84 protein-coding genes are annotated in these 92,889 nt (G+C 45.7%); 11 read left to right on the forward strand and 73 right to left on the reverse strand.

Features of this window, described 5'->3' with window-relative positions; genetic code table 11:
- Positions 1 to 656 precede the first annotated feature (656 nt).
- From spoIID to ACIQCO_RS21630, 5 genes are all read right to left on the reverse strand, one after another.
- Positions 657 to 1,703: a stage II sporulation protein D gene (spoIID, locus tag ACIQCO_RS21610; protein ID WP_400432475.1), complete on the reverse strand. Its 1,047-nt coding sequence runs from the start codon at positions 1,701 to 1,703 to the stop codon at positions 657 to 659.
- Between the two features lie 382 nt (positions 1,704 to 2,085).
- On the reverse strand, positions 2,086 to 3,396 hold the full coding sequence (murA, locus tag ACIQCO_RS21615; protein ID WP_400432478.1) for a UDP-N-acetylglucosamine 1-carboxyvinyltransferase: 1,311 nt from the start codon (positions 3,394 to 3,396) through the stop codon (positions 2,086 to 2,088).
- Positions 3,397 to 3,428: 32 nt separating this feature from the next.
- Complete coding sequence (locus tag ACIQCO_RS21620) at positions 3,429 to 4,220, reverse strand: YwmB family TATA-box binding protein (protein ID WP_400432481.1); 792 nt, start codon at positions 4,218 to 4,220, stop codon at positions 3,429 to 3,431.
- Positions 4,221 to 4,458: 238 nt separating this feature from the next.
- Positions 4,459 to 4,695, reverse strand: coding sequence for a DUF1146 family protein (locus tag ACIQCO_RS21625; protein WP_400432484.1), 237 nt, complete (start codon positions 4,693 to 4,695; stop codon positions 4,459 to 4,461).
- 170 nt (positions 4,696 to 4,865) lie between these two features.
- Entirely contained in the window at positions 4,866 to 5,192 is a 327-nt protein-coding gene (locus ACIQCO_RS21630; RefSeq protein ID WP_400432487.1) for a YflT domain-containing protein, read from the reverse strand.
- 166 nt (positions 5,193 to 5,358) lie between these two features.
- Here ACIQCO_RS21630 and ACIQCO_RS21635 point away from each other — a divergent pair, with 166 nt between their 5' ends.
- Together ACIQCO_RS21635 and ACIQCO_RS21640 are read left to right on the forward strand one after the other, a co-directional pair.
- The gene (locus ACIQCO_RS21635; RefSeq protein WP_400432490.1) at positions 5,359 to 5,727 is read left to right on the forward strand and encodes an IDEAL domain-containing protein; all 369 of its coding nucleotides are present in this window, start codon (positions 5,359 to 5,361) and stop codon (positions 5,725 to 5,727) included.
- Positions 5,728 to 5,799: 72 nt separating this feature from the next.
- Complete coding sequence (locus ACIQCO_RS21640; RefSeq protein ID WP_400432493.1) at positions 5,800 to 6,054, forward strand: GlsB/YeaQ/YmgE family stress response membrane protein; 255 nt, start codon at positions 5,800 to 5,802, stop codon at positions 6,052 to 6,054.
- A gap of 438 nt (positions 6,055 to 6,492) precedes the next feature.
- On the opposite strand, the gene cls (ACIQCO_RS21645) is transcribed toward ACIQCO_RS21640, so the two are convergent.
- The 3 genes from cls (ACIQCO_RS21645) to ACIQCO_RS21655 form a co-directional block, all read right to left on the reverse strand.
- Positions 6,493 to 7,992, reverse strand: coding sequence for a cardiolipin synthase (gene cls / locus ACIQCO_RS21645; RefSeq protein WP_400432496.1), 1,500 nt, complete (start codon positions 7,990 to 7,992; stop codon positions 6,493 to 6,495).
- A gap of 253 nt (positions 7,993 to 8,245) precedes the next feature.
- Complete coding sequence (locus ACIQCO_RS21650) at positions 8,246 to 9,121, reverse strand: CheR family methyltransferase (protein WP_400432499.1); 876 nt, start codon at positions 9,119 to 9,121, stop codon at positions 8,246 to 8,248.
- Complete coding sequence (locus ACIQCO_RS21655) at positions 9,118 to 11,988, reverse strand: CHASE3 domain-containing protein (RefSeq protein WP_400432502.1); 2,871 nt, start codon at positions 11,986 to 11,988, stop codon at positions 9,118 to 9,120. The genes ACIQCO_RS21650 and ACIQCO_RS21655 overlap by 4 nt, the downstream gene beginning before the upstream one ends.
- Before the next feature lie 323 nt (positions 11,989 to 12,311).
- On the opposite strand from ACIQCO_RS21655, the gene ACIQCO_RS21660 reads away from it, so the two are divergent.
- Entirely contained in the window at positions 12,312 to 12,770 is a 459-nt protein-coding gene (locus ACIQCO_RS21660) for a Dps family protein (protein WP_400432504.1), read from the forward strand.
- A gap of 1,035 nt (positions 12,771 to 13,805) precedes the next feature.
- Here the strand turns inward: ACIQCO_RS21660 and ACIQCO_RS21665 are convergent.
- The 7 genes from ACIQCO_RS21665 to ACIQCO_RS21695 form a co-directional block, all read right to left on the reverse strand.
- Positions 13,806 to 14,942, reverse strand: coding sequence for a PP2C family protein-serine/threonine phosphatase (locus tag ACIQCO_RS21665; RefSeq protein ID WP_400432689.1), 1,137 nt, complete (start codon positions 14,940 to 14,942; stop codon positions 13,806 to 13,808).
- Positions 14,943 to 14,986: 44 nt separating this feature from the next.
- Positions 14,987 to 15,781 carry an RNA polymerase sigma factor SigB gene (gene sigB, locus ACIQCO_RS21670; protein ID WP_400432507.1) on the reverse strand — a complete coding sequence of 265 codons (795 nt, stop codon included), beginning with the start codon at positions 15,779 to 15,781 and terminating at the stop codon, positions 14,987 to 14,989.
- Positions 15,747 to 16,229, reverse strand: a complete 483-nt coding sequence (rsbW, locus tag ACIQCO_RS21675; protein WP_400432510.1) for an anti-sigma B factor RsbW — start codon at positions 16,227 to 16,229, stop codon at positions 15,747 to 15,749. Before rsbW ends, sigB begins: the two co-directional genes overlap by 35 nt.
- On the reverse strand, positions 16,226 to 16,558 hold the full coding sequence (locus ACIQCO_RS21680) for an anti-sigma factor antagonist (RefSeq protein WP_400432513.1): 333 nt from the start codon (positions 16,556 to 16,558) through the stop codon (positions 16,226 to 16,228). The genes rsbW and ACIQCO_RS21680 overlap by 4 nt, the downstream gene beginning before the upstream one ends.
- A 236-nt stretch (positions 16,559 to 16,794) precedes the next feature.
- A complete protein-coding gene (gene gsiB, locus ACIQCO_RS21685) occupies positions 16,795 to 17,244 on the reverse strand; it encodes a glucose starvation-inducible protein GsiB (RefSeq protein ID WP_400432516.1) in 450 nt (149 codons plus the stop codon).
- Positions 17,245 to 17,540: 296 nt separating this feature from the next.
- On the reverse strand, positions 17,541 to 17,897 hold the full coding sequence (locus ACIQCO_RS21690) for a hypothetical protein (RefSeq protein ID WP_400432519.1): 357 nt from the start codon (positions 17,895 to 17,897) through the stop codon (positions 17,541 to 17,543).
- A 120-nt stretch (positions 17,898 to 18,017) separates the two neighbouring features.
- Positions 18,018 to 18,962 (reverse strand): magnesium transporter CorA family protein, encoded by a 945-nt coding sequence (locus ACIQCO_RS21695; protein ID WP_400432522.1) that lies wholly within the window; start codon positions 18,960 to 18,962, stop codon positions 18,018 to 18,020.
- Between the two features lie 335 nt (positions 18,963 to 19,297).
- Here ACIQCO_RS21695 and ACIQCO_RS21700 point away from each other — a divergent pair, with 335 nt between their 5' ends.
- On the forward strand, positions 19,298 to 19,573 hold the full coding sequence (locus ACIQCO_RS21700; RefSeq protein ID WP_400432525.1) for a hypothetical protein: 276 nt from the start codon (positions 19,298 to 19,300) through the stop codon (positions 19,571 to 19,573).
- Between the two features lie 88 nt (positions 19,574 to 19,661).
- On the forward strand, positions 19,662 to 20,390 hold the full coding sequence (locus ACIQCO_RS21705) for a hypothetical protein (RefSeq protein WP_400432527.1): 729 nt from the start codon (positions 19,662 to 19,664) through the stop codon (positions 20,388 to 20,390).
- A 174-nt stretch (positions 20,391 to 20,564) separates the two neighbouring features.
- Here ACIQCO_RS21705 and ACIQCO_RS21710 read toward each other — a convergent pair whose 3' ends face one another.
- Both ACIQCO_RS21710 and ACIQCO_RS21715 read right to left on the reverse strand, forming a co-directional pair.
- Positions 20,565 to 21,872 carry a hemolysin family protein gene (locus tag ACIQCO_RS21710; RefSeq protein WP_400432529.1) on the reverse strand — a complete coding sequence of 436 codons (1,308 nt, stop codon included), beginning with the start codon at positions 21,870 to 21,872 and terminating at the stop codon, positions 20,565 to 20,567.
- A 218-nt stretch (positions 21,873 to 22,090) separates the two neighbouring features.
- Entirely contained in the window at positions 22,091 to 23,584 is a 1,494-nt protein-coding gene (locus tag ACIQCO_RS21715) for a mechanosensitive ion channel (RefSeq protein WP_400432531.1), read from the reverse strand.
- A 378-nt stretch (positions 23,585 to 23,962) separates the two neighbouring features.
- Here ACIQCO_RS21715 and ACIQCO_RS21720 point away from each other — a divergent pair, with 378 nt between their 5' ends.
- Positions 23,963 to 24,268 carry a hypothetical protein gene (locus tag ACIQCO_RS21720; protein ID WP_400432533.1) on the forward strand — a complete coding sequence of 102 codons (306 nt, stop codon included), beginning with the start codon at positions 23,963 to 23,965 and terminating at the stop codon, positions 24,266 to 24,268.
- A gap of 71 nt (positions 24,269 to 24,339) precedes the next feature.
- Entirely contained in the window at positions 24,340 to 24,528 is a 189-nt protein-coding gene (locus ACIQCO_RS21725) for a CsbD family protein (protein ID WP_400432535.1), read from the forward strand.
- A gap of 97 nt (positions 24,529 to 24,625) precedes the next feature.
- Here the strand turns inward: ACIQCO_RS21725 and nuoN are convergent, their stop codons facing one another.
- From nuoN to ACIQCO_RS21840, 23 genes are all read right to left on the reverse strand, one after another.
- Positions 24,626 to 26,107, reverse strand: a complete 1,482-nt coding sequence (gene nuoN / locus ACIQCO_RS21730; RefSeq protein ID WP_400432538.1) for an NADH-quinone oxidoreductase subunit NuoN — start codon at positions 26,105 to 26,107, stop codon at positions 24,626 to 24,628.
- A 6-nt stretch (positions 26,108 to 26,113) separates the two neighbouring features.
- The gene (locus ACIQCO_RS21735; protein WP_400432540.1) at positions 26,114 to 27,625 is read right to left on the reverse strand and encodes an NADH-quinone oxidoreductase subunit M; all 1,512 of its coding nucleotides are present in this window, start codon (positions 27,623 to 27,625) and stop codon (positions 26,114 to 26,116) included.
- Entirely contained in the window at positions 27,622 to 29,490 is a 1,869-nt protein-coding gene (gene nuoL / locus ACIQCO_RS21740) for an NADH-quinone oxidoreductase subunit L (protein ID WP_400432542.1), read from the reverse strand. Before nuoL ends, ACIQCO_RS21735 begins: the two co-directional genes overlap by 4 nt.
- A gap of 123 nt (positions 29,491 to 29,613) precedes the next feature.
- Entirely contained in the window at positions 29,614 to 29,928 is a 315-nt protein-coding gene (gene nuoK / locus ACIQCO_RS21745) for an NADH-quinone oxidoreductase subunit NuoK (RefSeq protein WP_400432544.1), read from the reverse strand.
- The gene (locus tag ACIQCO_RS21750; RefSeq protein ID WP_400432547.1) at positions 29,925 to 30,443 is read right to left on the reverse strand and encodes an NADH-quinone oxidoreductase subunit J; all 519 of its coding nucleotides are present in this window, start codon (positions 30,441 to 30,443) and stop codon (positions 29,925 to 29,927) included. Before ACIQCO_RS21750 ends, nuoK begins: the two co-directional genes overlap by 4 nt.
- Positions 30,440 to 30,859 (reverse strand): NADH-quinone oxidoreductase subunit NuoI, encoded by a 420-nt coding sequence (nuoI, locus tag ACIQCO_RS21755; RefSeq protein WP_024029643.1) that lies wholly within the window; start codon positions 30,857 to 30,859, stop codon positions 30,440 to 30,442. Before nuoI ends, ACIQCO_RS21750 begins: the two co-directional genes overlap by 4 nt.
- Before the next feature lie 101 nt (positions 30,860 to 30,960).
- A complete protein-coding gene (gene nuoH, locus ACIQCO_RS21760; protein WP_400432550.1) occupies positions 30,961 to 31,968 on the reverse strand; it encodes an NADH-quinone oxidoreductase subunit NuoH in 1,008 nt (335 codons plus the stop codon).
- A complete protein-coding gene (locus ACIQCO_RS21765) occupies positions 31,968 to 33,068 on the reverse strand; it encodes an NADH-quinone oxidoreductase subunit D (RefSeq protein ID WP_400432553.1) in 1,101 nt (366 codons plus the stop codon). The genes nuoH and ACIQCO_RS21765 overlap by 1 nt, the downstream gene beginning before the upstream one ends.
- Positions 33,069 to 33,071: 3 nt before the next feature.
- Positions 33,072 to 34,391: an NADH-quinone oxidoreductase subunit C gene (locus ACIQCO_RS21770; protein ID WP_400432556.1), complete on the reverse strand. Its 1,320-nt coding sequence runs from the start codon at positions 34,389 to 34,391 to the stop codon at positions 33,072 to 33,074.
- Positions 34,392 to 34,394: 3 nt separating this feature from the next.
- Positions 34,395 to 34,907, reverse strand: a complete 513-nt coding sequence (locus ACIQCO_RS21775) for a NuoB/complex I 20 kDa subunit family protein (protein ID WP_024029639.1) — start codon at positions 34,905 to 34,907, stop codon at positions 34,395 to 34,397.
- On the reverse strand, positions 34,898 to 35,272 hold the full coding sequence (locus ACIQCO_RS21780; protein ID WP_024029638.1) for an NADH-quinone oxidoreductase subunit A: 375 nt from the start codon (positions 35,270 to 35,272) through the stop codon (positions 34,898 to 34,900). Before ACIQCO_RS21780 ends, ACIQCO_RS21775 begins: the two co-directional genes overlap by 10 nt.
- A 1,018-nt stretch (positions 35,273 to 36,290) precedes the next feature.
- The gene (locus ACIQCO_RS21785) at positions 36,291 to 36,437 is read right to left on the reverse strand and encodes a hypothetical protein (protein ID WP_400432560.1); all 147 of its coding nucleotides are present in this window, start codon (positions 36,435 to 36,437) and stop codon (positions 36,291 to 36,293) included.
- A 202-nt stretch (positions 36,438 to 36,639) separates the two neighbouring features.
- Positions 36,640 to 37,050, reverse strand: coding sequence for a F0F1 ATP synthase subunit epsilon (locus ACIQCO_RS21790; protein ID WP_024027589.1), 411 nt, complete (start codon positions 37,048 to 37,050; stop codon positions 36,640 to 36,642).
- 20 nt (positions 37,051 to 37,070) lie between these two features.
- A complete protein-coding gene (gene atpD / locus ACIQCO_RS21795) occupies positions 37,071 to 38,492 on the reverse strand; it encodes a F0F1 ATP synthase subunit beta (RefSeq protein WP_400432563.1) in 1,422 nt (473 codons plus the stop codon).
- 339 nt (positions 38,493 to 38,831) lie between these two features.
- A complete protein-coding gene (gene atpG, locus ACIQCO_RS21800; RefSeq protein ID WP_400432566.1) occupies positions 38,832 to 39,689 on the reverse strand; it encodes an ATP synthase F1 subunit gamma in 858 nt (285 codons plus the stop codon).
- Positions 39,690 to 39,794: 105 nt separating this feature from the next.
- Entirely contained in the window at positions 39,795 to 41,303 is a 1,509-nt protein-coding gene (atpA, locus tag ACIQCO_RS21805) for a F0F1 ATP synthase subunit alpha (protein WP_400432569.1), read from the reverse strand.
- Positions 41,304 to 41,329: 26 nt separating this feature from the next.
- Positions 41,330 to 41,866: a F0F1 ATP synthase subunit delta gene (locus ACIQCO_RS21810; RefSeq protein ID WP_400432572.1), complete on the reverse strand. Its 537-nt coding sequence runs from the start codon at positions 41,864 to 41,866 to the stop codon at positions 41,330 to 41,332.
- Positions 41,863 to 42,387 (reverse strand): F0F1 ATP synthase subunit B, encoded by a 525-nt coding sequence (locus tag ACIQCO_RS21815; protein ID WP_400432575.1) that lies wholly within the window; start codon positions 42,385 to 42,387, stop codon positions 41,863 to 41,865. The genes ACIQCO_RS21810 and ACIQCO_RS21815 overlap by 4 nt, the downstream gene beginning before the upstream one ends.
- Before the next feature lie 179 nt (positions 42,388 to 42,566).
- The gene (atpE, locus tag ACIQCO_RS21820) at positions 42,567 to 42,779 is read right to left on the reverse strand and encodes a F0F1 ATP synthase subunit C (protein WP_066093867.1); all 213 of its coding nucleotides are present in this window, start codon (positions 42,777 to 42,779) and stop codon (positions 42,567 to 42,569) included.
- 67 nt (positions 42,780 to 42,846) lie between these two features.
- The gene (gene atpB, locus ACIQCO_RS21825) at positions 42,847 to 43,560 is read right to left on the reverse strand and encodes a F0F1 ATP synthase subunit A (protein ID WP_400432579.1); all 714 of its coding nucleotides are present in this window, start codon (positions 43,558 to 43,560) and stop codon (positions 42,847 to 42,849) included.
- A 27-nt stretch (positions 43,561 to 43,587) separates the two neighbouring features.
- The gene (locus tag ACIQCO_RS21830) at positions 43,588 to 43,959 is read right to left on the reverse strand and encodes an ATP synthase subunit I (RefSeq protein ID WP_034723623.1); all 372 of its coding nucleotides are present in this window, start codon (positions 43,957 to 43,959) and stop codon (positions 43,588 to 43,590) included.
- Positions 43,960 to 44,367: 408 nt separating this feature from the next.
- A complete protein-coding gene (locus tag ACIQCO_RS21835; RefSeq protein ID WP_400432582.1) occupies positions 44,368 to 46,602 on the reverse strand; it encodes a S8 family serine peptidase in 2,235 nt (744 codons plus the stop codon).
- Positions 46,599 to 47,615: a nuclease-related domain-containing protein gene (locus ACIQCO_RS21840; protein ID WP_400432585.1), complete on the reverse strand. Its 1,017-nt coding sequence runs from the start codon at positions 47,613 to 47,615 to the stop codon at positions 46,599 to 46,601. The genes ACIQCO_RS21835 and ACIQCO_RS21840 overlap by 4 nt, the downstream gene beginning before the upstream one ends.
- A 140-nt stretch (positions 47,616 to 47,755) precedes the next feature.
- On the opposite strand from ACIQCO_RS21840, the gene ACIQCO_RS21845 reads away from it, so the two are divergent.
- Complete coding sequence (locus ACIQCO_RS21845) at positions 47,756 to 47,884, forward strand: hypothetical protein (protein WP_400432588.1); 129 nt, start codon at positions 47,756 to 47,758, stop codon at positions 47,882 to 47,884.
- A gap of 91 nt (positions 47,885 to 47,975) precedes the next feature.
- On the opposite strand, the gene ACIQCO_RS21850 is transcribed toward ACIQCO_RS21845, so the two are convergent.
- The 12 genes from ACIQCO_RS21850 to spoIIR form a co-directional block, all read right to left on the reverse strand.
- On the reverse strand, positions 47,976 to 52,295 hold the full coding sequence (locus tag ACIQCO_RS21850) for a S8 family serine peptidase (protein WP_400432590.1): 4,320 nt from the start codon (positions 52,293 to 52,295) through the stop codon (positions 47,976 to 47,978).
- Between the two features lie 565 nt (positions 52,296 to 52,860).
- A complete protein-coding gene (gene upp / locus ACIQCO_RS21855) occupies positions 52,861 to 53,490 on the reverse strand; it encodes a uracil phosphoribosyltransferase (RefSeq protein ID WP_024030601.1) in 630 nt (209 codons plus the stop codon).
- A 163-nt stretch (positions 53,491 to 53,653) separates the two neighbouring features.
- Positions 53,654 to 55,519, reverse strand: a complete 1,866-nt coding sequence (locus ACIQCO_RS21860; RefSeq protein ID WP_400432593.1) for a winged helix-turn-helix transcriptional regulator — start codon at positions 55,517 to 55,519, stop codon at positions 53,654 to 53,656.
- A 165-nt stretch (positions 55,520 to 55,684) separates the two neighbouring features.
- Positions 55,685 to 56,926 carry a serine hydroxymethyltransferase gene (glyA, locus tag ACIQCO_RS21865; protein WP_400432596.1) on the reverse strand — a complete coding sequence of 414 codons (1,242 nt, stop codon included), beginning with the start codon at positions 56,924 to 56,926 and terminating at the stop codon, positions 55,685 to 55,687.
- Between the two features lie 217 nt (positions 56,927 to 57,143).
- On the reverse strand, positions 57,144 to 57,713 hold the full coding sequence (locus tag ACIQCO_RS21870) for a TIGR01440 family protein (RefSeq protein WP_400432599.1): 570 nt from the start codon (positions 57,711 to 57,713) through the stop codon (positions 57,144 to 57,146).
- A 75-nt stretch (positions 57,714 to 57,788) separates the two neighbouring features.
- The gene (gene rpiB, locus ACIQCO_RS21875) at positions 57,789 to 58,235 is read right to left on the reverse strand and encodes a ribose 5-phosphate isomerase B (RefSeq protein ID WP_400432602.1); all 447 of its coding nucleotides are present in this window, start codon (positions 58,233 to 58,235) and stop codon (positions 57,789 to 57,791) included.
- Between the two features lie 187 nt (positions 58,236 to 58,422).
- Positions 58,423 to 58,863, reverse strand: a complete 441-nt coding sequence (locus ACIQCO_RS21880) for a low molecular weight protein arginine phosphatase (protein ID WP_400432605.1) — start codon at positions 58,861 to 58,863, stop codon at positions 58,423 to 58,425.
- An 81-nt stretch (positions 58,864 to 58,944) separates the two neighbouring features.
- Positions 58,945 to 60,426 carry a C39 family peptidase gene (locus ACIQCO_RS21885; RefSeq protein ID WP_400432608.1) on the reverse strand — a complete coding sequence of 494 codons (1,482 nt, stop codon included), beginning with the start codon at positions 60,424 to 60,426 and terminating at the stop codon, positions 58,945 to 58,947.
- A 216-nt stretch (positions 60,427 to 60,642) separates the two neighbouring features.
- Positions 60,643 to 61,200 carry a manganese efflux pump MntP gene (locus tag ACIQCO_RS21890; RefSeq protein ID WP_400432611.1) on the reverse strand — a complete coding sequence of 186 codons (558 nt, stop codon included), beginning with the start codon at positions 61,198 to 61,200 and terminating at the stop codon, positions 60,643 to 60,645.
- 257 nt (positions 61,201 to 61,457) lie between these two features.
- Complete coding sequence (locus ACIQCO_RS21895) at positions 61,458 to 62,501, reverse strand: L-threonylcarbamoyladenylate synthase (RefSeq protein WP_400432614.1); 1,044 nt, start codon at positions 62,499 to 62,501, stop codon at positions 61,458 to 61,460.
- A gap of 184 nt (positions 62,502 to 62,685) precedes the next feature.
- Positions 62,686 to 63,132 carry a GNAT family N-acetyltransferase gene (locus ACIQCO_RS21900; protein WP_400432617.1) on the reverse strand — a complete coding sequence of 149 codons (447 nt, stop codon included), beginning with the start codon at positions 63,130 to 63,132 and terminating at the stop codon, positions 62,686 to 62,688.
- Between the two features lie 199 nt (positions 63,133 to 63,331).
- Positions 63,332 to 64,177, reverse strand: coding sequence for a stage II sporulation protein R (spoIIR, locus tag ACIQCO_RS21905; RefSeq protein ID WP_400432620.1), 846 nt, complete (start codon positions 64,175 to 64,177; stop codon positions 63,332 to 63,334).
- Positions 64,178 to 64,560: 383 nt separating this feature from the next.
- Between spoIIR and ACIQCO_RS21910 the strand changes: the two genes are divergently transcribed.
- Positions 64,561 to 65,124 carry a CBO0543 family protein gene (locus ACIQCO_RS21910; protein ID WP_400432623.1) on the forward strand — a complete coding sequence of 188 codons (564 nt, stop codon included), beginning with the start codon at positions 64,561 to 64,563 and terminating at the stop codon, positions 65,122 to 65,124.
- Positions 65,125 to 65,161: 37 nt separating this feature from the next.
- Here ACIQCO_RS21910 and prmC read toward each other — a convergent pair whose 3' ends face one another.
- The 11 genes from prmC to ACIQCO_RS21965 form a co-directional block, all read right to left on the reverse strand.
- A complete protein-coding gene (gene prmC, locus ACIQCO_RS21915) occupies positions 65,162 to 66,094 on the reverse strand; it encodes a peptide chain release factor N(5)-glutamine methyltransferase (protein ID WP_400432625.1) in 933 nt (310 codons plus the stop codon).
- Positions 66,087 to 67,160, reverse strand: coding sequence for a peptide chain release factor 1 (prfA, locus tag ACIQCO_RS21920; protein WP_400432628.1), 1,074 nt, complete (start codon positions 67,158 to 67,160; stop codon positions 66,087 to 66,089). Before prfA ends, prmC begins: the two co-directional genes overlap by 8 nt.
- A 165-nt stretch (positions 67,161 to 67,325) precedes the next feature.
- A complete protein-coding gene (locus ACIQCO_RS21925) occupies positions 67,326 to 67,793 on the reverse strand; it encodes a hypothetical protein (protein WP_400432631.1) in 468 nt (155 codons plus the stop codon).
- A 237-nt stretch (positions 67,794 to 68,030) separates the two neighbouring features.
- On the reverse strand, positions 68,031 to 68,621 hold the full coding sequence (locus ACIQCO_RS21930) for a thymidine kinase (protein ID WP_400432634.1): 591 nt from the start codon (positions 68,619 to 68,621) through the stop codon (positions 68,031 to 68,033).
- Between the two features lie 107 nt (positions 68,622 to 68,728).
- Complete coding sequence (gene rpmE / locus ACIQCO_RS21935; RefSeq protein ID WP_400432637.1) at positions 68,729 to 68,941, reverse strand: 50S ribosomal protein L31; 213 nt, start codon at positions 68,939 to 68,941, stop codon at positions 68,729 to 68,731.
- Positions 68,942 to 69,185: 244 nt separating this feature from the next.
- On the reverse strand, positions 69,186 to 70,451 hold the full coding sequence (gene rho / locus ACIQCO_RS21940) for a transcription termination factor Rho (RefSeq protein WP_400432640.1): 1,266 nt from the start codon (positions 70,449 to 70,451) through the stop codon (positions 69,186 to 69,188).
- 309 nt (positions 70,452 to 70,760) lie between these two features.
- Positions 70,761 to 71,720 (reverse strand): class II fructose-bisphosphatase, encoded by a 960-nt coding sequence (glpX, locus tag ACIQCO_RS21945; RefSeq protein WP_400432643.1) that lies wholly within the window; start codon positions 71,718 to 71,720, stop codon positions 70,761 to 70,763.
- Between the two features lie 177 nt (positions 71,721 to 71,897).
- Complete coding sequence (locus tag ACIQCO_RS21950; RefSeq protein WP_400432646.1) at positions 71,898 to 73,184, reverse strand: UDP-N-acetylglucosamine 1-carboxyvinyltransferase; 1,287 nt, start codon at positions 73,182 to 73,184, stop codon at positions 71,898 to 71,900.
- Positions 73,185 to 73,442: 258 nt separating this feature from the next.
- Positions 73,443 to 74,111, reverse strand: coding sequence for a fructose-6-phosphate aldolase (gene fsa / locus ACIQCO_RS21955; protein ID WP_400432649.1), 669 nt, complete (start codon positions 74,109 to 74,111; stop codon positions 73,443 to 73,445).
- 141 nt (positions 74,112 to 74,252) lie between these two features.
- Complete coding sequence (locus ACIQCO_RS21960) at positions 74,253 to 75,110, reverse strand: class II fructose-bisphosphate aldolase (RefSeq protein WP_400432652.1); 858 nt, start codon at positions 75,108 to 75,110, stop codon at positions 74,253 to 74,255.
- Between the two features lie 288 nt (positions 75,111 to 75,398).
- Complete coding sequence (locus ACIQCO_RS21965) at positions 75,399 to 75,770, reverse strand: response regulator (RefSeq protein WP_400432655.1); 372 nt, start codon at positions 75,768 to 75,770, stop codon at positions 75,399 to 75,401.
- Between the two features lie 186 nt (positions 75,771 to 75,956).
- Here ACIQCO_RS21965 and ACIQCO_RS21970 point away from each other — a divergent pair, with 186 nt between their 5' ends.
- Positions 75,957 to 76,478 carry a DUF2529 domain-containing protein gene (locus ACIQCO_RS21970; protein ID WP_400432692.1) on the forward strand — a complete coding sequence of 174 codons (522 nt, stop codon included), beginning with the start codon at positions 75,957 to 75,959 and terminating at the stop codon, positions 76,476 to 76,478.
- Positions 76,479 to 76,902: 424 nt separating this feature from the next.
- On the opposite strand, the gene ACIQCO_RS21975 is transcribed toward ACIQCO_RS21970, so the two are convergent.
- The 10 genes from ACIQCO_RS21975 to ACIQCO_RS22020 all read right to left on the reverse strand — a co-directional run bounded on the left by ACIQCO_RS21975 (position 76,903) and on the right by ACIQCO_RS22020 (position 91,310).
- Positions 76,903 to 78,498, reverse strand: a complete 1,596-nt coding sequence (locus ACIQCO_RS21975) for a CTP synthase (protein ID WP_400432658.1) — start codon at positions 78,496 to 78,498, stop codon at positions 76,903 to 76,905.
- A 245-nt stretch (positions 78,499 to 78,743) separates the two neighbouring features.
- Positions 78,744 to 79,298, reverse strand: coding sequence for a DNA-directed RNA polymerase subunit delta (gene rpoE / locus ACIQCO_RS21980; RefSeq protein WP_400432661.1), 555 nt, complete (start codon positions 79,296 to 79,298; stop codon positions 78,744 to 78,746).
- A gap of 203 nt (positions 79,299 to 79,501) precedes the next feature.
- The gene (locus ACIQCO_RS21985) at positions 79,502 to 79,684 is read right to left on the reverse strand and encodes a hypothetical protein (RefSeq protein WP_400432664.1); all 183 of its coding nucleotides are present in this window, start codon (positions 79,682 to 79,684) and stop codon (positions 79,502 to 79,504) included.
- 142 nt (positions 79,685 to 79,826) lie between these two features.
- Positions 79,827 to 83,075 (reverse strand): fused isobutyryl-CoA mutase/GTPase IcmF, encoded by a 3,249-nt coding sequence (icmF, locus tag ACIQCO_RS21990; protein ID WP_400432667.1) that lies wholly within the window; start codon positions 83,073 to 83,075, stop codon positions 79,827 to 79,829.
- Positions 83,076 to 83,317: 242 nt separating this feature from the next.
- A complete protein-coding gene (locus ACIQCO_RS21995; RefSeq protein ID WP_400432669.1) occupies positions 83,318 to 83,971 on the reverse strand; it encodes a TetR/AcrR family transcriptional regulator in 654 nt (217 codons plus the stop codon).
- Positions 83,971 to 85,110: an acyl-CoA dehydrogenase gene (locus tag ACIQCO_RS22000; RefSeq protein ID WP_400432672.1), complete on the reverse strand. Its 1,140-nt coding sequence runs from the start codon at positions 85,108 to 85,110 to the stop codon at positions 83,971 to 83,973. The genes ACIQCO_RS21995 and ACIQCO_RS22000 overlap by 1 nt, the downstream gene beginning before the upstream one ends.
- Before the next feature lie 216 nt (positions 85,111 to 85,326).
- Entirely contained in the window at positions 85,327 to 86,457 is a 1,131-nt protein-coding gene (locus ACIQCO_RS22005; RefSeq protein WP_400432675.1) for an acyl-CoA dehydrogenase, read from the reverse strand.
- A gap of 267 nt (positions 86,458 to 86,724) precedes the next feature.
- The gene (locus ACIQCO_RS22010; RefSeq protein ID WP_400432677.1) at positions 86,725 to 87,576 is read right to left on the reverse strand and encodes a 3-hydroxybutyryl-CoA dehydrogenase; all 852 of its coding nucleotides are present in this window, start codon (positions 87,574 to 87,576) and stop codon (positions 86,725 to 86,727) included.
- A gap of 199 nt (positions 87,577 to 87,775) precedes the next feature.
- Complete coding sequence (locus ACIQCO_RS22015) at positions 87,776 to 88,963, reverse strand: acetyl-CoA C-acetyltransferase (protein ID WP_400432680.1); 1,188 nt, start codon at positions 88,961 to 88,963, stop codon at positions 87,776 to 87,778.
- Between the two features lie 244 nt (positions 88,964 to 89,207).
- Entirely contained in the window at positions 89,208 to 91,310 is a 2,103-nt protein-coding gene (locus tag ACIQCO_RS22020; RefSeq protein ID WP_400432683.1) for a (Fe-S)-binding protein, read from the reverse strand.
- Between the two features lie 195 nt (positions 91,311 to 91,505).
- Between ACIQCO_RS22020 and cls (ACIQCO_RS22025) the strand changes: the two genes are divergently transcribed.
- Positions 91,506 to 92,708, forward strand: coding sequence for a cardiolipin synthase (gene cls, locus ACIQCO_RS22025; protein ID WP_400432686.1), 1,203 nt, complete (start codon positions 91,506 to 91,508; stop codon positions 92,706 to 92,708).
- Positions 92,709 to 92,889 lie beyond the last annotated feature (181 nt).

Raw genomic sequence — 92,889 nt, forward strand, 5'->3', positions numbered from 1 at the left:
TTCCTCTTTTCTATGTTTATCGTGGTTGTTAAACATTGTAGCCAAGTAGGATAAAAATGACTCTTTTCTTTTTACACAATTATACGGACTTAATCTGGCTCAGGTAACTTTCTCCTCTTCAATCTAGAATTAGATCCTTTTTTATTGAAGATTTCTTCCCCTAGGTCCTTTTTAATGACCTTTTTTAAAAGACTTTATGATTTACTGTCCGCTTTGAATCTTTTACTCTCCGGTTTTTGCGATTTACTGTCCGGTTTTGACTTTTTACTGTCCACTTTTGCTCAGTTACTCTCCACTTTTTCTCTTTTACTGTCCACTCCCCAAAATCCACCCGCAAACAAGTGAAAAAGCCAGGCGGGCAGCCTGGCTCAGGTAACTTTCCCCTCCACCATCTGGGATAGTGCCCTTTTTTATTGAAAATTTCTTCCCATAGATCCTTTTTAATGACCTTTATAAAAGGACTTTATGATTTACTTTCCACTTTGAACCTTTTACTGTCCGGTTTCGGGGATTTACTGTCCGGTTTTGACTTTTTACTGTCCACTTTTGCCCAGTAACTCTCCACTTTCCCACTTTTACTACCCACTCCCCAAAATCCACCCGCAATCAAGCAAAAAAGCCAGGCGATAAGCCTGGCTCAGGTAACTTCATTCCCACTATTTCTGTGCCGTAAGTGTCGCGAGCATCGTCTCCGCTGAAGTAATTTCGACACCTTGATAATAGTGCTTTACAATTTTCTTATAATCCGCGCCTTCCGCGGCCATGCCGTTTGCACCGTACTGGCTCATGCCGACGCCGTGGCCGAAGCCCTTCGTGGTGATGACAATATTGTTCCCCTTGCGCTCCCAGGCAAAGTCAGACGACCTCAAATCAAGTTTTTCCCGGATTTCCTTTCCAGTCAGTACCTTCCCATTGAAGTCAACCTTCCCCACGCGTTTTCCGGTCGTTTTTTCAACAACTTTCCCAAGCGTCCCGCCAGATCCAATTTTCACACCCAGCCTTGTTTCAAAGTCCTTAATCGAAAACACTTTTTGAAAATTAAACTTTGGTGAGCTTTTATCCCATGGACTTGAAACACTTCTTAAATAGGGGTAGGTACCTGACCAGTAATCTTCTGAGTTTTCCGTGTAGCCGTTGCTGGTCGAGAAAAATTGCGCCTGTATGACCTCGCCCTTGTAGGTTAAAACTTGCCCGCTTGTTGCTCGGACTGCAGCTAAAATCTTCTTCCTTTTCTCGTCGTACTTCGCCCCCCAATCCTTTTTCAATTGGTCGTCACTCTTGTAGGCTTGGTGGATGGGCGTATCCGTAACCTGGGAACCCTTTGGCGCCCCCAGCGTGTCCTTCGTTAATAGTCTTTTTACGATATAGGTTCTTGCTGTTAGTGCCTGGGCTTTGAGTGCTTCCTCCTTAAATTCCACTGGCATCTCAGCCGCCACCACACCGACAAGATAATCTTCTAATGGTACATTTTCAATTTTCGATTTCGCGGAACGAAAAACGGCGACTTCAACCGCTGGGTCTGCGGCAGACACGGCTGCCTGCGTTTCTTTTGCTGGGGAGCCCGCCTTTTTGATTATATCCTCTCCCAGTTTTCCGCTTGCACGATGTTCCCCCGAAAACGGTAAGACAAGCACTGCGGGAATAATCAAGGTCAGGGCAATGAGCAGTGATCCTAGTACGATGAGTGGTTTGATCTTTTTCATGAAAATGCCTCCAGTTTGTTTGTAAAATTCACAGCCGGCACCTGCACCCGGACTGCATCTCATTAAAACATATGGAAGCGGACAAGCATTTATTACAGAATTTTTATTAAAATACGGGTATGGTGTCAGGCACCTAATTCCATTAAAAGGAAAATGGTGTCAGGCACCGGATTCCAGTAAAAGGGAAATAGTGTCAGGCACCAAATTCCAATAAAAGGAAAATGGTGCCTGACACCCCTATCCAGTAAAAGGGAAAAACACCTGACACCTGACACCTGACACCACCATCACCACCACCGCCACCGCCAACACCACCCACCAAACCCCAACAAAAACAACGGGACCCAGCTCCCGCTAGGTCCCGTTGTTTTGATTTTGTTTGTTATGCATTCATATCCGATACGTAATTCTGGACTTCGGTAAAGGTTTCTTCTTCTTCTTTCACGCGTTCGATGTCGGCACCTAAGCTTGCTAGCTTGCCGTGAAAGTTCACGTAGCCGCGGTCTAAGTGTTTTAATTCAGTTACGCGTGTTACGCCTTCTGAAACCAAGCCGGTTAAAATTAACGCCGCTGCTGCCCGCAGGTCAGTTGCTGAAACTTCCGCACCCTGCAAATTCGATAAGCCATTTAAAATGACGGAGCGGCCTTCAATTTTAATATCGGCATTCATCCGCCGGAATTCTTCAACGTGCATGAAACGGTTTTCGAATACTGTTTCCGTAATCATCGATGTGCCCTCTGCACGAAGCAGTAATGCCATCATTTGCGATTGCATGTCAGTTGGGAAGCCTGGGTGCGGCATCGTTTTGATGTCAACAGCCTTCAAGCGCTCAGGGCCGATGACACGAACGCCATCCTCTTCCTCGATAATCGTTACACCCATTTCCTCCATCTTGGCAATCAAGGAAGAAATGTGCTCAGGAACTGCGCCCTGCACCAATACATTTCCGCCTGTAAGCGCCGCAGCAACCATGAAGGTCCCTGCTTCGATGCGATCAGGAATAATGTTATGTTCTGCGCCAAATAATACATCGACGCCTTCAATCCTTAATGTTCCAGTGCCAGCGCCGCGAACGCGTGCGCCCATTTTATTCAGGAAGTTTGCCAAATCAACGATTTCTGGTTCTTTTGCGACGTTTTCAATGATGGTCGTGCCCTGTGCAAGGGTCGCAGCCATCATAATGTTTTCTGTGGCACCAACACTTGGGAAATCCAAGTAAATTTTTGCTCCTTTTAAACGGCCGTCTACCTCCGCTTCGATAAAGCCATTTCCTACCTTCACCTTCGCACCCATCGCTTCAAAGCCTTTCAAGTGCTGATCAATAGGCCGGGATCCAATCGCACAGCCGCCTGGTAGAGCAACTCGTGCTCGGCCATTACGTGCCAGTAACGATCCCATGACAAGGACAGACGCGCGCATTTTTCGAACATATTCGAACGGCGCTTCATCTTTTAACTCTCTGGATGCATCAACTACAACTGTATTGTTTTCAAACACCACTTCAGCATGTAAGTTGCGTAAGACTTCATTAATTGTATATACATCGGAGAGTGTAGGTACATCACAAATTACACTTTTTCCATCACTTGCTAATAATGTTGCAGCGATAACAGGCAGGACGGCATTTTTTGCACCTTCAACTTTTACCGTTCCGTAAAGCCTTTGTCCGCCGCGGACGATGATCTTTTCCAAGAGTATTCCCCTCCGCGTCCATTTTCTCTATATTAATATTCAATCGTAATGATTGGTGTGCCAACTACGATGGTAGTCTTTGCGCCCAATCGTTCGGAGCGTAATCCAATTTGTAAATTCATGTTATTTTTTCGATTATCTATGAAGCCTGTAAACATAGGCGATGTCGCCGAAACAGACATGAAAGTCTCCTCTTTTAACGCTTCGATTTCTTCAGCATCAAAGCCAGACAGCAATTTGCTTACTGTCATAGGTAAAGCCGTATCAATCTTATCACTGACAATGCCTTTCATACAAGAGAAAACTGTTGGTTTTCCTCGAAATATGTCGGTAAGCCTATTTTTAAATTGTTTGGTTGTGAAAAAGGTCGCAGACGACTCATTCCACTCTTTTCCGCTGACACTATATACTATATACGCATTGACAGGTTGTTTTGTGTGGGTTGCCATAATTTGAAGCTTTTCACTGTGGTGGTTAGCTGTTGGAGATACTGCTGTCACTTCCCATTTCTGGCTGGTGCTAGTTTCTGACCAAACCCAATCGGGAAACTCTTGTTGAAGCTTTTTCGCGTATTCCTTCACTTCCTGCTCACTTTTCATGCCGGTTACATGCTCCCTTGCATAAAAAGACCATTCCTTGAGCAAAATATTCTCGGCTTGCAAAACTTTGCCGATTTTCGCCAAGTCATGAATGCTTTTTTGAAAAAATAAACCGTCGACGCCATTCGGGCCGCCCTTAGCTTCAATTGTCCGGTTCCCAATAACCACCAGGATGATACTTATCATTGAAATCATGCATAAAAGAATCTTACTATTTCTGTTCATCACCGTACTCCCCCTTACTACCAGTGTTACCAGGAAGGAGAACAGCATACTTGGGAAATGTCGTCACTTTTAGACAAATTTCAATTGTAAGACATGCTTAGCTTTCCACATAAAGAAGATTGTACTCAAAATATCCACAAAAGGGAACATGTAAGAATACCTAAATTTTTTCCATCTGTATGTACATAGAAAAGCGGAAGCGCCTTGCCGAGCGGCGACTAGCATAAGTCGAGCCGGACTAATGAAACAGCATTGGCAGCTGCCGTGACCATTGGAGGTAATCAAGGAAAAAATTACTAACAGATGATCCAATGAAAATGGCTAACAATATATACAGCAATCGCCCCTGAAACACATGGTTTGCTTTCAGCAGCTTATCTAAGCGAATCGCCTGCAGCGCCCACCATGCAAGCGCAATAAACAGCAAATGCGACATGATGCTTAGCAGTGCTATTTGGCCAAAGTCATTTATCATTCTGCTCTCTCCTTTTTACACACAATGATTATTCTATCATACTTGACGGATGAAAGCCGGAAAAGTTTCGTTTTAGGTTATATTTGGAAAATTGAAAAAGTGGGACAATAGGGAAAGGCTCCGTGTCCCGCCCTTTAGCGAGGACACGGAGCCTTTCCCATCGTCCTACCCTAGTTCACTTTTGAAGCGACAACTACGACCTTTCCTAGATCTAATTCTTTTTCATACTGCTCCGCTTCCGCATTTGATGCTCCCAAGGATTCCAGCTTCGCGCGAAGTTCATCCCCACGGGTCCGAAAGATGTTGGCCATGGATTCAAACACACCTTGTTCGCCGATGCCGATATCATTGATGTCAAGGTTATCCGTAAGATCTTCTGAGCGTTTTTCATCGTGAGCTAATAAATAAATCTCATCCTTCGTGAACCCTTGACTGACGAAACGTTCAATTTCCCTTCTTGCTTCGACACCATTTTCAACTACTTTTACATTTTCCATTTTCATTCCTCCTTAATGTGTTTCACTTTCTATTGGGTATATAACCACTTTTTGAAAAATTAAAACCCAATTTTTTAATAGCGGGTGTCAGGCACCATGTTAGTAATGAACCCATCGTGGGTATATAAGAAAATAATCGCTGGGACTATTAATGGAGGTGTTTAATATGAAGAAACTGTTATGTAAATATTGTGGGAACGCGGAATTTTTTGTAGTAAATCTTCACGAAACGATCTGCAAATGCGGCTTGCGTTTAACGAAGCTTAGTGATTATCGGCGGGAAGGAACGAAACCAGCGGAATATCCCAGCCAAAAACGGCAAGCAGATCTCATTTCAAAAATCATCTTATTAAAACAGGAAATTGACAACTGTCTTGATAAGCGGGAACAAGAAGGTTTTCACAGGCTGTCATTGGAATTAAAGGATTGCGAGGAGCAACTTTTAAAAATGGACGAGACAGTTGCCCAAGATTGTTTCGCGCAGAGCTTGAAAGAGAACAAAGATTGGTCTAATGGAAGAGATATTATTTTCTAGGTTTATCTTTTCTAGCACCGGGGTACTTACTTACCATAGTTGATTTTCAAATATAGAGAGGAGAGATTTATCATGGGATTTATTTGGTCATTAATTATCGGAGGCATCATCGGCTGGCTGGCGGGACTCATCCTTGGACGTGACGTACCAGGAGGGATCATCGGGAATATTATCGCCGGGTTTGTCGGGGCATGGCTTGGTTCCTTCCTATTAGGAGGCTGGGGACCAGTGATCGGCGGGTTTTACTTCATTCCCGCACTCATCGGCGCCATTGTCTTAGTTTTCATCTTAAGCCTCATTTTAAGAAATGTAAAACGACCTGCATAAAACCGATATGAAGAAGAGACTGCAAACAGCTGCAGTCTCTTTTTTTATTATTGTTGCCTCCGACCAAGGCACTGAAAAAGTCCCTTTGAATTTTGGTGCTTGCAACTTGGCTGTTGATTTCCGCTCCAGGCGGCTTCGCTTTCCGCGGGCGTGCCGGTGAGCCTCCTCGGCGCAAGCGCCTGCGGGGTCTCACCAGCCCCGTCCTCCCGCAGGAGTCTTCGCCGCCTTCCGCTCCAATCAACAGAGTTCTTTTAATCAGATAGACACCCCCAGGAATAAAAAGACGCCTCAAAATTCACAAAATTTTCATGGCCCTCGTCTCTGACCAAAGCTTTTTTTCGCAAAACCATGACATTCGCCTCTGCAAATGCCTGCATTCCCGCTTCCTATTACACCGAAAAAAAGGCATTCGCTCTCGCAAATGCCGGTATTTCTGCATCATAACACACCCGAAAACAGTTTAGCGAAGGATTCCTTCCATTTGACAGTCATGCCCCGTTTATAAAATTCAACGGGGCGAATCCGCCGGCAATCCTTTAGATCTTCTTCATATTGTGCCGTTAGGTCATGGATGGAATCGGTGCCTGTTAAAAACAAATTCACTTCAAAATTCAAATGAAAACTGCGCATATCCATATTGGCGGTGCCAATCGAGGCGAGATCGCCATCGACAATGATTACTTTTTTATGCAGAAAGCCTTTTTCGTACGAATAGATTTCGATTCCAGCCCGGAGCAATTCAGGGAAATAGGACTGGGTGGCATATTGGGTAAGAAAGCCGTCATTGGTGGCAGGCACCATCAGCCGGACTTGAATGCCTTTACTGGCCGCGACCCTTAGCGCGGTTTGAATGGCCTGATTGGGAATAAAGTACGGTGTCGCAATCCAAATCGATTCAGTTGCGCACGTGATCAGCGCAAAGTAATGATCGCTCATGTCCCGCGTTTCGGGGCCTGTGGCGACGACATGAACATGGCCGTCTCCAGCTGCTGGTACCGGCTTCATGTAGCGTTCGTCAGTAAATAGCTTCTCACCGCTAACATACTTCCAGTCTAATAAAAAAACAGCATGAAGGGTTTGCACCGCTTCCCCTTCCAGGACGACATGTGTATCACACCAAAAACCAATCTCGTCATCTTCGCCAAGGTATTCCACCCCGACATTCAGCCCGCCGATAAATCCAACCTTTCCATCAATGACAATAATTTTTCGATGATTACGGAAGTTAAACTTTTGATTAAACCAGACTGGTTTGATTGGTAAAAACGGCTGGACTTTGATTCCCGCTTCCGCCATTTTTTTATGATCGGCTCCTGAAAGAGCGTAGCTCCCGACTGCATCGTACATCAACCGGACTTCGACACCTTCCGAGACCTTTTTTGCTAAAATTTCAACCAGCTCCTGCCCTAGCCGGTCCGGGCGAAAAATATAATATTCCAGATGGATAAAGTCCTTTGCTTCCATCAGCCGCTGTTTAATTTCCTGAAAGGTTTCTTCCCCATTTCGTAAAATTTTTGTCTTTGTTTTGCGGTTTTGATCCGTTAAGGTCACCCGTTCCAAATAACCGGCGAAACAGCGCTGGTGGTCATTTAGCTTTGACAAGTCCAGCGGTCGCTGTTTTTTACTGAGTGCTTCGAATAGTCGGCGGTCACTCATGCGCTTCGACTTAAACAGTTCTCCTTTGACTAATAATTGGCCGGAATAGACGTAGAAGATATAGCCAAATACAGGCAATAATACTAATATGTATGTCCATAAAAGCGTGTTTTGCGCCGGGCGGTTTTCGAGCCATAAGGCCTGCACCGTACTTAAAATGATGACGCCGTAAAACGTGATACACAGCGCTTTCCACATAAAGGGCAGTCCAGTAAACAAGACTAAGCCACAAAAAACAATCATCATGAGAACAAAGAAAAATTCAAAACGTTTACGTTTCATCACAGGCGTTCTCCCCATATCTTTTTCACAGTGAAATACCCTATTTTCAAAAAAACAAAACAGGGGTCCGACCCCTGATACGTTAACGATTAACGCAGCGGAGGTCGGACCCTTGTTTTAAAGTTGGTGTCAGGCACCAACTACCTATTTTTGGAAAACGGTGCCTGACACCAACTTCCTGTTATTGGAAAACGGTGCCTGACACAAACTTCCTGTTATTGGAAATAGGTGCCTGACACCCAGTGCCTGACACCTAAAGTTTTCTATAGATTCGTTCTTGTGGGTGAAATTCTTCGTACTTCATTCTTTTTGGCATAAACAGGAGTGTTTCTTTGCTTCCGAGTCCAATGAATCCTCCGTCGGCCAAGCTGTCATGAATCAAGCTATGGACTTGCTGCTGCAATTCGTTGTCAAAATAGATTAAGACATTGCGGCAGAGGATCACATGGAACTCATTAAATGAGCCGTCTGTCACCAAATTATGCTGAGCGAAGATGAAGTTTTCGCCCAAGTTGGGATGAAAATAGGCAAACTGATGGTCTGTTGTATAGTACTCCGAAAAGGCCTTTTTTCCGCCGGCTTTCAAGTAATTCTTCGTATATTGCTGCATTTTCTTGAGCGGAAATGCTCCCTTTTGGGCAGCGGTAAGGGCCTTTTCATTCATATCCGTCGCATAAATCGTGGTCTTTTCCGCCAGTCCCTCTTCACACATGAGGATGGCCATCGAATAGACCTCCTCCCCTGTTGCGCAGCCGGCATGCCAAATCCGAATCTCGGGAAGATCCCTTAAGAGCGGCACCACTTCGTTACGAAAGGCGGCAAAGAAACTCGGATCGCGAAACATTTCCGTCATCCGGATTGACAAATCATTCAATAATCGCTCCAAAAACCCTGGTTCGTGGAGCACTTTTTCCAATAGAGCCGTAATAGAGGGAAGCCGCTCCGCCTTCATTCGATTCAATATCCTTCTTTTCAAGGAAGCGCGCACGTAGCTCCGGAAGTCATAGCCATACTTTTGATAAAGTCCCTCTAGCAGCAAATTGATTTCTATTTCCTGAAGTTCTTTAAGCCCCTTATCCTCTGTTTCTGTAAAAAAATCAGACGATTGGGGGATCGGTCTGTCGTTCAATCTCGTTCCACCTGTTCTGTCAGCCATACCCGCATCAGCGAGAAGAGCTGGTCGATATTTAACGGCTTCATAATATAATCAGAAGCGCCTGCTTCCAAACACTTGTCGCGTTCACCCTTCATCGCCTTGGCCGTCAAGGCGATAATCGGCAGCGTTTCCAGCCCGAGGTCGCGGCGAATGACCTTCATCGCCTCATAGCCTCCCATCACCGGCATCATGATGTCCATAAAAATCAGGTCATAATCAGCATATGCTTGGAGCATTTCGATAGCGCGCTTGCCATTATTCGCTACTTGAACGATGACACCCCTGCTCTCGAGAGCGGTAACGAGTGCATAGACATTGCGGCCATCATCCTCTACGAGAAGGACTTTCTTTCCTTTAAACAACTGCTTGTCCGAAATTTCAGCCTCGGTATATTCATCCAGATTCTCACCCTCGGTATGTTTGCCGGAATAGCCGATTTCGGTGCGTTCCTCCGAATAGGCGGCTCCGCTGTGTTCCTCCGAATTTGCTGCCATCGTTCTTTTCCCCGCACATACTGCCACTGCTTGTTTGCCCAAATTGTCAGCCGCAGTTCGTTCGTTCGCTGGCCATTCTGCTTTTTCCGTTGGCCCTTCTTGTTCCCAAGTAGTTCCGTCCCGGGTTGCCGCAATTTCCTTAAGCGCCTGATGATGATCACGGCCCTGGTACACAGGGTCCCGCATGCTCGGAATATATAAGGTAAACGTACTTCCCTTATCGAGCTCGCTTTGAATATCAATGGCTCCGCCAAGCAAGCGGGTAAATTCGCGGCTAATCGATAACCCCAGCCCCGTCCCGCCATATTGCCGATTCGTGGTACCGTCCACCTGTTGAAAGGCATCGAAAATGATTTGCTGCTTATCACTTGGTATCCCGATTCCGGTGTCCGTTACGGAGATTGCGAGTATCGTTTCATCTGTTTGGATACCTAGCAATTCCGCCGTTTCAACTGTTTGGGTACCCAGCAATTCCGCTGCTTTATCCGGATCGGCAAGTGCGATTCGTACCGTAACCGAGCCCTGCTCCGTAAATTTAAAGGCATTGGATAAAAGATTTTTCAAAATTTGCTGCAATCGTTGTCCATCCGTCGAAATGACCGCTGGGACATCCGGATCGGTCAACACGTTAAACGTTAAATTCTTTTTAGCTGCAACGGGGTCGAAGGTATTTTTCAACAGCTGCGGAATTTCGGTCACGTTGACTTCATCTATTAAAATTTCAATTTTTCCCGCTTCCACTTTTGATAAATCGAGAATATCATCAATCAGGCGCAGCAAATCTCCGCCAGAGGTATGGACGACGCGGGCGTATTCTTCCACTTCTGACCTGTCCATTTCCGCGTTATTCTCCATCAGCATTTGCGAGAGAATAAGAATGCTGTTCAATGGTGTCCGCAGCTCATGCGACATATTCGCCAGAAAATCGGTTTTGTATTGCGAACTCAGCTTTAGTTTCACCGAATAATCTTCTAGTTCATCCTTCGCTATTTTAAGTTCTGCCGCTCGTTGTTCGGCGTATTCGTTCTTTTCTTCCAAAAATTCATTGGTAATCCGCAGCTGCTCCTGCTGCATTTGCAGTTCTTCAGATTGCGCTTGGAGCTCTTCCGATTGTGCCTGCAGTTCTTCGGTTAAAATTTGCGATTCTCCGAGCAGTCGTTCCACTTCCATCCTTCCCGCCACACTTGTAATCGCCGAACCAAACTTGTCCTGCAGCATGTCAAGTAAAGTCAGGTGCTGTGCGAGAAACGGCTGCAGGGCGGCGAACTCGATGACCGCTTCTACCCTGTCATCCACCAAAATCGGAGCAATTAATAGATTACGCGGTGAGGAAGCACCTAAGCCGCTGGTCACCTTGAGATGCTCTTTCGGCAGCTTCTCAGTGAGAAAGATTCGTTTATCAAGGGCAGCTTGGCCGATTAACCCTTCTCCTAAACGAAAGCTAGCCGCGGCATTTTCCTCATTCGCAAGTGCATAGCCGGCCACTTTGGCGTAGTACGTCCCCCCGCCCGCATCACTCTTTCGAAGATAAACGACACCATACGTAGCGTGCAGCAACGGAGCAAGCTTTGTGATAAACGCTTGCGCCAATTCTTTAATATCGGTAATCCCTTGATACATCGTTGCGATCTCCGTCATGCTTTTCTGGACCCAGCTCTGTTTCTCGAGATTGCTCAGCAGCTTGTTCATCGCCACAGCCAGCTCCTGGGTTTCATCACAGGTATTCACTTTAATCCTTGTCGTCAGGTCGACCTCTGAATCTGTGATACTCATAATGGCTTTCACAACCTGTTTAATTGTCTTCACAATGGAATTAGACAGGACAATCGCTGTTACGATTGTAATCATCGTCACCAAAAGAATAATGGCATACAAGGTTATTTTTAAATTCATATTGCTCTGATTGAGCTGTTTCGTCCGTTCAGTCGTTATTTTCTTTTCATTAGCAAGAAAGGAATCTAACTGTGTACGCAGCTGATCGGTTAATTTCTTTCCGGTATTTTCCGAAAAATGCTTGTCCAAAGCGGCTGTGTTTTTTGCCCTTTTTGCATTGATGACATATTCGCCGGTATTCGTTACCCAGTTCAAAATCAGCGGTTTCATCTCCTCCAAATTCCGCTGCTGCCTGCTGTTGTCGGTTAACAGCGAATGCAGTTTATTGTAGTTGTCGAGCCAGCTGCGGCTCGCGAGATTATAAGGATCGAGATACTCCTTATTTCCCGTTATTACATAGCCTCTCATCCCGGTCTCCATGTCGAGGACATTTTTTTGAATCTGATTCGCGAGATCGTGGACCTCAATATCGTGTTCGGACACATAATCTATCTCTTTCTGCAAAACTGTCATCCTGCTAATCACGATGAGCAGTGAGAGAACTAAACAGATTAAGATGGTTAAATAGCCGGTAATGATTTTCGCGTGGATGCTGTAATTAATTCCTTTTATGTTGATCGCCCCCCGGTATTGTTCATCAGTAGAATATCCCTAATTCTACCATAACTTCCTACCGGTATCATCCCATTTGAATTGGCAAATCAATATAAAGGTCTTATTACCCACTTCAGTTATTTTTCAAACCTCTTTTTGAAAAATTATTATAAGGTTTCAACCGATAGAGCTGCGGGTATTGAATAGGTATCAACTTAATTCATCAATGGAGGTATGTAAAAGTGGTAAAAACGAAGGATAAAAACGATATTATATCTGAGACACTTAACAAGCAGGTGGCGAATTTCTCTGTTCTTTTTATGAAGACGCACCATTATCATTGGTATGTAAAAGGAGAGAATTTCTTCACGCTGCATGTTAAGTTTGAGGAATTGTATACGGAAGCAGCCTTACATCTTGATACAATCGCCGAACGAATGCTGGCGGTAGGCGAAACGCCTTCGGCAACTCTTAAAAAGCAATTGGAGCTAGCTTCCATCGAGGAGGCCGCCGGCGGCGAAAGTGCTAGTGAGATGGTGCAAACGTTGGCGGATGATTTTAACACAATTTGTACCGAGCTTACAGAGGGAATAACAGCCGCCGAAGACAACGATGATCAGCCGACCGCTGATATGTTCATTGCGATTCGCACCTCCCTAGAGAAGCACAAATGGATGTTAGAGGCTTATTTGGGGGAGTAGGACTTGGTTTTTGTAAATAGGTGTCGGGTTAAATGGGTGCCGGCACGTGTATATCTTTTTCGATTCCCGTTTGCGGGCACAATGAGTGCCCAGAATTGAAGTTTTACCCTGGCCACGGGCACTGTGATTCTTTCAGAGTGCCCGTCTTTGGCGTTTTTTCATGCTCACGGGCACTGTGATTCTTCAGAGTGCCCGTCTTTGGCGTTTTTTCATGCTCACGGGCACTGTGATTCTTTCAGAGTGCCCGTCTTTGGCGTTTTTTCATGCTCACGGGCACTGTGATCCTTTCAGAGTGCCCGGGCTTGGCATTTTTCCATGCTCACAGGCACTGTGATCCTTTCAGAGTGCCCGGGCTTGGTGGTTTTACTTGCTCATGGGAACTGTGGATGATTATTTGTGCTCGTTAAGGCTAAAAAAGTCGCGCTTCAGGCACAATTCCCGAATCTTCAATAAAAAAGGGCCTCATCCCAGATAGTGGAGAGGAAAGTTACCTGAGCCAGGCTTCCACCTGACTTTTTAGCTTGTTTGGGGATGGATTTTGGGAAGTGGACAGTAAAAGTGGAAAAGTGGAGAGTAAATCCCCAAAACCGGACAGTAAAAAGTCCAAAGTGGACAGTAAATCCGCAGAACCGGATAGTAAATGGTCCAAAGTGGACAGTAAATCATAAAGCCCATTTAAAAAGGTCATAAAAAAGGACCTATGGGAAGGATCTTCAATAAAAAAGGGCGTAACCTCCAGATAGTGGAGAGGAAAGTTACCTGATCCAGGCTGCCGCCTGGCTTTTTAGCTTGTTTGGGGATGGATTTTGGGAAGTGGACAATAAAAAGGGAAAAGTGGGGCATCCTCAGTCACAAAAAAATCTCGCTGAGTGCCTGCCTTTGACCTTTTCCGCCCGCCCTGGAGAACACCATGACCCTCCCAGAGTGCCCGGCACAAAAGCATTCTCCAGCCCGCGAGGCAACAATAGGACCCCTCCCAGAGTCCCAAGAGTCCCCCCAAGGTCCCCTTAAGCATGAAAGGTCCCCCTCCGCACATCAGCTCGTCGAAATCATCACCAAACAAATATCATCCTTTTGGGGACTTGTGAGCTCGGAATTTGGCTGCAGCCGCTGAAGCAGCTCCGCCGGATCAGTCATCCCATCCTCTACCAAGCAGCTGGTCAGCTTCACTACAGCATCCTCATACTCTTCCTCCAGCCATTCCGACAACCCGTCGGTAAACAGCAAAATCCGTGCGTCATTCTGGTACGAAATGACCCCTTTGTTCACCTTAATTTCATCAAAAAAACCTAGAGCGGGGCAGCCTTTCTCCAGCAGCCTCACTTCACCATCGACCAGCGCAATCCCCGCAGGATGGCCGGCATTCACGTATTCTATCGACTGCTTTTCCGTGTCGAGAACAAAGTAAATCGCTGTGAAATAATAGTTGATTAAACTATCATTGTGGAGCTGGTTCATGCGCCAGTTTAGTTCTTTCATGACGGCCTCCGGATCGCACAAACCGGTAATTGAATCCTTTAAGGCCGAATATATGTACATACACACAAGCGATGACGAGATTCCATGGCCCATCATATCGAGCAAAATCACACCATAGCGATGCGGGCTAATCTTGTACCAGGCATACAGGTCGCCGGCAAGCTCAAAGGACGGCTTGTAGACCGCCGAAATCGTTACATCCTCTTTCTGAATCGGACCTGGAAGCATGCTGACCTGCACCTGCTTGGCCAAATCCAACTCATATTGAATCCGCTTATCCCGTTCCTTGCGCAAGTCCTTTTCAACCTTAATGCGGAGGACGGAGCGGATCCGCGCCAGCAGCTCGACTTTATTGATTGGCTTCATCACATAATCAAGGGCTCCCGCATCCATGGCCTCGGCCATTTTATTGGAGTCTCCCATTGCCGTGACGAAAATGATCGGAAGATCGCGGAACCGCTCAATCCCAAGAATCGTACGGCAGGCCTCGATGCCATCAATTTCCGGCATCATCAAATCCATCAATATTAAATCGATATCATCTTCAGGAGGATTAACCGCATCAAGCTGCAGATAGTCAAATAACTCCGTGGCCGATGATAGCAGCACCAAGCGTCTATAGCCAGCCTTCATGAGGATTTTTTCAACAATCATTAAATTTGTTTTATTATCATCGACAATGACAATCTTCATCGCCATCCATTAGCCGCCTCCTCTGGGGTCAGACCCCCGCCATGTTAACGCGTTAATACATCGGGGGTCTGACCCCCGCTAAGTGCCTTCCGCAATTTTTCAAGCGCCTTTTTTTGCAAGCGAGATACATGCATCTGTGAAATCCCCAAGTACTCTCCCGTTTCCTTTTGACTTTTATTCTCGATAAAGGTGCATTCGAGGATTTGCCTTTCTCTATCTGATAAAACGTGGAAAGCGCTCTCGAGCAACAGCCTTTGGTCGACTTTTTCGAAGCCTTCCTCTTCCGTTCCGACAATGTCGAGCGTCGTCATCGTGCTGCCTTCGGAACCCGTTTCAATCGATTGATCGACCGATGCGGCTTGATAACTCTTCCCCATCTCCATCGCTTCTAATACTTCCTCTTCGGAAATCTCCATAAACGCGGCAATTTCGTCAATCCTTGGGGACCGTTGATATTGATTGGTCAGCTCGTCCACGACTGATTTAATTTTCGGCCATGTTTCTTTGATGCGCCGCGGTACATGGACACTCCACGTTTTATCCCTTAGAAACCGCTTGATTTCGCCAATAACGGTTGGAATTAAATACGATTCAAACGATCTCCCCACACCTGCATCATATCTTCTGATTGCGGACAACAAGCCAATCATTCCAACCTGCATGATATCCTCATGTAAATATCTTCCCTTTGAATATTTCCGCGCAAGGCTCCCGACCAAGGCCGTGTAATGTTCCACCAAAATGTTTTGTGCCTGTGAACTCTCGTTCTGTTGAAAGTCTAAGATGAGGGCATCAATTTCTTCCTTAGTTCGTTTCATGGGTTGAGATGGTTGTGTCATGATTATCACGCTCCCCACTTCGGTTCTTAACCATGAATACCGTTACTCCGGAATGATTCAGTACCCGGACATCATCCATTAGCGTTTCTATCAAGAAAAGACCTAACCCTCCTTCTGCCAGCTGCTCGACTGTACTTGATTCTGTGTAAGGGCCTAATTCATTTTTTGTTTGTAAAAAATTAAAGCTCCTGCCACTGTCGGCGACGACGATTTCCAACTTGTCCTCGTAAATTCCAAAGCCGATGATGACTTCCCCGCCCTCGTCCTTGCGGTATGCATGCTGGACTGCGTTGGTACTAGCCTCACTGACAGCAATTTTCATATCCTCAATTTCTTCATATGTATATCCAAGCCGGCTGGCAATTCCTGATAACGTCAATCTAATAACACCAATATATTCCGGTTTGGCCGGAATCTTCATTTCAATATAATCCATCACTTCGCTCATCTTCCTCCACCCTCAGAATGTGCCGAAATATCCATTATGTTACTCAAGCCAGTAATTTCGAAGAGCCGCACTAGTCGATCCGATAACTCAATCAACCTTAATTCGCCGTCATTTTGCTTTAGCTGCTTGAATAAGCCAACAAAGACACCAAGTCCGGTACTGTCCAAATAGGAGACATCCTTAAGATTGACGATAATCGATTTATGTTCCCCTTCGGCGAGCGGCAATATTTCCTCTCTCAGCTTCGGCGCCGTAAACGCATCAATTTCCCCGCCTACCTGCACCAATATTCCCTCATCATTCTGATGTTTATTTATGGTAATATTCATTTTCTCACACCTTTAAATTTTATTTTGTACATACCCTTTTACTAAACTCGTAAACCTCTTTTTTTAAAAAATATTATTTTTTTGTATTATACCAAAATATTCTAGTTGACTTAATAGACCAAATGGCCCGGCCGCCCTGTTCTGAAAGCCCCGCCATCCGCTTCACCAAAAGCCAAAAGCCAGGCTTCTTCAGCCTGGCTGTGGTTTTGTATTTTTCCCTTATTCCATTATAAGGATTAATCGTTATTGCGTTGTTTGCTACGCGATTCTCCGCCTTTTTGTCCAATTTCTTCATAAAAATCTTTATCATGATTCTCGGATGTGGCTTCCCCGCCTTTACGCCCGATTTCTCGATAAAACTCTTTATCATGATTCTCGGAAGTGGCTTCTCCGCCTTTTTGCCCAATCTCTTGATAAAAATCTTTATCATGATTCTCGGATGTGGCTTCCCCGCCTTTACGCCCAATCTCTTGATAAAACTCTTTACCATGATTCTCGGCAGTGGCTTCTCCGCCCTTTTGTCCAATCTCTTGATAAAAATCTTTATCATGATTCTTAGCAGTTGCCTCTCCGCCCTTTTGCCCGATCTCTTGATAAAAATCTTTATCATGATTCTTAGCAGTTGCCTCTCCGCCTTTACGTCCTGCTTCCTCTAAACTCATTGGTTCTTTATTATTTTTTGCCATTGTCATTTCCTCCTTTAAATTTTTTTTAAATAGCTGCCTTTCATAACTAGCCTTTTCATTAGCCTTTACTTCATTTGCAGCCCTTCATATTTAAATCAGCCTCCTTCTCATTCAATTGTTTTCCTAATTTCAGGTTATTTTAATGCAACCTGGTTATGGTGTACCACCTTTTTCCCCATCTAAAACACTTTTTTATCGTTTTAATATAGGAAAATACGTTTCTATCAACAGCTCATCCGTTTCATGTGAAAAATTCACCTCAGCTGCCGTTGCAAATGGAGCTGATTCACAAGCGTTCAGTTACTAAATTGCTGATGCTCGTGTGATTCTTGCTCGTCGTCCCCTTCTTGCGATTCGATCTCACCATTCATCGGAGGAGCTGTCCCGTCTTCCCGATGTCCATATTTTTGCTGCAATACCTCATCTTGATTTGTGTCAGGGCCATCTTCGGACCTTTTCCATTTCTGTTGTTGATCCTTTATATCGCCTTGCATCGATGTACCGTCCCTGTATCTTTCCTGGAGTTCACGGTCACCGTTGCTTTGCTGGAGTTCAGGGTCACCATTCATGGAATGATTGTCACTGTTGCTTTGCCCATTCTGTTCGTGTCGCTCTTTTTGATTTTCCTTTTGCTCAACATCATTCTTAGCCATGTTCCATTCCTCCTTCAGATTGCTGTCCTTCATCCCAACGGGTTTACTGAACCTTGCAACCACATAATTAAACCACCGTCCCTACTAGTGTTCTACCACCGAAGTGGGATGACCAAACCCCTATTTAAAAAATGAACCTTTCTTTCTCCCTTTTAACAGGTCGCCTGTCCAGCCTTTAACTTTTAAATAACCATACAGCAGGACCGTGGAAATTATGATAAGAAGGATTGAAAAAATATAGCCATACCGCCACTCAAGCTCCGGCATATTTGTGAAGTTCATGCCCCATAACGCCCCGAATGCCATGATCGGTGTAAAAATGGTCGTAATCACCGTTAAAGTTTTCATAATTTCGTTACCACGGTGGGAGGAGATGACTTCCTCTAATTTAATAATCGAATCAATTTCATGTTCATACTCGTTCAGCAGCGAGAATGCCCGCTCAATTCGTTGCGATGTTGCACGAAAAATCTCGTGATTTCCGCCGCGATGAAGGGAAATTTCCGCTATCGCCATTTTCAGTTCCTGGATGGGAATCAATAGACTTTTCCATACTAACAGCTCGTGGCGGCGCATATAGACGATTTCGAGGATGCCCGTTTCATTCTTTTTTCGGATACTCCAAATCAGTCTTTTGAGCTCCGCTTCAAACCCATCAATTTCCACTAACATTTCATTCATCAATTCTCCAAGAAAAAGTAAAAAACCGTCGACTGCGTTTTCAGTCCGGTCAATTTTTCGTAAAAGTCCTTCTGAATCGATGTGTTTCAGGACCGACAATTCCAGGTCTACAGAAATCCATTGATTTTTGGTCACATAAAAATGAAAGAGTTGATAATCTGATTCCTGTATAAAACTTTGTTTATAAATGAGCGAGCCATTGACGACCTTTTCTCCATTTTCCAAAATGCTTACGCGCAGGCAATTTGTTCTGCTTTCGCGAACTTGATCAAGCCAGTCTTTGCATCCGTAACTTTCATTTTCGATGAGCGGTCTTATGCTATCAATCTCAGTTTCAGTAAATTGAAACCATTTCCACTTGGGAGCGCCGATATATTTTTCCATAGTTTCTCCTTTTTCTGTGAAAAGGGGCGGAGCGCCGCATAAACGAATCGGAATAACTAGTCGAAGTGAATATAAATTTCGTACTTTGAATAGGTTAAGCCGGGCTCTGCTCACACCGCCTTTATTTTGTTGGTGTACTACTCATATTACATACACATCCATGCATTGGTCGGGAGTTGAAACTCATGTTAGTTTATAATGGTAAATCCCCGCTTTTTGCCGAAATGAAACTTTTGATAATAGGTTTATTAACAAGATTCACAGGGTATTTATAGTTTAAATGGAATTGGAGCTGCTATTTGGGCTCCAGCTGAAATCCAAAGGAGGGTTTTGTTTTGAAACGAGGCTTAGGAGTAACATCACTAATGGTTGTAGGAATCGGAGCATCTGCATCTGCTGCGGTGTGGCTATCGTCTAAACCGAACCGCATCAAAACGGAAAATATGCTTCGAAAGTGGAAACGGAAAATCAAACCGACTGTCTTTGATAAAAGCGAACATCTCCCGATTGAAAAAGGCGGGCATCCCCACCCACATGATGAAGAGGATAACAATATGGTCAGCGAGGGTGCGATGTATTCCGTGAAATTTTATAATGAGAAAATGCAGTAGTCGAAGGTTGGGGCGGATTAATAGCCCCAACTGCTTTTTTTCTCTATCAAAATTACGACGCCTGAGAATGGTTTTTATGAGGTGAAAAATGAACTTACTTTTTTTACTCATTTACTTCTTCATCATTATTACGGTCACAGAAATTTTCGTGATTTTATTTCGGTTAACAGGACTCAAATCTGAGGTTTCCCGGTTTCAAGTTGTCTCGATGATGACCAGTACAGGCTTTACGACGGGTGAGTCTGAGCTGATATTGGGTCATCCGGTTCGCCGAAAGCTAGGCGTTTTTCTCATCTTGTTTGGTGCCTTTTCTCTTGCTGTTATTATTTCATCGGTTAGTCAGTTTCTTTCGAAGGGGCTGAGAATGAAAGAGATCGTCTCTGTTGCCAGTGCTCTCATCCTCGTGTTTGGCGTTTTAAAGCTGACGTGGAGTCAGACGCTGTTATCGGCGTTCTTTCATCGAAAAATGAACCGGAATGTGGAGCTGGCTGATTTGCCAATTCGGGATGTATTTTTAACAGATAAAGCGGATGCACTATTAAATCTCCATATTTATAAAGAATCAACACTCAACTCCAACTCGGTAGGCCGTGTGCACCATGGGCATGAACAGTTGGAGTTTGTCGTCCTGTTTATCAAGCGCGGGGAAGAAAAGATTAGAAAAAACGTCTATGATACCACCCTCCATGAAGGAGATCAGCTCTTGCTATTTGGGGCGGAAAAGGTGCTTTCAAACACCTTTGCCGATGATATTCACCTGATGAAGGAAAAACAAAAGAAACTCAGGCTTCCTGCAATGGATGAAATCCAGGAGTGATTGGATTAGCAACAACTCTCTTTGAAACAACTAAATTGTCTTTAAGTGCACTGCTTCCCCGGTCACCAAAACACTAATTGGTGACCATTTTCTCTTTTTTCCCCTCCGCTTAAGGTCACCAATAACCCCTAGTAAGAACAAACTACAAAAAAAGAAAAAGCCCCATCCGAGGCCTCAATTATGCTTTATCACTTCCAAATACATGATGTGGTAGCCATCCGCTTCATGGACTTTGAACGAATACTCTTCCTCCTCCTCTACTGCGCCCGCGCCTAGTTGAGCGGTGGGGTTTTGTGTCAGGAACCAGCCGCCGATTGTATCTACATCCTCGACGGTTAAGTGAATGCCGAGCAGCTGGTTTACCTCGCGAATGGAAACTTTGGCATCAATAATATAGTGTTTATCCGCCTCAATCGTTCGAATCTCTGCTACCTCGTCCCCATCAAATTCATCCCTTACCTCGCCAACGATTTCCTCAATGATATCCTCAACCGTCACTAAACCGGAGGTACCGCCATATTCGTCCAGCAGAATCGCCATATGGGTCCGCTCCATCTGCATCTTGATCAATAAGTCATGAATCGGGATCGTTTCAATGACGCGAATAACAGGCTGAATATAGGATTTTATTTTCCAATCTTGATAGAGGCCCTTATTCATGATTTTTGCTGTTAAAAACATTTTCACGTTCATTACACCAATAATATGGTCTTTATCCCCCTCCATCACCGGATACCGGGTAAATTTTTCCGCCTTCATGGTTTCCACCACGTCCTGAATCGAATCTTCAACCGAGAGACAGCTCATTTCAGTCCTCGGCACCATGATTTCTTTGGCGATTCGCTCATCAAATTCAAAAATATTATTGACATATTTCCATTCGTTTTGGTTAATTTCTCCGCTATGATAGCTTTCTGACAGGAGAATCCGCAGTTCTTCCTCCGAGTGCGCCACTTCAAGCTCGGACCCTGGCTTTAAACCAAACAGGCCGACAAGCAATCGGGCGGCATTGTTTAATAACCAAATAAATGGAAACATAATTTTGTAAAATATGATGATCGGTTTGGCGAATAGCAGCGTAATCGCCTCCGCTTTTTGGATGGCAACCGTTTTCGGCGCTAGTTCGCCCGCAACTACATGGATAAAGGTAACCACGGAAAAGGCAAGCACAAAAGAAACAATATGGGTCACGGCCTCGTTCATCCCTAGCACTGCCAGCAACGGGTGCAGCAACTTTTCCACCGTAGGCTCTCCCAGCCACCCCAGTCCCAATGCCGTTACCGTGATGCCAAGCTGTGTGGCTGATAAATATTCATCCAGATGGGTCACAACCTTTTTCCCTGCAATAGCGCTCTTTTTCCCTTCCAGAATCAATTGGTCAATCCTTGATGTCCGTACTTTGACAATGGCAAATTCAATCGCGACGAAGAAGCCCGTTAAGACGATGAGCAAGGCAATCGCAAATAGATTAATCAGCAGCATGTAACCCCAACCTCCCTTCTAAAAATAACAATCCGAAACCAAGGACGATTCCGGATTGCTTTGTCTATAAATTTTCCTCGTCTAGGTGACTGTTTCTAAAATTTATCCTCTTCCAAAGGGCTGTTCTGTCTAGTAATTTCCTGATAAACAGGCTGTTCTGTTTAGTAATTTCCCGCTTCCACAGGGCTGTTCTTTCCTGGACTAAACGACTGTCCTGTTTATACATTTTCCTCATCCAGTTTATTGTCCAGTTTCCGCAAATATTTGCGGGCAAACTCTGTTCCTCCAAGGCCGAATGCAAGACCAAATGCCAGCGCCAAACCGCCTAAGACAAGAATAAAGGCCGCATTGACAATGGAATGAGCTACACCCAGTTGATCTAGCGCCATAAACAGCGTAATCGTAAAGATGGCATATTTCGCGACAGCAGCGAGCGTGCGGGAGTAGCGCTGTTTTAAGACATTTTGCAACACTCTCTCGACTAAATAGCCTACATATAAGCCGACCCCTAAGATTACTAAAGCCGCTACTACCATTGGTAAATAGGCTATTACCCCTGTTGCTAACGTAACTAAGAAATCTAAATGAACAATTTGTAAGGCTTCTGCGGTAAATAAGAGCACCACCACAATTTTCGCCAGCAGCCCAACGAGCTGTGACAGCGTGTACTTCGACTGGCCCTTGGGTGTTAATGAGCCGATTCCTATGTGGTAAAAAATATTATCGAACCGTATGCGCCAGAGCATTTGCTCGACCATTTTTTCGACCCATTTTCCAAGCCAGATTCCTAGTAAAATCAACATGATGGCCGCAGCAATGTTTGGAATCAGGGTCATAATCTGCTGCAGCATCGCAATTGCCGGCTCTGAAACTCCTTTTAAATCTAATTTGTCCAACGCAGTAATAATCGTTGGTATTAAGATGAGAATGAACACGATATTTCCGATAATGGCGGAAAGATTCGCTCCATCATTTCCAAATCGCTGCCCGAGTCGTTCCGTCCCAATGCTTTGTAAAAAATTTGTTAAAATATCACGAACAAGTTTTGCAATCAGCCAGCCGATAAACACAATCAGTGCTGCCGCAAATAATTTCGGAATAAAGGTGAGTAAGGTCGAAAGGACATGTGTGAAAGGTTCAGAAATCCCTTCCAGCTGCAATGCGCCTAATACCCCTGGTAAAAATAGCAGTAGAACAAAATAAAAGAGTGCCTTCGCAATACTGTTCACCTTGGTGCTGGCATCTAATTGAGTCTTTGCCATCTTCCATTTTACTAGATGGCTTTCTACACGGAACATCGTTGCTCCTTTTATAAAAAGCAGTCTCAACACGGTCGCAACCGCCCAGGCAAACAGAAGAATCAGTGCTGCTTTTAATAGATTGGGGATCGCTGCTGTGATTGTCGATAACATGTGAACGAGCGGCGTCGCTATCAGGCTTAAGTTCAGCATATTAAAAAAGATCGTCCACACAAACACCAATAATAGATAGTAAACTATTTTTCCAATCATCACTTCTGATGAATATTTCTGCTTTCCAAAATTGGAAAACAGCTTATCATCAAAGTTTGTTTTCTTGAGTGCGGCTTCTACACCTCTGCCAATCGCTTTAGCGGCCAGCCAGCCAACTAATAAGACCAGCAGTGCCAATAGTAAGTTTGGAATTTGGTCGGTATATGTGTACCACCCGGCCGTCATACTTCTTAACGTCATGTAACCTCTCTCCTTTTTTCTAATTTTGCTTGGTAACTGTAATACCCCAACACCCTTTCTTCAAACATATGTCTTTGGCTCGCTGTTTTTTTAAAAATAGGCTCTGTTAAAAGTGAATGTTGATTTCCGTTCCAGGCGCTTCGCTTTCCGCGGGGCGGGCGGTGAGCCTCCTCGGCGAATCACGCGCCTGCGGGGTCTCACCTGTCCCGCTGCTCCCGCAGGAGTCTCGCGCCTTCCACTCCAATCAACATTGTGCTTTAACACAGCCTAAAAAAATGCACTTAATGAAGGAAATGAATTTGGATGGAATTGTGGTTTTGAATTCTTTTTACGGGGAAATATACTCACCAGCTAGACGAATTTAAAGGAGGAGTAAGCATGATTACTACTAAGAAGAAAAAATTACTAGCTGGCGGCTTTGCTGTTTTACTAACATTTGGCGGATTAGCCGGATGCGGCGATGGTGTCGATCAAGATAATGGCATTAATGATGGCGAGCAAAAAGATGCGATTGATAACGATACAAAAAAGGAATCCAATGATGCCTTTAAGGAAACGAAGGACAATTTAAACGATATCAAAAACAATGTTGAGGACAAATTAAAAGAAGAGGGAATCGGTGATGGCGTCGACCAAGATAACGGCATCGATGATGGGGAAAAGACGGATGAAACTAACAACTAGAGTTTACTGCACTTTCTCATAGGGTAATAGAGTAGTGGAAACAAAAAACTTTTGACATGGAGGAATTGACTATGAATAAAGAACAAGTAAAAGGTAAGCTTGACCAAGTGAAGGGTGAAGGAAAAGAGCAATGGGGTAAATTAACCGACGATCACTCAAAGGAAGCCGAAGGAAAAATGGATAAAGCAAAGGGTAAATTAAAGGAAGGCTACGGGGATGTTAAGGAGAAATTGTCGGAAAAAGATGATCGGGTAGAATAAATGAAACAATAAAAGAAGAGGCCCCCCAGCCTCTTCTTTTTGTATAGATACCCCTTTATTTGACCCCGTTCCCTGTGTTACTTTTTCAAAAAAGTCCTTACATCTTGTTCAAGAAGTCGAGGGCGATGTTAGGCGCAACCCCGAATAATACGGATCCGACAACGGCGACAATAAGGACAACGATAATGGCGAATGGCAGGTTGAACTTGCTTTCATCGCGCGCCGGGCGGAAGAACATTTGCGTCATGACGCCGAAATAATAGAAATACGAGACGACGGTGGCTGCAATCATGATTGAAGCCAGCACGTAATGCGGCTCGCCGTAAAAGGCGCCGACAAAGATGTTTAATTTGCCGATGAATCCGGCCGTGCCCGGGAAGCCTGCCAGGGAAACGAGTAAAATTCCCATTGTGACAGCGAGAACCGGTGAACGGCGGTACAGCCCGGCGAAATCAGCAATCTTAGCTGAACCTGTTTTTTCCGTTACGACTTGGATGACTGCAAATGCGCCAAGGTTCATTAACATGTAGGCGAGCAGGTAAAACCAAACGGAAAAGATTAAATTCGCGCTCATCGTCGTTAAGGCGACAAGCAGATAGCCGGCGTGGGCGATACTGGAATAGGCAAACATCCGTTTAATATTCGTTTGTTTCAACGCGACGACGTTACCGATGATCATCGTTGCCGCGGCAAGGAAGGCCATGTAATCGTGCATTTTGAATAGGATGCTGCTTCCATCCCCGGACGGAGCGGCATTGTAAAACACGGAAATTAGAATCCGGATGACAATCACAAACCCAGCCGTTTTCGAGACCACACTCAGGAAGGCGGTAACCGGTGTCGGCGCCCCTTGATAAACGTCCGGCGCCCACATATGGAACGGTGCCGAAGCCAGTTTAAATGATAGACCGACGAAAATCAGCAAGAAGGCAAGGCCGAGCAAATATGCCTGCTGTCCGTCGACCACCGCGGACAACTTGTTCGCGATTTCCGCTAAATTGGTTGAGCCGGTTAAGCCGTACACATAGCTCATCCCGAACAGCGTGATCGCCGTTGAAATCCCGCCATTGATGACGTATTTCATCGCTGATTCGTTCGACTCTAGGTTGTGCTTCTTGATGCCCGCTAATATATAGGAAGAAATCGAGAGCAATTCCAATCCGATAAACAGTGTAATTAAATCGCCGCTCGATGTCATGAACATCGCACCGAGCAAGGCTGTTAAGAACAAGTAGTAAAACTCGCCGCGGTACTCTTCCAGGCCATCTTTAGCGTCATAGCTGACAGCCAAAAATAGGACAAGACCGGCACCGGCAAGGAGCAGTAATTTAAACGACTTGCCAAAGGTATCAAACGTAAATGTATCATACAGAATCGTGGTTGGCTCCGTGCCAAGTAAGCCGAAAAGCGCAACAATGGCGGCAAAAATACCAGCAATGCTGAGCCAGCCAAGGATTCTGCGGTCCAGGCGCTTTGGCAAAAATAAATCTAGTAATGTCAACAATGCGATGACGCCAAGGATGATGAACTCTGGTGTCATAACACTCCAATTAAATTCGCTCAATGTCTTCAGACTCATCCTTCATCACCCTCCTAACCCAAGCATGATTGTTTCCAGTGTTGTTTGCAGCGGTGAGCTTAACACACTTGGGAAAACGCCGATTAACACGATTAGTAACATCAGAACTCCGACTGGGACCAATTCGACCCCTCTAAGGTCAAGGACGCCGGTAAATTCACGGTGTGCCTTGCCGTACGTCATGCCAAGCACTGCGCGCAGCAAGTACGCCGCCGTCATGATAATCCCGATGGTACCAACAGCAGCAATCCACGGCAATTCTTTGAACAGCCCGAGGAAGGCCATAAATTCGCTGACGAACCCAGACATGCCCGGCAATCCGAGTGAGGCCATTGCACCGGCAAGCAAGAAGCCTGCGGCAATCGGCATCCCTTTCGCAATACCGCCGAGATTTTCGATCAGCGATGTGTCGGTTCGCTCGTACAAGACACCAACCAGGAAGAACAATAACGCGGAAATCAAGCCGTGCGAAATCACTTGGAAAATCGCCCCTTGCACTCCGGCTTCGTTCATGGCAGCAAGTCCGATTAACACGATGCCCATATGTGAAATCGAGGAATAGGCTAACACCATTTTAAAGTCTGTTTGAATGAATGCTAGAAACGCCCCGTAGAGCAGGTTAATCACTCCGAGAATAGCAATCAGGATGCTAAGGGTCTTAAACTGCTCGGGAAAAATCCCCATCCCAAAACGAATTAACCCGTACGCACCGATTTTGAGCAGGATCCCTGAGTGGATCATTACTACCGATGGCGGCGCCTGGACGTGTACCTTAAGCATCCAGCTGTGCAATGGGAAGATCGGCAATTTGACACCGAAGGCAATCAACAGCGAGATTAATAGACCGAGCTTCAAATCGCCGGACAGCGGTGCGCTTGGGTCGGCCATGATTTTAGTCAGCATCTCGATATTGGTTGTGCCAGTTTTTCCAAACAGAATCATAATCACAATCAACAGGACAGCCGACCCTAAACCGTTATAGATTAGGAAGCTGTAGGCTGCTTTTTCTTTTTCAAAATAACCCCATTTTCCGATTAAGAAGAAGGTTGGAATCAGGGTCACTTCGAAAAAGATGAAGAATAGAATTAAATTTTCTGCGGTAAAGACACCGAGCATGCCGATCTCTAGTAAAAGGAACAGCATGAAGTAGCCTTTCCACTCTTTTTTAACAAATTTGGCTGCCGCTAGCGCTGAAAGTGTCGCGACGACGGCTGTAAGGACGACAAGCACGAGCTGGAAACCGCTTAGCCCAAGCTCATAATTCACGGAGAAAAATGGCTCCGGGACGCCGCCCATGCCGCGGAATTGAATCCACGATGTCGAGACGGCAAAATCGGCTAAATCCTTGCCCCACTGAAAGTGCAAGTAGGCGGCAATCGCGATTAATAGGGCCGGAATCGTTGCTAAAAAGCCAACCAGTTTAATTAATTTCTCTGCTTGCTTTGGCATAAAAGCCAAAATGGCAATCCCTAGTAAAGGGGAGAATACTAGGATTGTAAGGACTGCATGTAAATTCATCGTAAGTACCCCCCTGTTAACGCAAAGATGACGGCGAGCAGCGCAAGGCCAATAAAGGCGACAGCGCCATACGTTTGTACCTGTCCGGTCTGCATCTTCGATCCGGTTCTGCCAAGGCCTTGGACAATTCCGACAACACCCTTGACGAGTCCTTCCACGAGGAAGACATCAATGAAGCGAAGGAAATAACTTAAGCCTTTTGTAAACGCGACGACCGTGAGTTGATAGAATTCGTCGACGTAATATTTGTTCAGTAAAATCGTATGCAAGGTGTCCCCTGTGCCGCTGATGGTGTTGCGGGCGATGGAACGCTTGTAATACATCATGTAGGCAAAGTAAATTCCCGCTAAGGAAACAACCGTTGCCGCAATCATGATCCAGATTGGACCTTCGATATGGCCATGGCCAAGTGCCGGGTTGCCGTCAACGAGCCAGTCGCCAAGGAACGAGCCGAACCATGGTGTGTTCACATAACCAGCGATGACCGCCAAGACGCCAAGGATGATCATCGGGTATGTCATGTTGTTTGGCGATTCGTGAACATGCTCCTGGTCGCCGCGAGCTTCGCCGGTGAAGACCATGAAGAACAAGCGGAACATATAGAATGCTGTCATGAAGGCTGCAATCAGCGCCAATAGGAAAAGGATTGGATGTCCGCCTTCCCATGCAGCGATTAAAATTTCATCTTTACTGAAGAACCCGGAAAATAACGGCACACCACTGATGGCGAGTGTTCCGATTAAGAATAACGGCCCGGTGAACTTTAATTTTTTCCAAAGTCCGCCCATTTCCTCGATGTTCTGCGTATGCACGGCGTGAATCACGGAGCCGGCCGCAAGGAATAGAAGCGCCTTGAAGAACGCGTGTGTCATTAAGTGGAAGACACCAGCGACATAACCTGCAGAGCCGAGCGCCAGCATCATGTAGCCTAATTGGCTCACGGTTGAGTAGGCGAGAACTCTTTTGATATCGGTTTGGACAAGTCCGATGCTCGCTGCAAAAATGGCCGTAAACGCGCCGATCACGGCAATCGTTAACAGTGCTGTTTTGCTTGCTGCGAACAGCGGGAATAGGGCAGCCACTAAGTAAACCCCGGCCGCAACCATTGTTGCCGCGTGGATAAGGGCCGAAACAGGTGTCGGACCTTCCATCGCATCCGGAAGCCACGTATGCAGCGGGAACTGACCCGATTTTCCTACAGCCCCGATAAAAATCAGGATGGCGGTCAAGGTGATCATCGTGCCTGATATCGCGCCTGCATCAACTGCCGCGAAAATTTCGCTGTATTCAAAGCTTTTTGTTTCCCAGAAGAGCAGGATCATCCCAATGAAGAGTCCAACGTCGCCAATCCGGGTCATGATGAACGCCTTTTTCGCGGCTGCCTTTGCTTCTTCTTTGTAATAATAAAAGCCGATTAATAGGAAGGAACCAACACCAACAAGTTCCCAGAAAATATAGGTTTGCAGCAAGTTCGGCGAGATGACGAGCCCGAGCATTGCAAACGTAAACAGTCCTAAATAGGCATAGAATACTGGAAACCGCTCATCCCCGTTCATGTACCCTTTCGAGTAGGTATGTACTAAGAAACTTACGAGCGATACGATAAACAGCATCAATGCATTCAATTGATTCACTTCAAAACCCGCTGTTAGATGAAGATCTCCGATCGTGAGCCAGTTAAATTTGGTGCTATAGGTTGGCTCTGAAAAGCGCTCGAATAATACGAGAATCGAGAAGACAAGCGATGCCAGCGTGAGAAGAATCCCCACATAAGCACTCGCCTCCTTCAGGCGCTTACCGAATAGAAGAAGGATCAAAAACGATAATAGCGGGAAAAGCGGTATGAGCCATGCATTCTCCATCATTATCACTATCCCCTTTTCGGGCGGTGTGCGTGCGTGCCTGTCACTACCCGAATTTTGTCGAAAGTCTAAATTGTATGGTGCCTGACACCCTTTTCCAGTTAAAGGGAAATGGTGCCTGACACCCTAGTTTTTCATTGTGTCCATTTCGTCGATGTTGACGGTTTTCTTGGTGCGATAGAGCGAGATTAAGATTGCTAGTCCGATTGCGGCTTCGGCGGCCGCAACGCTGATGGCAAACAGGGCAAAAACTTGACCTGTAATCGACGGCGCTATCCCATATTTGCTGAAGGTGACAAGGTTAATGTTCACGGCATTCAGCATTAATTCAATCGATATTAACACGATAACGGTATTTCTCTTCGTAAGCGCACCGTATAGGCCGATGCAAAATAATATCAGGGCTAAGGCCAGGAAGGCTGAAGCGGGAACTGAACTCATTCGTTATCCGCCTCCTTCTTCTCATTCTTCGCTAAAATAATCGCACCAACTAGTGTTGCTAATAGCAACACAGAGGTTAATTCAAATGGAATGATGTATTTTGAGTAAAGTGCTTTACCGATTTGCATCGTGTTGTTTTCATGCAAGGTGGTTGGAACTTGCTCAATATTGAAATTGTAGATGCCAATATAGACGGCAAAGGCAAAACCGACAATCCCCAAAAACACGAGGATTTTGCGCCATTTGCCTGTTTTAGGTTCATTTTCATCATCATGCTTCGTTAACATGATCCCAAACAGCATGATAATCGTAATCGCACCAGAATAAATTAAGATTTGCACGGATGCGACAAATTCAGCAGAAAGCAGCACGTAAATGCCGGCGATTGCTACAAAAGTAAAGATAAGGGCAACGACCATATGAACAACCTTGGTAAGGTTCAACAGAAGCACGCCGCCGATGATCGCAACAAGTGCGAGGCCCATAAAAGCGAGGAATTCGCCTGAAAATGTCATGCTTTATTCACCTGCCGTATGTTTTCGTCGTTTTCATCCAGCCATTCTAGATTTTTAAATAACATGTCACGGCTGTATTCAGCAAGCTCGAAGTTATTGGTCATGATAATGGCTTCCGTCGGGCAAACCTCCGTACATAGGTCACAAAGGATGCAAATCTCGAAGTTAATGTCGTATGTGTCGATGATTTTCCCCTTTTTCGCCGGGTCCGGGTGTTTTTTGCCCGTTAATTGAATACAATCGGTCGGGCAAATGTTAGCACATTGATTACAAACAATACACTTCTCCGGATAAAACTTCTGAATTCCGCGGAACCGGTCCGGCAGCGGCAGCGGTTTATTCGGATAATCATAAGTAACCTTTTCGCGCGTTAAGTTCTTTAGGGTATATTTCAAGCCTTTAGCAAATCCAAGCACGTTTTTCACCCCTTTTACGTTTTAAAGATGGTTTTCGGTGGTAATTTATAGTGTCAGGCACCTTTTTACAGCAAATGGTAAATGGTGTCAGGCACCACGCCTTAGAAAAATAATGATTTGAGTAAGGCGGTTAGGAATATGTTTGCTAGTGCGATTGGCAGGAGGACTTTCCAGCCAAATTCCATCAGTCTGTCGGCGCGGAAACGCGGTAACGTTGCGCGAATCCAGATGTAGATGAAAACAACGACACTGAATTTAAGTGCAAACCAAACGGCACCTGGAATAAAGTCAAGGAAGCCAAATGGCGCAAGCCAGCCGCCAAGAAAGACGACGGTAATCAGTGCGGACATTGCGAATAAATAGACATATTCAGCGAGCATAAAGAAGGCCCAGCGGAATCCTGAATATTCAACATGGTATCCGGCAACAAGTTCGTTTTCCGACTCCGGCAAGTCAAATGGTGTCCGGTTTAATTCGGCAATCGATGCAATAAAAAAGACGATAAAGCCGATTGGCTGCCGCCAAATAAACCACCAGCCGTGCTCCTGGTTCGTGACAATCTCATTTAAATTTAAGCTTCCTGTTAAAAGAATAACACCAAGTACAGACATAACGAGCGGGATTTCATATGAAATCATCTGGGCCGCTGCACGCATGCCTCCTAAAAGGGCGTACTTATTATTCGATGCCCAGCCGCCTAGCACCATTCCAAAAACAGTTAATCCGGATACGGCTATGTAATAAAGGAGGCCGACCCCGATATCCGCAAATTGAAATTTGTCGGTGAAAGGCATCGTCGCCAGAACCATGAAGGATGGCGCGAAGGCAATCGCTGGTGCGATGATAAATAATGGCTTGTCGGCTGCTTTTGGGATAATATCCTCTTTTAGTAACAGCTTAAGGACGTCAGCGACGGTTTGCAGCAGTCCCCATTTACCGCCGACCTGGTTTGGACCATGGCGCAGCTGCATATAACCTAAGACTTTCCGCTCTGCTAAAATCCCGTAGGTTACGAAGCCTAATACAATTAAAAGCAAGACAGCACCGAGTAAAAAGAAAATTCCAAAGTTAGCCCAACCGGGACTTGACTGGAGCAATTCTTCTATCATTAGCCGTCAACCTCCCCAAGGACAATATCAATTGCCCCTAAAATAGCAATCATGTTTGCGATATTTTCGCCTTTTAATAGTTTTGGGAGAATTTGCAGATTATAGAAGGAAGGCCTTCTAAACTTTAAGCGGTACGGTTCTTTTTTGCCGTCACTCGCAATATAGCAGCCAATTTCTCCGCGCGGTGATTCAATTCTGACAAATGCCTCTCCTTTTGGTGCCTTAATAATCTTCGGCACTTTAGCAAGGATCGGGCCTTCGCCAGGGAATTGCGCCACTGCTTGTTCAAGGATGTTCAACGACTGCTCAATCTCAGCAAGACGCAGATGGTAGCGAGCCAAGCAATCGCCTTCCTCCGATGTCGGAACATCAAAATCAAAGCGGTTGTAAATCGAATAGGGTTCATCTTTACGAAGGTCCCACTTAACGCCGGTACAGCGAAGATTTGGCCCGCTCAGTGAATAGTTAAGGGCGTCCTCTTTCGTATACCTGCCTATGCCTTTTACCCGATCGAGGAAAATTTCATTTCCGGAAACAAGGTCATGAAAGCCCTTTAGCTGTCCGCGCATATAGGGGACAAAATCTCTAACTTTTTCAATCCAGCCCTCAGGAGCATCCCACTTCACACCGCCAACACGCATATAGTTGAAGGTCAAGCGTGCCCCCGACAATTCGTTCAGCATATTGATAATCATTTCACGGTCACGGAACGCATAAATAAATGGACTCGTCGCCCCAAGGTCAAGGATGTAGGTCCCCCATGCCACAAGGTGGCTGGCAACCCGGTTCAGCTCCATCGCAATCACTCGCAGAAAATCGGCCCGTTCCGGAACTTCAATCCCCATCATCGTTTCCACAGCATGACAAAGGATATAATTATTGGTCATCGATGACAAATAATCCATTCGGTCTGTATAAGGAATTATCTGTGTATATTGCAGATCCTCAGCCAATTTTTCCGTCCCGCGGTGTAAATATCCGATGACCGGCTTTGCCTCGGTAATGGTTTCCCCATCAATTTTTACGACAAGCCGGAAAACACCGTGCGTACTTGGATGCTGAGGACCAACGTTTAGTATCATTTCTTCTGTTCTGATCACTCTCTACACCTCCACATCGTACGGCTCATAATCTTTTCGCAGTGGATAGCCCACCCAATCTTCGCCGAGGAAGATGCGGCGCAAGTCCGGATGTCCGGTAAACTTAATCCCGAGTAAATCATACGCTTCACATTCAGGCCACTCCGCTCCAGCCCAAAGCGGCACGAGCGACTCAATCGTTGGTTCCCCGCGGTCAATCCTCACTTTTAACGCGACAGATTGACGATTTTTGTATGAGTAGAAGTGAACATACACTTCCATATATGTTTCGAAGTCTGTTCCATGAAGCTCTGATAAATAATCAAACCCTAACAGCTCATTATATTTTAAAAATTGAGCTAGTTTAAAATATGTATCACGCTTCGCAACAAGTGTTGGAACATCCTTAGACAGTTTATTAATATAAGAATCTTCTAAAACATCAGAACCTAAATTTTCTTCAATCACCTTAACATACTTATCTAAGTATGGCTGGTTGGCTGATGGCTTTGCTTCTGCCGCCGGTGCGTCCGCACTGCCGGCTTTTCCTCCAGCTGCCGCTTTCGCTTTGGCTGCCGCCGCTGCTTTGGCCTTGGCTTTCGCTGCTGCAATCGCCTTCGCCTTCTCATCATCGCCGCCTGCTGCATCAGCTGCTCCGGCTGCTTTCGCCTTTGCCTTTGCCGCTGCTGCAGCCTTCGCTTTCGCTACTGCCGCTGCCTTTTTCTTCGCGAGATCATCCGCATCTCCACCTGAGGCCGCTTCGCTCGCGGTTTCCTCTGCTGGCGCTTCACCCATCGCTTTTCGCTTCGCTGCTGCCGCCGCTTTTGCCTTCGCTACCGCTGCTGCTTTTTTCTTCGCGAGGTCATCCGCATCTCCACCTGAGGCCGCTTCACTTGCGGTTTCCTCCGCTGGCGCTTCACCCATCGCTTTTCGCTTCGCTGCTGCCGCCGCTTTCGCTTTTGCTACTGCTGCCGCCTTTTTCTTCGCGAGATCATCCGCACCGCCATCGGCATCTGGTGCCGTTTCAGCTGGAGCTTCCTCCGCCGGTGCTTCACCCATCGCTTTTCGCTTCGCCGCTGCAGCCGCTTTCGCCTTTGCTACCGCCGCTGCCTTTTTCTTCGCAAGATCATCCGCGTCGTTTACCGGCGCTCCTGCTTCAGCTGGTGGTACCACTGGTTCATCGGCCTTTACCAGCTCAACAGGTTTTCCCTCCTGCTTTGGCTCCTCTGCCTGCTTCGGCTCCGCCGTGCCGGCTGCCTTGGCCGCCCGTTTCGCTGCCGCCGCTGCTTTCGCTTTTGCAACAGCCTCTTTCTTTAACTGCTCGAGATCCTTTTCCCCACTCATTGGTTAGATCACCTTCTTCCCAGTCTTCGCTTCATAGCGAATCTTTTCCTTTAACTTATTGATACCATAAATTAAAGCGGCTGGGTTTGGAGGGCATCCTGGTATGTATACATCAACAGGAACGATTTGGTCGACTCCCTTAACAACAGAATATGACTTTACATACGGCCCGCCAGCTGTCGCACAAGAACCCATCGCAATCACCCATTTTGGCTCCGGCATTTGGTCATACAATCTTCGTAAAATCGGTGCCATCTTCTTCGTCACCGTTCCAGACACAATCATACAATCCGACTGGCGTGGTGATGTCCGGAAAAACGAACCAGAACGATCCAAATCATAGTTGGCCCCGCCAACACCCATCATTTCAATCGCACAACAAGCCAGACCAAATGTCATCGGGTAGATCGAACTGCTTCGCGCCCATGCTTTAATTTGCTCTAGCGTAGTCATAAATACATTTCTCTGTAACTCTTCCATTTCTCGAGGTGAAATGTTGTCTAATTTTAGATCCATCGTAGCACCTTCTTTTTCCAAGCGTAGATTAAGCCGATTAATAGCATGGCAACGAAAATTAACATTTCAACCAATGCAAAAATCCCCAGCTTATCATAGGCCACAGCCCATGGATATAAAAACACCGTTTCCACATCAAAAATAACAAACATCAGGGCAAAAATATAATAGCGGACATTGAACTGTACACGGGAATCGTGAAATGGCTCAATACCGCTCTCATATGTGGTATACTTCGCATCACTCGGAACATGCGGACGCAAAAGCTTACCTAAATATAACGCCACCACCGGCAGCAGTACCCCGAGACATAGGAACGCAAAAACTATCAGATAATTATTCTGATATACATTTAAAAGTTCCATGCCCATCCCCTCCAATGTTGAAATAATTTAAACAAACACATTATTGTAACCGAATTCATTATAGCATTGTTACAAACCCATGTCGACAAGCCATTTTCACAAAATTGGAATTCTATCGCCGCGAAATTCCCGATTTAAAGGCACTTGAGAGCTCGCTCTCAAAAGAGCCTTTAAATCGGGAATTTTGCAAGCCGCAGCGTTAGCGGAGGCGCAATGTGCGTTAGCACATGGCGATAGAATTCCAATTTTCCACCCAAACTGGTCCGTCGACATGGGTCCCCCCTCTGAGCGTTTGCGTGATCTCGGAGAGATGACGCAAGAGCGAATTGGCAAGCTAGTCAAAAGCGGAAGGTCTTAGCGCACGTGATCTGAAGCGTTAGCGGAAGATGACGTGCATAGTAGGGGGTTCGCAAGAACCCCAAAAATGCTCAAAAAATTCGACAACAACCCTTATTTAATACTAAAAAACGACCATTGTCAGTGAGGTTTGTCATTAACTGTTAACCATTTATTACACTTTTTTTAGTTAACAAATATACTTCACTACATTACCTTCACCGTGTTCCCCCTACCATCATATTCTTAACCGGACAAATCATTCGATATTTACAAAATCCAGTACATCCTTACCATACGCAATACTAGATTACCCATAAAATACTAAAAAGCCAGTCGCAAGACTGGCCCAGCAAACTTTTCTTACCTTCCCCTAATATCATCCTTCCCCTGAAACATTTAAATGACCTTTTTTCAAGGACCTTTTTCATTTACTCCCCACTTTGAACATTTTACTGTCCGGGTCTGAACATTTACTGTCCACTTTTACTTATTTACTCTCCACTTCCGGCCATTTACTGTCCACTTTTCCCCTTTCACTCTCCACTTCCTAAATTTCATCCTCAAACCCACCCAAAAAGCCAGTCGCAAGACTGGCTCAGCTAACTTTCCTGCCATCATCTAATATTAGGCTCTTTTTATAACGTACTCCTTCTCTAAATTCCAATTAAATTACCTTTTTTCAAGGACCTTTTTCATTTACTCCCCACTTTGGACATTTTACTGTGCGGTTCTGAACATTTACTGTCCACTTTTCCTCATTTACTCTCCACTTCCGGCCATTTACTGTCCACTTTTCCCCTTTCACTCTCCACTTCCTAAAATTCATCCTCAAACCCACCCAAAAAGCCAGTCGCAAGACTGGCTAAGGTACCTTAAACATCATGATTATACTAAAAACCGCCATACCCATACCCACCCCCACACCTACCCTGCCCCCTTGACCCAAATCCCCTCACCCAAAAAAACCACAACAAAAAACCCCTCTAAGCGACAAAACTGCCGCCAGAGGGGTTTTACTTTTTAAAAAACTATAACATTCGTCTTTCCGATACGGCGAGGCGATTGATGGCGCGCTGCAATGCCAGCTCAGCACGGCGGAAGTCGATATGCTCGGCCTTCTGATCGCGCATCCGCTGCTCTGCACGTTCCTTCGCTCTTAAGGCACGTTCTACATCAATTTCAGAAGCTGTTTCCGCTGATTGGGCAAGAATCGTTACCTGATCAGGACGAACCTCTAAAAATCCGCCGCTGACAGCGATAAATTCCATATTGCCCTCTTTTTTAAGACGGACAGCACCAATTTGAAGCGGCGCAACCATCGGAATGTGTCCAGGTAAAATACCGAGCTCACCACTTTGAGCCTTCGTACTCACCATTTCCACATCTGACTCATACACCGGGCCATCGGGAGTAACAACACTGACTTTAATCGTCTTCATTTTTTACCCTCCTGGCGTACTTAGGCTTCTACACCCATGCGTTTTCCGGCCTCAACCACTTCTTCAATGCGGCCAACAAGTCGGAATGCATCTTCCGGAAGGTGGTCATATTTGCCGTCAAGAATTTCTTTGAAACCTTTGACCGTTTCTTTTACAGGCACATAAGATCCCTTCTGACCAGTGAACTGTTCAGCCACGTGGAAATTTTGCGATAAGAAGTTTTGAATACGACGTGCGCGGAGCACAACTAGCTTATCATCATCAGAAAGTTCATCCATACCAAGAATGGCAATGATATCTTGTAACTCACGATATTTTTGTAACGTAGATTGTACTTGACGTGCAACCTCATAGTGCTCCTCGCCAACGATATCCGGTGACAAAGCACGAGAAGTCGATGCCAATGGATCCACCGCAGGGTAGATACCCATTTCAGAAAGCTTACGTTCAAGGTTTGTTGTTGCATCTAAGTGAGCGAAAGTTGTTGCCGGAGCCGGATCCGTATAGTCATCGGCTGGAACGTAAATCGCTTGGATCGAAGTAACAGAACCTTTATTGGTAGACGTAATCCGCTCTTCCAATTTACCCATTTCTGTAGCAAGCGTTGGCTGGTAACCTACCGCAGATGGCATACGGCCAAGAAGGGCAGAAACCTCAGAACCCGCTTGTGTGAAACGGAAGATATTATCAATGAACAATAACACGTCTTGTCCTTGCTCATCACGGAAATATTCAGCCATTGTCAAACCAGTCAAGGCCACACGCATACGTGCACCAGGCGGCTCATTCATTTGTCCGAATACCATCGCTGTTTGCTTAATAACGCCAGAGTCTGTCATTTCGTGGTAAAGGTCATTACCTTCACGCGTACGTTCACCAACACCGGCGAAAACAGAAATACCGCTATGCTCTTGAGCAATGTTATTAATTAATTCCTGGATTAAAACGGTTTTACCAACACCGGCACCACCGAATAATCCAATCTTACCACCTTTAATATATGGGGCAAGCAAGTCTACTACCTTAATACCCGTTTCAAGAATTTCTACCTCAGTAGAAAGTTCTTCAAACGTTGGTGCTTCGCGGTGAATCGAATCACGGCGGGCACTTGCCGGTACATCCTCTTTCAAGTCAATCGCTTCACCTAAAACGTTAAATACACGGCCAAGCGTTGCATCCCCAACCGGAACAGAAATAGGCTTACCAGTATCTTCAACTTCCACACCGCGAGTTAACCCATCAGTTGTCGACATCGCAATCGTACGAACTGTGTCATCACCTAAATGAAGGGCTACTTCAAGAGTTAAGTTGATATCAACTGCTGATTGATTATCCGCTTTACTGACAACTTTCAATGCATTATAGATGGCAGGCAGATTGCCGCCGTCAAACTTCACGTCAACTACCGGACCCATAATCTGAAGAACGCGTCCTTTGTTCATCGTTTTCCCTCCTAACTTACTCTATCAAACAAATCCAAGCCTCGGGGCTTTTCTTATTTATTGGCTGTATTAAAAGGAATGTTGATTTCCGTTTCAGGCGCTTCGCTTTCCGCGGGGCGGGCGGTGAGCCTCCTCGGCGCTAAAGCGCCTGCGGGGTCTCACCTGTCCCGCTGCTCCCGCAGGAGTCTCGCGCCTTCCACTCCAATCAACATTGTGCTGTAACACAGCATAATTTTTGAAAAATATAGCAGAATCAAAGGCAGCACAGCCTTCGACTCTGATGATTGAAATGCATGGTGTCAGGCACCAAACTAGAATTATTCTTATCTAGATCTTACCCTATTCTAGTGCTGCCGCACCGCCGACGATTTCGGCGATTTCTTGGGTAATCGCTGCCTGGCGGGCACGGTTGTAGATTAGAGAATAAGATTTGATCATTTCTTTCGCATTATCGGTTGCATTTCTCATCGCAGTCATCCGAGCGGCATGCTCGCTGGCTTTACTATCTAATAACGCTCCATAAATCAAGCTTTCCGCATATTGCGGCAGGAGAACTTCTAAAATTTCTTCTGCGGACGGCTCAAATTCGTAAGAAATGAGCTTATGCGAACTAGATAAATCGGACAGCGGCAGGAGTTTCTTCTCGGTCACTTCCTGCGAAATGGCACTGTGATAATGATTGTAATAAATATATAGTTCATCAAATGTTTCGTCTGTAAACATACCGACCGTCGCGCTCGTAATGTCTTTAATGCTTTCAAAGTTAGGCTGATCTGAAACCCCGACGATTTCGAGGATCACATTCATGCCCTGCTTCACAAAAAAGTCGCGGGCAACTCGGCCGATGGCAATGATGGCAAACTCATCATTCGACTTGTGACGGCTTTTAATTGTTTGATGGACACGGCGAATCACGTTACTGTTAAACGCACCAGCAAGACCGCGGTCGCTTGTCATGACAATATAACCGGTTTTCTTTACTGTACGGTGCTGCAGCATCGGGTGATTCACACCACCTGAGCCAATCGCAATCGACGCCGTTACTTCCTGGATTTTTTCCATATAAGGGACGAATGCCTTTGCATTCATCACACCGCGGTTCCATTTAGCTGCGGAAGTCATTTCCATTGCTTTGGTAATTTGACTCATTTTTTTCGTAGAATTAATACTATTTTTTATATCGCGTAATGATGCCATTAGGTTCTCACCACCCTCATTCAAAGAATGTCTGGTCTGGGTTCGTCACCATGTGAAAAATTCACATGGTGACGGCATCCAGACCTTGCTAAATGTCAGACCCTATTATTCGGAAACTGCAAACGTCTTTTTGAAGTCGTTGATTGCAGAAGCCATATCTTCATCAGAAGGAAGTTCCTTCGTGGTTGCAATATGGTCTAACAAATCTTTGCGGTTGTGGTCTAACCAATTATGGAATTCAGATTCAAAACGACGGATATCCGCTAAGGGAATATCATCAAGGAACCCGCGTGTTAAGGCATAAAGAATCGCCACTTGCTTCCCTACGGACAACGGCTTGTGAAGGTCCTGCTTTAGCACCTCAACTGTACGCGCACCGCGGGCAAGCTTTGCTTGTGTTGCTTTATCAAGGTCAGAACCGAACTGCGCAAATGCTTCTAGCTCACGGTAAGAAGCAAGGTCAAGACGGAGTGTACCGGCAACCTTCCTCATCGCTTTGATTTGCGCCGATCCGCCTACACGGGATACGGAAAGACCTGCGTTGATCGCTGGACGTACACCGGAGAAGAATAGGTCTGATTGTAAGAAAATTTGTCCATCCGTGATGGAGATAACGTTTGTTGGGATATAAGCAGAAACGTCACCTGCTTGTGTTTCAATAAATGGCAATGCTGTGATCGAACCAGCGCCAAGTGAGTCGTTTAATTTTGCGGCACGCTCAAGTAAGCGTGAGTGCAAGTAGAATACATCCCCTGGATAGGCTTCACGACCTGGAGGACGGCGAAGTAATAGGGAAAGTTCACGGTATGCAGCCGCTTGTTTAGAAAGATCATCGTACACGATTAATACGTGCTTGCCAGCATACATAAATTCTTCAGCCATTGCAACACCAGCATAAGGAGCTAGGAATAGCATCGGAGCAGGCTGTGAAGCAGATGCTGAAACAACGATTGAGTAGTCTAATGCGCCACTTTTACGAAGTGTTTCAACAGCACCACGTACAGTTGATTCTTTTTGTCCAATGGCGACATAGATACAAATCATGTCTTGACCTTTTTGGTTAATGATTGTATCGATCGCAACAGATGTTTTACCTGTTTGACGGTCACCGATAATTAATTCACGCTGGCCGCGTCCGATTGGAACGAGCGCGTCAATCGCTTTAATACCTGTTTGTAATGGCTCATGAACGGATTTACGAGCCATTACGCCGGAAGCAACCGCTTCAACAGGGCGTGTTTTTGTTGTATTGATTGGACCCATTCCATCGATTGGTTGTCCTAATGAGTTCACAACACGGCCGATTAGTCCCTCACCAACTGGAACCTCCATGATGCGGCCTGTACGGCGTACTTCGTCGCCTTCACGAATTTCCGTGAAAGGTCCAAGGATGATAATACCGACGTTATTTTCTTCCAGGTTTTGTGCCATACCCATAACGCCGTTCGAAAATTCAACAAGTTCTCCAGCCATGACATTGTCGAGGCCATGAACACGTGCGATACCGTCACCTACGGAGATAACTGTACCGACATCCGTCACTTGAATTTCTGCCTGATAGTTTTCAATCTGCTTTTTTATCAGGGCACTGATTTCTTCAGCTTTAATGCTCATGAGTTTCACCCCTAATCTTTCAAATCTTAACTTAACAATTTACGTTCTAAACGGCTGAGCTTACCGCTCAATGAGCCGTCATATATACGATTTCCAATCCGAAGGCGGATACCGCCAAGCAAGCTGGAATCTACGATATTCTCAATTTTTAGCGATTTCTTGCCCACTTTTGCGGCAAAAACAGAAGATACAGCAGCACGCTCCGCCTCTGTTAAGGCACGGTAACTGTGCACTTCGGCCTCAGCGATACCCATTGCATCGTTCGCCAGCTCAATAAACTCATTGGCCACGTCAGCGATTTCATCCTCGCGGTGACGGTCAATTAAGATTAACAGTGTATTGAGTACGTAAACATTTACCGATGCAAAAGCATTCGATAAAATCTCTTTTTTCTTATCAATCGAAAGCTTCGAAGATTTTAATACGGCTTTAAATTCAGGATGATACCCGACAACTTCCTTCACTGCACGAAGGTCTTCTTCTATTACTCCAAGAGCTTGAGTCTCTTTCGCAATTTGGAAAAGAGCCAACGCGTAGCGCTTTGCTACCATGGAGTTACTCATCGTTTTTCTCCTGCCTCTTGGATATATTCGTTAATCAGTTTGTCTTGATCCGCTGCGCTCAATTCTTTCTCAATTACTTTAGAAGCAATTAAGACAGACAACGATGCCACTTGTGCGCGAATCGCGGCAACTGCTTTTTCTTTTTGCTGCTCAATCTCTAACTTAGCGGCTTCTTTAATGCGCTCAGCTTCTGCGCGGGAAGCGGAGATGATTTCTTCACGCTGAAGATCGCCTTGCTTTTTCGCTGCTTCAATTAAACTTTGAGCGTCACTGCGGGCTTCTTTTAACATATTTCTTTGTTCTTCTACTAACGCGGCAGCTTCTTTACGGCTCTTTTCAGCTGATGTAATTTCATTTGCGACATGCTCTTCCCGTTCTTTCATGATGCCCATTAACGGGCCCCATGCGAACTTCTTCAGCAATAACATCAAGATGATAAAGATCACTAATTGGAAAAGGATCGTACCCCAATTAACTCCGGTATGTGCTGCTGCACCTAATACTAGACTGCTTGTAAACACCTCGGGTTCACTCCCTTCAAGAGTTGTTCCTTTATATATACAAAAAACCATCATTTTCAATCGTCATTTTTCGAAAAACTAATATCAGGGTTTGTACTATTAACCTGATGAATACAGATATAAACGAATGGCGAAGGTTCTCAGTTGATCTTCGCCATTGGTCTCGGAGTTAACCTAGATTATTTACCTTGAACCATGAACGCGATAACAACCGCGATGATAGGAATCGCCTCAACTAACGCAACCCCGATGAACATTGTTGTTTGAAGCATACCGCGAGCTTCTGGTTGACGAGCGATACCTTCAACTGTTTTAGATACGATAAGACCGTTACCGATACCGGCACCTAGTGCTGCTAAACCGATTGCAATTGCTGCTGCTATAAGACCCATTTGTAATTTTCCTCCTTAAAATGTATAAATAATTTTATTTTTTGTTCAAAAAAATTGAACAGTTATATTAATGGTCGGTACTTACCTTATGAGACAAGTAAACCATTGTTAACATGGTGAAAATAAATGCTTGAATGGCACCGACAAAGACTGAGAAGCCCTGCCACGCCAACATTGGTACTGCTGCGTAAAGCCACCCGAAATTTCCGGATTGTGCTAGACCACCTGCGAGTAATCCTAGTAAAATCTCACCCGCGTAAATGTTTCCGTAAAGACGGAGACCGAGAGTCAGCGTATTTGCAAACTCTTCAATAATTTTGATTGGGAACATGAACCAAAACGGTTTAAAGAATTCTTTCCCGTAGGCAGCTGTCCCTCTCATTTTCACTCCATAAAAATGGGATAATCCCACCACCAAAGTCGCCAGTGTCAGTGTTATTCCTGGATCGGCAGTCGGCGATTTCCACCAAAGTGTATCATCGATGACGATTGAAAATGGCAGTCCAAGCATATTAGAGACAAAGATATACATCATCATGGTAATTCCAAGTACATGAAATCGCCCGCCGGTTTTCCAATCCATCGTACTGTTAATGATGTTCTTCACGAAATCCATGACCCATTCCATGAAATTCTGAACGCCGGTCGGCTTCATCGCCAGCTTACGCGTCGATAAAACGGCAATTAAAAAGACAACTGCACTTGCGATGGTAATCATTAACATGTCAGCTAAATTAAAATTAAGTCCAAAATATGTTACTATTGGAGCTTTGTGTTCCAACAATATTCACCTCGCTTCCCCGCTTTTTTATGTATTTTTAATGCTGTGAATAAAAAAATCTATCATAATGACAATATAGGATGTCATTAACCCTATAACCACACTGATGAGGTGAAGCTGGTCTGGATACATCATCGTAACCATAACGGCCAGCGCCGCCGTCGCAAACCTTGAAAAAGACCCGAGTGACCGTACCTTTTTCCCCTGTTGAATCGACTCGCCAAACTTGTCCATCTTTCGGACCATTAACCACAAATTAAAAAGGCTCAAACTCGTCCCAAAAACCAATCCTAGAAAGACGGGTTGATAAGACGTGAACCCCCAGCCGAGTACATAAATAGATAATAAAAGAAACATCCATCTTCGCAGTCTTGAAAATATTAATTGATATTCCGGCATGGTTGGTTTAATCTCCTGAAAAGAAATGACGGATTCGGAATCAATGCCTGCCGTAAGTCCAACGAACAATCCGATTATTAAGAAAATTATCTCTGCACCGAAGAAGCGGACTTAAAGGTACTTTGGGATAACAAAAAATGTGGTATTCAAAGCAGGTAAACTCATGAAAACCTCATGAAAACCTCATGAAAACCCTGTCATTTTACACCCTTTGTAAGCATACAATAGGCAACTTTCAATGTCAATGAGTTTACGTGAATTATTCCACAACCCACCCCCGTAATTTCTTCCAATATTATTTTCTTATTTATACTATAATTGTATTGTAAATTCTTAACGTTTTATGGCTAAATTGTGTCGATTTTGTGAACATTTTGTTCACAAAAATAAGTAGACTAGGACCTCCGCCTAGTCTACTTTTTCGCCAATTTTAATCATCCGTTCAATAAAATCCTCCTTGTTCGCCTTCTTGGCAAACACCTTCACGAGGTAGGTTCCGTCAGCCGGCAGCTGCTCACTTGGGATGTCTTGCTTAATCAGCCCTTTTTTCACATTCACGGCCGTATCCAAGAAGCCAATAAACCGGTAATCCTCAGGGTTAAACAAGGCAATCCCAAACTCCTCCGCCCCGCCCGGCAAATAGACCTCATACCTGTACTGCCCCGGCTTATCCCCTTCCGCAAAATCAAAGCCCATCACCCTTGGGTAGCCCGGCTCCTCGAGCACATACAAATAAGGAATTTGAATCGTCCTCGCCCCAGCCTGCAAGCTGAGGAAGCCATCATGGATTTTCCCTTTAAAAATCTGCGGGTCAACCTGCAGCTCAAGCGTAACATCCTTTGCTTGGTGCGGCTCTAAGGTGAAGGAGAGAGGGAACCTCCAGCTCAGTCCTTCCACACGGTTCGGAATCTGAAATGAATAGCTTGCCTTTCGCTCACTCGTATTTTCCACATGTAAAACGGCCTTATGACGATCACCCTCATCACTGAATTTCCCAAATTGGATACTGCTCGGCGTGACGAGCGATGCCGTTTTAATCGCCTCATCCACTTGAATTCTGCCTGCCCCTTGTTCGAAGGTGCGATAGTAGGCGGACCGGCCACCGGCATTTGTGGCCGGCGGATGGGTCACCTTGGCGGAATCAGCCCCCGTTTTCACCAGCGGTTTCGCCGTATTCATCAACGCCGCCTTGATTTGCTCCGGCGTCCAGTCCGGATGCGCCTGCTTAATCAATGCGCAGGCCCCGGCAACGTGCGGCGCCGCCATACTCGTCCCCTGCAGGCTCAAGTAGCCGCCTGGAACCGTCGAATTAATCGCCACCCCGGGCGCGACAATGTCCGGCTTAATTTCCCATGTCCCCGTCACCGGCCCCCTTGAGCTGAAATCAGCAAGCTGGTCCCGTTCTTGCGAGACCAAGACCCGTGCCGACAGCCCCTGCTTAATTTTTTTTTGTAAAATAACTCCGTCACCCTTCGAGAGTGATCCGACAGGGATGCTACTCTGTGTATCGAGGTTACCCTTGAAGCCCCCGCTCATATTATTGAAGATGAGCACAGCTGACGCCCCCGCTTGACGGGCGTTTTCCGCCTTTTCCGAAAAAGTTAATGTTCCCCTTTTCATTAGGACTAGCTTCCCCTGCGTCTGTTTCAATTCACTTTTCCTTCCGAGCCCGCCATCGACAATGTCGAGCGAGCGGTCAAGCTTCCAGTTGGCCGATCCTTCCATTGGCTGAATCCGCAATCGATTCCGGCTTCCTTCTATTAATAGAGATGGTATCTCCATCGTCGGCGTCGAGGCCCCGACAGAAATCGCTTTTGAGGCAGTCCCCGGGGAACCGACCGTCCAGACATTCGGTCCGGAATTGCCCGACGCCGCCACCGCGACAATCCCTTTATCAACGGCGCGGTTGAGGGCAAGACTAATCGGCAGGTCGGGGCCGTTGATATCGTTTCCGAGCGAAAGGTTAATAATATCGACTTTATCTTTGATGGCCTGCTCAATCGCTGCCAGCACCTGCTCGGTTGTTCCGCCGCCGCCCGGTCCAAGCGCCCGGTAGGCAACAATTTTCGCCTCGGGGGAGACGCCTCTTATTTTTCCATTAGCCGCAATGATGCCGGCGACATGTGTGCCGTGGATGGTCGCCTGCCCAAGGCCCCGAGTTTCCATTGGATCCTGGTCATTGTCGACGAGGTCATGGCCGCCGCCGTAGTTTTTCTTCAAGTCCGGATGGGTGTAATCGACGCCGGTATCGATAACCCCAACCGTCACGCCCTTTCCGGTCAGGCGCTGATTTTTTTGATCAAAAATACTGCGGACTGCATCGCCGCCAATGATTTTGACACTTTCCTCGGTTTGGACTTGATAATGGGTGACGGGTGAGATATTGAGGATTTGTTTATTTCTGGCAAGCCGTTCGATTGCCTGCGGCTTCCCTTGGACAGAAAATCCGGTAATCGCCTCGCGGAAAACTCGGCGGAGCTTGACATCCCTAAACGGGCGGATGAGCTCGTTGATTTCCTGCTCGCTATGCGGTTTTTCTAAGAGAACAATCGCGATTGTCTCCTCGGTGGGTTTGGGAATCGGCGGATGGATGAGTGTTCGTGGAGCTTGAAAGGCCAGGATTAAAGCGAGCAGTAATTTCATTTGAAAAATTCCCCTTTTCTAATATCGTTTTCATCGAGTGGGGAAAGTATGCGGTTTTTTGGGAGATGGTATTTGGTTCCTCGCTTTGTGCCGGTTGACGGCAGATTGAGTGAATGGAGGAGATTTTTCGCCACAGCATCTGAATCAATATGTAAGAAATCCTTGAACTGCTTTCTAGTCATCGTCGGGCTTAAGAGAAGAAAAAAGTCATCCACCGCTGTTAAATGGGCCGTTTTTGAAAGAAAATCGCAGCTCGGACATTGCCAATTAGCTGAACGATAAATCATCGGAAGTTTATTACATTTTGGGCAGCATACGCCAGTTGGAATCTGATTAGGTGAGATATTGTGATGACGGAGAATATCAGGGATTGCAATCGTGTGCTCAGCTAACAGGCGCTCTGATAGATCATCTAGCTTCTTTTTGCTTAACTGGGGAGTTTGATATTTCATTTCAAGTTCGTTTATCTTATCAAGAAGTGACTCTCCAAAAATCAAGTGGTCATAAATTTGTATATTATCTGGAGCTGTTTCAATAATGGTTGAGGTTTTGCTAATCAGAGCAATTGACTCAATTGGTAAATTTTTTATGTGTTTTTTGCGGAGCCAATTACGAAACTGAACATGGTGCCTTTTTACTTGTTGAATTGGATTTGAAATTCCTTCTTCCTTACCCTGATACTCTTTCATGACCTGATTGGAGCCTTTTTTAAAGCGTAATGTACCAGAAATATTTTTAATTTCAGCAATCAGCACGAAGTACTTTGAGAGTATGAGCAAATCCATTTGAAATGCCTTCTTATCATGAAGCCGCAAACCATGGAAAATGTAATACTTCTCGTCCGGTAAGAACGAAAGATAGAAACGTGTTTCTTTTTCACCGTAATAGCCTTTTAAGCGCCATTTTAATTCCCTCTCAATCATTGGTCTTAAGGGATCTAGTTTTGACATCCTGCTTAAGATCGCAATACACTGATGAATTTCAATAGAAACTGCTAAATCCAGTTTAATCATTTGCTAAAATCACCTCTATTTAGTAAATTCATTCATACTATTCGATTCTTGATGAGGAATTCCTGCGAATTTTGGATGGTTTTGACGAATTTTTATCTAGTTTTCACAAAAAGGTCAAAAATTTCAGGGGGGTATTTTGCTTGGAAAAAGTTTTGGCTATTTTTCTTGTGGTATTGGCTACTTTTTATCGGGTTTTGGCTATTTTTTTGATGGTTATGGCTACTTTTCGAGGGGTTTTGGCTATTTTTCAATGGGTTTTGGCTAATTAGACATTATCTGGAAAATTAACCCTCAAAAAACCCACCCGTTTTACCCAAAACAAAAAGGCGGACATCTCTCTGTCCGCCTTCCCACATAAACTTACTTAATCCAAGCTCCATCAGAACCTAGTTTATAACCGTCAACTGTTGTGCTGTAGGCCATTTTTCCAGACTTCGGATTTAGGTAATACCATTTACCGTTGATGAGTTTCCAGCCTGTGTTCATCGCACCGCTATTGCTTAAGTGGTACCACTCGCCGCCAGTTTTCACCCAGCCTGTCAGCATCGCACCGCTGTTGTTTAAGAAGTACCATTTGCCGCCATCAAGTGCCCAGCCTGTTTGCATGGCACCAGATTTACCAAGCAAGTACCATTTGCCGCCTACTTGCGCCCAGCCCGTTTGCATTGCGCCGGATTTATTAAGCAGGTACCATTTACCGCCATCTTGTACCCAGCCTGTTTGCATTGCACCATTTTTATTCAGGTAATACCATTTGTTGCCGTCAAGCAACCAGCCAGTCTTCTTCACATCTTTCGTGTAGTAGAACCATGTGTTTCCTTCCAATTTCCAGCCATTTTTCACCACTGGTTCTGGTTTTGGATCCGGTTTTGGATCCGGTTTTGGATCTGGTTTCGGATCCGGATCTGGATCTGGCTTCGGATCTGGATTTGGTACCGGATCTTGATCCTTCACTTCCGCACGGAAGATCGTGACATCTTTCTTCGTTTCATTTCCGCCCCAATCAAGGAGACGAAGGCTTACTTTGTTTTCGCCATGCTTCAAGTCAACCGTAAACTCATACGGAGTACCAGCAGGAGTCATTACATCCACTGGGCTCTTGTATGGTTGAACAAATACTTGGTCCGAGCCAACATATAAAGATAAATAGTTGAAGTTATCTTTTAATTGTAACTTCACCGTAGCTTGATCAACATCATAGCCCACTTTTTCAGGTGCATCGACAACAATTTCACCTGGAGTTGTATCAACATAGACAATTCGGGAAATGCCGTACTCTTTGCCCGCAATGTCCGTTACCGTAATCGGAATCTTATACTTGCCGTCTTTTTCAAACTTAACCGTTGTTGAGAATTTGTATTGCTTTTTCGCTTCATCGTAAGTAAGTGCTACATCTTTACCGTCAACTTGTACTTTTTCTACCCCAAGGTCATCGGTTGCATAACCTGAAACTGGAACCTCAAGTGATCTGTACGTTCCACCTGCTGAAGGTGCCGACATGTACACAAGCGGAAGTGCTTTGTCACCTGCTGCTGTTTTCGAACCGCCAACATTGTAAGCATAATCAATCGCAAATACTTCAACAGACGTTTTTGCTGCCAGCGGAGTTTCAAACTTATAGCTTGTTGCCGTGCCGCTTACTTTATCTGTTACTAATTTTCCATCAACATAGATCGCGTAGTTCATCACGCCAACGCCTTGCTCATCTGTTGTCCAGTTAACGGTTGATGCATCATTATCGTAGGCTGCTTTCACCTTTGGGGCTGTTGTATCGACATAAACTGGGATTTTCTTCGTTTGATACTCAGCACCCTTGTAATTCACAACAGATTTAATTTCGTAGTAGTACAGGCCGTCTTCTACCTTCTTAGAATTAACCGTACCATCCCAAGCACGGCTTGCTTTGAGGTTAAACGTACTGGACCCTGAATTACCAGAGTTAAAGTAGCTCTTTCTTACATCCTTCTCCAATGCAACACGGCGAAGCAACTTTCCATCTTTATCAAGAACATTGAATTGAACCTCACTTGCATTCCGCAAGAATGTTGGACGCGGGTAAATGTTATCATTTTTCCCATCGCCATTTGGTGAAACTGGGTAGTATTGCTTTTCCGGAACTAGAGCAACCGGTGTATTTGAACCAGTTTGCATTTCATTCAAGCCGTGGTTGAAGAATTTTGTTTCTCCAAGCTCTTTAAACCCGTCAAGAATGCTAGGGCGATCCCATTTACCATAGAAACCCACATATGGAACATTTAGTGTTGCTTCTAATTTATTGTTCGTATCAGTAAGTGTAACGAAACCTTCAACGAAAATATCCTCTTTCAGGTCTAAGGCAACTTTCTTACCGGCATTATCAAGACCAGGGATTTTTGCATTCGTTAAATCAACCTTTACGGAAAAATCAACCGATTTTCCGGCTGGCACTGTTAACGTTTTTGGCGCATCGACTACCGCACCATCCATGTTGCCGGCAATTAACGCATTCGTATCTGGTTTACCAGTCGTTTGCTTAACTGTGTCCGTTAAAACGTCGGTATTCACAGCGTACGTTACCGCTTTATCCGAAATGTTCTTTGCAGTAAAGTTCATCGTGAATTGTTTGCTTGTGAAATCTTTTAACGCGACTTTGCCTTCGTTGCTTGATTTTTCAACAACAACAACAGGTGTTGAAACCGCGTTGAAAGTTTGCATCATCCCTGCACCTTGACGGCGCGGCGAGAATGGCTGGCCATTCAAATCAACAATTTTGCTGGATGTGTTCATTAATAGAACTTTTGCAAAGTGGGTCCGTTCGCCAGCTGTTAACGCCTTGAAACGAGCATCCTTCTTCAAGTATTGCTGGACAAGCGCACTTCCGCCAGCAACGTGCGGCGCTGCCATTGACGTACCGCTCATCACTTCATATTGATTATTATTAATTGTTGAGTAAATTTTTCCGCCTGGAGCCGTGATTTCTGGTTTGAAATCAAGGTTTGGTGTCACACCCCATGAAGTGAAGTCTGTCATCCGGCCCATTTCAGGATCATCTGTTTTCTTTGTTTGTGTCACGCGAAGCGTTGTGTTACCCGCTTTGATTGCAGCTTCAAGCTCAAGTCCCTGCTGTCTTTGAATCTTCATAAACGGAACTTGCCAGCCGCCTTGGTTTTCAAAGAATACTGGGTTATCACTGTTATAGACAATGATACCGGCTGCTCCTGCTGCTGCAGCATTTTTCGTTTTATCCGCAAACGCTAAATCTCCACGCGGCATAACAACAATTTTACCTTTGACATCAAGTCCGGCATAGTCCGCTGGAGCTCCAAGCTTACCGCCAAGGCTTACTAGTTGTAATGTATTATTTTTCGCAAGGTCGGTCCAATCATCAATACCAAAACCTGTTGCCGCGAAGCCTGCTGCACCGTCAACGGTGATGCCATGCTGGTAAAGGTAGCTCACATTACCTGCTGCAGCCACTTGAATCGTGTCGGCATTTAGACCAGGCGCCCCAACAACCCCAATATCTGGGTTACTTGCATATGGATTTGGATTTGCTGCATAACCGTACGCAATATGTCCGGAGTTACCAGCCGAAACGGAACTAACGATTCCGTTATCAACGGCACGAGTGATCGCTAAATCTTCTGCGCTTCTTTCATCATAGAAAGATGCTACTGAACCTAAGCTCATGTTCAATACATCTGCACCAAGCTTGATGGCGTCATCAATCGCTGCAAGATAGATATCGGAAGAAGTCGAAGCATAGTTTGGATCATTACTGAACACCTTCATGCCAAGAACTTGTGCTTCAGGTGCTACCCCTTTAATTCCGCCCTTTGATTCATCACCGTTAGCCGCGACCGTTCCGGCAACGTGCATCCCGTGATTCGAGCCACCTGGCACTAAATCAAGGATGGTACTATTTTCATCAAAGTAATTATAGCCATATGGTACTTTATCTGTGAAAAATTTACCCTTTAAGCCGGCTTCGCTCACAAATTTGCTAACCTTTTCTTTTGATAATGCTTCCTTCGCAGGATCCGTTACCTTAAAGTCGCGGTGGGACGGGTCGACACCTGAGTCAATGACAGCGACTACCATGCCTTCACCTTTCAGTTTCGCATCGGCCCAAGTGGTTTGCGATTGGATAAACGAGTGGCTAGTTTTCATTTCCGGTGTTTCTTCTGGACGGTTGTACTCGTTGGCGATATAAACATTTTTGACACCAGCAATGGCCTCAATTTTGGCGATTTCACCGAACTGAACATCACCGCTGAAGCCGTTAAACGCAGTGGTAAAGGTCTTTTTATAGTTTACTTTCACGCCTTTGGCGGAAATCTTGTCTTTTACACTATTTTGCTGTTTTACTAGTGTTGAAGCTAGTGAACTCTTTTTACTCTCAGCTAAATCTTTGTATAATTTCCCCTCTTGTGTCGCGAATTCGACCGGTGTTTGTCCGTCTACCTCGACGATCACGCGGACCTTATCCGATGGATTTAAGCTTGCGCTTGTCTTAATATCCCCAGAATCGATTGTTTTCAGATCCTTACTTGCCAGGTCCTGCAGCTGTTTTACCTTTGCGGCAAAATCATTTTCTGGCGTGCTTTCAGCAGACGCGGATGCGGCAAACCCTAGATTAGAAAGTACTAGAGCAGACGCGAGCGCATATGAAGCCGCCTTTTTCTGTGTTTTTTTCTTCATGAAAGCCTTTCCCCCCTATATGTCTATCAAATTTTGATTTGAAATAATTATTCGAAAAATCAAAATAGGTAAACTTTATCTTAATATTTTTTGTAAATTTGGTCAATATAATTTTTAAATTTAAAAGATAAATATTTTTCGACATTTTCAGAATTATAAATACATTGGTATAAAGAGGAAAATATTCAGAAACAACTTTTTTTCGACAAATTGGAAATTATTTTCTTTTTGGTTTGGAGTTTTAGTGAAATATCTTTTTTTCGATCTGTGGTCTTGATGGAATTTTATTTTAAAGGAGACCTTAATCGGAATATTATTTTATATGGAGAGATTTTTTAGGGGACTTTCTCGTTTAGATGGTCTGTTTTTTGTCATGAAAAAGGTTTTGGCTACTTTCCTTGGGGTTTTGGCTACTTTTTAACCTGTTTTGGCTATTTTTTTGATGGTTTTGGCTACTTTTCAGAGCGTTATGGCTATTTTTCAAGGGGTTTTGGCTAATTAGACATTTATTGGAAAAATAAACACAAAAAAAAGCCGAGTAGACTCGACTTTTTTTAAATAGAAATTATTTCGTCCCAAACAACCGGTCGCCGGCATCGCCTAGGCCTGGCACGATGTAGCCGTGGTCGTTCAATTTCTCATCCAAAGCGGCGATGTAAATATCGACGTCCGGATGCTCCGTTTTCACGGCCTCGACGCCTTCTGGTGCGGCAATCAAGCACATAAATTTGATATGTTTCGCACCGCGCTTTTTCAAGGCGTAAATCGCATCAATCGCCGAGCCGCCTGTAGCCAGCATTGGATCAACGACGATGAAGTCGCGCTCTTCGACGTCACTTGGAAGCTTCACATAATATTCAACTGGCTTTAATGTTTCCGGGTCGCGGTATAAACCGACATGGCCCACCTTCGCGGCTGGAATACATTTCAACATTCCGTCCACCATGCCAATTCCAGCACGTAAAATCGGAACCAACCCTAGTTTTTTCCCTGACAACACCTTTGATTTTGTTTTGCAAACCGGTGTCTCAATCTCAATATCCTCAAGCGGCATATCCCTTGTGATTTCAAACGCCATCAATGTCGCCACTTCGTCGACGAGCTCGCGGAACTCCTTTGTTCCCGTATTAATATCCCGTATGTACGTAAGCTTGTGTTGGATAAGCGGATGGTCGAAGACGTATACCTTTGCCACAATAATCGCCCCTTTTAGTAAAATTAATCAAACACTCCGTACTATTTTACAGAAATAAATTGCAATGAGCAACTCGTAGCCTGTATCTCGAAAAAAAACTTGCCGACAAATGCCGGCAAGTTTTATGCAAAATCTAGTTCTTTTTTAAGCAACAGCTTTTGCGTTAATTTTCCTTAAACTGATTTTGGTATTGCTGTAAATTGCTTTGTGCACGGGTATACCTTGTTAAGGCGTAGGAGCCAAAATCTTCGCCGCCAGCTTCCTTCATTAGTGCCCAGATCGTCCAGAGGAAATCCAGGAAAATCTTATTTAATAACAGCAGCTGCAAGTTGGCACTGGTGATCTCGCCGTTGAAGTATTCCAGCAAAAATAGCTTTTCCTCTGCAGGAGACAGTTCCGCCTCAATGATATAGCCGGCAACATCCCAAAGCGGGTCGTTCATGCCGGAAAATTCCCAGTCAATCAAGTACATCCGCTCTTCCCCGCTCTTGACAAAGTTCTCCGCCAGCGGGTCATTATGGCAGGGAACAAGTTGTACCTGTAAGGATTGATAGAAGGCCTCTAGTTTGAGTACCTGTTGTTTCACTTCGGCATGGCCATCGAACAGCTTTCCATTTAACGCGGACAAAATCGTTTCATATTCGGTTATTTTTTCAAATACATCAAATCGGGTGCTGAACGTCTCCCCAGATGTATGCAGAGTATTAAAAATCTCCGCTACCTTGACAAGGTTGTCCTCCCGTGTGCCTGTCTTCGGATTGAGTGTTTCCGCATCCGGGATAAAGCGGACAATCTTCAAGCCCGTTTGTTCATCGAAGAAAATCACATCGGGATTAATCCCAAGCCGGCTGGTAATCTGCGAATTAACCTTCTCTGCCAGGCGATTAATATAGTGCTCGGTTCCTTTTCCCGGTATTCTCACTGCCAATTGATCCGTGCTGGTCGTGACTTTAAAATTCCGATTCGTTAAGCCGCCAAGCACCTCGACAGCGGTCACCTCTTCTACGCTGATGTTCAAAGCCGATGCAATGACTTGCTTCAGCTCTCTTTCTTTAAAATCAGCTTCTTTCTTTTGGAGGGATGGGTAGATGTTATCAACGACTTTAAAATGATGCAGATAGCTATCAATTTCCGCCCAAATCAAATCAGGAATCTTTAAAAAACCAATCTCTATTTTTCTAGATACATCTAAGAGTAAGTACTCGTAATTTACATATGGATTTTTATTGTTCGCAAATAAACGAAGCATTTCCATGTACACTTCATAAGAAATCTTCGTAATCCCCGTCATCTCGCCGTCAATCCGGTTTAACTGGTGAATGTCCTTGGAGATTTTATACAGATGATTGTTCTGAATTTCGATGAATGCCTCATCGCCCAATCCACTTTCTTTTGTCACCAGGATGCAGTCCCGTTCAGGGTGGTTAAGCAGGTCATAAACCGCCGTTTCCTCGATGAGAATATCATCTTCCAACAGAAGGAAATCATCAGTAATCAAGTCATTCGCCGTGGCAAGTGAGGCCATACTTCCTGTCCACAAATACCGTGGATTTTCAACAAAGTGCAGATTGCCTTTTCCTTTTAAAAATTCTGCTTCGGCAAAGGCCCCTTTTTGATACCCGGTAACAATGATGATTTTTTCAATCCCGTTATTCTCTAAAATCCCAATGTTTCGCTCTAAAAGGGGCGTATCCTTGATGGGAAGCAGGCAGGCAGGTAAATCAAATTCTGACTTTTCCCCGGCCGCGAGGATGACTGCTTGTTTTACCGTTTTCCTTTCCTTACTGTACAGCTTGATTTTCGTTTCATGAAGCTGCTCTACTTCATTTTTCAAGAACTCAATCCCTAATTCAGTAATGAGGTAGCTATGTTTATTACTCGATTTCTCAATCGTGATGTACTCATCTTCAACTAAATCATTTAATGTATAATTTACTTTCCCGATGGAAAGATTACATAAATCTGCTAATGCTCGTTGACTAATTTCGGGTTCCTTTGAAATCAGTTCTAATAGACGAAATTTGTACATAGTGCGATTCAACTCCATCTGTTCAATTTTTGAACAATAGAATCATACCATATTATTTTGGGAAGTAACGATGGCTTTTTATAAAAATAAATCGACATTTTTTTCAAGAGATGACTCCGATGAAGCGAAAAATCGGCCTTCGAAGTGAAGGCCGATGGGTAATGATTAATATTCTGGATAAAGGGTGAAGTTGCTTGTTAATGCTTCAACGCGTTTGCTCGCCTCTTCCAGCTTCGCTGCATCCTCATGGTTCTTCAAGGTGTAGGCGATGATCGAGGCAATTTCGTCCATTTCTTCTAGACCGAAGCCGCGGCTTGTGACGGCAGCTGTACCAATGCGGATACCGCTTGTAACAAACGGGCTTTGCGGATCGAATGGAATCGTGTTTTTGTTAACCGTGATGCCGATTTCATCAAGTACCTTTTCGGCCACCTTGCCTGTTAAGCCAAGGTTCTGGACATCAACGAGCAGCAAATGGTTATCGGTTCCGCCGGAGACAAGCTTTAGGCCTTCTTTTTCAAGACTTTCCGCTAAGCGCTTGGCGTTAGCAATAATGTGCTCCGCGTATTCTTTGAAGCTTGGCTCTAGTGCTTCTCCAAAGGCAACCGCTTTGGCGGCGATGACATGCATCAGCGGACCGCCTTGGATCCCAGGGAAAATCGATTTATCAATTTTCTTGCCATATTCCTCTTTGCAAAGAATCATCCCGCCGCGTGGACCTCTTAACGTTTTATGCGTCGTCGTCGTGACGAAATCTGCATACGGCACCGGATTTTGATGCAGGCCTGCCGCAACGAGTCCGGCGATGTGGGCCATATCGACCATTAGATATGCGCCAACTTCATCGGCAATCTCACGGAATTTGGCAAAGTCAATCGCGCGTGGATAGGCGCTGGCACCGGCAACAATCATCTTTGGCTTGTGCTCAAGTGCTTTTTCACGGACAACATCATAATTGATGCGGTGTGTTGTTTCATCGACACCATATTCAACAAAGTTATATTGAATACCGCTGAAGTTCACGGGACTGCCGTGTGTTAAGTGACCTCCGTGGGATAGGTTCATGCCGAGAACGGTATCGCCCTGCTCAAGAACAGTAAAGTAGACGGCCATATTGGCTTGTGCGCCTGAATGAGGCTGAACGTTCACATACTCCGCACCGAAAATTTCTTTAGCACGATCGCGGGCGAGGTCCTCGACCACATCGACATATTCACAGCCGCCGTAATAGCGGCGTCCCGGATAGCCCTCTGCGTATTTATTGGTTAAAACGGATCCCTGTGCCTCCATAACCGCTTCGCTGACAAAGTTTTCTGAGGCAATTAATTCAATTTTACTGCGCTGACGGCCTAATTCTTTCTGAATCGCTTGAAAAACCTGCTCGTCCGCTTCTGACAAATGCTTCATGATAAATCCCCCTTAGCACGATTACATATTATGTGAAACCGCAAACAATTTGAAAATTCCCTCTCCATTTTAGCACGTTTTTCTTTTATGTAAAAACTTAATTCGGTGCCTGACACCATCTTCCATTAAAAGGGAAATGGTGCCTGACACCCTATAGTTTGGCTATGGTTCCTTGGACCCGGCGCCTTGGACCTGGTGCCTGACACCACGGACGTTTTTAAGAACAGCTTGAGTTCTCTTTGTTTCGTTCATAGACGGCTCTGGCGCCGCCAATCAGTTTTGGGCGTACTTTAGCTAGGGTTACATAGGCTTGGCCGATAGTTTTTTGCTTGACGCGGATTGGTACGGCTACATGTTTCAAATGCATGCCAATCAACGTGTGGCCGATATCGATCCCTGCATCCGCCTGGATGAACTCCACCACAACAGCATCATCCATTTGCTCAAACGCATACGTCGCCATCGCCCCGCCCGCCTTGCGGACAGGGATAACGGACACCTCGTCGAACCCGCGCTGCTCAGCCGCTCTGCGCTCGACAACAAGCGCCCTGTTTAAGTGCTCGCAGCATTGAAAGGCAAGATGAATCCCTTGCTCCACCTGAAGCTTTTTCAACCCGCGAAAAATCATTTCGGCAACTTCGATGGTGCCCGAGGTGCCGATTCGTTCGCCGATGACCTCGCTCGTGCTGCAGCCGATCACCAGCAGCTGCCCCGGCTTAAATGCGGCCTGCTCCTTGAATTCTGTTAAAATCGCTTCCAACTCTTTTTCCCATTCGTGAATCATCATCGGACACGCCCTTTCGATAAGACTATTCTCGGATAATTTGTTGGTTTTCTCTTGCCCAGTCAATTGAAGAGAAAGTTAGAGATTCTTTTCTTCATATTCAGTGATTTTGCCGACGCGTCCCGCATGTCGTCCGCCCTCAAATTTCTCTGTCAGCCAGATTTCCGCGATATCTCGCGCCAAACCAGGTCCAATCACGCGTTCACCCATCGCGAGCACGTTTGTATCATTATGAGCTCTAGTTGCCTTGGCGCTAAACGTGTCGTGCACTAAGGCACAGCGGATTCCTTTCACCTTGTTGGCAGCAATACTCATGCCAATACCGGTGCCACAAATCAAAATCCCTCTGTCGAATTCGCCGCTCGCCACCTTTTCGGCGACGGGGAGCGCATAATCCGGATAATCCACCGATGTTTCACAATCACAGCCAAAATCAACATAGTCAATTTTTAATTCATCCATTAAATTGGCGATTTCCTTGCGAATATGGATGCCGCCATGATCTGATGCCAGTGCTACTTTCATGTAAAAATCCTCCTGTACCATTCTTTAGTCTTCATTTAATTTTGACATACCGGCCTAAAAATATAAAGATTAATACAAATTTGAGATGGACTCATAAAATAAAAGCCCTCTATTAAAAAAGAGCGCGGGGCCGAGCCTTTATCAGAACAAAAAGCTCCCCATTTAAGTAGAGAGCTTCCGTTAAGCATTACGGTTTTAATTGTTCGATGACTTTATTAATTAATTCCTCCAGCTCGCGAAAGGTTTCTTGATACGTCGCGAGGCTCCCGCCGTAGGGATCGCTGACGTCAGGATTGAATCGTTCGCCGCTGTATTCCTTTAAGGTAAAAACCTCGACGTTTGCTTGCGGATATTGCAGCAGGATGGACGCTTTATGCGAGGCGGTCATCGTTAAAATCAGGTCGGCCCATTCCACTTCTGCCGTGGTCAGCGGGGTTGAGCGATGCTGATGTGAAATCTTGTTGTCGCCGAGCACTTTTTTGGCATGCGCGGACGCCTCACTGCCGCTCGCGGCATAAATCCCTGCCGATCTGACTTCGATGCCATCCATGTTTTTATTTTTCAAAATTGCTTCCGCCATAGGACTGCGGCATGTATTTCCCGTACAGACAAACAAAATTCGCTTCATGAAAGCCTGCCCCCTTTCCTCATTATCATTATATCCAAAATTTCAAGTAAGTCACAAATGGTGCCTGACACCCTTAACAATTTAACGATAGGTTATAGCTTGTTTACCCATTTGCTCCCAGCCGCGTTTGAAGGCACTGATTGTGGCTTTGCGGTTTTTTGTTACGGACAAAGGGTCGTTGAAATAGATATATTGGCTGTCATAGCCTGTGACGAGAACGCTGTGTTCCTTATAGGTAATGGAAATCTTGCCAGTCGGTGTATTCCACGTCTGCCAATATTGTGATGGGACGGTGTCATACCATGAGGTTACAATCACCCAGACTGGCTTGCCATTATTTAGCTGCTTATAAATCTCTTCAAACCGGCTGCCGCTAAAATCGACGACCCGATTGGGCAGGTATTTCTCCGCAAGTTCGGCGATTGGTCCGTGGTAAACACCAAGGCCAGGCTTCGAAAAGCTATACATATCACCGACAAAACCTGAATACGGATTGCCGAAATAGATTTGTCCATTCTTTGTTGAATACGGGGTCGGATCCCGCCGCACCTGGGATGCTAACGTCATTTTGTTCGCCTTCACACCGGCATCTTGGAGCATCATCGCAAGCGACGTCACTTCACAGCCGCGCGGGAGCTCCGGCATTTGCGAGATAAGCGGAGCGTTAAGCTGCACTGAGGACACAGCACCGTTGCCGCCCAGGTAATACCAATCGCCTCCGCTTTGAATCCAGCCCGTTTTCATCGCGCCATCTGAATTTAGATAGTACCATTTGCCGCCATCAAGCACCCAGCCGACCGCCATTGCGCCGCTAGCCGTCAGATAGTACCACTTACCGCCGCTCGATAGCCAGCCGGTTTTCATCGCACCATTACTAGCTAAATAATACCAGCGGTTCCCGTCCTTTATCCAGCCAGTTCTCATCTGTCCCGAGCCAGCTAGATAATACCATTTGCCGCCGTCTAACACCCAGCCGGTCTTCATCATCCCTGCGCTATCAAGGAAATACCATTTACCGCCGCTGGCAAGCCAGCCCGTCAGCATTGCTCCGCTATTTTTGAAAAAATACCACTTGCCTTTATCGAGTAACCAGCCCGTTTTCATGACCCCGGTTTGATCAAGATAGTATCGGCTCCCGTTATCGGTAATCCAACCCGTTTGCTTTTCGCCATCCGGACCATAGTAATACCATAGCCCATCCTTGATGACCCAGCCAGTAGCGGCCACCGTTACTTCGATTGCATATGTACTTCCAGCCCCGTCATCCACGGTAATTTTTAGAATCGTATTTGCAGGCTGCTTCATTATGGCCGCTTCAAATATTCCATCCGAATCGGCTTGTGCCGTGTTAAGCAGGCCCTGTTTATTTTCCACTTTAATAATGGCATTCGGGAATGTCTTCCCTTTAATGACTGTCGTTTGACTTGTTACTTTTTCCAATAATTGAATTTCTGCTGGTTCACTTGTCCTTACATTTGTATCTGCCAATGCTAGTTTTGGAAAAAGAACTTGAGAGATTACCAGTAATGTAAGGCAAAGCTTGATCCATAATTTCCGCTGCAACTTGAGTTCCTCCCCTGTTAGATTTAATAGATTGCTAGGTGAAAAATTTACCAGCTTCTATTCTATCATATTTACAGGGGTTTTTGGAAAATTGAAACATTTATGGGTATCCAAAGGCTTTACCCGCAACCAAAACGGAATTAAAAGCTTTAACCCTTACCAAAAAAGAATCAGAAGTTTTAACTGAAAACAGAACGGAATCAAAACCTTTAACCGTTACCAAAAAGGAATCAGCAGCTTTAAGCCAAATCCGAGCAAAATCGCGCCGCCAAGCGCCTCACTGTAAGCCCCCATCCAGCCCTGCACCTTTCTGCCGAGCAGTAATCCGGCCCATGTTTGCACGGTTGCAACGATTCCAAAGCATAAGATAACCATAACGGTTTTAGCGCCGTAGATGCCCAAGGTTAAACCGACGGAAAAACTATCAAGGCTCACACTCAAGGCAAATAACAATAAGCCAAAGCCAACCGGCGTAATGACTTTCTCATCCCCTTTTTTCAAGGACGACCACACCATCTGCAGACCTAACAGGATTAACAGCAATCCGCCAATAAAGGTGGCAAACACACCAAACTTTTCTGATAGGTATTTGCCGGCTATTAGTCCAACAAGCGGCATCCACACATGAAATAAGCCAATCATCAGGCCAATATTAAAAATCCTTCGCAGCGGCAGTTTGTACATACCCATGCCAAGCCCAACCGAGAAGGCATCCATCCCCAGTGCAAATGCCATTATTGCTAGTGTAAGTATTTCGCCAACCAATTCAGACATTCCGTCCTCGCCCCCTTGGACTAACTAACCTAAGCATATGCACGTCCAACTGGTTTTAGAAGAAATTCTCGGGAAATGGGGACGCTTGCTGCCCACACAGATAAAAAACACCAGCCCCCGTCTTAGAAGGAGCTGGTGTTTATCAGATGAGCCTGCTTGTTGGCGTCAAAACTCGCACGTCTTAAAACTAGCTAATTCCACGAAGATTCTAGACGGAGAAAAACAAGCGTTTTTATCCAGTGGGGCTTAAGACTAGCTTATTCTGTAATGATCTTATTCCCGGCGGCTTTCTGGAGGCGGTTCATGATGGCATCGCCCACTCCAGTTTGCGGAAACATTTCACTAAAAATAATATCCACATCAAGCTCGTTAAAGCGGCGGAGTGTTTCATAAAGCGCAGCGGCAACCGTCTCAAGGTCCGCCCTCCTGCCGCATGCCAGCACATAATCCGCCTGATAGGCAGATTCAAGCTCCTCCGTCGTCAATACCCCGACCCTTAGTCCTTCCTGCCGCTTTTCTTCTACTAAATGCTGAAGAAATTCACGGGTGCCTGACACCATAATAAGCGGGGCGTTAGGGGCGTAATGGCGGTATTTCATTCCGGGTGCTTTCGGCTTTGCTCCCGGGTCCGTTAATGCTGCGTCGACCGTGACTTCGCCAATCACAGCTTCGAGCGCTTCTTTCGTGACACCGCCCGGCCTTAAGATGACCGGGATGGTCTCCGTGCAATCGATAACCGTTGATTCGACGCCGACCCCTGTCGAACCGCCATCGAGTACGCCGGCAATTTTTCCGGCTAAATCATCGATTACATGCTCCGCCTTCGTCGGACTCGGTTTGCCCGAGCTGTTGGCACTTGGCGCGGCAATCGGCAGGCCGCATTTTTTCAGCAGTGCCAGGGCAACAGGGTGATCCGGCATCCGAACCGCAACCGTTTCGAGCCCGGCCGTTGCCTTTTCTGACAAAACGCCGGCTTTCTTTTTAAAAATAATCGTCAACGGTCCTGGCCAAAACTTGTCCATCAGCACCTCCGCCTTGGCAGAAATCTCCGTAACAAAGGTATTTAGCTGCTGTTTTTCGGCAATGTGAATAATTAACGGATTATCCACAGGCCTCCCCTTTGCCGCAAAAATCTTCGCAACAGCTTCATCGCTCTCCGCGTTACCGCCGAGTCCATAAACCGTTTCCGTCGGGAGCGCCACCACTTCATTTTCTCGTAAAAAATGGGCTGCATCCACAACATGTGGATTACTTTCTAAATTATCCACATACTTATCCACTTTCCAAACCTTTGTGTTCATTGTTATCCACCTTTATCACAGCTGAGTCATTTATCGAAATTTGGCGAATATAGTCACCTAGACCGATATTTTTCAGTCAATACGTTTGAAAGTATAAAAGATGGCGGGGATAAAAACAAGTTTTATCCACAAATTGTGCATAACTTTCCATTAAAAGTGGATAACTTTGTGGATATATCCACAATTAGAGTGAAAACTTCAAAAATAATGAGTTATCCACATTTAAAACGTGACGAATATGTTCTAAGTGATAAAATGACAACGGCAGATCCCCGCGGCCAATCGGCTGGAAACCCAGCATTTCAAATAGTGTCAGGGCGGCACCTTTATTTGTCGCCAAAAATAAACTTTTCAGCCCTTTCTCGTTTGCTAATTGCACCATTTGATCAAATAGAACAAGAATCTCCTTTTCAGCTTGTCCCGGCGAAACAACTAGCGACCGCAGCAGCCCGGAATCTGCGATTATCTCCATACCAAGTGTTCCCCGGAGCGTGCCATCCTCATCCTCTAACAGCAAGAAATTATCGACAGTCTCAACCGTTAGCCCATCCGTCCCAAGGTTTGCTCTTGAAAGAAACTCCCGTAAACGACCCAAATCCTCTCTATCAGCCTTGCGAATTAATCCCTGCATCCCATCCACCTCTTTTTTAGATTCTAGTCTATGAATATGAAAAAGTAGGCCAAATAGAACAGGCGGATTCGGGAATCTAGTAAATATTTTTAGTTCGCATTTCACTTTGGAGCTGGATTCAATAAACTAGTTCAAAGTTATCCACGCCTAAATTTTTGTAGACCAAGACAAAAGCCAGTCCTTTTATCCAGGAACTGGCTTAGTAAAAAATCTTTTCCCACATCTCGACGACAAAGAATTTCACCTTCACTGGCGCTTCATCTTCTGCTGTGTATACTGGTGCTTCCTTTTTTGTCTGCTTTGCGGCTGTTTTTTCTTGAGCAGGTTTTTTCGTGGCTTTCGACTTTTCGGTTACCCGCTCTTTATCAATGAATGCTGGTTTTTTCGCTGGACCTGCTGCGATTCCTTCTTCGTCGGACGCCTTCTCAGGGGCCATTTCTACTCCTGCAGAATCCCTCTTCACCTTTTCAGAATCTACCTTTTCAAAATCACTTTCCCCAGCTTTAGCCGCTTTTTGTTTTTCATCAAAGCCTTCACTGACTGCAACCCCATTTGAAAAATCAAGGAAGCATAACGGCGGATACAGCACGCACCACCAATTTGCTCCTTCACCGCTGCCAAGCGTTATCAGAATCGCTTGATACTTTCCTGCCGGGTATAAATACTGACCGTATAACTTCGTCGGAAACTGGACCTTCGCGAACTCTACCTTGACCGGCTGATCTGCCCCTTCCTCAAGAACAACCTTTTCAGCAATTGCTTGAATTTCCGGGAGCTTCGCTTTGATGACTGTTCTTGCTTTTTCCATCGAAGTTAAATCCTGGACCCATAAGGTAATCTGGGCATTAACGGCGTCGCGAACCTTCCGTTTAATCGCCTGATCCGCTTCATAATCACTATTGGCGAGAATCCTGAGGCGAATCGCCTCTCCGGGAATCACAATTGATTCCTTCTGCGCCGCTTCTGTTTTTGGCATATATAAACTCAACATCGTTGCAAACGATAATACAATTAAATAACCCCAAACTGCCAATTTATTTCTCATTTTCAGCACCGCCCCTTCACTATCAACATTGTGGACAAAAGACAAGAATCTTAAACTAGTAAATTTTCATATTTTTGCAAAGAGCAATAAAAGTTTTTGAATGGAAAAGGGGCGGAGCGCCGCAAAAGTGAATTACTCTAGAAAAGTTTTGCTGGCAATATACATTTATAGGCAATGAACAAAGTGAGCCCTAGCTCTGCTCACACCGCCTTTATTGGCAGGGATGGTCCTCTGAATTTATTTTCATGGTAGATGGTGGTGTGAAACGTCATATTAGTTTTATAAAAAAAATCATAAATATGAGGAAAATAGCGAATGATGATAAATAAGAAAAACTCCAAAATTCATGCAATATCATTTTTTCTAAGGAGTGGGGTTTAAGAATGGCATTTATGGAAGGTATAGAAGAATCGAGAAAGGGCGCGAAGCTGATTGTCGACGGAAGTGACATGATGTCTAAAGCAGTTGTTGATCACTTTCTATTTACATGGCAATGGTGGTTCGGGATTGGATTATTTGTTATCCCGTGGATTATTTGGCTCGTGCTTAGAAAAAGGGAGAGCACTGGAAGGCTGCTTCTTGCGGGGTTGATCACGATTATTTTAGCACTTATTATTGATCTGATTGCAGTTGAAATAGGGTTATGGCGCTATCCGATGAAATTTTCACCTGTTGCCCCGATGTTATTGCTGCCTTATCATTTTTCGTTAGTTCCAGTGGCGGTTATGTTTGTGCTGCAAATTAAGCCAAAAGCAAATTCACTGTTAAAAGGGGCGATATTTGCTGCCCTTGCCGCTTTTGGGGCGATGAAGTTTTTTGTCTGGATTCATTTTTACGACCCAAAAGACTGGTTGTCCATTTATGACTTTTGTATTTATTTATTTTTATTCTATGTAGCTTATTGGTTTAGTAAGATTGGCGGTTATAAATCATTAGCTGAACAATAATTCGTTTAGGGAAACCGGAAAAAGCCTCAGGGCTGTGTTACACCCCGAAGCCGATTTCCGCAAACACCATCCGGTCCTTGCCATTGATATCATTGACGATTTCTACCTTCACATTTGTGAAGGCTTTTTGAAATAGGCCCGCGACCGCTTGGCCTTGACCGGCCCCAATTTCGAAACAGACGAGCGCGGCCGGCGCCAGCACCTGCGGCAGCTCGCTCATAAAGCGGCGGTAAAAATCCAAACCATCCGCGCCGGCGAACAGGGCCCGATGCGGCTCATGCTCCGTCACCACCTCGGACATCGTTGCAATATCACCGACCGGAATATACGGCGGATTCGAAACCACCACATCCAGCTTAACGCCCCGTTCCATAAACGGCGCCAGCAAATCCCCCTGGACAAACTCAACCTCGGCCCCAAGCCGAGCCGCATTCTCCCGCGCCACCGCAAGCGAATCCGCCGAAATATCAGTACCAGTTATAGTGGTGCCTGACACCCTTCGTGGACATTTGTCCGCCCCAGACGGACACTCGGTGCCTGACACCCGATGTGATTCCATTTCTAATTTCAAGCTGATGGCGATGGCGCCGCTGCCTGTGCCGATATCGGCCAGCACTAACCCTTGCCTGCCGCTAAAAAGCCGCTGTATCCGTTCGAGTGTCCCTAAGACAAGCTCCTCGGTTTCCGGCCTGGGAATCAGTACCTCTTCATTGACGAGAAACGAACGGCCGTAAAACTCCTCTGTGCCAATGATGTATTGAATCGGCATACCCTGTCCATGTTCGCGGACAGCCGCCTCGAAAGCCTCCCAAACCGCCGGCGTTACATCCTCACGTAAATTCGCAAACAGCTGTGACCTTGACATCCCAGTGACATGGCGGAGCAAGAGCTCTCCCGCATTTTCATCCCGCCCTAAATCGCTTAAAAAAGAAGAAGCCCATTTCAGAGCTTCAAATACTTTCTTATTCATTTGAGGCACTTTCCAGTCTGCGCGCTTGATCGTCCATAATCAAGGCATCAATCACATCGTCAAGCTTTCCTTCCAGCACCTGGTCAAGCTTTTGAATCGTTAAGCCAATCCGGTGGTCAGTCACGCGGTTCTGCGGGAAATTGTAAGTGCGAATCCGTTCGGAACGGTCACCGGTTCCAACAGCTGACTTCCGCACCTGGTCGTATTCCGCCTGTGCTTCTTGTTGGAACTTATCATAGACGCGGGCACGTAAAACCTTCATCGCCTTGTCTTTGTTTTTGTGCTGTGATTTCTCATCCTGACACGAGACCACAATCCCGGTTGGAATGTGCGTTAACCGAACAGCTGACATGGTCGTGTTAACGGACTGTCCGCCGGCACCACTCGAGGCAAACGCGTCAAAGCGGATATCCTTATCGTGGATTTCCACTTCTACTTCCTCTGCTTCCGGCAAGCATGCTACCGTTGCTGTTGAGGTATGGATTCTGCCGCCTGATTCGGTTTCCGGTACACGCTGAACCCGGTGAGCGCCATTCTCAAACTTCAATTTCGAGAATGCACCTGTTCCATTTATCATAAAAATAATTTCCTTGAAGCCGCCAAGACCTGTCGGGTTGGCATCAATAACATCCGTTTTCCAGCCCTGTGCTTCTGCATAGCGGCTGTACATGCGGTAAAGTGTACCGGCAAACAGCGCCGCCTCTTCGCCGCCTGCTGCACCGCGGATTTCAAAGATAACGTTTTTGTCATCGTTAGGATCCTTTGGAATTAGAAGAATTTTCATGCGCGCCTCTAATTCTTCAATTTGTGCTTCCAGTTCGTTTACTTCTTCCTTCACCATTTCACGCATGTCGGCATCAAGCTTTTCATCGAGCATGGTCTTGGCTTCCTGAAGCTGTTCACGAACCTCCTTATATTGGCGGTACGTTTGTACGGTCTCTTGTATATCAGCTTGTTCTTTTGAAAACTCACGAAGTTTTTTGGTATCATTAATAATTTGCGGGTCGCTCAAAAGTTCATTCAACTTTTCATAGCGATCTTCCACGGATTGAAGACGATCAAACAAGTTTATTCACCTCAGTTTTTAGTCCATAACAGTATAATTATAGTATAGGTAAAAAGCGACGTCAAAACCAAAATAGTGGGATAAATTTTTTTTAGGGGGATTTTTTTATAAAATATAATACTGACGCACGCCGCAGAAAAAACATGCCCTAAAAATCAGAGCATGTTATCGTCGATTTTCTTTCACGCGTACTTCGATATGATAACGCGGCAGGGCTTGAATAAGTTTCCGATGGAGACGGGCTTCAGCATCGACCTTTTTCCTGTCAGAAAGCATCCCTTTTTTATAAACAGTGACCCACATCCGGTCGCCATTTATCCAGACAGAATCGGTGACAAACTCGTTGGTACCCGCAATAACTTGCTTCGCTTTATTGATATCGTTGCCCTGATTTCCTGCACCGGCCTCTCCGCCGCTGCCTGTCCTGTTAAGGTCAAGGAAATTCGGGTTTTGATTGGTAATATCATCTTCCACTAAGTGCTGCTGGTCCTTGCCGCGGTTGGACATATAATTAGGAGCCGTCCGATCGGTCCGCAAATCATACGCCTCTTCCTTCGCCCCGCGATTGTTGTTCTGACATCCGCTCAACATAAACAACATAATCACCATGAGAAACATCCACTTCTTCAGCATCAACACCTCCCATTACTATCATGCCCATCAGGAAGTTGAACTTGCCTAGTGAAATCCTTCCAATAGCAAGGGTGTCAATAAGGGTGTCAGGCACCGCTCGTGGACAAATGTCCGCCCCACGTGGACACCGACTCATTTAAATACAAAAAAAAGACACTGTCCACTCCACACGGACAAATGTCTTTTTTGGGTGTCAGGCACCACATAGATGCATCAAAAGGCACCACACCAAAGCTTTTATCTCACCGGAATGGCTTTTGGGACTTCGTGGTGGTGGCGGCAGCGGGGCTCGTAGGCTTCGGATGCGCCGACTAAGATAACTGGGTCATGGTAGGATGCGGGCCGGCCGTCGATTAGGCGCTGGGTCCGGCTTGATGGTGAACCGCAAACAGTGCAGACTGCCTGCAGCTTGGTAACCGTTTCTGCAACGGCCATTAATGCCGGCATTTGGCCGAATGGCTCGCCGCGGAAATCCATGTCAAGACCGGCGCAGACGACGCGATGGCCGCTGTCCGCCAGCTGCTGTACAACCCGGACGATGCCTTCATCAAAAAACTGAATTTCATCTATCGCGATAATGTCGATATCCGCTTCAACATGTTGAAGAATCTCTAAAGAATGGGAAATAGGCTTCGCCTGAAAAGAAGAACCATTGTGGGATACTACAGATTGCTCGCTGTAGCGATTATCAATTCGTGGCTTAAATACAGCTATTTTTTGTTTCGCAAATTGAGCCCTTCTGACGCGGCGGATCAATTCCTCCGATTTTCCAGAAAACATACTGCCGCAGATAACCTCAACCCATCCGCTTTGCTTCATTAAATACATAAACGGCGTCTCCTCCCTAGCAAACCCTTTTAGATCTATTATTATGATATGAATTTTTCAAAATAAAAAACAGGCAAGAATATTGCTTTCTTGCCTGTTTTGAGCGATTATTGCTGCTGATTCTTAAGGCCGTATTTTTTGTTGAAGCGGTCAACACGTCCGCCAGCTTCAGCGAATTTTTGACGTCCAGTATAGAATGGATGACATTCTGAACAAGTTTCAACACGGATTTCCTTTTTCACTGAACCAGTTTCAAAAGTATTTCCGCAAGCACATGTCACCGTTACTGTATTAAAATTAGGATGAATTCCTGCTTTCATTCTTTTCATCTCCTTCCGCCCTGAATCTTTCGAAACAGAGTTAGCTAAAGTGCTTGTCTATCGACGAGCACTGAAATACTTATAGCACACTGCAACAATTATAACAAGGGATATCTGTTTTTGCAAGGTGGGACTTTCAGGAAAAGGTATTATTTTTTCAAAAAGAAAACTCGTCTTTACCTGAAAAAACGTTCTTTCTTGCTAAAAATACCCCCGTTCCACTTGTCCCAAAATCCACCGCTTTTTACGAACGGCGGCCCTTCAATTCTTCCCCAAGCTGGGCAAAAAATTCTTCATTCGACTTCGTTTGTCGTAATTTTTTCAAGAAGCGTTCGGCAAAATCTGGTGAATCTGACATCGATTTGCGAATCGCCCATAATTTATCCAAATGATCCTTCGGAATAAGCAATTCTTCCTTACGCGTTCCGGAACGGCGGATATCAAGCGCAGGGAAGATGCGGCGCTCAGCAAGCTGGCGGTCCAGATGCAATTCCATATTCCCGGTACCCTTAAATTCTTCATAAATGACATCATCCATACGTGAACCGGTATCGACTAAAGCCGTTGCGAGGATCGTCAAGCTGCCGCCCTCTTCAATATTACGGGCCGCACCGAAGAAACGCTTCGGACGGTGGAAGGCTGCCGGGTCAATCCCCCCGGAAAGCGTCCGGCCGCTTGGCGGAATCACTAAGTTATAGGCACGAGCAAGACGTGTAATGCTATCCATCAAAATGACAACATCACGTTTGTGTTCAACAAGGCGCATCGCCCGGTCAAGCACAAGCTCAGCCACTTTAATATGATTTTCAGGGACTTCATCAAACGTCGAGCTGACGACATCGCCGGCAACCGAACGTTCAATATCGGTTACTTCTTCCGGACGCTCATCGATTAACAGTACAATCAGCTCTACTTCCGGATGGTTCGTGGTAATGCTGTTGGCAATTTCCTTCAATAGCATCGTTTTACCCGCTTTTGGCGGAGCCACAATTAAGCCCCTTTGTCCAAAACCGACTGGTGCGACAACATCCATAATCCGCGTTGAAAGATGCTTTTGTGTTGTTTCAAGCTTCATTTTTCTGTTTGGATAGAGGGCTGTTAAGGCTGGGAAATAAACACGTTCCTTCGCCGATTCCGGATCTTCACCATTTACTGCTTCTACGTGCAAAAGCCCGTAATAGCGTTCATTTTCCTTCGGCGGACGAACTTTACCGGAGACTTTATCACCGTTGCGCAGGTCGAAGCGGCGGATTTGTGATGCCGAAATATAAATATCCTCAGAACTTGGCGAATAGTTAATCGGACGCAAAAACCCGAATCCTTCAGATTGAATGATTTCAAGGACGCCTTCCATGAAAAAATAACCCTGCTGTTCGGCACGAGATTTCAAAATCGCAAAAATTAATTCTTTTTTCGTTAATTTGCTGTAATAGGTCACTTTATATTCGCGTGCTAGTTCATAAAGTTCCTTCAGCTTCATATTTTCTAAACTTGAGATTGTTAACTCCATTTGTGCACCACACTTTAAAATTTTTCTATCAAATCCGCTCGTTTAAGTGAGCGGGTGATTTCTTTTTGATCGTTTTTTAAGAGAGTAGAGGAATTGAAAAAGAAGTAGAAAGGAATGAATAGAATTGCAGAAATTATAAATAATAAAAACAATTACTATTTTACCCCTTGTCCAAAAAATTAATCAACTCATTTTTTCAAAAACCTCTATTGGAAATTTTTTTCTGGAAGGAATTCTCTTGGAGAGTTCGGGAGTTTCTCTATTTTTTAGCTGGTGCCTGACACCATGCTGGTGTCAGGCACCGCTTACCTACAGCACCAAGTTCGGTTTTTTCTTCAGGCTGTGACGGCCTTCGATAAAGCGGACGGTTCCTGATTTCGCGCGCATGACGACGGAATGTGTAGAACCGTATGATCCTTTAAATTGTACACCGCGGAGTAATTCGCCGTCGGTGACACCTGTTGCCGCAAAAATGGCATCGTCGCCTTTGACGAGGTCGTCCATGCGGAGGATTCGATTGACATCCAAGCCCATTTTCAAACAGCGCTCAACCTCGGCATCATTTTGCGGTAATAGTTTTCCGATAATTTCGCCGCCAAGACATTTCAAGGCAACCGCCGCTAAAACGCCCTCCGGTGCTCCGCCGGACCCAAAGAGAATATCAACGCCGGTATTGTCGAAAGCGGTGTTGATGGCTCCCGCGACATCGCCGTCATTAATCAGCTTGATCCGGGCACCGGCTTCGCGAAGCTGGGCAATGATGTGTTCATGGCGCTCGCGGTTTAGAACGGTTGCCACGACATCCCCGATATCCTTGTTTTTTGCTTTGGCTACTGCTTTAAGGTTGTCTAAAACGGATGCATTAATATCAACAAGTCCGACCGCTTCAGGTCCGACCGCAATTTTTTCCATATACATGTCGGGGGCATGAAGCAGGTTGCCATGGTCAGCGACAGCCAGTACGGCTAAGGCATTCCAGCCGCCTGACGCTAAAATATTCGTGCCTTCAAGCGGGTCAACGGCGACATCGACGCGAGGACCGTAGCCGGTTCCAAGCTTTTCGCCAATATAAAGCATCGGCGCTTCGTCCATTTCCCCTTCGCCAATAACAACCGTTCCTTTCATTGGAACCGTGTCAAACACGTCGCGCATCGCTGATGTAGCAGCACCGTCGGCCTCATCTTTTTTGCCGCGGCCCATCCAGCGGGCTGAAGCAAGAGCTGCTCCTTCTGTAACACGGACTAGCTCCATTGTTAAACTTCTTTCCATTGGTCTCCAACTCCCGTTTTCTCTATTACAACCTTCAAAACTTTGTTTTTTCTGTCCTAGAACATTAGCGTTTTTCAAAAGGCAGAAAATCATTTTCTATCTACGTGTTTTTTAACATCGCCACGCGGCTGGTTTCGAAAATTGTTGTTTAGTCTCGTCTCGCGGCCGCGCTTCTATCTACGTATTTTTCAGCTGCTCGACTTCATCCTTTGTTAAAGCTTCCCGCCAAACCGTTGCACCAAGACCATTTAATTTTTCTTCGAGATTGCTATACCCGCGGTCGATATGCTCAAGCCCGGTTACTTCGGTTATCCCTTCAGCGATCAGGCCGGCAATGACGAGTGCCGCACCCGCTCTTAGGTCGCTTGCCTTAACTTTGGCTCCTTGAAGCTGAATCGGGCCGTTAATGATGGCGGATCGCCCTTCGACTTTAATATTCGCATTCATTCTTCTTAGTTCATCAATATGCTTGAATCTTGCCCCGTAAATGGTGTCGGTGACAACGCTTGAGCCTTCCGCCTTTGTGAGGAGCGTCGTAACTGGCTGCTGCAGGTCTGTCGGGAATCCCGGATAGACGAGCGTTTTAATATCAACCGCTTTCAAATCAGCTGATCCGTTCACAAACACCTGATCATCGCCCGATTCGATTTGCACACCCATCTCGCGGAGCTTGGCAATTAAGGATTCTAAGTGCTGCGGGATGACATTGTCGATTAACACGCCTTCCCCAATAGCAGCGCCAATAATCATATAGGTACCTGCTTCAATCCGGTCCGGGATGATCGTGTGCCGGCAGCCATGAAGGGTGTCGACACCATCGATGCGGATGACATCGGTTCCGGCTCCCTTAATTTTTGCACCCATGTTAGTTAACAGTGTGGCTACATCAATAATTTCCGGCTCTTTCGCAGCATTTTCAATGATGGTCCGTCCTTTGGCTCTGACTGCGGCCAGCATAATATTGATGGTCGCCCCAACACTGACGACGTCAAGGTAAATCCTCGCGCCGCGGAGCTCGTCCGCGCGTAAATAAATCGCACCCTGCTCGTTCGTTATTTGGGCGCCGAGGGCTTCAAATCCCTTAATGTGCTGGTCAATCGGTCTTGGGCCTAGATGGCAGCCGCCCGGCAGGCCGATGACTGCCTTTTTAAAGCGGCCAAGCATCGCTCCCATTAAATAATAGGATGCGCGCAGCTTTTTCACTTTACCGTTCGGCAGCGGCATGGAAATCATCGTTGCTGGGTCAACGGTCATTTCATCATCGCTAATTTCGACCTTCCCGCCGATTTCCTCGAGCAAGTCCTTGAGGATTTCAACGTCAGAGATATCCGGCAGACCTTCAATTGTCACTGGTGATTCTGCTAAAATGGTTGCAGGAATTAAGGCAACGGCACTATTTTTTGCTCCACTGATACGAACAGTCCCCTTTAATGGATATCCGCCCGCAATTTTAAGTTTTTCCATTTCCGACTCCCTTCTAAGCCCTTTAAGTATGTATGGTTGATGGAATGGTCCTTTTTAGGTAAGTGCAATCTTTGACGAAACGATTGCACTTACGCTTTTGTAAAAAGACCATTTGTCCCAAACAGGCTTCAGGTATATTTTTCCAACACTAAAAGTCAAATTCCGACAGTTTGTCTATCCTTTAGTTTACACGAAAATTTGAATTTCATGTATCCATATTAAAAAAATTTATCCGAAAATGGAAAAAACGTGGAAAACTTAAGCGTTTGTGTGATTATTCCAGTCTTTTAGGAAGCCTTCCATTCCTTTGTCGGTCAATGGATGCTTGGTTAGCTGCTCAATGACTTTATAAGGAATTGTGGCAATGTGTGCACCTGCCATTGCTACACGAGTTACATGGTCAGGATGACGGACAGATGCAGCTATGATTTGGGCATCTAAGTTATGAATGCGGATTAATTCTGCAATTTTAGCTACTAATAGTACACCATCTTCAGAAATATCATCTAGACGTCCTAAGAATGGTGAAACATATGCCGCACCTGCACGGGCAGCTAATAGTGCTTGGTTGACAGTGAAGATCAGTGTTACATTGACTTTAACACCCTTTTTGGCAAGATAGCGAGTAGTCTCTAAGCCCGCTACTGTCATTGGCACTTTAATGGTAACTTTTTCATCGCCGCCATTAATTTTGATTAGTTCTTCCGCTTCTGCGATCATTTGTTCAGCTGTTTCGGCATATGGTGATACTTCTGCAGATACAGATTCCACTTCAGGTACTGCTTGAAGAATTTCCTCGATGCGGTCTTCGAATTTCACACCTTCTTTTGCAACTAAAGAAGGGTTTGTTGTTACACCGGATAAAACGCCCATTTTATAGGCCTTTTTAATATCCACTAAGTTTGCTGTATCAATAAAAAATTTCATCGTCATTCCCTCCAATTTTTCGACTAAATTTCTTTTTCCATTTACACATTGAAACCGTCCTCGTGTTAAGGACGGTTTAATTTTATCATATTAAGAGCAAACAACAAAAAATGCTGATAGCTGTCTGCGCCTGTTAGCGTGTTACGCTCTGCCTGATGAGCCGAATTCGCGCATTTTGCCGATTACGGTTTCTTTAATGGCATCGCGGGCAGGTCCTAAATATTTACGTGGATCGTATTCGTTCGGTTTGGCTGCTAACACTTCGCGCACCGTCTTCGCAGAAGCGATTTGGTTTTCAGTGTTTACGTTGATTTTTGCTGTTCCAAGCGAAACGGATCTTTGGATATCCTTTGTTGGGATTCCTGTACCACCATGAAGAACAAGCGGCATGCCTGTAATCTTGCCGATTTCCTCCATTTCAGTAAACCCTAATTTCGGTTCACCTTTGTATGGTCCATGGACAGAACCTAGTGCAGGTGCAAGGCAATCAATGCCAGTGCGCTTCACAAGCTCTTCACATTCTTTTGGATCCGCATAGATGACGCCTTCAGCGACAACATCGTCCTCTTGGCCGCCAACTGTTCCAAGTTCTGCTTCAACCGATACACCTTTAGAGTGTGCATATTCAACCACTTTTGACGTGATTTCGATATTTTCCTCAAATGGATGGTGTGAAGCATCAATCATAACAGAGGTAAAGCCGGCATCAATGGCTTCTTTACATTTTTCGAAGCTTGAACCATGATCAAGGTGAATCGCCACAGGAACTGTGACATTATAATCTTCCATTAACCCTTCAACCATTTTAACAACGGTTTTAAAACCGCCGATATAACGTCCTGCCCCTTCAGAAACACCCAGAATGACTGGTGATTTTTCTGCGACAGCAGCTTGAAGAATCGCTTGTGTAAATTCTAAATTATTAATGTTAAATTGACCGACAGCATAGCCTTCCGACTTGGCTTTGTTCAGCATTTCTTTCATTGAAACTAAAGGCATTTTTCTTCCTCCTTAATTTAAGTTGCAATCATTTCGAAAAAGGGTTTCCCGTATTAAGGTTTTCCCTAAATTTTACCGAATATGTATGCTTATAAAATGATAGGCAGCCAGTAAAATTTCATATGTATCATACCAAATCAACGGAGGAATTGCTATTAATCAGGCGGCGTTTTTGAAATTGTCATAATGAAAGCGCACTCAATTTACGATTCTCAAATTTACCTTTTTTTAATAAAAATTCGTTTACTTTTCGCTAAAAATTCGCCTCTTTTTGGAAGTCCAATTGGTTTAGTTTTCCTTTTGGGGAATATGTTTTCTTACTGCTGCCCGGATATCATCAATATCAAACGGCTTGGCAAAATGAGTGATAGCCCCTAAATCCTTTGCTTCTTGAATCATATCCAATTCACCGTAGGCGGTCATGATGATGACGCGGATATCCGGGTCGATGACCTTCATTCTTTTTAAAATTTCAATTCCGTCCATTCCCGGAATCTTCATATCGAGCAGAACTAAGTCCGGGTCATGCTTCTTGACAATATCAAGTGCCTGGATTCCATTGGCAGCTTGAAATGTTTGATATCCTTCCTTTTGGAACACCTCGTTCAACAAAATTCGAATACCAAATTGATCATCAACGATTAAAATTTTCTCCTTCATTCATTCCACCTCTTCCGATTTGTTAGATTCAAATTTTGTAGTTATTTACACCTATACACACTTGTAAATATTCTCCTTCAGTTCTGAAAAATCCTGCCTGAATTTTGACAGATAGGGGAAATATCCTTTTATTTTTGAATTTGCTGGATAACGACTATAATGATAGTGCGTAAAGGAGGATATTATATGTTAAAAATGTTTACTACTCAATTAACCGGCTTGTTTAAGCGGATCGAGGAAAAGGCGGAATTTTCGTTTGAAGACGGTGCCCGTTTGCTGGCGCAAGCGCCTGTTGGAGACGGAGCGATCTATATTTTTGGCACGAAGGAAATGAAGGCGGTCGAGCTTGAAGCCTTGGAAGGCGCGGAGCCGTTTAAGGGGATCAATCGTTTAACGGAAGCGGAGCTGAGCGATGCCGACCGGGTGTTGATTTTTTCCCGGACCTCTGCCGATGAAGACGCTGTTGCCGTTGGGGTCGAGCTTCAGGAAAAGGGAATCCCTTTTGTGGCGGTATCCACCATAATCGAGTCTGCTGGAGCTGATTTGGCGGAAATGGCGGACGTTCACATTGATTTACGGCTGACCAGAGGCCTGCTTCCGGATGATTTTGGAAACCGCTATGGTTATCCTTCTTCCATGGCGGCACTATTCGTCTATTATGGTTTGAAATTTACGATTGATGAGATTTTGGCGGAATACGAGGAGTAAGAAGTTTGAAAAACGGCCGAAAAGAGGCCGTTTTTTAGGTTCATTAAGGCCTTGGTAAAGGTGAAAAATGTTTTGGCTATTTTTTCGAGGGTTTTGGCTATTTTTCTTATAGTTTTGGCTACTTTTTGGAGCGTTTTGGCTATTTTCCAGAGTGTTATGGCTATTTTTCAAGGGGTTTTGGCTTTTTAGACATTTACTGGAAAATTCCAAAGACTAAAATGAGACCAGTCCCTCACCCAAGAATGGGCTTTGTCGATTTTTTCAGCGGGTTTGTCTTTTTTCCCAATGGTTTTGACTATTTTCCTATAGGTTTTGTCTATTTTTTTACCCCTTTTGTCGTTTTTCAAGGGGGTTTGTCTATTTAGACATTTCTTACCAAAAAAGACCAGTCCCCCTACCAAGGGGAACTGGTCTAACAAAACTCTTATTTTTCAATTGTCGCTTTGATAAAGTCGTGGAATAGCGCTTGAGGACGCGTTGGTCTTGAGACGAATTCCGGATGGAACTGTGAAGCCACGAACCATGGGTGGTCGGCCAATTCGACAATCTCGACTAACCGGCCGTCTGGGCTTGTTCCGGAAAAAATGAATCCGGCCGCTTCCATTTCTTGACGGTAGTGATTGTTAAATTCATAGCGGTGGCGGTGGCGCTCATAAATGACCTTTTCTTCATAAGCAGCAAACGCCTTCGTCCCTTCAAGCAGACGGCATGGATAGAGACCTAACCGCAATGTGCCGCCTAAATCCTCGACATCCTTCTGCTCGGGAAGTAAATCAATAATTGGATGGGCAGTCGACGGAACAAATTCAGCGGAATGCGCGTCAGTTAGTCCGAGCACGTTGCGCGCAAATTCAATCGTCGCCAGCTGCATTCCCAAACAAATCCCAAGAAACGGCTTCTTCTGCTCACGGGCATAGCGGGTTGCTTCGATTTTCCCTTCGATGCCGCGATCGCCGAATCCGCCTGGCACAAGGACGCCGTCGACGTCATTCAATAAGGACGCCACATTCTCGCTCGTCACTTCATCAGAGTTAATCCATTTAATTTCCACATCAGCATCAAAGGCATAACCGGCATGTTTCATCGCTTCAACCACCGAAATATAGGCATCCTGAAGCTCAACATATTTTCCGACAAGGCCGATGCGTGTTTTCCCTGAAAGGTTTGTAACGCGGTCAACAAGCGCCTTCCATTCCGTCATTTCTGCAGCCGGATAATCCAATTTCAAATGCTCGCAGACAATTTGGTCCATATTTTGTTCCTGGAGCGCAAGTGGAATCGAATAAAGGGTATCGGCATCCTGACATTCAATCACCGCTTTAGCATCAATATCGCAGAATAAAGCAATTTTATCCTTCATGTCCTGCGGAACAGGCATTTCCGTACGGACTACGATAATATTTGGCTGAATCCCGAGACTGCGCAGTTCTTTCACACTATGCTGGGTCGGCTTCGTCTTCATTTCACCGGCTGCCTTAATGTAAGGAATCAGCGTGCAGTGGATGTACATGACATTATCGCGGCCGATATCACTTTTAATTTGGCGGATTGCCTCTAAAAACGGCAGCGATTCAATGTCGCCAACGGTGCCGCCGATTTCCGTTATCACGACATCGGCATTCGTTTCTTTGCCGGCCCGGAAGCAGCGGTCCTTAATTTCATTCGTAATATGCGGAATTACCTGCACAGTTGCACCCAAGTAGTCGCCGCGGCGCTCTTTGCGCAACACCGTTGAATAGATTTTTCCCGTTGTCACGTTGCTGTACTTGTTAAGATTGATGTCGATAAAGCGCTCATAATGCCCTAAGTCCAGGTCCGTTTCCGCACCATCATCGGTTACGAACACTTCACCGTGCTGATAAGGGCTCATCGTTCCCGGGTCGACGTTAATGTAGGGGTCGAATTTTTGAATCGTTACATTCAAGCCGCGATTTTTCAACAAGCGCCCTAAAGAGGCTGCGGTAATCCCTTTTCCTAGTGACGAAACGACACCGCCTGTTACAAATATATACTTAGTCATAAAATATTCCTCCTCCAATACAGTTTGTACATTATTCGGATTGTTAAAGAACTTTTTATAAAAATTATTCTACCCTAACCCGTTAAAATGAAAAAACTCCGCCGCTAAAAGGGAGTTTTTCCAAATAAAAAGCGCTCCATCTCGCGATTGCAAGGGAGCGCATTTAGTTAAATAGTGATTCGTTCCTTTTTTAAGGAGCCCAAACAAGATGATACAAGGGGAAGAATAAAATGTCAAGCAGCTTATCAGTCCTCTTCCTCTTCTTCTTCATCCAGGTCTTCGTCAAGATCTTCTTCTTCATCAAGCTCGAATTCTTCATCCTCTTCAATGACATCTTCATCGTCATCTTCGTCAAATTCGTCGACTTCGTCAAGATCGAGGTCCTCTTCATCATCAAGGAGATCGTCTTCCTCGACAAAATCATCGAGCTCGTCATACTCTTCCTCTTCGATTTCATCGAAGTCTTCAAGATCCTCTTCATCGACAACCTTTTTCGCCTTTTTCTTCTTCGGCTTCACAACGGTTACTACTTCTTCTTCCTGGGTATCTACTGGATACCAGAGGCGAAGTCCCCAGCGATTATCTCCTAATGAGAGGAAGCGGCCGTCTGTATTCATGTCGGTATAAAATTGTGCCAGTCTTGTGCGAATTTCCTTTTCAGAAGTTCCAGCAGCTTTCTGAATCTCGCTGACTAAATCACTAAAGGAGATTGGCTGCTTGCTATTTTTTAAAAATTCATAAGCCATTTCGATGAGGGATAACTCTTGTAATTCCTCTTTTGAGTATTGTTTTAAACTCAATATTGGCACTTCCTTTCAATATTTAACACTCGGTTTGGAGTGATTAAGGGCATTTTGGCTAGTTTCAGCGCTTGAAGGTTCAGGGGCATATGCCAACCCGTTCTAAAGGCGCTTTCCGCTTTCTATCAAAATACATATTCTTCATTATAAACAAATTCTTCCCGTTTATGCTAGTGTTAGCAATTGTTTCTGCTGATTATTTCCTATTCGGATTCCTTGTCATTACTATTCTTCTGTGCTTTGAACTTTTTTGTTTCTTTAATCGAAATCACAAGAAAGAAAATCGCCAGCAGCAGGAATGAGATTGCACCTAATTGCATTTCATATAGATAGTATAATGGCCAGGCAAAAATAATTAAAGCAATAATCATATGACTAACCTTCATCGTCCCCCACCTGCCTGTAATCTCTCGAAGTTTGTACGTTAGTTTGATTATATAAGAAAAACCAAGAATTTAACATCTTCTTGCAAAAAATGTTAACATAAAAAAAAGACAATGGCTATGAGCAGCCATTGCCAGTTATTCCTTACATATTCCTGCGATACTGGCCGCCGACCTCGTAAAGCGCCCTGGTGATCTGCCCGAGGCTTGCGACTTGAACGGTGTCCATTAATGCGGCAAAAATATTGCCGCCGCTGACCGCTGCTTCTTTCAAGCGCTTTAAGGCATCTGCCGACTCCCCGCCATGTGCCTCCCAAAAGGCGCGCAAATTATTGATCTGCAATTCCTTCTCCTCTTGGGTTGCCCGGGCCAGCTCCATATTATTCACGTCTTCCTCGGAAGGTGGATTCGGGTTCAAATACGTATTGACGCCGATAATCGGCAATTCGCCGGTATGCTTCTTCATTTCATAGTACATCGACTCATCCTGGATTTTGCCGCGCTGGTACTGCGTTTCCATCGAACCGAGGACACCGCCTCGGTCATTCAGGCGTTCAAACTCCTGAAGAACAGCTTCCTCCACCAAATCTGTCAGCTCTTCGACCACGAAAGAACCTTGAAGCGGATTTTCGTTTTTACTTAAACCGTGCTCTTTGGTAATAATCATTTGAATCGCCATCGCCCGGCGCACCGATTCCTCAGTCGGGGTCGTAATCGCCTCATCATACGCATTCGTGTGCAGCGAATTACAGTTGTCCTGTAAGGCCATCAACGCCTGTAAGGTCGTGCGGATATCATTAAAGTCAATTTCCTGGGCGTGCAGCGAGCGGCCCGATGTCTGAACATGATATTTCAGCTTTTGACTGCGCTCGTTCGCGCCATATTTATCACGCATCACGGTTGCCCAAATCCTGCGCGCCACCCGGCCAATCACGGTATATTCCGGGTCCAGCCCATTCGAGAAAAAGAACGACAGGTTCGGAGCGAAATCATCAATGTTCATCCCGCGGCTCAAATAGTATTCGACATAGGTGAAGCCATTTGAGAGCGTGAACGCCAGCTGCGAAATTGGATTCGCCCCTGCCTCCGCAATATGATAACCGGAAATCGAAACCGAATAATAATTGCGCACTTGATGGTCGATGAAATATTGCTGGATATCACCCATCATCCGTAAAGCAAATTCTGTTGAAAAAATACACGTATTCTGGCCCTGGTCTTCTTTCAAAATATCGGCCTGCACCGTACCGCGGACAGTCTTCAACGTATACGCGCGAACTTCCGCAAATTCATCAACGGTCAACACGCGGCCAAGCTCCGCTTCCTTCTTCTGCACTTGCTGGTCAATCGCCGTATTCATGAACATCGCCAGAATAATCGGCGCCGGGCCATTAATCGTCATCGACACCGATGTCGACGGGTGGCAAAGGTCAAAGCCGTCATAGAGCTTTTTCATGTCGTCGAGCGTACAAATGCTGACGCCGCTCTCGCCGACTTTCCCGTAAATGTCGGGACGATAATCGGGGTCTTCACCATATAATGTCACCGAGTCAAACGCCGTACTCAAGCGCTTCGCGTCATCATCCTTCGATAAATAGTGGAAGCGGCGGTTCGTCCGTTCCGGTGTCCCTTCGCCAGCAAATTGCCGTTTCGGATCTTCTCCTTCACGCTTGAACGGGAATACCCCAGCCGTATACGGGAACGAACCCGGCACGTTTTCCTGGTACACCCAGCGGAGGATTTCCCCGTAATCCTTATAGCGCGGCAAGGCCACCTTCGGAATATCGAGGCCTGATAAGCTTTTTGATTTTAACACCGTGATAATCTCTTTATCACGGATTCTCGTCACGAATTTTTCACCTGAGTAGGCTGCTTTCGTTTCTGCCCACGTAGAAAGGATCTTCCGCGACTCCGCTGTCAGCAGCGCTTCGGTTTCCTGTTTGACCGCCTCTAACGCAGCCACAACTTCCGGCTGATCTTTAACCGCTACTAAAGCGCCCTCAAGCTGGAATAATTTCCTTGCAATATTCGCCTGTGCTTCTGCCCTCTTATGATAACCGCGCACCGTTTCCGAGATTTCACGCAAATAGTAGCGGCGGTCGGTTGGAATAATCACATTTTGCTTTTCAACTTTTGCCTCCTTCGTGAAAGAAGTCAGCCACTCCGTCGCCATTTTTTCATTGATTTTTTCCACTAACGCCGCAAACAAGGCGTTTGTGCCCGGGTCATTAAACTGGCTGGCAATCGTGCCGTACACCGGCATTTCCGATGGATCCTTTTCAAACAGCATATGGCTGCGCTGGTACTGTTTCTGCACCTGGCGCAACGCATCTTCCGAGCCCTTGCGCTCGAATTTATTAATGACAATCAAGTCAGCAAAGTCAATCATGTCAATTTTTTCAAGCTGCGACGGCGCCCCGAATTCGCTCGTCATCACGTATAAAGAAACATCACAAATTTCCGTGATTTCGGCGTCACCCTGACCAATCCCGCTCGTTTCAACGATGACAAGGTCAAAGCCAGCCGCTTTCGTCACCGCGACGGCATCTTTAATCGCCAGCGACAGCTCACTTTTCGAATGCCTTGTTGCGAGACTGCGCATATACACATTCGGCGAGAAAATCGCATTCATCCGGATGCGGTCACCTAACAAAGCGCCGCCTGTTTTCTGTTTCGTCGGGTCAACCGAAAGAATCGCCACTTTTTTATCCGGCAGCTCGTTGATAAAGCGGCGGATCAATTCGTCTGTTAACGAGCTTTTTCCCGCGCCGCCCGTTCCCGTAATACCGACCACTGGAATTCGTTTCTCAAGTGACTTCACTTGTTCCAGGACTAGCTCAGCTGTTGCCGCCGCCTCGTTCCTTTTATCGACATGAAGTTCAGCTAAGGTAATCAGCTTGGCGATGCTATTAACGTCTCCTGATGCCAGTTTTTCAATCTGCTCGGCTGGGTCGTGCGGTACCGTCGCAAAATCGCACTCCTCAATCATTCGGTCAATCATTCCCTGAAGGCCCATTGTCCGGCCGTCCTCCGGCGAGAAGATCCAGGCAATCCCGTAATCGTGAAGCTCGGCAATCTCCCTCGGAATGATGACCCCGCCGCCGCCGCCATAAATGCGGATATGAGGCGCCCCTTTTTCCTTTAACAAGTCGTACATATATTTAAAGTATTCAACGTGCCCGCCTTGATAAGAAGAAATCGCAATCCCCTGGACATCCTCCTGAATCGCGGCATTCACCACTTCCTCCACCGAACGGTTATGCCCAAGGTGAATAACCTCAGCACCGCTCGCTTGCAGAATCCTGCGCATAATATTAATCGAAGCATCATGGCCGTCAAACAAACTCGACGCCGTCACAAAGCGGATATGATGCTTTGGCTGATACGTTCCCATCGTACTCCCCCTTTTTGAAAGGCTGTGTTAAAGGTGAATGTTGATTTCCGTTCCAGGCGCTTCGCTTTCCGCGGGGCGGGCGGTGAGCCTCCTCGGCGCTAAAGCGCCTGCGGGGTCTCACCTGTCCCGCTGCTCCCGCAGGAGTCTCGCGCCTTCCACTCCAATCAACATTGTGATCAAAATCAACAATGTGCTTTAACACATCTTTTTGAAAAAATCTTGTTCACCATTCGCCAACTGGCTTACTTTTGCGGAACCTCTTGTGGTGCCGAGACCCCACTGCTGATTCCCGATAACAAAATCTCGGTCTGCAAGGCAATATATTCTTCGAGAGTAAATAACTTTCGTAAGGCCCAGCGGCGGAAGCCCCACATTTGCCCCTGGACAAAAATATTATGGGCGATGAGTTCGACCTGTTTTTTCGATAGATTCAGTTCGCCGTTTTCGACACAGCGGGTGAGCAGGTCCTCAAACATCGCCACCATTTCCATTTCCTTTTTCAACACATACGGAATGGCGTCCTTTGACAGTGATTTCACTTCCTGGTACATCACCAGTACCTCGGCCTGCATTTCATCCATTACTTGGAAGAAATTAGCGATTCCCAGCTTCAAACTCGCAAGCGTTCCTGTTTTCAAAGAGAGGTCCTGCTGCAGGCGCTCGCTGACATGGTCATAAATGCTGTCACAAACAAGATAAAGCACGTCTTCCTTTGTGCGAATATATTCGTAAAGCGTCCCGATGCTGAAGCCGGCCGCCTTGGCAATTTCCCTCGTCGTTGTCCGGTGGAAGCCCTTTTGTTTAAAAAGGGTGACGGCCCCTTTGATCATTTGATCGCGCCGCTTTTGCACGAGACGTTCATCTTTGACGGATGCCTGAACTTCTCTTTTTTTCATCATTTAGTGATCATTCTCGAGATAACGAGACGCTGAATTTCTTGTGTACCCTCGTAGATTTGCGTGATTTTCGCATCGCGCATGAATCTTTCGACCGGATAATCCTTCGTATAGCCATAGCCGCCAAACACCTGAACCGCCTCAGTGGTTACCTTCATCGCCGTGTCGCCGGCAAATAATTTCGACATCGCCGATTCCTTTCCGTATGGCAAGCCGTTTGATTCAAGCCAGGCAGCTTGATAGGTTAATAGTCTTGACGCTTCGATTCCCGTCGCCATATCGGCCAGCTTGAAGCTGATTCCCTGCTGGGCGGCGATTGGTTTGCCAAATTGGTGGCGTTCTTTTGCATAATCGACAGCCGCATCTAAGGCACCTTGGGCAATCCCCACAGCTTGAGCGGCAATCCCATTGCGGCCGCCGTCAAGCGTCATCATCGCGATTTTAAAACCGTCGCCTTCTTCACCAAGCCGGTTGGCGATCGGAACCTTGCAATCTTCAAAAATAATTTCCGTTGTCGGCGAGGACCGAATCCCAAGTTTCTTTTCCTTTTTGCCGACAGAGAAGCCCGGAAAATCGCTCTCGATGATGAAGGCTGTTGTGCCTTTTTGCTTGCTGGATGGATCCGTTAAGGCAAAGACAACATAAATATCGGCCACGCCGCCATTGGTGATGAAAATTTTTGAACCGTTGAGGACGTAATGGTCGCCTTCTAAGCGGGCCGTCGTTCTCATACCGCCTGCATCGGAGCCGCTCCCAGGTTCAGTTAAGCCGTAAGCGCCAATTTTCGTGCCTTCGGCCATTGGGCGGAGGTAGGTTTGTTTTTGCTCCTCGCTGCCGAATTTGTAGATCGGCCAGCCGGCAAGGGAGGTGTGCGCGGAAAGAAGGACACCTGTTGATGCGTCGACGCGGGACAGCTCCTCCACGGCGATACAGTAAGCAAGATAATCGCTGCCGATGCCGCCGTACTCTTCCGGCCAAGGAATTCCTGTTAAACCAAGCTCCGCCATTTTGTCAAAAATCTCACGATCAAAGCGCTCCTCTTCATCACGCTCAGCCGCCGTCGGTGCTACTTCATTTCGCGCAAAATCCCGCACCATTTTGCGAATCATTTCATGTTCTTCGGATAATTTAAAGTGCATTATAGTTGCCTCCTCTTAAATAAAAAGCTCTTTTTGTGGAAAAGGGGCGGAGCGCCGCATAAACGAATCGGTATAACCAGTCCAAGTGAAAATATACAATTCGTCCTTTGAATAGGTGAAGCCTGGCTCTGCTCACACCGCCTTTATTATGTTGGTGTACTACTCATATAAAAATATTTCCATTCATGGGTTGGGAGTTGAAACTCATGTTAGTTTTTAAAGATACTTACTAATCACAATCCGCTGTATCTCGCTTGTGCCTTCGTAGATTTCCGTTATCTTGGCATCGCGGAAGTAGCGCTCCACTGGATAGTCCTCGGTATAGCCATAGCCGCCAAACACTTGAATGGCTTCCGTTGTCACTTCTACCGCAGTACGTGCGGCAAACAGCTTCGCCATCGACGCTTCCATCCCGCATTTCAGGCCACGGCCCCGTAAATCTGCGGCACGATAGATTAATAGTTTTGCAGCTTCCACATTTGTGGCCATGTCAGCGAGCTTAAACCCGATTCCCTGCTGGACAGCTATCGGTTTGCCGAATTGCTGGCGCTCTTTCGCGTAGGCGGTTGCGGCTGATAGTGCAGCCTCGGCAATTCCAAGGGCCTGGGCGGCAATTCCAATGCGGCCGACCTCAAGGTTTGCCATCGCGACCTTAAAACCATCACTTTCACGGCCGAGAAGGTTTTCTACTGGAACATGCATATCCTCGAATGTCAGCTGCACCGTTCGGGAGCCATGCAGTCCCATCTTCTTCTCATCCTTGCCAATCACAAGACCAGGGGTATTTTTTTCAACAATAAAGGCGGCAATTCCTTTTGTCCCTAATTTCGGCTCGGTTGAAGCAAAGACAATATAAACATCGGCCTCTCCGCCATTGGTAATAAACATCTTCGAGCCGTTGATAACATAATGATCGCCCTTCTTCACGGCACGGGACTTTAAGCTGGCCGCATCAGAACCGGAACTTGGCTCCGTTAAGCAAAACGCCCCCAAATATTCGCCTGAAGCAAGCTTTGGCACATATTTTTGTTTCTGTTCTTCCGTTCCAAAATAAAGGATCGGCATCGTACAAACTGATGTATGAACCGAAAGAATGACACCAATTGTGGCACTCACCCTTGATATTTCATTAATAGCAAGGATATACGAGGTAAAGTCCATTTCGGCACCGCCGTATTTTTCCGGAACGGGAATGCCCATTAGGCCGAGCTCACCCATTTTGCGAAGAATCTCGCGCGGGAATTCCCCTTTTTCCATGTTATCTATAAATGGGGCAACTTCGCTCTCTGCAAAATCACGCACCATTTTCCGCATCATTTCTTGTTCCGCTGTAAATGTAAGCTTCATGCAAATCTCCCCTTTTGGAGAATCTAAAGTGGCAGTATTCATTGTTACAACCCCTTTTCACTAAAAACTTATATGGAGTTCCACGCCACCATCTACCATGGTAATAAATTCAGAGAACTATCCCTGCCAATAAAGGTGGTGTGAGCAGAGCTAAGGTTCACTTTGTTCATTGCCTAAAATGTAAAGTACCAGCTAAACTCGTCTAAACTAGTTCACCTTTTGCGGCGCTCCGCCCCTTTTCCATAAAAAATGGGATCAGACGCTCGCTTACTCGTAAGTGTAGAAGCCGCGTCCTGTTTTCTTGCCGAGCCAGCCTGCTTTCACATATTTACGCAGCAGCGGACATGGACGGTATTTATCGTCACCGAAGCCTTCGTGGAGCGTTTCCATAATGTAAAGGCATGTATCAAGGCCGATGAAATCAGCTAACGTTAACGGTCCCATCGGGTGATTCATCCCAAGCTTCATCACTTCATCAATCGCTTCTTTCGTGGCGACACCCTCATACAAGGTATAAATCGCTTCATTGATCATCGGCATCAGCACGCGGTTGGAAACGAATCCTGGGAAGTCATTAACTTCCACGGGGACCTTGCTTAACGTTTTCGTCATGTCCTCGATAACTTGGTACACTTCGTCAGCCGTTGCCAAGCCGCGGATAATTTCGACGAGCTTCATCACCGGCACCGGATTCATAAAGTGCATGCCAATAACCTTTTCCGGGCGCTTCGTTGCCGCCGCTATTTCAGTAATCGGCAATGACGAGGTATTGCTCGCTAAAATCGCATGCGCCGGCGCGATTTCATCAAGCTGGGCAAAAATTTTCGTTTTGATTTCCATATTTTCTACTGCTGCCTCGATGACAAGGTCGACTTCAGCAGCATCGTTTAGGTCGGTTGATGCTGTCAGTCTTGCCAGCACCTCCTGCTTTTGTTCCGCTGTTATCCGGCCTTTATCGACATTACGAGTGAGATTTTTGTTGATGACCCCGAGCCCGCGCTCGACAAACTCATGTCTTAAATCATTTAATAACACTTGATAGCCTGCTTGCGCACAAACCTGGGCAATCCCCGAGCCCATTTGCCCCGCACCGATGACCATTACCTTTGAAACCTTCATGTGTTCCCCTCCGATTAGGGGCTAAAACTCGAGTTTAGCCCCGGTTTTTTTAAAAAAAAATGGTTTTGGCTATTTTCTTATGGTTTTGGCTATTTTTTCGGGTGTTTTGGCTATTTTTTTCACCCTTTTGGCTATTTTTCATGCCCTTTTGGCTAATTAGACATTTATTGGAAAAATAACCCCTGATTCACAGGTACGCTTAAGCCCGCGGAACCTCGATCATCACGGCATCACCCTGACCGCCGCCGCTGCAAATCGCAGCCACACCAATTCCGCCGCCGCGCCGCTTCAATTCGTGCATCAGAGTAATGATAATCCGCGCGCCGCTTGCGCCAATCGGATGCCCTAACGCGACCGCACCGCCATTGACATTGACCTTTTCTGGATCAAGGCTGGCGATTTTTCCACTGACTAAAGCGACAGCTGCGAACGCCTCGTTGATTTCAAACAAATCAATTTCATCTAAGCTCCTGCCCGTTTTACGCAAAAGCTCATTGATGACCAGCCCCGGTGTTTGCGGAAAGTCCTTTGCTTCCACGGCAATCGCGGCATGGCCGAGGATCACCGCTTCGACTTCACGACCTTCACTTACAGCTCGTTCTTCGCTCATGAGCACAAGGGCGGCCGCACCGTCATTGACACCAGGGGCATTCCCGGCGGTAATGGTTCCCGTTGAATTAAATACCGGCGCTAACTTCGCGAGCCGCTCTAAAGAAGTGTCCCTCCGCGGTCCTTCATCATGCTCGACCACCAGCGGAGCCCCTTTTCGCTGCGGCACCTCTACGGCAACAATTTCTTCGGCAAACTTCCCGCTCTCCATCGCAGCAATCGCCCGAACATGGCTTCTCAATGCCCACTCATCCTGTGCCTCGCGGCTAATATCCATTTCTTCAGCTGTCGAGTTGCCGTAAGTGCCCATGTGAACACCGGTAAAGCTGCAGGTCAAGCCGTCATGAATCATTAAATCCTTAACAGCACCGTCGCCCATTCTGTAACCCCATCTTGCTTTTGGTAAAATATATGGCGCGTTGCTCATCGATTCCATCCCGCCTGCGACAATCACTTCTTCATCACCGGCACGGATGATTTGGTCGGCCAAGCTGACACTGCGCATCCCCGAGGCACAAACCTTATTGATCGTTTCTGTTTTCACTTCCCAAGGAAGGCCAGCATGATGGGCGGCCTGACGGGAAGGGATTTGTCCCTGTCCCCCTTGTAAGACGTTTCCCAAGATGACTTCCTGCACATCCCCAGGCTTCACGCCCGCACGCACCAACGCTTCTTTAACAGCAATGCCCCCAAGCTGTGAAGCGGTAAAGCTGCTTAAATTTCCCCCTAATTTTCCAAAAGGTGTTCTTACCCCGCTTAAAATCACCGTTCTCCCCATTCAAAACATCCTCCCTTTTCCCAATATTCAGTCATGTGGATGTAAACGTACCCTTTTCGGCGACTGAACGCTCGCTCGAAAACTAAGCAAAAAAAACATGCGAATGACATTTAAAATGTAAGCGTTTTATCTATATTCTTATTTTACATAAAAAGGAGCAGAAGTTGAAATGTTTTAACGCAAAATTGCTAAAATTCCACAAATTAAAGCAACAAATCAACCTCTGCCAGGCTATAAATTACGATTAAGAAGCTTCCCCACAAACTGCTTTTTCTAAGATTTCAGCGACATCATAGGTCGCAACCTTTTCTTCAACCTCTTTCGCCTTCGTTCCGTCCGATAGCATCGTTAAACAGTATGGACATCCAGAACTGATGACCGAAGGATTGACTTCCAATGCCTGCTCGGTCCTGCTGACGTTAATGCGATGGCCCGTTTCTTCCTCCATCCACATCAAGCCTCCGCCGGCACCGCAGCACATCGCCTTTTCGCGGCTCCGTTCCATTTCGACGAGCTTCACGCCGGGAATTGCTTTTAAAATTTCCCGCGGCGGATCGTAGACATCATTATAGCGTCCTAAGTAACAGGAATCATGGAAGGTAATGGTTTCGTTGACCGCATGTGTGGGAACAATCCGGCCATCCCTCACAAGCTCAAACAAAATTTCGGTATGATGATACACTTCCACATCCTTCAAGCCGAAATCAGGGTATTCATTTTTGAAAATATTATAGGCATGCGGGTCGATGGTGACAATTTTCTTGACCTCGGCCTTTTCAAATTCCTCGATATTTTTCGCTGCCAGCTCTTGGAACAAGAACTCATTGCCAAGACGGCGCGGTGTGTCACCAGAGTTTTTCTCTTTGTTGCCAAGGATGGCAAATTTCACGCCCGCTTCGTTCAGCAGCTTCGCAAACGATAAGGCAATCTTCTGGCTGCGGTTGTCGTACGAGCCCATCGCGCCAACCCAGATGAGGTATTCGAATTCCTCGCCGGCCTTGTTCATTTCCTTCACGGTTGGAATCTGAACATCATCGCGGACATCACGCCAGTTTTCGCGCTCTTTCCGGTTTAAGCCCCATGGATTGCCTTGGCGCTCAATATTGGTCATCGCGCGCTGGGCATCGGCATCCATTTTTCCTTCGGTTAAAACTAAGTAACGGCGGAGGTCGATAATTTTATCAACATGCTCGTTCATCACTGGACATTGGTCTTCACAGTTCCGGCAGGTTGTACACGCCCAAATTTCTTCCTCGGTAATCACGTCGCCAATCAAGCTTGGACTGTAAGCAAGCGCAGCAGCTGATTCCTCTGCCCCCTGCCCGGCCGCAGCAAGGGCAATTTGGTTTCCTTTTGTGTTTCCAAACGCGAATGTCGGCACCCATGGCTGCTTTTGCGTAACCGCGGCACCGTGATTTGTTAGGTGATCGCGAAGCTTAACGATTAAGTCCATTGGTGACAGCATTTTGCCTGTTCCCGTTGCCGGGCACATATTCGTACAGCGGCCACACTCAACACAGGCATAAAAATCAATCATTTGGTGCTGGGTAAAGTCTTCAATTTTTCCAACCCCGAACGACTCTTGTGTTTCATCTTCAAAATCGACCTTTTGCAGCTTACCCGGTTTTTCTAATCGGTTAAAATAAACGTTTGCTGGCCCGGCGATTAAGTGCGCATGCTTGGATTGCGGCACGTATACCAAGAAAGTCAATAAGAACAATAGGTGCGCCCACCAGGCAATGTAGAAAATTGCAATTGAAGCGGTTTCACCAAGCCAGGAAAACATAAGCGAAATCACGGAGGCGACTGGCTCTGTCCAGGACGGATCTTCACCGTGCCAGATGATGCCCATGCCATTTCCGACAAGAACGGAAACCATCAAGCCGCCAATAAACAGGAGCACAAGGCCTGATTTGAAATTGCGCTTTAGGCGGACTAATTTTTCAACATAGCGGCGGTGGAACGCCCAGATGACCGCGACAAGGATCATCAATGTGACAATCTCTTGGAAAAAAGTAAACCCGGCATAGAGCGGACCTAACGGCAGGTGCGCCCCAGGTTTAATGCCTTTGATAATAAAATCAATTGCGCCAAATTGGACAAGGATGAAGCCGTAAAAAAACATAACGTGGATGGCGCCGCTTTTTTTATCCTTGAGGAGTTTTTTCTGCCCAAACACGTTTACCCAAATTTTTTGGAGCCGCTCTTTGACATTGTTGTCAAACTCGACCTTTTTGCCAAGTTTAATAAAGGCAATCCTTGTTTTCACGACATAGACGAACAGACTAATTGCGTAAGCGGTTACAAATAAAAATGCAATGAGGTTGACCCATAAAAGACCATTCATATAAAAAACGCCCCTTTCTTCGTTACTGATCATTTTTGCAAGTTGTCGAAAATAATTAATTTTCTGAACTTATCCCTAATTCTATTATATGGTGAATGAGCATTCAGTCAACCAATTTTTCGAAAGATTTCCTCGACTTATAGAAATAACCGCGCTCGGAAAGACTAACAACACCGAATGGGGGAAAGATTTTCAATGACATTTGCACTCATTTTGAGCGGGCTGCTCGTTCTTATCATTTTATGGCTTGTCCTCGATTTTAGGCTGGGCAGAAAGAAGCATCTTTCGCTGGCAGGCCAAAGGGAAACTGCTATCCTCCATGGCCGTTTTGAGATTTTCACACACGGAAAGGAGCTGTTTCGTGATTATTTCGCCGAAATCCGTGATGCAAAAAAACATATCCATGTATTGTTTTATATTGTTAAAGACGATCGCCTAGGCGAGGAATTTTTCACTCTTTTAAAAAGAAAGGCACGGGAAGGTGTAGAGGTTCGGCTCCTGCTTGACCGAATGGGGAGCTGGGAGGTTAACAAGGTGACGGTAAAGGGATTGCTTGATGCCGGTGTCCAATTTGCGTTTAGTAATCGGATTAAGCTTCCCTTTCCGTTTTATTCCTCACAGGTCCGGAATCACCGCAAGATTTCAATTATTGACGGCGAAATCGGGTACCTCGGCGGCTTTAATGTCGGGCTGGAATATATTGATGAAGACCCAAAACTCAGCCCGTGGCGCGATTACCATTTAAAAATAAGCGGCGAAGGGGTTAATTTTTTGCAGAGTGAGTTTTTAATTGATTGGAAGGAGTATGGCGGCGAGAATTTATTAGGCAGGCCGGCTTATTTCCCAAGGCTGCCAAAGGGTGAGGTCCGCCATCAATTTATTCCTGCGGAAGCGGGTCAGCTTGAAGTAAGCTTTCTTCGCTTGATTCAGAAGGCTGAGCAATCAATCATGATTGGCACCCCTTATTTTATTCCAAGTGCGGCGATTTTTGCAGAATTAACGGAGGCTCAGCGCCGCGGCGTCAACCTTACCGTGATGGTACCCTATACCGCTGACCATTTCCTCGTCCAAGAGGCTTCGCTCCGCTATTTACGAAAGCTTCTTGCAGCGGGTGCTTCGGTATATCAATATAAAAACGGTTTTTATCATGCGAAAACAATTGTGATTGATGACAAAATCTGCGACATCGGCACGGCCAATTTTGATAAACGGAGTTTGTTTTTAAATAAAGAAATCAATTGCTTTCTTTACGATCCGGCTTTTATTAACCGCGTTAAGGCTGTAATTGAAAAGGATATCCGCGACTCCGAGCGATTGACATTGGCCGAACTCAATAAAGCGAATTTGTATCGGTCTGTGAAGGAAGGCCTGGCTGGAGCGATTTCTTACTTTTTATAAGGCTGTGTTAAAAGTGAATGTTGATTTCCGTTCCAGGCGCTTCGCTTTCCGCGGGGCGGGCGGTGAGCTTCCTCGGCGCTAAAGCGGAGGCCACTGAAAAAGTCCACTTTTTAAGCAGTTTAAAGGTAGATTTTATCGACCTTTAAACTGCTTTTTTGTTTTATAATAAAATTATAAAATT

The organism is Neobacillus sp. NPDC093127, from assembly GCF_044754175.1.
Taxonomy (GTDB): Bacteria; Bacillota; Bacilli; order Bacillales; family Cytobacillaceae; genus Neobacillus.

Excerpts from the sequence above, each read along its gene's own strand:
- nuoK (WP_400432544.1), bottom strand. The coding sequence starts at position 29,928 with ATGAGTTCAGTTCCCGCTTCAGCCTTCCTGGCCTTAGCCCTGATATTA.
- ACIQCO_RS21965 (WP_400432655.1), bottom strand. The coding sequence starts at position 75,770 with ATGAAGGAGAAAATTTTAATCGTTGATGATCAATTTGGTATTCGAATT.
- ACIQCO_RS21720 (WP_400432533.1), top strand. The coding sequence starts at position 23,963 with ATGATTACTACTAAGAAGAAAAAATTACTAGCTGGCGGCTTTGCTGTT.
- ACIQCO_RS21665 (WP_400432689.1), bottom strand. The coding sequence starts at position 14,942 with ATGAAGATTGTCATTGTCGATGATAATAAAACAAATTTAATGATTGTT.
- ACIQCO_RS21705 (WP_400432527.1), top strand. The coding sequence starts at position 19,662 with ATGAACTTACTTTTTTTACTCATTTACTTCTTCATCATTATTACGGTC.
- ACIQCO_RS22000 (WP_400432672.1), bottom strand. The coding sequence starts at position 85,110 with ATGCACTTTAAATTATCCGAAGAACATGAAATGATTCGCAAAATGGTG.
- ACIQCO_RS21810 (WP_400432572.1), bottom strand. The coding sequence starts at position 41,866 with ATGAGTAACTCCATGGTAGCAAAGCGCTACGCGTTGGCTCTTTTCCAA.
- icmF (WP_400432667.1), bottom strand. The coding sequence starts at position 83,075 with ATGGGAACGTATCAGCCAAAGCATCATATCCGCTTTGTGACGGCGTCG.
- ACIQCO_RS21620 (WP_400432481.1), bottom strand. The coding sequence starts at position 4,220 with ATGAACAGAAATAGTAAGATTCTTTTATGCATGATTTCAATGATAAGT.
- cls (WP_400432686.1), top strand. The coding sequence starts at position 91,506 with ATGACATTTGCACTCATTTTGAGCGGGCTGCTCGTTCTTATCATTTTA.
- ACIQCO_RS21950 (WP_400432646.1), bottom strand. The coding sequence starts at position 73,184 with ATGGAAAAACTTAAAATTGCGGGCGGATATCCATTAAAGGGGACTGTT.
- ACIQCO_RS22010 (WP_400432677.1), bottom strand. The coding sequence starts at position 87,576 with ATGAAGGTTTCAAAGGTAATGGTCATCGGTGCGGGGCAAATGGGCTCG.
- nuoH (WP_400432550.1), bottom strand. The coding sequence starts at position 31,968 with ATGATAGAAGAATTGCTCCAGTCAAGTCCCGGTTGGGCTAACTTTGGA.
- ACIQCO_RS21630 (WP_400432487.1), bottom strand. The coding sequence starts at position 5,192 with ATGGAAAATGTAAAAGTAGTTGAAAATGGTGTCGAAGCAAGAAGGGAA.
- ACIQCO_RS21895 (WP_400432614.1), bottom strand. The coding sequence starts at position 62,501 with ATGAACACAAAGGTTTGGAAAGTGGATAAGTATGTGGATAATTTAGAA.
- ACIQCO_RS21995 (WP_400432669.1), bottom strand. The coding sequence starts at position 83,971 with ATGAAAAAAAGAGAAGTTCAGGCATCCGTCAAAGATGAACGTCTCGTG.
- ACIQCO_RS21655 (WP_400432502.1), bottom strand. The coding sequence starts at position 11,988 with ATGACAGTTTTGCAGAAAGAGATAGATTATGTGTCCGAACACGATATT.
- spoIID (WP_400432475.1), bottom strand. The coding sequence starts at position 1,703 with ATGAAAAAGATCAAACCACTCATCGTACTAGGATCACTGCTCATTGCC.
- sigB (WP_400432507.1), bottom strand. The coding sequence starts at position 15,781 with ATGACACAACCATCTCAACCCATGAAACGAACTAAGGAAGAAATTGAT.
- ACIQCO_RS21860 (WP_400432593.1), bottom strand. The coding sequence starts at position 55,519 with ATGTACAAATTTCGTCTATTAGAACTGATTTCAAAGGAACCCGAAATT.
- rsbW (WP_400432510.1), bottom strand. The coding sequence starts at position 16,229 with ATGAGCGAAGTGATGGATTATATTGAAATGAAGATTCCGGCCAAACCG.
- ACIQCO_RS21910 (WP_400432623.1), top strand. The coding sequence starts at position 64,561 with ATGGCATTTATGGAAGGTATAGAAGAATCGAGAAAGGGCGCGAAGCTG.
- rpmE (WP_400432637.1), bottom strand. The coding sequence starts at position 68,941 with ATGAAAGCAGGAATTCATCCTAATTTTAATACAGTAACGGTGACATGT.
- atpE (WP_066093867.1), bottom strand. The coding sequence starts at position 42,779 with ATGGGTCTTATAGCAGCAGCAATTGCAATCGGTTTAGCAGCACTAGGT.
- ACIQCO_RS21690 (WP_400432519.1), bottom strand. The coding sequence starts at position 17,897 with ATGGCTAAGAATGATGTTGAGCAAAAGGAAAATCAAAAAGAGCGACAC.
- glyA (WP_400432596.1), bottom strand. The coding sequence starts at position 56,926 with ATGAAGCATTTGTCAGAAGCGGACGAGCAGGTTTTTCAAGCGATTCAG.
- ACIQCO_RS21640 (WP_400432493.1), top strand. The coding sequence starts at position 5,800 with ATGGGATTTATTTGGTCATTAATTATCGGAGGCATCATCGGCTGGCTG.
- ACIQCO_RS21930 (WP_400432634.1), bottom strand. The coding sequence starts at position 68,621 with ATGTATTTAATGAAGCAAAGCGGATGGGTTGAGGTTATCTGCGGCAGT.
- ACIQCO_RS21715 (WP_400432531.1), bottom strand. The coding sequence starts at position 23,584 with ATGACGTTAAGAAGTATGACGGCCGGGTGGTACACATATACCGACCAA.
- nuoN (WP_400432538.1), bottom strand. The coding sequence starts at position 26,107 with ATGAGTCTGAAGACATTGAGCGAATTTAATTGGAGTGTTATGACACCA.
- ACIQCO_RS21750 (WP_400432547.1), bottom strand. The coding sequence starts at position 30,443 with ATGACATTTTCAGGCGAATTCCTCGCTTTTATGGGCCTCGCACTTGTT.
- ACIQCO_RS21890 (WP_400432611.1), bottom strand. The coding sequence starts at position 61,200 with ATGTCTGAATTGGTTGGCGAAATACTTACACTAGCAATAATGGCATTT.
- ACIQCO_RS21840 (WP_400432585.1), bottom strand. The coding sequence starts at position 47,615 with ATGATTAAACTGGATTTAGCAGTTTCTATTGAAATTCATCAGTGTATT.
- ACIQCO_RS21970 (WP_400432692.1), top strand. The coding sequence starts at position 75,957 with ATGTTAAAAATGTTTACTACTCAATTAACCGGCTTGTTTAAGCGGATC.
- ACIQCO_RS21695 (WP_400432522.1), bottom strand. The coding sequence starts at position 18,962 with ATGGAAAAATATATCGGCGCTCCCAAGTGGAAATGGTTTCAATTTACT.
- atpG (WP_400432566.1), bottom strand. The coding sequence starts at position 39,689 with ATGGCATCATTACGCGATATAAAAAATAGTATTAATTCTACGAAAAAA.
- ACIQCO_RS21735 (WP_400432540.1), bottom strand. The coding sequence starts at position 27,625 with ATGAATTTACATGCAGTCCTTACAATCCTAGTATTCTCCCCTTTACTA.
- nuoL (WP_400432542.1), bottom strand. The coding sequence starts at position 29,490 with ATGATGGAGAATGCATGGCTCATACCGCTTTTCCCGCTATTATCGTTT.
- ACIQCO_RS21790 (WP_024027589.1), bottom strand. The coding sequence starts at position 37,050 with ATGAAGACGATTAAAGTCAGTGTTGTTACTCCCGATGGCCCGGTGTAT.
- ACIQCO_RS21680 (WP_400432513.1), bottom strand. The coding sequence starts at position 16,558 with ATGAATATTACCATAAATAAACATCAGAATGATGAGGGAATATTGGTG.
- spoIIR (WP_400432620.1), bottom strand. The coding sequence starts at position 64,177 with ATGAGAAATAAATTGGCAGTTTGGGGTTATTTAATTGTATTATCGTTT.
- gsiB (WP_400432516.1), bottom strand. The coding sequence starts at position 17,244 with ATGGCAAAAAATAATAAAGAACCAATGAGTTTAGAGGAAGCAGGACGT.
- ACIQCO_RS21900 (WP_400432617.1), bottom strand. The coding sequence starts at position 63,132 with ATGCAGGGATTAATTCGCAAGGCTGATAGAGAGGATTTGGGTCGTTTA.
- ACIQCO_RS21775 (WP_024029639.1), bottom strand. The coding sequence starts at position 34,907 with ATGGATCTAAAATTAGACAACATTTCACCTCGAGAAATGGAAGAGTTA.
- ACIQCO_RS21925 (WP_400432631.1), bottom strand. The coding sequence starts at position 67,793 with ATGCTGAAGAAGTGGATGTTTCTCATGGTGATTATGTTGTTTATGTTG.
- rpiB (WP_400432602.1), bottom strand. The coding sequence starts at position 58,235 with ATGAAAGTAGCACTGGCATCAGATCATGGCGGCATCCATATTCGCAAG.
- glpX (WP_400432643.1), bottom strand. The coding sequence starts at position 71,720 with ATGGAAAGAAGTTTAACAATGGAGCTAGTCCGTGTTACAGAAGGAGCA.
- ACIQCO_RS21870 (WP_400432599.1), bottom strand. The coding sequence starts at position 57,713 with ATGATGATTCACGAATGGGAAAAAGAGTTGGAAGCGATTTTAACAGAA.
- prmC (WP_400432625.1), bottom strand. The coding sequence starts at position 66,094 with ATGAATAAGAAAGTATTTGAAGCTCTGAAATGGGCTTCTTCTTTTTTA.
- ACIQCO_RS21785 (WP_400432560.1), bottom strand. The coding sequence starts at position 36,437 with ATGAATTTTAGGAAGTGGAGAGTGAAAGGGGAAAAGTGGACAGTAAAT.
- cls (WP_400432496.1), bottom strand. The coding sequence starts at position 7,992 with ATGAAACGTAAACGTTTTGAATTTTTCTTTGTTCTCATGATGATTGTT.
- ACIQCO_RS21850 (WP_400432590.1), bottom strand. The coding sequence starts at position 52,295 with ATGAAGAAAAAAACACAGAAAAAGGCGGCTTCATATGCGCTCGCGTCT.
- ACIQCO_RS21830 (WP_034723623.1), bottom strand. The coding sequence starts at position 43,959 with ATGCCGGAATATCAATTAATATTTTCAAGACTGCGAAGATGGATGTTT.
- ACIQCO_RS21975 (WP_400432658.1), bottom strand. The coding sequence starts at position 78,498 with ATGACTAAGTATATATTTGTAACAGGCGGTGTCGTTTCGTCACTAGGA.
- ACIQCO_RS21625 (WP_400432484.1), bottom strand. The coding sequence starts at position 4,695 with ATGATAAATGACTTTGGCCAAATAGCACTGCTAAGCATCATGTCGCAT.
- ACIQCO_RS22015 (WP_400432680.1), bottom strand. The coding sequence starts at position 88,963 with ATGGGGAGAACGGTGATTTTAAGCGGGGTAAGAACACCTTTTGGAAAA.
- ACIQCO_RS21835 (WP_400432582.1), bottom strand. The coding sequence starts at position 46,602 with ATGAAATTACTGCTCGCTTTAATCCTGGCCTTTCAAGCTCCACGAACA.
- ACIQCO_RS21770 (WP_400432556.1), bottom strand. The coding sequence starts at position 34,391 with ATGAGTGGGGAAAAGGATCTCGAGCAGTTAAAGAAAGAGGCTGTTGCA.
- fsa (WP_400432649.1), bottom strand. The coding sequence starts at position 74,111 with ATGAAATTTTTTATTGATACAGCAAACTTAGTGGATATTAAAAAGGCC.
- ACIQCO_RS21780 (WP_024029638.1), bottom strand. The coding sequence starts at position 35,272 with ATGGAACTTTTAAATGTATATCAGAATAATTATCTGATAGTTTTTGCG.
- atpA (WP_400432569.1), bottom strand. The coding sequence starts at position 41,303 with ATGAGCATTAAAGCTGAAGAAATCAGTGCCCTGATAAAAAAGCAGATT.
- ACIQCO_RS21710 (WP_400432529.1), bottom strand. The coding sequence starts at position 21,872 with ATGCTGCTGATTAATCTATTTGCGATTGCCTTGCTCATCGTCTTAACG.
- ACIQCO_RS21960 (WP_400432652.1), bottom strand. The coding sequence starts at position 75,110 with ATGCCTTTAGTTTCAATGAAAGAAATGCTGAACAAAGCCAAGTCGGAA.
- ACIQCO_RS22005 (WP_400432675.1), bottom strand. The coding sequence starts at position 86,457 with ATGAAGCTTACATTTACAGCGGAACAAGAAATGATGCGGAAAATGGTG.
- atpD (WP_400432563.1), bottom strand. The coding sequence starts at position 38,492 with ATGAACAAAGGACGCGTTCTTCAGATTATGGGTCCGGTAGTTGACGTG.
- rho (WP_400432640.1), bottom strand. The coding sequence starts at position 70,451 with ATGGAGTTAACAATCTCAAGTTTAGAAAATATGAAGCTGAAGGAACTT.
- ACIQCO_RS21985 (WP_400432664.1), bottom strand. The coding sequence starts at position 79,684 with ATGAAGGTTAGTCATATGATTATTGCTTTAATTATTTTTGCCTGGCCA.
- ACIQCO_RS22020 (WP_400432683.1), bottom strand. The coding sequence starts at position 91,310 with ATGAATGGTCTTTTATGGGTCAACCTCATTGCATTTTTATTTGTAACC.
- ACIQCO_RS21635 (WP_400432490.1), top strand. The coding sequence starts at position 5,359 with ATGAAGAAACTGTTATGTAAATATTGTGGGAACGCGGAATTTTTTGTA.
- ACIQCO_RS21725 (WP_400432535.1), top strand. The coding sequence starts at position 24,340 with ATGAATAAAGAACAAGTAAAAGGTAAGCTTGACCAAGTGAAGGGTGAA.
- ACIQCO_RS21880 (WP_400432605.1), bottom strand. The coding sequence starts at position 58,863 with ATGAAGCGAATTTTGTTTGTCTGTACGGGAAATACATGCCGCAGTCCT.